Origin of the sequence: Streptomyces sp. NPDC056479 (assembly GCF_042795335.1) — a bacterium.
In the GTDB taxonomy this organism is placed as follows: domain Bacteria; phylum Actinomycetota; class Actinomycetes; order Streptomycetales; family Streptomycetaceae; genus Streptomyces.
This window is the reverse complement of the sequence record NZ_JBHTRZ010000001.1, coordinates 263,053-375,629: the sequence shown is the minus strand read 5'-3', so window position 1 is coordinate 375,629 and position 112,577 is coordinate 263,053. Positions and strand designations below refer to the sequence as shown.

At 70.8% G+C, this 112,577-nt stretch carries 100 protein-coding genes, 2 tRNA genes, 2 pseudogenes and 1 riboswitch (2 of these 105 only partly in view); of the genes and pseudogenes, 37 read left to right on the top strand and 67 right to left on the bottom strand.

The features are described 5' to 3' along the window. The 3 genes in view from iolD to ACFQ6S_RS01620 are tightly spaced (at most 30 nt apart) and all read left to right on the top strand, a layout consistent with a single transcriptional unit that may run on beyond the window. A protein-coding gene (gene iolD / locus ACFQ6S_RS01630) for a 3D-(3,5/4)-trihydroxycyclohexane-1,2-dione acylhydrolase (decyclizing) (protein WP_383401837.1) crosses the window boundary here: on the top strand, positions 1–868 show its final stretch. Its footprint begins 1,010 nt before the window's first position; 868 of the gene's 1,878 nt are visible here — the last part of the coding sequence; its start codon lies off the left edge, out of view; the stop codon is at positions 866–868. Between the two features lie 30 nt (positions 869–898). Further along, positions 899–2,392 (top strand): CoA-acylating methylmalonate-semialdehyde dehydrogenase, encoded by a 1,494-nt coding sequence (locus ACFQ6S_RS01625; RefSeq protein ID WP_383401835.1) that lies wholly within the window; start codon positions 899–901, stop codon positions 2,390–2,392. Between the two features lie 22 nt (positions 2,393–2,414). After that, positions 2,415–3,200 (top strand): GntR family transcriptional regulator, encoded by a 786-nt coding sequence (locus ACFQ6S_RS01620; RefSeq protein WP_383401832.1) that lies wholly within the window; start codon positions 2,415–2,417, stop codon positions 3,198–3,200. Here the strand turns inward: ACFQ6S_RS01620 and ACFQ6S_RS01615 are convergent. From ACFQ6S_RS01615 to ACFQ6S_RS01600, 4 genes are all read right to left on the bottom strand, one after another. Continuing rightward, positions 3,190–3,993: a DUF427 domain-containing protein gene (locus ACFQ6S_RS01615; RefSeq protein WP_383401829.1), complete on the bottom strand. Its 804-nt coding sequence runs from the start codon at positions 3,991–3,993 to the stop codon at positions 3,190–3,192. The two genes, ACFQ6S_RS01620 and ACFQ6S_RS01615, sit on opposite strands and share 11 nt — an antisense overlap. A gap of 46 nt (positions 3,994–4,039) precedes the next feature. Beyond that, positions 4,040–5,026, bottom strand: coding sequence for an aldo/keto reductase (locus tag ACFQ6S_RS01610; protein ID WP_383401825.1), 987 nt, complete (start codon positions 5,024–5,026; stop codon positions 4,040–4,042). 90 nt (positions 5,027–5,116) lie between these two features. After that, positions 5,117–5,779, bottom strand: a complete 663-nt coding sequence (locus tag ACFQ6S_RS01605; RefSeq protein ID WP_383401822.1) for an NUDIX domain-containing protein — start codon at positions 5,777–5,779, stop codon at positions 5,117–5,119. Positions 5,780–5,979: 200 nt separating this feature from the next. Then, positions 5,980–6,053: transfer RNA gene (locus tag ACFQ6S_RS01600), tRNA-Pro, on the bottom strand. Between the two features lie 112 nt (positions 6,054–6,165). On the opposite strand from ACFQ6S_RS01600, the gene ACFQ6S_RS01595 reads away from it, so the two are divergent. The 3 genes from ACFQ6S_RS01595 (at position 6,166) to ACFQ6S_RS01585 (ending at position 9,699) form a co-directional block, all read left to right on the top strand. Beyond that, positions 6,166–6,684, top strand: a complete 519-nt coding sequence (locus ACFQ6S_RS01595) for a DUF309 domain-containing protein (RefSeq protein WP_383401819.1) — start codon at positions 6,166–6,168, stop codon at positions 6,682–6,684. 66 nt (positions 6,685–6,750) lie between these two features. Beyond that, positions 6,751–7,524, top strand: coding sequence for a precorrin-6A synthase (deacetylating) (cobF, locus tag ACFQ6S_RS01590; protein ID WP_383401816.1), 774 nt, complete (start codon positions 6,751–6,753; stop codon positions 7,522–7,524). A 93-nt stretch (positions 7,525–7,617) separates the two neighbouring features. Next, on the top strand, positions 7,618–9,699 hold the full coding sequence (locus ACFQ6S_RS01585) for an MDR family MFS transporter (RefSeq protein WP_383401813.1): 2,082 nt from the start codon (positions 7,618–7,620) through the stop codon (positions 9,697–9,699). Positions 9,700–9,710: 11 nt separating this feature from the next. Here ACFQ6S_RS01585 and ACFQ6S_RS01580 read toward each other — a convergent pair whose 3' ends face one another. Then, positions 9,711–10,472 carry a cobalt-precorrin-6A reductase gene (locus ACFQ6S_RS01580; protein WP_383401810.1) on the bottom strand — a complete coding sequence of 254 codons (762 nt, stop codon included), beginning with the start codon at positions 10,470–10,472 and terminating at the stop codon, positions 9,711–9,713. A gap of 216 nt (positions 10,473–10,688) precedes the next feature. Between ACFQ6S_RS01580 and ACFQ6S_RS01575 the strand changes: the two genes are divergently transcribed. After that, positions 10,689–12,110 (top strand): hypothetical protein, encoded by a 1,422-nt coding sequence (locus tag ACFQ6S_RS01575; RefSeq protein WP_383401807.1) that lies wholly within the window; start codon positions 10,689–10,691, stop codon positions 12,108–12,110. Positions 12,111–12,143: 33 nt separating this feature from the next. After that, positions 12,144–12,956 (top strand): HAD-IIA family hydrolase, encoded by an 813-nt coding sequence (locus tag ACFQ6S_RS01570; RefSeq protein ID WP_383401804.1) that lies wholly within the window; start codon positions 12,144–12,146, stop codon positions 12,954–12,956. On the opposite strand, the gene ACFQ6S_RS01565 is transcribed toward ACFQ6S_RS01570, so the two are convergent. Then, positions 12,942–13,715, bottom strand: a complete 774-nt coding sequence (locus ACFQ6S_RS01565) for a sulfite exporter TauE/SafE family protein (RefSeq protein WP_383401802.1) — start codon at positions 13,713–13,715, stop codon at positions 12,942–12,944. The two genes, ACFQ6S_RS01570 and ACFQ6S_RS01565, sit on opposite strands and share 15 nt — an antisense overlap. 66 nt (positions 13,716–13,781) lie before the next feature. Next, on the bottom strand, positions 13,782–14,969 hold the full coding sequence (locus ACFQ6S_RS01560) for a thiolase family protein (protein WP_383401799.1): 1,188 nt from the start codon (positions 14,967–14,969) through the stop codon (positions 13,782–13,784). Positions 14,970–15,129: 160 nt separating this feature from the next. Between ACFQ6S_RS01560 and ACFQ6S_RS01555 the strand changes: the two genes are divergently transcribed. The 3 genes from ACFQ6S_RS01555 (at position 15,130) to ACFQ6S_RS01545 (ending at position 16,929) form a co-directional block, all read left to right on the top strand. Next, the gene (locus ACFQ6S_RS01555) at positions 15,130–15,939 is read left to right on the top strand and encodes an alpha/beta hydrolase (protein ID WP_383401797.1); all 810 of its coding nucleotides are present in this window, start codon (positions 15,130–15,132) and stop codon (positions 15,937–15,939) included. A 128-nt stretch (positions 15,940–16,067) separates the two neighbouring features. Further along, a complete protein-coding gene (locus ACFQ6S_RS01550; RefSeq protein WP_383401794.1) occupies positions 16,068–16,550 on the top strand; it encodes a Dps family protein in 483 nt (160 codons plus the stop codon). A 46-nt stretch (positions 16,551–16,596) separates the two neighbouring features. Further along, a complete protein-coding gene (locus tag ACFQ6S_RS01545; protein WP_383401792.1) occupies positions 16,597–16,929 on the top strand; it encodes a DUF3140 domain-containing protein in 333 nt (110 codons plus the stop codon). A gap of 43 nt (positions 16,930–16,972) precedes the next feature. Here the strand turns inward: ACFQ6S_RS01545 and ACFQ6S_RS01540 are convergent, their stop codons facing one another. The 7 genes from ACFQ6S_RS01540 to ACFQ6S_RS01510 are packed head-to-tail and all read right to left on the bottom strand — an operon-like array spanning position 16,973 to position 23,863. Then, complete coding sequence (locus ACFQ6S_RS01540) at positions 16,973–17,665, bottom strand: SDR family NAD(P)-dependent oxidoreductase (protein WP_383401789.1); 693 nt, start codon at positions 17,663–17,665, stop codon at positions 16,973–16,975. Continuing rightward, positions 17,662–18,537: a cupin domain-containing protein gene (locus ACFQ6S_RS01535; RefSeq protein ID WP_383401787.1), complete on the bottom strand. Its 876-nt coding sequence runs from the start codon at positions 18,535–18,537 to the stop codon at positions 17,662–17,664. Before ACFQ6S_RS01535 ends, ACFQ6S_RS01540 begins: the two co-directional genes overlap by 4 nt. Beyond that, on the bottom strand, positions 18,534–19,886 hold the full coding sequence (locus ACFQ6S_RS01530) for an amidohydrolase family protein (protein ID WP_383401785.1): 1,353 nt from the start codon (positions 19,884–19,886) through the stop codon (positions 18,534–18,536). The genes ACFQ6S_RS01535 and ACFQ6S_RS01530 overlap by 4 nt, the downstream gene beginning before the upstream one ends. A 22-nt stretch (positions 19,887–19,908) precedes the next feature. Next, positions 19,909–20,889: an alpha-ketoacid dehydrogenase subunit beta gene (locus tag ACFQ6S_RS01525; RefSeq protein WP_383401782.1), complete on the bottom strand. Its 981-nt coding sequence runs from the start codon at positions 20,887–20,889 to the stop codon at positions 19,909–19,911. Next, complete coding sequence (locus tag ACFQ6S_RS01520; RefSeq protein WP_383404259.1) at positions 20,877–21,854, bottom strand: thiamine pyrophosphate-dependent dehydrogenase E1 component subunit alpha; 978 nt, start codon at positions 21,852–21,854, stop codon at positions 20,877–20,879. The genes ACFQ6S_RS01525 and ACFQ6S_RS01520 overlap by 13 nt, the downstream gene beginning before the upstream one ends. Further along, positions 21,854–23,179, bottom strand: a complete 1,326-nt coding sequence (locus tag ACFQ6S_RS01515) for a M24 family metallopeptidase (protein WP_383401780.1) — start codon at positions 23,177–23,179, stop codon at positions 21,854–21,856. Before ACFQ6S_RS01515 ends, ACFQ6S_RS01520 begins: the two co-directional genes overlap by 1 nt. Positions 23,180–23,224: 45 nt before the next feature. Further along, the gene (locus tag ACFQ6S_RS01510) at positions 23,225–23,863 is read right to left on the bottom strand and encodes a helix-turn-helix domain-containing protein (protein ID WP_383401777.1); all 639 of its coding nucleotides are present in this window, start codon (positions 23,861–23,863) and stop codon (positions 23,225–23,227) included. Between the two features lie 248 nt (positions 23,864–24,111). Between ACFQ6S_RS01510 and ACFQ6S_RS01505 the strand changes: the two genes are divergently transcribed. The 6 genes from ACFQ6S_RS01505 to rox all read left to right on the top strand — a co-directional run bounded on the left by ACFQ6S_RS01505 (position 24,112) and on the right by rox (position 30,658). Continuing rightward, positions 24,112–24,921, top strand: a complete 810-nt coding sequence (locus ACFQ6S_RS01505) for a hypothetical protein (protein ID WP_383401775.1) — start codon at positions 24,112–24,114, stop codon at positions 24,919–24,921. Positions 24,922–25,052: 131 nt separating this feature from the next. Then, positions 25,053–25,862 carry an SAM-dependent methyltransferase gene (locus ACFQ6S_RS01500; RefSeq protein ID WP_383401772.1) on the top strand — a complete coding sequence of 270 codons (810 nt, stop codon included), beginning with the start codon at positions 25,053–25,055 and terminating at the stop codon, positions 25,860–25,862. Between the two features lie 57 nt (positions 25,863–25,919). Beyond that, positions 25,920–27,323, top strand: coding sequence for a glutamine synthetase (locus ACFQ6S_RS01495; protein WP_383401770.1), 1,404 nt, complete (start codon positions 25,920–25,922; stop codon positions 27,321–27,323). A 1-nt stretch (position 27,324) separates the two neighbouring features. Then, positions 27,325–28,488 carry an amidohydrolase family protein gene (locus ACFQ6S_RS01490; protein WP_383401767.1) on the top strand — a complete coding sequence of 388 codons (1,164 nt, stop codon included), beginning with the start codon at positions 27,325–27,327 and terminating at the stop codon, positions 28,486–28,488. Between the two features lie 42 nt (positions 28,489–28,530). Then, positions 28,531–29,058, top strand: coding sequence for an NUDIX hydrolase family protein (locus ACFQ6S_RS01485; protein WP_383404257.1), 528 nt, complete (start codon positions 28,531–28,533; stop codon positions 29,056–29,058). Between the two features lie 166 nt (positions 29,059–29,224). Beyond that, positions 29,225–30,658 carry a rifampin monooxygenase gene (gene rox, locus ACFQ6S_RS01480; RefSeq protein ID WP_383401765.1) on the top strand — a complete coding sequence of 478 codons (1,434 nt, stop codon included), beginning with the start codon at positions 29,225–29,227 and terminating at the stop codon, positions 30,656–30,658. Positions 30,659–30,670: 12 nt separating this feature from the next. Here the strand turns inward: rox and ACFQ6S_RS01475 are convergent, their stop codons facing one another. Further along, positions 30,671–31,324, bottom strand: coding sequence for a TMEM175 family protein (locus tag ACFQ6S_RS01475; protein ID WP_383401762.1), 654 nt, complete (start codon positions 31,322–31,324; stop codon positions 30,671–30,673). Between the two features lie 381 nt (positions 31,325–31,705). Between ACFQ6S_RS01475 and ACFQ6S_RS01470 the strand changes: the two are divergent. The 4 genes and pseudogenes from ACFQ6S_RS01470 to ACFQ6S_RS01455 form a co-directional block, all read left to right on the top strand. Further along, positions 31,706–32,578: pseudogene (locus ACFQ6S_RS01470) on the top strand (chitinase); the annotation flags it as partial. Between the two features lie 96 nt (positions 32,579–32,674). Then, positions 32,675–34,879: an RICIN domain-containing protein gene (locus tag ACFQ6S_RS01465; RefSeq protein WP_383404255.1), complete on the top strand. Its 2,205-nt coding sequence runs from the start codon at positions 32,675–32,677 to the stop codon at positions 34,877–34,879. 87 nt (positions 34,880–34,966) lie between these two features. Further along, positions 34,967–36,082, top strand: coding sequence for a glycoside hydrolase family 19 protein (locus tag ACFQ6S_RS01460; protein WP_383401761.1), 1,116 nt, complete (start codon positions 34,967–34,969; stop codon positions 36,080–36,082). Between the two features lie 12 nt (positions 36,083–36,094). Continuing rightward, on the top strand, positions 36,095–36,862 hold the full coding sequence (locus tag ACFQ6S_RS01455) for an NPP1 family protein (RefSeq protein ID WP_383401759.1): 768 nt from the start codon (positions 36,095–36,097) through the stop codon (positions 36,860–36,862). Between the two features lie 62 nt (positions 36,863–36,924). Here ACFQ6S_RS01455 and ACFQ6S_RS01450 read toward each other — a convergent pair whose 3' ends face one another. The 3 genes from ACFQ6S_RS01450 to ACFQ6S_RS01440 all read right to left on the bottom strand — a co-directional run bounded on the left by ACFQ6S_RS01450 (position 36,925) and on the right by ACFQ6S_RS01440 (position 40,765). Then, positions 36,925–38,283, bottom strand: a complete 1,359-nt coding sequence (locus ACFQ6S_RS01450; RefSeq protein WP_383401756.1) for an MFS transporter — start codon at positions 38,281–38,283, stop codon at positions 36,925–36,927. Positions 38,284–38,340: 57 nt separating this feature from the next. Then, positions 38,341–39,816 (bottom strand): NAD-dependent succinate-semialdehyde dehydrogenase, encoded by a 1,476-nt coding sequence (locus tag ACFQ6S_RS01445; protein WP_383401754.1) that lies wholly within the window; start codon positions 39,814–39,816, stop codon positions 38,341–38,343. 160 nt (positions 39,817–39,976) lie between these two features. Then, positions 39,977–40,765: an IclR family transcriptional regulator gene (locus ACFQ6S_RS01440; RefSeq protein WP_383401751.1), complete on the bottom strand. Its 789-nt coding sequence runs from the start codon at positions 40,763–40,765 to the stop codon at positions 39,977–39,979. A 230-nt stretch (positions 40,766–40,995) separates the two neighbouring features. Here ACFQ6S_RS01440 and fae point away from each other — a divergent pair, with 230 nt between their 5' ends. From fae to ACFQ6S_RS01415, 5 genes are read left to right on the top strand one after another with little or no spacing between them, the layout of a single operon-like run. After that, on the top strand, positions 40,996–41,535 hold the full coding sequence (fae, locus tag ACFQ6S_RS01435; protein ID WP_383401748.1) for a formaldehyde-activating enzyme: 540 nt from the start codon (positions 40,996–40,998) through the stop codon (positions 41,533–41,535). Beyond that, a complete protein-coding gene (locus tag ACFQ6S_RS01430; RefSeq protein ID WP_383401746.1) occupies positions 41,532–42,644 on the top strand; it encodes a mandelate racemase/muconate lactonizing enzyme family protein in 1,113 nt (370 codons plus the stop codon). The genes fae and ACFQ6S_RS01430 overlap by 4 nt, the downstream gene beginning before the upstream one ends. Continuing rightward, positions 42,641–44,161, top strand: coding sequence for an aldehyde dehydrogenase (locus tag ACFQ6S_RS01425; protein ID WP_383401743.1), 1,521 nt, complete (start codon positions 42,641–42,643; stop codon positions 44,159–44,161). The genes ACFQ6S_RS01430 and ACFQ6S_RS01425 overlap by 4 nt, the downstream gene beginning before the upstream one ends. Before the next feature lie 41 nt (positions 44,162–44,202). Beyond that, entirely contained in the window at positions 44,203–45,129 is a 927-nt protein-coding gene (locus ACFQ6S_RS01420; RefSeq protein ID WP_383401740.1) for an NAD(P)-dependent oxidoreductase, read from the top strand. A 51-nt stretch (positions 45,130–45,180) separates the two neighbouring features. Further along, on the top strand, positions 45,181–46,341 hold the full coding sequence (locus tag ACFQ6S_RS01415; RefSeq protein ID WP_383401737.1) for an iron-containing alcohol dehydrogenase family protein: 1,161 nt from the start codon (positions 45,181–45,183) through the stop codon (positions 46,339–46,341). Positions 46,342–46,353: 12 nt separating this feature from the next. Here the strand turns inward: ACFQ6S_RS01415 and ACFQ6S_RS01410 are convergent, their stop codons facing one another. The 6 genes from ACFQ6S_RS01410 to ACFQ6S_RS01385 form a co-directional block, all read right to left on the bottom strand. Beyond that, positions 46,354–47,397: a tetratricopeptide repeat protein gene (locus tag ACFQ6S_RS01410; RefSeq protein WP_383401735.1), complete on the bottom strand. Its 1,044-nt coding sequence runs from the start codon at positions 47,395–47,397 to the stop codon at positions 46,354–46,356. 23 nt (positions 47,398–47,420) lie between these two features. After that, the gene (locus ACFQ6S_RS01405; RefSeq protein WP_383401732.1) at positions 47,421–49,922 is read right to left on the bottom strand and encodes an Hsp70 family protein; all 2,502 of its coding nucleotides are present in this window, start codon (positions 49,920–49,922) and stop codon (positions 47,421–47,423) included. 15 nt (positions 49,923–49,937) lie between these two features. Then, positions 49,938–50,465 (bottom strand): hypothetical protein, encoded by a 528-nt coding sequence (locus ACFQ6S_RS01400; protein ID WP_383401729.1) that lies wholly within the window; start codon positions 50,463–50,465, stop codon positions 49,938–49,940. Continuing rightward, positions 50,462–51,796 carry a hypothetical protein gene (locus ACFQ6S_RS01395; RefSeq protein ID WP_383401726.1) on the bottom strand — a complete coding sequence of 445 codons (1,335 nt, stop codon included), beginning with the start codon at positions 51,794–51,796 and terminating at the stop codon, positions 50,462–50,464. The genes ACFQ6S_RS01400 and ACFQ6S_RS01395 overlap by 4 nt, the downstream gene beginning before the upstream one ends. A 68-nt stretch (positions 51,797–51,864) precedes the next feature. Further along, positions 51,865–52,944, bottom strand: a complete 1,080-nt coding sequence (locus tag ACFQ6S_RS01390) for a serine/threonine-protein kinase (RefSeq protein ID WP_383401723.1) — start codon at positions 52,942–52,944, stop codon at positions 51,865–51,867. 80 nt (positions 52,945–53,024) lie between these two features. Then, positions 53,025–53,816: a polysaccharide lyase family 7 protein gene (locus ACFQ6S_RS01385; protein WP_383401720.1), complete on the bottom strand. Its 792-nt coding sequence runs from the start codon at positions 53,814–53,816 to the stop codon at positions 53,025–53,027. 233 nt (positions 53,817–54,049) lie between these two features. On the opposite strand from ACFQ6S_RS01385, the gene ACFQ6S_RS01380 reads away from it, so the two are divergent. Continuing rightward, entirely contained in the window at positions 54,050–55,969 is a 1,920-nt protein-coding gene (locus tag ACFQ6S_RS01380; RefSeq protein ID WP_383401717.1) for a serine/threonine-protein kinase, read from the top strand. Between the two features lie 5 nt (positions 55,970–55,974). On the opposite strand, the gene ACFQ6S_RS01375 is transcribed toward ACFQ6S_RS01380, so the two are convergent. The 3 genes from ACFQ6S_RS01375 to ACFQ6S_RS01365 all read right to left on the bottom strand — a co-directional run bounded on the left by ACFQ6S_RS01375 (position 55,975) and on the right by ACFQ6S_RS01365 (position 60,300). After that, positions 55,975–56,754 carry an FHA domain-containing protein gene (locus tag ACFQ6S_RS01375; protein WP_383401714.1) on the bottom strand — a complete coding sequence of 260 codons (780 nt, stop codon included), beginning with the start codon at positions 56,752–56,754 and terminating at the stop codon, positions 55,975–55,977. 200 nt (positions 56,755–56,954) lie between these two features. After that, positions 56,955–58,811, bottom strand: a complete 1,857-nt coding sequence (locus tag ACFQ6S_RS01370) for a serine/threonine-protein kinase (RefSeq protein ID WP_383401712.1) — start codon at positions 58,809–58,811, stop codon at positions 56,955–56,957. 46 nt (positions 58,812–58,857) lie between these two features. Next, on the bottom strand, positions 58,858–60,300 hold the full coding sequence (locus ACFQ6S_RS01365) for a tol-pal system YbgF family protein (RefSeq protein WP_383401709.1): 1,443 nt from the start codon (positions 60,298–60,300) through the stop codon (positions 58,858–58,860). 240 nt (positions 60,301–60,540) lie between these two features. On the opposite strand from ACFQ6S_RS01365, the gene pgm reads away from it, so the two are divergent. After that, positions 60,541–62,181 carry a phosphoglucomutase (alpha-D-glucose-1,6-bisphosphate-dependent) gene (gene pgm / locus ACFQ6S_RS01360; protein ID WP_383401707.1) on the top strand — a complete coding sequence of 547 codons (1,641 nt, stop codon included), beginning with the start codon at positions 60,541–60,543 and terminating at the stop codon, positions 62,179–62,181. Positions 62,182–62,225: 44 nt separating this feature from the next. Here the strand turns inward: pgm and ACFQ6S_RS01355 are convergent, their stop codons facing one another. The 12 genes from ACFQ6S_RS01355 to ACFQ6S_RS01300 form a co-directional block, all read right to left on the bottom strand. Then, positions 62,226–62,855, bottom strand: a complete 630-nt coding sequence (locus tag ACFQ6S_RS01355; protein WP_383401704.1) for a hypothetical protein — start codon at positions 62,853–62,855, stop codon at positions 62,226–62,228. A 245-nt stretch (positions 62,856–63,100) separates the two neighbouring features. After that, positions 63,101–63,174, bottom strand: a tRNA-Pro gene (locus ACFQ6S_RS01350). Between the two features lie 99 nt (positions 63,175–63,273). Next, positions 63,274–64,572, bottom strand: a complete 1,299-nt coding sequence (locus ACFQ6S_RS01345) for an MFS transporter (RefSeq protein WP_383401702.1) — start codon at positions 64,570–64,572, stop codon at positions 63,274–63,276. A 153-nt stretch (positions 64,573–64,725) separates the two neighbouring features. Next, positions 64,726–65,085, bottom strand: coding sequence for an MmcQ/YjbR family DNA-binding protein (locus ACFQ6S_RS01340; RefSeq protein WP_383401699.1), 360 nt, complete (start codon positions 65,083–65,085; stop codon positions 64,726–64,728). Positions 65,086–65,150: 65 nt separating this feature from the next. Beyond that, positions 65,151–65,633 (bottom strand): DUF1877 family protein, encoded by a 483-nt coding sequence (locus ACFQ6S_RS01335; protein WP_383401696.1) that lies wholly within the window; start codon positions 65,631–65,633, stop codon positions 65,151–65,153. A gap of 118 nt (positions 65,634–65,751) precedes the next feature. Beyond that, positions 65,752–66,264 (bottom strand): GNAT family N-acetyltransferase, encoded by a 513-nt coding sequence (locus tag ACFQ6S_RS01330; protein ID WP_383401693.1) that lies wholly within the window; start codon positions 66,262–66,264, stop codon positions 65,752–65,754. Beyond that, the gene (locus tag ACFQ6S_RS01325; RefSeq protein WP_383401691.1) at positions 66,261–66,848 is read right to left on the bottom strand and encodes a helix-turn-helix domain-containing protein; all 588 of its coding nucleotides are present in this window, start codon (positions 66,846–66,848) and stop codon (positions 66,261–66,263) included. Before ACFQ6S_RS01325 ends, ACFQ6S_RS01330 begins: the two co-directional genes overlap by 4 nt. A gap of 46 nt (positions 66,849–66,894) precedes the next feature. Next, on the bottom strand, positions 66,895–67,797 hold the full coding sequence (locus tag ACFQ6S_RS01320) for a LysR family transcriptional regulator (RefSeq protein WP_383401688.1): 903 nt from the start codon (positions 67,795–67,797) through the stop codon (positions 66,895–66,897). Between the two features lie 37 nt (positions 67,798–67,834). After that, entirely contained in the window at positions 67,835–69,028 is a 1,194-nt protein-coding gene (locus ACFQ6S_RS01315; protein ID WP_383401685.1) for a glycine C-acetyltransferase, read from the bottom strand. Between the two features lie 39 nt (positions 69,029–69,067). After that, complete coding sequence (tdh, locus tag ACFQ6S_RS01310) at positions 69,068–70,096, bottom strand: L-threonine 3-dehydrogenase (RefSeq protein WP_383401683.1); 1,029 nt, start codon at positions 70,094–70,096, stop codon at positions 69,068–69,070. A 178-nt stretch (positions 70,097–70,274) separates the two neighbouring features. After that, positions 70,275–70,649, bottom strand: a complete 375-nt coding sequence (locus ACFQ6S_RS01305; protein WP_383401680.1) for a YybH family protein — start codon at positions 70,647–70,649, stop codon at positions 70,275–70,277. A gap of 33 nt (positions 70,650–70,682) precedes the next feature. Beyond that, complete coding sequence (locus ACFQ6S_RS01300) at positions 70,683–71,396, bottom strand: SDR family NAD(P)-dependent oxidoreductase (RefSeq protein WP_383401677.1); 714 nt, start codon at positions 71,394–71,396, stop codon at positions 70,683–70,685. 592 nt (positions 71,397–71,988) lie between these two features. Between ACFQ6S_RS01300 and ACFQ6S_RS01295 the strand changes: the two genes are divergently transcribed. After that, positions 71,989–72,900, top strand: coding sequence for a MerR family transcriptional regulator (locus ACFQ6S_RS01295; protein WP_383401674.1), 912 nt, complete (start codon positions 71,989–71,991; stop codon positions 72,898–72,900). A gap of 286 nt (positions 72,901–73,186) precedes the next feature. On the opposite strand, the gene ACFQ6S_RS01290 is transcribed toward ACFQ6S_RS01295, so the two are convergent. Then, positions 73,187–74,581, bottom strand: a complete 1,395-nt coding sequence (locus ACFQ6S_RS01290) for a pyridoxal phosphate-dependent decarboxylase family protein (RefSeq protein WP_383401671.1) — start codon at positions 74,579–74,581, stop codon at positions 73,187–73,189. A 214-nt stretch (positions 74,582–74,795) separates the two neighbouring features. On the opposite strand from ACFQ6S_RS01290, the gene ACFQ6S_RS01285 reads away from it, so the two are divergent. Continuing rightward, on the top strand, positions 74,796–75,284 hold the full coding sequence (locus ACFQ6S_RS01285) for an Lrp/AsnC family transcriptional regulator (protein WP_383401668.1): 489 nt from the start codon (positions 74,796–74,798) through the stop codon (positions 75,282–75,284). 818 nt (positions 75,285–76,102) lie between these two features. Here the strand turns inward: ACFQ6S_RS01285 and ACFQ6S_RS01280 are convergent. Both ACFQ6S_RS01280 and ACFQ6S_RS01275 read right to left on the bottom strand, forming a co-directional pair. Beyond that, complete coding sequence (locus ACFQ6S_RS01280) at positions 76,103–77,221, bottom strand: fatty acid desaturase family protein (protein ID WP_383401665.1); 1,119 nt, start codon at positions 77,219–77,221, stop codon at positions 76,103–76,105. A 7-nt stretch (positions 77,222–77,228) separates the two neighbouring features. Further along, positions 77,229–78,284 (bottom strand): ferredoxin reductase, encoded by a 1,056-nt coding sequence (locus tag ACFQ6S_RS01275; protein ID WP_383401663.1) that lies wholly within the window; start codon positions 78,282–78,284, stop codon positions 77,229–77,231. Positions 78,285–78,371: 87 nt separating this feature from the next. Here ACFQ6S_RS01275 and ACFQ6S_RS01270 point away from each other — a divergent pair, with 87 nt between their 5' ends. Both ACFQ6S_RS01270 and ACFQ6S_RS01265 read left to right on the top strand, forming a co-directional pair. Further along, entirely contained in the window at positions 78,372–79,511 is a 1,140-nt protein-coding gene (locus ACFQ6S_RS01270; protein ID WP_383401661.1) for a PucR family transcriptional regulator, read from the top strand. 185 nt (positions 79,512–79,696) lie between these two features. Then, positions 79,697–80,035, top strand: coding sequence for a thioredoxin family protein (locus tag ACFQ6S_RS01265; RefSeq protein WP_383401658.1), 339 nt, complete (start codon positions 79,697–79,699; stop codon positions 80,033–80,035). Between the two features lie 313 nt (positions 80,036–80,348). Here ACFQ6S_RS01265 and ACFQ6S_RS01260 read toward each other — a convergent pair whose 3' ends face one another. Further along, positions 80,349–81,278 (bottom strand): LysR family transcriptional regulator, encoded by a 930-nt coding sequence (locus tag ACFQ6S_RS01260; protein ID WP_383401656.1) that lies wholly within the window; start codon positions 81,276–81,278, stop codon positions 80,349–80,351. Positions 81,279–81,415: 137 nt separating this feature from the next. On the opposite strand from ACFQ6S_RS01260, the gene ACFQ6S_RS01255 reads away from it, so the two are divergent. After that, positions 81,416–81,718 (top strand): muconolactone Delta-isomerase family protein, encoded by a 303-nt coding sequence (locus ACFQ6S_RS01255; protein ID WP_383401654.1) that lies wholly within the window; start codon positions 81,416–81,418, stop codon positions 81,716–81,718. 190 nt (positions 81,719–81,908) lie between these two features. Beyond that, the gene (locus ACFQ6S_RS01250; protein ID WP_383401652.1) at positions 81,909–82,514 is read left to right on the top strand and encodes a GPP34 family phosphoprotein; all 606 of its coding nucleotides are present in this window, start codon (positions 81,909–81,911) and stop codon (positions 82,512–82,514) included. 7 nt (positions 82,515–82,521) lie between these two features. Here ACFQ6S_RS01250 and ACFQ6S_RS01245 read toward each other — a convergent pair whose 3' ends face one another. The 7 genes and pseudogenes from ACFQ6S_RS01245 to ACFQ6S_RS01215 form a co-directional block, all read right to left on the bottom strand. Next, complete coding sequence (locus ACFQ6S_RS01245; RefSeq protein WP_383401649.1) at positions 82,522–83,130, bottom strand: TetR/AcrR family transcriptional regulator; 609 nt, start codon at positions 83,128–83,130, stop codon at positions 82,522–82,524. Positions 83,131–83,198: 68 nt separating this feature from the next. After that, positions 83,199–83,777, bottom strand: coding sequence for a GAF domain-containing protein (locus ACFQ6S_RS01240; RefSeq protein ID WP_383401646.1), 579 nt, complete (start codon positions 83,775–83,777; stop codon positions 83,199–83,201). 62 nt (positions 83,778–83,839) lie between these two features. Further along, a complete protein-coding gene (locus ACFQ6S_RS01235; RefSeq protein WP_147993091.1) occupies positions 83,840–84,439 on the bottom strand; it encodes an ATP/GTP-binding protein in 600 nt (199 codons plus the stop codon). Beyond that, on the bottom strand, positions 84,417–84,788 hold the full coding sequence (locus tag ACFQ6S_RS01230; protein ID WP_383401643.1) for a DUF742 domain-containing protein: 372 nt from the start codon (positions 84,786–84,788) through the stop codon (positions 84,417–84,419). The genes ACFQ6S_RS01235 and ACFQ6S_RS01230 overlap by 23 nt, the downstream gene beginning before the upstream one ends. Before the next feature lie 2 nt (positions 84,789–84,790). After that, positions 84,791–85,225: a roadblock/LC7 domain-containing protein gene (locus tag ACFQ6S_RS01225; RefSeq protein ID WP_062699186.1), complete on the bottom strand. Its 435-nt coding sequence runs from the start codon at positions 85,223–85,225 to the stop codon at positions 84,791–84,793. 1,133 nt (positions 85,226–86,358) lie between these two features. After that, positions 86,359–88,041 (bottom strand): annotated as a pseudogene (locus ACFQ6S_RS01220) (ATP-binding protein); the annotation flags it as partial. 624 nt (positions 88,042–88,665) lie between these two features. Then, a complete protein-coding gene (locus tag ACFQ6S_RS01215; RefSeq protein ID WP_383401640.1) occupies positions 88,666–89,841 on the bottom strand; it encodes an MBL fold metallo-hydrolase in 1,176 nt (391 codons plus the stop codon). Positions 89,842–90,091: 250 nt separating this feature from the next. On the opposite strand from ACFQ6S_RS01215, the gene ACFQ6S_RS01210 reads away from it, so the two are divergent. Then, positions 90,092–91,270, top strand: coding sequence for a Glu/Leu/Phe/Val dehydrogenase dimerization domain-containing protein (locus tag ACFQ6S_RS01210; RefSeq protein ID WP_383401637.1), 1,179 nt, complete (start codon positions 90,092–90,094; stop codon positions 91,268–91,270). Positions 91,271–91,340: 70 nt separating this feature from the next. Then, the gene (locus tag ACFQ6S_RS01205) at positions 91,341–91,961 is read left to right on the top strand and encodes a TetR/AcrR family transcriptional regulator (RefSeq protein WP_383401634.1); all 621 of its coding nucleotides are present in this window, start codon (positions 91,341–91,343) and stop codon (positions 91,959–91,961) included. Positions 91,962–92,060: 99 nt separating this feature from the next. Here the strand turns inward: ACFQ6S_RS01205 and ACFQ6S_RS01200 are convergent, their stop codons facing one another. From ACFQ6S_RS01200 to ACFQ6S_RS01190, 3 genes are all read right to left on the bottom strand, one after another. Beyond that, entirely contained in the window at positions 92,061–92,846 is a 786-nt protein-coding gene (locus ACFQ6S_RS01200; RefSeq protein ID WP_383404253.1) for an SGNH/GDSL hydrolase family protein, read from the bottom strand. A 299-nt stretch (positions 92,847–93,145) separates the two neighbouring features. Continuing rightward, the gene (locus ACFQ6S_RS01195; protein WP_383401631.1) at positions 93,146–94,090 is read right to left on the bottom strand and encodes a peptidoglycan DD-metalloendopeptidase family protein; all 945 of its coding nucleotides are present in this window, start codon (positions 94,088–94,090) and stop codon (positions 93,146–93,148) included. Between the two features lie 4 nt (positions 94,091–94,094). Continuing rightward, positions 94,095–94,252: riboswitch (cyclic di-AMP (ydaO/yuaA leader) on the bottom strand. A gap of 307 nt (positions 94,253–94,559) precedes the next feature. Then, positions 94,560–96,629 (bottom strand): alpha-galactosidase, encoded by a 2,070-nt coding sequence (locus tag ACFQ6S_RS01190; protein WP_383401628.1) that lies wholly within the window; start codon positions 96,627–96,629, stop codon positions 94,560–94,562. Between the two features lie 180 nt (positions 96,630–96,809). Between ACFQ6S_RS01190 and ACFQ6S_RS01185 the strand changes: the two genes are divergently transcribed. Then, a complete protein-coding gene (locus ACFQ6S_RS01185; RefSeq protein WP_383401625.1) occupies positions 96,810–97,607 on the top strand; it encodes a tyrosine-protein phosphatase in 798 nt (265 codons plus the stop codon). 18 nt (positions 97,608–97,625) lie between these two features. Here ACFQ6S_RS01185 and ACFQ6S_RS01180 read toward each other — a convergent pair whose 3' ends face one another. From ACFQ6S_RS01180 to ACFQ6S_RS01115, 14 genes are all read right to left on the bottom strand, one after another. Beyond that, entirely contained in the window at positions 97,626–97,748 is a 123-nt protein-coding gene (locus ACFQ6S_RS01180) for a DUF6126 family protein (protein ID WP_383401623.1), read from the bottom strand. After that, positions 97,745–98,389 carry a helix-turn-helix domain-containing protein gene (locus ACFQ6S_RS01175; RefSeq protein ID WP_383401621.1) on the bottom strand — a complete coding sequence of 215 codons (645 nt, stop codon included), beginning with the start codon at positions 98,387–98,389 and terminating at the stop codon, positions 97,745–97,747. Before ACFQ6S_RS01175 ends, ACFQ6S_RS01180 begins: the two co-directional genes overlap by 4 nt. Before the next feature lie 130 nt (positions 98,390–98,519). Then, a complete protein-coding gene (locus ACFQ6S_RS01170; protein WP_383401618.1) occupies positions 98,520–99,905 on the bottom strand; it encodes an aspartate aminotransferase family protein in 1,386 nt (461 codons plus the stop codon). Further along, a complete protein-coding gene (gene dxs, locus ACFQ6S_RS01165) occupies positions 99,902–101,845 on the bottom strand; it encodes a 1-deoxy-D-xylulose-5-phosphate synthase (RefSeq protein WP_383401615.1) in 1,944 nt (647 codons plus the stop codon). Before dxs ends, ACFQ6S_RS01170 begins: the two co-directional genes overlap by 4 nt. 31 nt (positions 101,846–101,876) lie before the next feature. Next, complete coding sequence (ispG, locus tag ACFQ6S_RS01160; protein ID WP_383401612.1) at positions 101,877–103,052, bottom strand: flavodoxin-dependent (E)-4-hydroxy-3-methylbut-2-enyl-diphosphate synthase; 1,176 nt, start codon at positions 103,050–103,052, stop codon at positions 101,877–101,879. Positions 103,053–103,056: 4 nt separating this feature from the next. Further along, positions 103,057–104,079, bottom strand: a complete 1,023-nt coding sequence (gene hpnH / locus ACFQ6S_RS01155) for an adenosyl-hopene transferase HpnH (protein WP_383401608.1) — start codon at positions 104,077–104,079, stop codon at positions 103,057–103,059. Between the two features lie 5 nt (positions 104,080–104,084). After that, positions 104,085–104,726 carry a 1-hydroxy-2-methyl-2-butenyl 4-diphosphate reductase gene (locus ACFQ6S_RS01150; RefSeq protein WP_383401605.1) on the bottom strand — a complete coding sequence of 214 codons (642 nt, stop codon included), beginning with the start codon at positions 104,724–104,726 and terminating at the stop codon, positions 104,085–104,087. After that, on the bottom strand, positions 104,726–106,741 hold the full coding sequence (shc, locus tag ACFQ6S_RS01145) for a squalene--hopene cyclase (protein ID WP_383401602.1): 2,016 nt from the start codon (positions 106,739–106,741) through the stop codon (positions 104,726–104,728). Before shc ends, ACFQ6S_RS01150 begins: the two co-directional genes overlap by 1 nt. 143 nt (positions 106,742–106,884) lie before the next feature. Next, positions 106,885–108,021, bottom strand: coding sequence for a polyprenyl synthetase family protein (locus ACFQ6S_RS01140; protein WP_383401599.1), 1,137 nt, complete (start codon positions 108,019–108,021; stop codon positions 106,885–106,887). Then, complete coding sequence (gene hpnE / locus ACFQ6S_RS01135) at positions 108,021–109,448, bottom strand: hydroxysqualene dehydroxylase HpnE (RefSeq protein ID WP_383401596.1); 1,428 nt, start codon at positions 109,446–109,448, stop codon at positions 108,021–108,023. The genes ACFQ6S_RS01140 and hpnE overlap by 1 nt, the downstream gene beginning before the upstream one ends. Continuing rightward, a complete protein-coding gene (locus ACFQ6S_RS01130) occupies positions 109,445–109,588 on the bottom strand; it encodes a DUF6380 family protein (protein ID WP_383401593.1) in 144 nt (47 codons plus the stop codon). The genes hpnE and ACFQ6S_RS01130 overlap by 4 nt, the downstream gene beginning before the upstream one ends. Continuing rightward, positions 109,588–110,535 (bottom strand): presqualene diphosphate synthase HpnD, encoded by a 948-nt coding sequence (hpnD, locus tag ACFQ6S_RS01125; protein WP_383401590.1) that lies wholly within the window; start codon positions 110,533–110,535, stop codon positions 109,588–109,590. The genes ACFQ6S_RS01130 and hpnD overlap by 1 nt, the downstream gene beginning before the upstream one ends. Beyond that, entirely contained in the window at positions 110,532–111,431 is a 900-nt protein-coding gene (gene hpnC / locus ACFQ6S_RS01120; protein ID WP_383401587.1) for a squalene synthase HpnC, read from the bottom strand. The genes hpnD and hpnC overlap by 4 nt, the downstream gene beginning before the upstream one ends. Before the next feature lie 391 nt (positions 111,432–111,822). Further along, positions 111,823–112,577, bottom strand: the 3' portion of a protein-coding gene (locus ACFQ6S_RS01115) for an ABC transporter ATP-binding protein (RefSeq protein WP_383401584.1). The gene runs 34 nt beyond the window's last position; the window shows 755 of its 789 coding nt (coding positions 35–789); its start codon lies beyond the right edge, outside the window; it ends in the stop codon at positions 111,823–111,825.

The window sequence follows — 112,577 nt, the reverse complement described above, 5'->3', positions numbered from 1 at the left end:
CCACAAGCTCGCCGCGCGGACACTGGTCTGCGACGCGCGGGCAGGGCTCACGGCCCTGACGGAGGCGCTTTCCGGCCACCGGGTCGACGCCGCGTACGAGGCCGAGTACGGCGCCGGCAAGGAGCGTTGGGACGCGGTCGTCGAGGCCGCCTACCGCGCCGACGACGAGACGGCCGTACCGACGCAGACCCAGGTGCTGGGCGCGCTGGACGCGGTGGTCGGGGACGACGACGTGGTGATCAACGCGGCCGGTTCGCTCCCGGGCGACCTGCACAAGCTGTGGCGGTCGCGCTCGCCGCGCCAGTACCACCTGGAGTACGGCTACTCCTGCATGGGCTACGAGATCCCGGCCGGGATCGGCATCCAGCAGGCCGCCCCGGACAAGACCGTGTGGTCGCTGGTCGGTGACGGCACCTATCTGATGATGCCGACCGAGATCGTCACGGCGGTCCAGGAGGGCCTGCCGGTCAACATCGTCCTCATCCAGAACCACGGTTACGCCTCGATCGGCGGGCTGTCGGCCGAGACCGGCGGCGAGCGCTTCGGCACCGACTACCGCTACCGCGCCGCCGACGGCACCTTCAGCGGCGCCCCGCTCCCGGTGGACCTCGCCGCCAACGCGGCCAGCCTCGGCATGGACGTCCTGCGCGCCAAGACGGTGGGCGAGCTGCGCGAGGCACTGGCAACGGCCCGCGCCTCCGACCGGCCGACCTGCGTGTACGTCGAGACGGACATCCTGAACCCCACCTCGCCGGGCCCCGAGGCCTGGTGGGACGTGCCCGTGGCCGAGGTCGCCGACCGCGAGGCCGCCGTAGAGGCCCGTGAACGCTACGACCAGCATGTCGCCGGACGCCGCCGCCACCTCTGAACTTCCCCTTACGAAAGGCACTTTCGCACCATGAAGACCATCACCCACTGGATCGACGGCAAGCCGGTCGAGGGCACCTCCGGCCGCTTCAGCCCCGTCTACGACCCGGCCACCGGGGCCCAGGAGAAGCAGGTCGCCTTCGCGACCGTCGACGAGGTGGACGCCGCCGTCGCCTCCGCCAAGACCGCGTTCGAGAGCTGGGGCCAGTCCTCCCTGGCCAAGCGCACGGCGATCCTGTTCAAGTACCGCGAGCTGCTCGACGCCCACCGCGACGAGATCGCCGAGCTGATCACCGCCGAGCACGGCAAGGTGCACTCCGACGCGCTCGGCGAGGTCGCGCGCGGCATGGAGATCGTCGAGCTCGCGTGCGGGATCAGCGTGCAGCTGAAGGGCGAGCTGTCGACGCAGGTGTCGACCCGGGTGGACGTGGCCTCCATCCGGCAGCCGCTGGGCGTGGTCGCCGGCATCACGCCGTTCAACTTCCCGGCCATGGTGCCGATGTGGATGTTCCCGCTGGCCATCGCATGCGGCAACACCTTCGTGCTCAAGCCGAGCGAGAAGGACCCGTCGGCGTCGTACCGGCTGGCCGAGCTGGCCTCCGAGGCGGGGCTGCCGGAGGGTGTGCTGAACGTCGTGCAGGGCGACAAGGTGGCCGTGGACCGGCTCCTTGAGCACCCCGACATCGAGGCGGTGTCCTTCGTCGGCTCGACGCCGATCGCAAAGTACATCCAGCTCAAGGGAGTTGAGCACGGCAAGCGTGTGCAGGCGCTCGGCGGCGCCAAGAACCACATGCTGGTCCTGCCGGACGCCGACCTGGACTTCGCCGCCGACCAGGCGATCAACGCCGCGTACGGCTCGGCGGGCGAGCGCTGCATGGCCGTATCGGTCGTGGTCGCGGTCGGCGACACGGGCGACGAGCTGGTCGGCAAGATCGCCGAGCGGGCGAAGAACCTGAAGATCGGCCCCGGCAACGACCCGGCGTCCGAGATGGGCCCGCTGATCACGCGCGAGCACCGCGACAAGGTGGCGTCCTACGTGGCGTCCGCCGCCGAGCAGGGCGCCGACGTCGTCGTCGACGGCACCGGCTACTCGATCGAGGGCCACGAGGACGGCTTCTTCCTGGGCGTCTCCCTGCTGGACCGGGTGCCGCTGACGGCGGACGCGTACCGGGACGAGATCTTCGGCCCCGTCCTGGCCGTGGTGCGTGCGGAGACGTACGAAGAGGCCATCAAGCTGATCAACGACTCCCGCTGGGGCAACGGCACCGCGATCTTCACCCGGGACGGCGGCGCCGCCCGCCGCTTCCAGCTGGAGGTGAAGGCGGGCATGGTCGGCGTGAACGTACCGATCCCCGTGCCCGTCGGCTACCACTCCTTCGGTGGCTGGAAGGACTCGCTCTTCGGCGATCTGCACATCTACGGCAACGACGGCATCGCCTTCTACACCCAGGGGAAGGTGATCACCACCCGCTGGCCGGACCCGTCCGACGGCGGTATCAACCTCGGTTTCCCCAGCAACTCCTGACACCCGACCGGGAGGTCGTCCCATGGCGAAGACCCGCGGCTCCGCCCGTGCCGCGTCCGCCTCCGCGCTGGACGCGCTGGACTTCGCCCTGGACCGGGGCAGTCCCGTGCCGCTGTACTACCAGCTCGCCCAGCAGCTGGAGGCGGCGATCGAACACGGGGCCCTCGCCCCGGGCAACCTCCTGGGCAACGAGGTCGACCTGTCGGTGCGACTGGGCCTGTCCCGGCCCACCGTCCGGCAGGCGATCCAGTCGCTCGTCGACAAGGGGCTGCTGGTCCGGCGGCGCGGGGTGGGCACCCAGGTGGTGCACAGCCAGGTGAAGCGCCCGCTGGAGCTCAGCAGCCTCTACGACGACCTGGAGGCGGCGGGGCAGGGCCCGACCACGCAGGTCGTCCGCAACGAGCGCGTCCCGGCGGCCGCCGACGTCGCGGCCGCGCTCGGCATCGCGGAGGGCGCGGAGGTCACGTTCCTGGAGCGGCTGCGCTGCACGCACGGCCAGCCGGTCGCGATCCTCTGCAACTACCTGCCCGCGAGCCTGCTCGACCTCGACACGGCCCGGCTGGAGTCGACCGGCCTGTACCGGATGATGAGGGCCGTCGGCATCACCCTGCACAGCGCCCGGCAGACCATCGGTGCGCGCAGCGCCACCGCCGAGGAGGCCGAGCGGCTCGACGAGAAGGAGGGCGCCGCGCTGCTGACCATGCAGCGCACGGCGTACGACGACACGGGCCGGCCGGTCGAGTACGGGAAGCACATCTACCGTGCGTCCCGGTACGCCTTCGACTTCCAGCTGCTGGTCAGGTCTTGAGGCTCGCGGTGAACGGCGTGACGGGCCGCTCCAGGCGCTCGCCGTCCAGGGTGATCTCCACCGCCTCGTTGTAGAAGGCCACGAGCCCCTGGACCTGGGCCACCGCGGCCAGCGGCTCGGCGTAGCTCCAGACGACGTTCCGCGGCACCTCCCCCTCGCCGCGCCAGTTCCAGTACTGGGCCCTGCCCTTGTACGGGCACCCGGTGTGGTGGTCGGTGGGCTCGAAGAGATCGAGCCGGACGTCCTCGCGGGGCATGTAGTACCGGGTAGGCAGCCCGGTCTCGAACAGCAGCACCGGGCGGTGCGTGTCCGCGACGACCGTGCCGCCGATCTCGACCTGGACATGACGGCTGCTGGGCATGGCGTCCACCCGTTTGTGCGGGTCGCGCGGGTGGATGAAGATCTCTTCCTCCTCCTCGTACCAGTGGTCGAGGCCGCTCCCCCACCGCCAGAACCACTCGAAGGCGATGTGCCCGGCGAGGTCGACGGCGGGGAAGGTCCACGCCGCGTTCTCCACCGGCTCGCCGTCGGTTTCGAGGTCGTAGAAGATCTGCGACCCGGTGTGCTTGCCCGGCGTCGGGTTCTTGGCCGGGCGGAGGAGGTCCGTGCGGACCTCCTCGCGCGGGAACGCGTAGCACGGGACGGGGAGATCGGGTTCCCAGACCAGGAGCGGGTGCCGGCTGTCGACGACGGTGACGTCGCCCTTGAGGCCGCGCACCCAGCGCTCGCTGGGCTCCCAGAGGAGGCCTTCCGGGGTCGTACGGACGGACCGTTCGTTGGGGAACAGAGGCATGGCCCACTCTCCTTCGGCTCCTCTTCGGAGCGTACTCCCGGTGCCGTCAGTGGACCGCGTCGAGCCGGGCCCGCTGGTCGGCGGTCAGCTCCAGGTCCACGGCGGCCAGGCTCTCCTCCAGCTGGGCCACGGAGGACGCCCCGACGAGCGGGATGATCGGCAGCTCGGCGCCGAGCTGCCAGGCCAGGACGACCTGGTTGACGGTGGCGCCGGTCTGCTGGGCGACCTCGCGCAGGACCTTCAGGCGGGGCGGGGTGCCAGGGTGGTCGAAGTCGGCGGGCAGCGCCACGTCCGGGCGGGTGTAGGCGCCCTTCAGCAGCGGCGAGTAGGCGACCAGGGTCAAGGCGGGTTCGGCGCGCAGATAGCTCAGCAGCTCCGGGCCCGCGTGGCCGAGGCTGCCGTCGGGGAACAGGCCCTCGGGGACGTCGAAGCGGGGCCGCAGATGGCTGTGGGCGTACTGCAGCACCTCGTAGCCGGGCAGTCCGGCCTCCACGGCGAGCGCGCGGGCCCGCTCGACGCGCCAGATGGCGTGGTTGCTGACGCCGAGGAGGCCGACGGTGCCCTCGGAGACCAGTTCGGCGAACCCCTCGACGGTCTCCGGCAGAGGGACCCTGTGGTCCTCGATGTGTGCGTAGAGCAGATCCAGCTTCGCCACGCCCAGCCGGTCGCGGCTGCGCTCCGCGGACTCGCGGATGACCTTGGCCGACAGGCCCTCGGCGTTGTCGACGTATCCGGTGCCGGGGGCCAGCGGGCGGGCGCCGAGCTTGGTGGCGATGACGATCTCGTCGCCGACGCCACGGCTGCGGCGCCACCGGCCGAGCAGTTCCTCGCTCTGTCCGCCCTGGCCTGCGTCCTCCCAGAAGGCGTAGTTGTCGGACGTGTCGATGAAGGTCCCGCCGGCCTCTGCATAGCGGTCGAGTACGGCGAAGGAGGTCTCCTCGTCGGTCCGTGAGCCGAACAGCATCGCGCCGAGGGCGAGGACGCTGACCTCGCGGCGGGTGTTCGGGGCGGTGCCGATGGTGCGGTACTTCATGGATTGATCCCTCCCGTTCGCACGCCCGTCTTCGGGGCACGAACGGGAGTGTTCATCTTGAAGCGCACTTCAAGTCAAGGGCGTGGGGCGTCATTTGGCGAACGGGCCGTCCAGTGCCGCCCACTGCAGCAGCATGATGGTCTTGGCGTCGTTGATCTCCCCGGTGCGGATCATCTCCAGGGCCCGGCGGAAGGGCAGTTCGAGGATCTCGATGTCCTCGCCCTCCTCGTCCAGGCCGCCACCTTCGTGGGTGTGGGTCGAGGGCCCGTAGGCGGCGGCGTAGAAGCTGACGCGTTCGGTGACCGAGCCCGGGCTCATATAGACGTCGAAGACATGCTGGACGGCGCCGATGGTGTGCCCGGTCTCCTCCACCACCTCGCGCCGCACGGCGATCTCCGGGTGCTCGTCATCGTCGTCGAGCAGCCCGCCCGGTGTCTCGACGAGCATGCCGTCGGGGTGGCCGTTGACGTACACCGGGAAGCGGAACTGGCGGGTGAGCAGGACGGTTTCGCGTTCGGCGTCGTAGAGCAGCATGGTCGCGCCGTTGCCGCGGTCGTGCGTCTCGCGCTGCTGGGTGGTCCAGGTGCCGTCGGCGTGCTGGAATTCGAAGGTGGTGGCGCGCTCGACGTACCAGTGGCTGGACAGCAGCTGTACGTCCCGCACCTTGACGCGGGGATTGCCGGTCAGCTCCCGGCCCGCCTGGTCGAGTCCGGTGCGGCCGCGGCGGTCGGGGGTGTCGATGCCGGCGGTCATCGGGCACCGGCCGTGGGGATGAGCGAGTTGGTCATGGGCTGCTTCTACCATCCGGGCGCGGTGTGCGTTGCGCCGACGGTTGTGAGCGATGCCGTGCATTTCGGCCGCTCGGCCGGCGAAGAGCGCGGAAACGATCAAGGGTCTCGACCCACAGAAGGTGGAATCGAGACCCCGATGTGTGATGACAGTTCATCGAACCGTCGGGACGACAGGATTTGAACCTGCGACCCCTTGACCCCCAGTCAAGTGCGCTACCAAGCTGCGCCACGTCCCGGTGCGTATCGCGCGGAATACCGCGTGATCGCGCGAACAGCACTTTACCCCATGTCGACGACCGCACCGAAGCGGGCCTCCGGCGCGAGGCCGGCCGATGGACAATCGGGGGTATGGGAAGCACACCGTCAGGACGGCAGGCGACCGCGCGGGACCGGGATCACGAGGGGCGGGCGCGTAACGCGCGGCCCCGGGACGGTCTCGGCCGGCCCCTGCCCTACGGCGCGGACGGCGTCGCCCGCCAGCCCGAGGGCGTCGTACGCCCACCGGAGCAGAGCGTCGCGGAGGCGCAGGAACTGCTCGACGCGGGGAAACCGTTCCATGCGCACGAGGTCTTCGAGGACGCGTGGAAGTCGGGGCCGGAGGAGGAACGGGCCCTGTGGCGCGGGCTGGCCCAGCTCGCGGTGGGGCTCACCCACTCGGCCCGGGGAAATGTGACCGGCGGGGCGAGGCTGCTGCGGCGGGGGGCCGGGGCCGTGGAGACATGGGCGGCCGGTGGTGGGGGGCGGCCGTACGGGATGGATCTCGCTGGGCTGGTCGCGTGGGCTCGGGAGCTCGCGGGGGTCGTGGAAGAGGGGGACGCCGTGGTGGACGCCCGGGAGTGGGCGCCTCGGTTGCGGGGGCGGACATAGCGGGCGGTCAGCGGCCGAGTGGACGCGGTGCCCGCGCTGTCGGTGCCGTACGGCAGACTCGGGGGCGTGCGAAAGATTCAGGTCATCGGGATCGGGGCGGGCGACCCCGAGCAGCTGACGCTTCAGGCGGTCAGGGCGCTGCGCGGTACGGACGTGTTCTTCATCCTCGACAAGGGCGAGGTGAAGGCGGACCTCACGGGGCTGCGCCGGGACATGTTGGACGCGCACATACCTGAAGGGACGTATCGGATCGTGGCGGCCCGGGATCCCGAGCGGGACCGGTCGGCCGGGGGTTCCGCCTACTCCCCCGCCGTCGGGGACTGGCGCAGTGCCCGCGCCGGGATCTACGAGCGGCTGATCGCCGAGGAGCTGGGCGAGGACGAGACCGGCGCGTTCCTGGTATGGGGTGACCCCGCGCTGTACGACAGCACGCTCGGGATCCTGGAGGAGGTGCTGGAGAATGGCGCGGTGGACTTCGAGTACGACGTCGTCCCCGGCATCAGCAGCGTCTCCGCGCTCGTCGCCCGGCATCGCACGGGGCTCAACCGCGTCGCCCGGCCGGTGCAGATCACGACGGGGCGACGGCTGGCCGAGGGCTTCCCGGCGGACGTGGACGACGTGGTCGTGATGCTGGACGCCCACCAGACCTTCCGGCAGTACGCCGACCAGGACATCGACATCTACTGGGGCGCGTACATCGGCACCCCGGACGAGATCCTCGCGTCCGGTCCGATCGCCGAGGCCGCGCCCCGTATCGAGCGGCTGCGTGCCGAGGCGCGCGAGCGCAAGGGCTGGATCATGGACACGTATCTGCTGCGCCGGAATCCCAAGGAACAGTAGGCGGCTCGAGCCGCCCGAGCAGGGCGGCCCGCACGGCACCCGAGCGGACCCGCACCACATGCGCCGCCTCCCCGGCGCTGTGATCGTGTCCCCGTGACGCTCGCCGAGGATTCCGCCCCGCCGGCCGCCTCCCAGCCACCCGTGCTGGACAGGCGTCGCCGGAACGTCGTCTTCGCGACGATCATGCTGGGCGTGCTGCTCGCGGCGCTCGACCAGACGATCGTGGGCACGGCGCTGCCGACGATCGTGTCGGATCTCGGCGGCGCCGAGCACATGTCCTGGGTGGTGACGTCGTACCTGCTCGCGGAGACCGTGGCGACGGTGCTGGTCGGCAAGTTCGGCGACCAGTTCGGGCGCAAGCTGGTCTTCCAGGTCTCGGCGATCGTGTTCATCACGGGCTCGTTCCTGTGTGGTCTGGCCTCCAACATGACGCTGCTGATCGTCTGGCGGGCGATGCAGGGCGTAGGGGCCGGCGGCCTGATGGTGACGGCCACGGCGCTGATCGCGGACGTCATCCCGCTGCGCGAGCGCGGCAAGTACCAGGGCGCGATCGGCGCGGTGTTCGGTGTGGCGACGGTGATCGGACCGCTGCTGGGCGGGCTGTTCACCGACCACCTCACCTGGCGCTGGGCGTTCTATGTCAACGTCCCGATCGCGATCCTCGTCGTCTTCGCGGCCGCCCGGACCATCCCCGTGGTGAAGTCGGCGGCCCGGCCCATCATCGACTACCTGGGCATCGGGCTCGTCGCGGTCGGCGCCAGCGCGCTGATCCTCGGGACGAGTTGGGGCGGCAACGAGTACGCGTGGGGCTCCGGCGTCATCATCGCACTGTTCGTCGGGGGTGCTCTCGCGCTCGGTCTGTTCTGCTGGGCGGAGACGCGGGCGGCCGAACCGATGCTGCCCATGCGGCTGTTCGCCAACCCGGTCTTCTCGGTGTGCTCCGCCCTCAGCTTCATCGTCGGCTTCGCCATGCTCGGCGCGTTGACGTATCTGCCGACCTATCTCCAGTACGTCGACGGCGACTCGGCCACGGTCTCGGGTGTGCGGACGCTGCCGATGGTGGTGGGGCTGCTCATCGCGTCGGTGTTCAGCGGCAACGTGGTCAGCAAGACCGGCAGATACCGGGTCTTCCCTGTCGTCGGCTCCCTGGTGATGGCCGTCGGGCTGTTCCTGTTGTCCCTCATGGGTCCGTCGACCGGTACCTGGCTGGAGTCGCTGTACATGTTCGTGCTCGGCACCGGCATCGGCCTGTGCATGCAGGTCCTGACGATCATCGTGCAGAACACCGTCGACTACGCCGACCTCGGCACCGCGACCTCCGGCGTCACTTTCTTCCGCACCCTGGGCAGCTCGTTCGGCACCGCCGTCTTCGGCACGATCTACACCAACACGCTGACACCGAAGCTCGCAGACGCGGTCGCGACGGCCGCGCGGACCGGCGGCGGTCTCGACCCGGCCGCCGTCGAGCGGGCCGCGACCAGCCCCGAGGGCCTGCACGGGCTGCCGTCGGCGGCGGCCGCTCCGATCGTCGACGCCTACGCCGACACGCTCCAGACGGTGTTCCTGTGGACCGTGCCGGTCGCGGCCCTCGGGTTCGTGATCGCGCTGTTCCTCAAGGAGGTCCCGCTGCGCGACAGTGCGCGTATGGGGTCCACCGACCTGGGCGAGGGATTCGCGTCACCGCACGACGCCAACGCCCAACGGGTGCTGGAGGCGTCCGTGGGGAAGATCATCAGCGGCGCGGGTCCCGACACCGCCCGTCGGATCTTCAGGGCCGCCGACACCCACCTCGACGTGGCAGGCGCCTGGGCGGTGATGCAGGTCGAGATACTGACGATCCTGGTCGGTCACGCGAGCCTCAGCATGATCGCGAACCGCCGCCATCTGCCTCCCGAGGTGCTGCTCCCGGTCTTCGACCGGATGGTCGGCGAGGGCTATCTCACCCGGTACGGCTCCCTGCTCTCGCACACCGAGGCGGGCGCCCATGAGGCCCGGGTCATCGGCACGGCATGGGCCACCTGGCTGGAGGAACGAGTCCACGAGGACATCGGCCGCCCCCCGGGGACGGACCTGCGCGCCGCCGTCCACACGATCGCCAAGCGCCTCCTCGTCGAGGACCTGAACGAGGGGCTGACCGGCCGGGTGAAGGAGCCGGCGCTGAGCGAGTCGCACTGACGAGCGGCACCTCACGGCTCGAGGCCGAGCCGCTCCAGCACCCCGGCCGCGTCCGGCACCGCGTCCACGCCCTCCGGCAGCGGTGGGCGGCGTACGACCACTACGGGCAGGGCGAGTTGGCGGGCGGCCGTGAGCTTGGCGGAGGTCGCTTCGCCGCCGCTGTCCTTGGTCACCAGGACGTCGATGTCGTGGCCGCGCAGCAGCTGCGACTCCTCGGCGACCGTGAACGGGCCGCGAGCCAGGAGCACTTCGGTGTGCGGGGGCATCGGCGGCTCGGGCGGGTCGACGGAACGTACGACGAAGTGCAGGCCGGTCAGCTGGGCGAAGGCGGCGAGGCCCAGGCGGCCGGTGGTGAGGAACACGCGGCGACCGAGCCTGGGCAGCAGGGCGGCGGCCTCGTCGAGCGAGGCGACATCGTGCCAGCGGTCACCCGGGCCGGGATGCCAGCCGGGGCGGCGCAGGACCACCGTCGGTACGCCGGTCGCCCGCGCGGCACGGGCCGCGTTCTCCGTGATCGACTCGGCGAAGGGGTGCGTGGCGTCGACGAGGAAGTCGACCTGCTCGGCACGCAGCCAGTCCGCCAGGCCCTCCGCCCCGCCGAACCCCCCGATGCGCACCTCCCCCACGACCTGGCCCGGCCGTGACACGCGCCCCGCGAGCGAGGTGGTGACACGGACGCCGGGATGCGTCGAGAGCGCGGCGGCGAGTCCGCGGGCCTCGGTGGTGCCGCCGAGGATCACGATATGGCGGGGGCACATGGGGCGCGGGCACATAGGCCGAGCGTACGAGGTGGGGCGGGCGGAGGGGGATGCCGGGATGCCCCGAGAGCGAGGCGCGGCGAACACTATGAACACAACGGTCAGATCGTGGTCCCCCGCCCCGTCCCTCCCTAGCATCACGGCGCACGGCTCGCCGACGCGCCGACACGGACGAGGAGCAGCGTCTTGGACTGGACGAGAACGAACGCAGTGATCCGCAGGTCTGGCCCCATGCCCGCACGGGGCCGTACGACGCTGGCCGCGGTGCTGGCCGGTGCCCTCGCCGTCGGCATCCTCGTCGGTGCCTCCAACGCCCGGGGCGAGACGGCGGAACCGGTCCTCGCCGAGTGTCCCGCCGACCTCGTCGGCAAGGCCGACTGCTACACCGGTCGCGACACGGCCGGCGCCCACTACGCGATAGCCGTGCCGTCCGACTGGAACGGCTCCCTGGTCGTGCACGCCCACGGCGGCCCCGACCTCGGCGCGGAGTCCGACCCCGCCCGCAGCCTCGACGACCTGGGCCGATGGTCGGTGATGGTGAAGGAGGGCTACGCCTGGGCGGGTTCGTCGTACCGGCGGGGCGGCTACGGGACGCGGATGGCCGCGGCCGACACGGAGAGCGTGCGCCGGCTGTTCGTCGAGGAGTTCGGCAAGCCGCGTCGGACGTATGTGCACGGGCAGTCGTGGGGCGGGAACGTCGCCGCGAAGGTGGTGGAGACATACGGCGGGAAGAAGGGGGCCTACGACGGGGCGCTGCTCACCAACGGCGTCCTGGGCGGCGGCTCGCGCGGCTACGACTACCGCGTCGACCTGCGCGTCGTCTACCAGTACTACTGCGGTAACCACCCCCGGCCGACCGAGCCGCGGTACCCGCTGTGGCAGGGCCTGCGCGCCGGGTCGACCATGACGTCGGCGGGGCTGCGGGCCCGACTTCAGGAGTGCACCGGCTTCGCGTCCGAGCCGCAGGAGCGGACGGCTCTCCAACAGCGCAACCTCGACGACATCCTCGCGGTCACGCGGATCCCGGAGCGCACCTTGGAGTCGCATCTGCGGTTCGCGACCTTCACGTTCCGGGACATCGTGCACGAGCGTCTCGGGGACCGGAATCCCTTCGGCAACCAGGGTGTCCGCTACACCGGCTCGCATGACGACGAGGCGCTCAACGCCGGTGTCGAACGGTTCGCCCCCGACCCCACGGCCGTACGGGATCTGTCCTACGACAGCGATCTCACCGGCAAGGTCTCGATTCCGGTGCTGACGCTGCACGCCATCGACGACCCGACGGCGTTCGTGGAGCACGAGGCGGCCTACCGGGCCACGCTCGAGGGCGCGCGGCGGGACGGGCACCTGGTGCAGACGTTCACGCGGGAGCACGAGCACAGCGAGTTGAGCGATGCCGAGTACGCCGCGTCCATCACCGCCCTGGACGGGTGGGTGCGCAAGGGGAGGAAGCCCACGCCGTCGTCGGTCGCGGCGTCGTGCGGCGGGTTCGACGAGACGTACGGCACGGGCTGCTTCTACGACCCCGGCTTCCGTCCCGGTCCGTACGCCTCGCGCGTGCAGCCACGTCCGGGCGGGCTGCACTGGCCGGCGATGACGGCCGGGCAGGAGCGGGCGTGGAGCGGGATCGAAGGGGTCGGTATCGCTCCCTGAGCGGAGACGGCCGGACCCATCTATCGTCCTGGCATGGGATCCGTACGGGCCGTCCTCATCGACATCGACGGAGTCCTCACCGTGTCGTGGCAGCCGCTGCCCGGCACGGTCGAGGCGTTGCGGGAGATCCGCGAGTCGGGGCTCGGCGTCGCGCTGGTCACGAACACGACCTCACGGACGCGGGCCTCGATCGCGCGCACGCTGGCGGACGCGGGGTTCCCGGTGTCCGCGGAGGACGTCCTGACCGCACCCGCCGTCACCGCCGCCCATCTCGCCGAGCACTGGCCGGGGGCGCGCTGCGCGCTGCTGAACAGCGGGGACATCGCGGAGGACCTGGTGGGGGTGACCCTCGTGGGTGAGGACGAGGGCGGCGATGCCGCGCCGGACGTCGTGGTCGTCGGGGGTGCCGGGCCCGAGTTCGGCTACGCGGCGCTCAACCGGGCCTTCGGGTATGTCCGACAGGGGGCCCGGCTGGTGGCCATGCACCGGAATCTGTACTGGCGTACGGACCAGGGGTTGCAGCTCGACACCGGTGCGTTCCTGGCCGGACTGGAGAAGGCCGCGCGGGTCGAGGCGGAGATCACCGGGAAGCCGTCGGCCGCGTTCTTCGAGGCGGCGCTGGCGCATGTGGGGGTGAGTGCGGACGAGGCGGTGATGGTGGGGGACGACATCGAGTCCGATGTGCTGGCGGCACAGCGGGCCGGTGTCACGGGCGTACTGGTGAGGACCGGGAAGTATCTGCCTCAGACACACCGGGCCGCGAGCGGCACGCCCGACCATGTGATCGACTCGTTCGCCGATCTGCCCGCTCTGCTGGGGGAAGTGCGCGGGTCAGCGCAGCAGTAGCTGGAGGCCGCCCACGACCGTCGCCGCGATCACGAGCCGCTCGAACAGCCGTTGGTTGATCCGGTCCACGGCCCACTTGCCGAGCAGCGCGCCGGGCACGACGAAGATCACGAGGGCGGCGTCGAGGAGGAGCGAGGAGCCGTCGATCAGGCCGAGGCCGGCGCTGAAGGGCACCTTGGAGACATTGACGATCAGGAAGAAGAAGGCGGAGGTGCCGAGGAAGCCGAGCTTTCGGAAGCCGGCCGACAGCAGGTACATCGACATCACCGGGCCGCCCGCGTTGGCGACCATCGTGGTGAAACCGCCGAGGACGCCGTACGAGCGGGCCTTGACCCGGCCGGCCCGGGTGGTGACCGAGTCAGGCTCGTCCTCCTTCTCCGCCATCCGGCGGCGCCACACCGTGACCGCCGCCATCATCAGCAGGATCGCGCCGATCGACGTACGGACGATCCCGTCGTCGGCCCACACCAGGAACAGCGTGCCGAAGACGACGCCGGCCGCGACCGCGGGGAACAGGCGCCACAGGGTGGGCCAGTGGGCGTGCCGTCGGTAGGTGAGGACGGCGAGCACGTCACCGGCGATCAGGATCGGAAGCAGTACGCCGGTGGAGGCGCGGGCGGGCAGTACGGCGGCGAAGATCGCCAGGCTGACCGTGTTGGCCCCGCTCACCGCCGTCTTGGAGAAGCCGACGAGCAGGGCCGCGAAGGCGAGCGCGGCGAACTCCCAGCCTGTTATGTGCCAAAGCGTCATCGTGTCCATGCGGAGACCGATGGTATGTGCAGACAACAGGTACCGGTAAGGAGCGTCTCGCCAGTTGGGAGATTGCTAGTGCCTCTCCACCAGGAGCGCACTCCCCTGCCCGACTCCCACACACATCGTGGCGAGTCCGCGCTCGGCCCCTGTCCGCCGCATCCGGTGCAGCAGCGTCGTCAGTATCCGTGCGCCCGAGCAGCCCAGCGGGTGCCCCAGCGCGATCGCGCCGCCGCTCGGGTTGACCAGGTCGGGTGCGATGCCGAGTTCGTCCACGCACGCGAGTGCCTGCGCCGCGAACGCCTCGTTGAACTCGGCCTCCTGGATGTCGGCGATCGTCCAGTCGGCGCGGGCCAGGGCCTTGCGGGTGGCGGGGACCGGGCCGATGCCCATCACGTCGGGGTGGACGCCGGCGGAGGCGCCGGCGACATAGCGGCCGAGGGACTCCAGGCCCAGTTCGTTGAGGGCCTCCTCGCTGACCAGGAGCAGTCCGGCGGCGCCGTCGTTCATCGGTGAGGCGTTGCCCGCGGTGACCGTGCCGCCGTTGCGGAAGACCGGCTTCAGCCGGGACAGCTTCTCGTACGAGGTGTCCTCACGGATGCACTCGTCACTGTCGACCAGGACTCCGTCGGGGCGCTCCACCGGTAGGAGTTCGTCGTCGAAGTGGCCGTTCTTGCGGGCTTCGGCGGCCCGTTGGTGGCTGCGCAGGGCGAAGTCGTCCTGCCGCTCGCGCGGGATGCCGTGGCGCTCGGCGACCTCCTCGGCCGTCTCGCCCATGGACAGCAGGCCGTGCAGTTCCTTCATCGCCGGGTTGACCAGGCGCCAGCCGAGCCGGGTGTCGAAGGTCTCGATGCGGTGGGGCAGCGCCTCGTCGGGGCGGGGCAGGACGAAGGGCGCACGGCTCATGGACTCGGAACCGCCCGCGAGCACGATGTCGGCGTCGCCGGCGGCGATGGTGCGGGCGGCCGTCGTGACCGCCTCCAGGCCCGACGCGCAGAGGCGGTTGACCGTGGCGCCGGGGACGGACTCCGGCAGGCCGGCGAGCAGCGCGGCCATGCGGGCGACGTTGCGGTTGTCCTCGCCGGCCTGGTTGGCGGCGCCCCAGTAGACGTCGTCGATGCGTGCCGGGTCCAGTGCGGGGACGTCGGCGACGAGGCCCCTGATCACGGCGGCGGCGAGATCGTCGGGCCGTACGGACGACAGCGCTCCGCGCAGCTTGCCGATGGGGGTGCGGCGGGCGGCCGCGAAGTGGACGGGACGCACGACAGGACTCCTGACCGGGCTGTATGGATCGGCACCCTGTTAATTAGCACCGCTAGTTTTGGACTATAGACCGACCCGCCGCGCCCTGGGAAGATCCTCGGGAACCTTCACCGACGCAGCCGACCACAGCCGACGTCGGCCGATCGCAGCCGGAGGAACCATGGCCGACACGCGTGAACACGTCCTCGAGGGAAGCCGGGGGGCCATCGCCGTGCGGGAGTGGCGAAACCCGCGGGCCCGCTTCGTCGCGCTCGTCGTCCACGGCTACGGCGAGCACATCGGCCGGTACGCCGAGGTGGCGGACGTGCTGGTCGGGCAGGGTGCGGCCGTGTTCGGGCCGGACCACATCGGGCACGGGCGGTCGGCCGGCGAACGGGTGGTGATCGAGGACTTCGAGGATGTGGTCGCCGATGTGCACACCGTCGCCGCCCTCGCCCGGGCCGCCCATCCGGATGTGCCGGTCGTCCTGGTCGGGCACTCGATGGGCGGACTCGTGGCCGCACGGTACGCACAGCTGCACGGCGACGGGCTCGCCGCCCTGGTGCTGTCCGGGCCCGTGATCGGCGACTGGGAACTGCCCCGGCGGCTGCTCGCCCTCGACGAGATCCCCGACACCCCGATCAACCCGGCCGCGCTCTCCCGCGATCCCGACGTGGGGCCGGCGTACGCGAGGGACGCACTGGTCTGGCACGGGCCGATGAAGCGGCCGACGGTGCGGGCGTTCGCCCGGATGCTGGACACCGTGTCCAAGAGCGGTGACATCGGGGACCTGCCACTGCTGTGGCTGCACGGCGACGACGACCGGGTGGTGCCACTCCCGGGCAGCCGGGTCGGGATCGAGGAGCTGCGCGGGGACGAGACCACCGAGCGCGTCTACACCGGGGCCCGGCACGAGGTGTTCCACGAGACGAACAAGGCGGAGGTCTTCGCGGACCTGATCCATTTCCTGGACGACGTGCTCGCACACTGAGACAGGTCGCGTTTGCGCCGATTCGCCCTGGGCACCCGCGCCGGCATGGAGTGAGGGCAGCGTCCGGAGTGGTCAGGGCGCCGCACCGCTCCGCAAGGCCATGACCAAGCCAGAAGGAGGAGCTCGTGATGACCGTGGTCAAGAGCACGCTTCCGGAACCGGCTCGCCGGGTCGCCGGAGACGCCCTGCAGAGCACGCTCGTCGATCTTCTCGGCATCTCACTGATCGGGAAGCAGGCGCACTGGAACATCGTGGGCCCGCGATTCCGGTCGATCCATCTCCAGCTCGACGAGGTCGTCTCGCTGGCCCGCACGCACGCCGACACCGTCGCCGAACGCTCCTCGGCGCTCGGTCTGCCGCCCGACGGCCGGCCGGAGACGATCGCGGCGGCCTACACACTGCCCGGCTCCAAGGAGGGCTGGGTGCGCGACGGGGAGGTCGTCCAGCTGATCGTGGACACGCTGGAGGCGGCCATCGGACGGCTGCGCGAGCGCATCGCCGCCACCGCCGAGCCGGACCCGGTGACCCAGGACCTGCTGATCGGCATCACCCGCGACCTGGAGAAGCAGCGCTGGATGTTCGACGCGGAGAACTGGCCGCGCGACGACTGAGAACGCCGAGAACTGACCGCGCAACGACGGAGAACAGGGACTCACCGTGACCGACGCCCTCGAACTCGACGCGCTGTGGGAGGACTTCCACCGCGTGGTGAACATGACCTCGCAGGAGCTGGCCACCTGGCTCCGGGTCAGCGACGCGGACGAGGAGACCGAGCCGCTGCCCGACCAGGCCGGCACGCCGACCGGGCAGCACGTCCTCGCGATCCTCCAGAAACGGCGCACGGACCTCACCGACGCCGACATCCAGGTGATGTACGACGTCGTGGACACCGTGACGGCGCAGACCGACGCCGAATCCGAGCCCGAGCCCGAACAGACGCGCCGCCGGCATCAGCTGATGACGATCGGCCACGACCCGCTGAGGCCGTGAGGCGGGGTCGCTGCACGGCGGGGCGGCGCTCAGGCCCTGACCGTCAGCCCAGCAACCACCCGCCGTCCACGGCGAGTTCGACCGCGTTGACGGATCGATTGCGCAGCAGGAAGTCCACCGCGTCCACCACGTCGGCCATCGTGGCGAGCCGCCCGATGGGTGTGCCGGCGCGCAACCCCGCCAGCACCTCCTCGGGCTTGCCCGCCCAGTGCGGGCTGTCGCCCACGACCCCGGGATGCACGGCGTTGACCCGCACGGGCGCCAGCTCGACGGCGAGGGTGTGCACCAGGCCGCGCACCCCCGCGTTGACGGTCGCCACCGTCGTCGCCCCGGGGTACGGGCGCTCCTTGGCCTGACCGCCGAACAGGACGATCGCGCTGTCGTCGTGCAGCCGGGGCCGCAGGGCGTGCACGACCTCGGTGTAGCCCACGAGTTTGACCGTGACCAGCCGCAGCGCGGCCTCGATGTCGTACTCCGAGACCCGGTTCTCGTCCCGCGAGATGCCCGCGATCACCAGATGATCCACGCGCCCGACCGCGTCCAGCGCGCCGGCGATCTCTCGCGGCCGCGAGAGATCGAGGGCGAGACCCCGGGCGGCGCCGACCTCCTTCGCCACCGTGTCCGCGCGATGCGCGTCCCTGCCCGTGAGCACCACCTCGTCACCCCGCCCCGCGCGGAAGCGGGCGAACTCGCGGCCGATCCCGGACGTCCCACCGACGACGACCACACTGCTCATGACCCCAGGGCCTCCCTCAGATACTCCCAGTCGCGAGTGAACCGGTAGGAGTGGCGGGCCGGCGGCTGCGGCGACTGTGTCTCCAGCCAACGCACCGTCCCCTGACCGGCGTTGGCGAAGCCGTGCACACAACCCGCTCCCGCCCAGGCGACGTCGCCAGGCACCAGCCGGTAACGCTCTCCGTCGAAAGCGGCGTCCACGACACCCTGAAGGATCAGATACGTCTCCTCGAAGGGGTGGTCGTGCGTGCCCGCGACGCCGTCGGGCGCGTACTGCACCATGAACATGGTCGAGGCGACCGCGCCGAGGTCGCTGTCGACCATCATCTTCACGGTGATCCCGCTGTACACGAGCAGCGCGGTCCGCATGCTCGCCGACACCGCCAGCAGGTCCTGCGACTGCTTGCCGGGGTCCATCTGCGCGGGCTCGAAGTGGCCGAGGGACCGGGTGCGCGGGTCGCGGACGTCGATGCGGACGGGGTCGCGCGCCGGCAGCGCGGGAACGGCCTGGGTGTCGTGGCCGTAGCGGGCGCGCGGCACCGGGGCGAGCATGTCGGCCCAGCGTCCGCCGGTGTCCCCCGCGCCGCGCCAGGCGTGCGGGACGCCGGCCGGCAAAAGGCCGTAGTCGCCCTCTTCGAGGAGGTACGCCCCCTCGGGCACATCGAGGATCACGGCCCCGTCGAGCACATGGAAACTCTCCTCGTACGAGTGCACATGCGCGGCGAGGAGGCCGTCGGGCCGTATCTCGCACAGGCCGAAGCCGGTGTGCACGCTCCCGTCGTCCTCACCGACCAACTCCCGCCGTCGATGGCCGAGTTCGTCGTACGGCGGCTCCGGGACGTCGGCGGCCCGGCGCACCAGGTGTCGGGTCATGCGGCGCTCTTCGCCTCCTTCGCGGCCAGGAGCCGTTCGCGGGACTCCTGGACCAGTCGCCGGGCCCGGTCGGAGTCGGCCACGAGACGGCCGTCGCGCTTGTGGATCACTCCGTCGACGATGACCGTCTCGACGTTGGAGACGTCCGCGGACAGCGTCACCGCGGCGGCCGGGTCGTGCACCGGGGCGATGTTCAGCGCGGTGGCGTCGATCGCGACGACGTCGGCGCGTTTGCCGGGGGTGAGGGAGCCGGTGCGCTGTTCGAGGCCGGCGACGTGTGCGCCGTTGCAGGTCGCGATCTCCAGCATCTGACGTGCCGTCAACATGGTGTCGGGCACGGGCATGTTGGCCTTCCAGCAGTCGGCGTTGACGCGGGCGCGCTCGGCGCCGAAGGCCGCCCGGATCTGGGTGAACATGTCGCCGGGCACGGTGGTCACGACGTCGACGCTCAGGGACGGCCGCAGCCCGTACTCGACGGCCTTCATCACGGGCGGCCAGCCGTGCCCCATCTGCACCTCGACCTGCGGCGCGATCGACACCGTACCGCCGCTGTCGGCGACCATCCGCCACTCGTCCTCGTGGAGATAGCAGCAGTGGACGTAGGTGGTGTCGGGGCCGAGCAGCCCCAGGTCGTTCAGATGCTTGACCATCCCGAAGCGGCCCGCGAGGCGGCCCATGGCCACGTGCACGGTGATCGGGATGTCCAGCTCACGGGCGAGGGCCCACTCGGCGGTGACGACGTCGTCGACGCAGAAGCCGGGGCCACGGGTGGCCAGGGCCATGGTCAGCAGACCGTCGTCGGAGGAGAAGTGAGTGTCGCGGATCCGCCGTACGTCGTCACCCGGGATCGCGATCCTGCTCTCGAACCAGTAGTCGGCGAGCGAGGTGTTGGCGCTGCCGTACGCGTACTGGGCGCGGATCCCGCTCTCCTTCAGGCCCTGGATCGCGGCGTCCGGATGCGCGGGCGTGTTGTTGATGTGCGACCAGTCGACGAGGGTGGTGATACCGGCGTTCAGGCACTCCAGCGATCCCGCGAGGTTGGCCGCGTACACGTCCTCGGGCGTGTAGAGCGGGGCGAAGGTGTCGAGGATGTCGACGAAGTAGTCGTCCAGGGTGGCGTCGGGGGCGACGTTCCGGATGGACGCCTCCCAGGTGTGCCGGTGGGTGTCGACGAAGCCGGGGATCACGATCCGGCCGCTCATGTCGAGCACGTCCGCGTCGGCGCCGATCTCCCGCTCCACCGCCGTGATCTTCCCGTCCTCGATGAGGACGTCGCCCTGGGACAGATCCCCGATGCCGGGGTCCATCGACAGTACGTGTCCGCCGCGCAGGAGTATCCGATTGCTCATCGCCCTTCCTCCCATGGGGTGTTCAGTAGGCGGCGAGTCCGCGTACGGCCGCCACGACCTTGTCGACGGTGGGGATCACCCGCTCCTCCAGCGCGTCGGCGAACGGCAGCGGGACGCACTCCCCCGCCACTCGTCTGACCGGCGCGTCCAGCAGGCCGAACCCTTCGTCCGCGACGACCGAGACGAGCGTCGCGCCCCAGCCGCCCTGGTACGGGTTCTCCTCGACGGTGACGAGCCGCGAGGTCCGCCCGAGCGAGGTGAGAACGGTGGTGACGTCCAGCGGCACCAGACAGCGCAGGTCCACGACCTCGGCCTCGATGCCCTCGCCGGACAGCAGCTCGGCGGCCTTCAGGGCGACCGGCACCATCGAGGCGAGCGCGACGAGGGTGACGTCGACACCCTCCCGGACGACTGCGGCACGGCCCAGCTCGACGACGTGGTCCGGGGGCGGGGGCGCGCCCTTGGACGCGAGCAGCCCCTTGTGCTCGAAGAAGACGACCGGGTCGTCGCTGCGGATCGCCGCCGCCATCATGCCGATCACGTCGGCGGGGGTCGCCGGTGCGGCGATCTTCAGGCCGGGCACGGTGAGCGCCCAGTTCTCGGTGGCCTGGGAGTGCTGGGCGCCGAAGCCGAGCCCGCCGCCGTTGGCGGTGCGCACCACGAGCGGGACGGTGACCTGGCCGCCCGTCATGTACCGCACCTTCGGGATCTCGTTGGCGAGGTAGTCCCAGCAACAGGCCAGGAAGTCGGAGAACATGATCTCGGCGACCGGCCGCATCCCCGTCATCGCGGCGCCCATGGCGGCCCCCACGATGGCCTGCTCGGAGATGGGCGTGTCCCACACCCGCTCGGGCCCGAACTCCTTGAACAGCCCCACGGTCGTCTTGAACACCCCGCCCGCCTCACCGATGTCCTCGCCCAGGCACACGACGGACGGATCGCGCCGCATCTCCCGCGCGATGCCCTCGGCGACCGCCTCCCGATAGCTGATCACGTCCGCCACGCCGCACCTCCGTCCGCCCATACGTCGGTCAGCGCCTCGTCCGGATCGGGCGGCGGGGCGGCCTTCGCTGCCTCAACAGCCTTCTGCACGACGCTCGTTGCCCGCTCGTCCGCCTCCTTGACCACGGCATCGGACACCCCCGACTCGACCAGCCGCCCGCGCGCCAGGTCCAACGGATCGTGCTTCAGCCAGCGTTCGACCTCCTCGGCCGGACGGTAGGCCGCCGGATCGGCGCGGCTGTGCCCGAAGTGCCGATAGGTCCGTGCCTCCAGCAGGGCGGGCCCGTCTCCCGCCCGGGCCCGCGCCGCGAACCGGACCACCCCCTCGTGCACGGCCACTACGTCGTTGCCGTCCACCGTCTCGCCGGGGATGCCGTACGCGGGCGCCCGGTCGGCGGCGGGCCGGGCCACGGCCGTGACGTCGGCTATGGGCGTGTACTCCATGTACAGGTTGTTCTCGCAGACGAACAGCACCGGCAGCTTCCACACGGCGGCCAGGTTGAGCGCCTCGTGGAAGGCGCCGATGTTGGTGGCGCCGTCGCCGAAGAAGGCGACCGCGATCTGGCCGGTGCCGCGCAGCTTGGCCGACCAGGCGGCGCCGGCCGCCATCGGGAGGTGGGCGCCGACGATGGCGTAGGAGCCGAGCATGCCGGTGGCGGCCTTGGTCAGGTGCATCGAGCCGCCCTTGGCCCGGCACAGCCCCGTGGCCCGGCTCATGAGTTCGGCGAGGCACTCCTCGGGGGTGGCGCCGCGCGCCATGGCATGGTGATGGCCGCGGTAGGTGGCGAAGACGTAGTCGTCGCGGCGCAGGGCGGCGCTCGCGCCGACGGCGATGGCCTCGTGTCCTGCGGCGAGATGGGTGGTGCCCTTGACGAGGCCCTGGAGGAACAGGTCGTGGGCGGCCTTCTCCGTACGGCGGATGACGCTCATCTGCTCGTAGGCGGCCAGGAGTTCGGCCGGGTCCATCATGGCGTCCCGGTGTTCAGGTGGGACTGCGACTCGCGGCGGGTGTTCAGCTCGCCGCCCACCGTCCAGTACTTGCGGCCCGCCACCAGGAGTTCCTCCGCCGGGAACTTGGTGATGACCTCACAGCCGTCGGCGGTGACGACGACCTCCTCCTCGATCCGGGCGGCCGACCAGCCGTCGGCTGCGGGCCAGTAGGTCTCCAGCGCGAACACCATGCCCTCTTCGAGCACCTCGGGGTGGTCGAGGGAGACCAGCCGGCTGAAGATCGGCTTCTCCCAGATGGACAGGCCGACGCCATGGCCGTACTGCAACGCGAACGCGGCCGTCTCGTCGGCGAAGCCGAACTCCTCGGCGCGCGGCCAGACCTGGACGATGTCGGCGGTGGTGGCGCCGGGCCGGACGAGGGCGATGGCCTGGTCCATGTACTCGCGGCAGCGTACGTAGGCGTCGCGCTGGGCGCCGGAGGCGCTGCCGACGGCGAAGGTGCGGTAGTAGCAGGTGCGGTAGCCGAGGTGGCTGTGCAGGATGTCGAAGAAGGCGGGGTCGCCGGGGCGGATCAGACGGTCGCTGTAGACATGCGGATGGGGTGAACAGCGCTCGCCGGAGATCGCGTTGACGCCCTCGACGTACTCGCTGCCGAGGTCGTACAGCACCTTGCTCACCACGCCGACGCACTCGTTCTCGCGCACGCCGGGGCGCAGATAGCCGTACAGCTCCTCGTAGGCGGCGTCCACCATCGCGCACGCCTGGGTGAGCAGGGAGATCTCGTCCGGCGTCTTGATGCGGCGGGCCTCCAGGAAGACCTGCTGTCCGTCGACGACGTCGATACCCTCGGCCCGCAGGGCGGTCAGGATCGGCATCTCGGCGACGTCGATGCCGAGCGGTTCGCCGGCCAGGCCGTGGGCGCGCAGCTCGGCCGCGATCTTGGCGGCGACGTCCTGGGCGATACCGGCGTCCGGATGGAAGGCGCCGCGGAGCGTGGAGATGCCGGCCCGGGCACCGGTGGGCGGGCCGCCCTTGCCGTCGCTGTAGTCGAGCCACGGGTTGTAGAGCTGGTGGTGCCGGGCGGCGGAGCCGAAGTCCCAGACGACGGGTTCGCCGCCGCGCACCAGCAGGGCGAAGCGGATCAGCTTGTCCATCGCCCAGGTGCCGATGTGCGTGGCGGTCATGTAGCGGATGTTGGCGAAGTCGAAGCTGAGCACCGCGCCGAGCTCGGAGTGGTTCAGGGTCTCGTTCAGGCGGGCCAGCCGCTGCCTGCGCAGCCGGTCCAGGTCGACGCGCTCTTCCCAGTCGACGGCATTGGGTCCGAATGTGCGGATCGCCATGGCGACCACCCCCACTTCGGAGTGAACGACTGTCCAGGTCGGGTGTCAAGTGTCACTGAACACGAACCAGGTGCCGATGGCCGGTACCTCTCCATCGTTGCGGTAGCGGTGCGGGGTCGTCGACTCGAAGCAGACCGCGTCGCCCGGGCGCAGCGTGTACTCGTCGAAGCCGAGGGTGAGGATCAGCTCGCCCGAGGTCAGATGGCCGTACTCGGTGCCGGTGTGGCGCATGAGGCCGCCGGAGCCGGAGGAGGATCCGCCGGGCCGGTAGGTCACCAGCAGGAAGTCGACATGGGTGCCCGGAACCTGGCCGAGACGCTCCCACACCACGCCCGAGTCCAGCTCCAGGACCTCCCGCCCGTCGGGTGTGACCAGCGGACCTATGCGGCGGCCGGGGTCGGCGGCGAAGGCGGCCAGGGCGTGCGGGACGGTGCCGGAGGCCGCCTCCGCGGGAGCCGGGGCAGCGGCCTCGCCCGCGTCGAAGAGGGACTCGACGGAGATGCCGAGGGCCGTGGTGATGGCGTACAGCGTGCTCACGGAGGGCTGGCTCTTGCCGGTCTCGATCTGCGAGATCAAGCTCGCCGAGACCCCGACCTCACGGGCCAGCGCGCGCAGGCTCGTCCCGCGCGCGAGGCGCGCCTGCCGGATACGCGCTCCGACGGGTGGCGCGGTGGCGGGTGACACGGACGGCTCCTCCCCCGGTTCTCATGGGCCACTGGGCCGCGTGATGTGCAGTCTCATTGAACAACCGGAGCCGGTCATCGCACCAGAGCGGCAGCCGGGCGGCCCTTCGCAAGGCCACGACCTCAGCACCGGTGGGGGCACCCCGGCGCCTTCGGACGTGCTCACTCGAACGGTCCGGCGTGGCTGGTGAGCCGTCGGAGGCGGTGGTGCGCTGGGGGCACGCGTCACGTCCACAGGAGGCTGCCCAGATGACCCGTCGCCCGTCCCGATCTGTCCGTGTTCTTTGCTCGGCCCTGGCCGCCGGTGCGTTGCTGACCACCGCGGCCTGCTCGGACGGCGGCGACGAGGACGTCTCACAGGCCGGGGCCGTCGCCCGGCAGACGCCGTCCCCCTCGTCCACCGCCACGCTCACCGAGTCCGGCGCGCAGACCGCGCTGATCACCGCGGCGGACATCGAGGACGACTGGACGCAGGTGAAGGACTCGGAGGTCGCCAACTGGCACGACACCCTGATCATCGGGACCGTCGACGCCGACGACTTCCTCACCGGCAAGACGGATGCCGCCGACTGCCAGCGGCTGCTGGACGGCCTCTACACCGACCAGTTGCTGGGCAAGCCGTCCGGGGCGTCCGCGCTGCGCGGCTTCCAGCAGGACGAGTCCCGCCTGCTGTACCAGGTGGCCGCGTACGAGCGGACCGACCCGGAGGAGTCCCTGGCCTGGCTGAAGACCCTGCCGCAGGAGTGCGACCAGTTCACCGTGACCAACAACGGTCAGGAGAGCAAGGTCCAGGTCATCGAGACCTCCCTGCCCGACGTCGGCGACGACCGCGCCGGCCTGCGCATCACGGTGCAGGGCACGGCGGACGGCGAACCGGCGACCCTCACCGAGGACGTCGCCGCCGTGCGCGTCGGCATCGACGCGATCACCGTCACGGCGGGCGGCCTGGACGGGGACGAGCACGACTCCGTCGAGCAGGCGGTGAAGCTCGGCACCCAGCGCCTGAAGGACGTCCTGGCCGGGAAGTCGCCCGCGGCGACCCCCAGCGAGATCGAGTAGCACGGCCGTCCTGCCTCGCACCTGCCAACAGCCGTACCGGCTCTGCCGATTCCGGGGACAGCGTGATCAACGGAGCGGCACAATGGGGACGATGACCGGTTTCGGTCGTCTCTGCGAGGAGAGGACGAGTCGTGAGTGATGGCCACACCCCGTCGGGCGGGTCGGCGAGGCTGAACACCGGTGTGGCGCACAACGCGCGAGTGTGGAACTACTGGATCGGCGGCAAGGACAACTACGAGGTCGACCAGCAGGTCGGCGAGCAGGTCGCCGGGATGTTCCCGATCATCCGGGACATCGCCCGCGCGGACCGCGACTTCCTCGGCCGCGCCGTGCGCTTCGTGGCCGAGGAGCGGGGCATACGCCAGTTCCTGGACATCGGCACCGGCCTGCCGACGGCGGAGAACACCCACGAGATCGCCCAGCTCGTCGCGCCCGACTCACGGATCGTGTACGTCGACAACGACCCGATCGTGCTGGTGCACGCCCGCACGCTGCTGACCGGCACCCACGAGGGCGTCACCGCCTACATCGACGCCGATGTGCACGACCCGGACGCCATCGTCGAACGGGCCGCGCAGACCCTGGACTTCGACCAGCCGGTCGCGGTGATGATGCTGGGCATCCTCAACTTCGTCCTGGACTACGACAAGGCCCGCGAGATCGTACGACGCGTCCTGGCCGCCGTCCCCTCCGGCAGTCTCCTGGTCCTGACGCACCCCACCTTCGACTCCGAACTCGGCGGCGAGGGCCAGATCCCGGCGATGAAGTTCTGGAACGAGAACGCCACGCCGCCGATCACCGCCCGCAGCGGCACGGAGATCGCCGCGTTCTTCGACGGTCTGGAGCTGCTGGAGCCGGGGATGGTGTCCTGCTCGCAGTGGCGCGCCCCCGACTCTCCCGTCCCGGTACCGCAGTACGGCGCGGTGGCCGTGAAACCCTGACGCCGACAGGGACCGCACGCTCCGGCGCGGACCGGCCGAGCTCGTCGAGGAGACCGTATGACCACCCTTGCCGACCCCGTCCCGGGCGGGCGCCCCGGTGACGTGGAGCGGGCCGGCGCGCTGAGCGGCGAGCTGGCCGGGCGGGGCGTTCACGGGATCGTCCTGGCCTACGTGGACACGGCGGGCGTCGGCCGGGTGAAGACGGTCCCGACGGCGAAGCTCGCCTCGGCGGCGGCCTGGGGCGTCGGCATGTCGCCGGTGTTCGACACCTTCCTGGCGAACGACTCCATCGTCACCACGGACGTCCTCGGCTCCCCGGACGGCGATCTGCGTCTCTACCCCGACCTGGACCACCTGGTGGAGCTGGCCGGCCAGCCCGGCTGGGCATGGGCGCCGGTCGACCGTGTCACCCAGGAGGGCGAGCGGCATCCGGCGTGCAGCCGTACCTTTCTGCGGCGGACGGTCCGGGAGGCCGCCGAGCGGCACGGTGTCTCCTTCAAGGCGAGCATCGAGATCGAGTGGTCCGTCGCCCGACCGCCGGGTCCCGACGGCGCGTTCGTGCCCGCGGTGACGGGTCCGGCGTACAGCGCCACCCGCCAGGTCGAGTTGAGCGACTGCGCCGCCGATCTGCTGGCGGCGCTGGCGCGGCAGGGCGTGGACGTCGACCAGTTCCATCCCGAGTACGCGGCCGGGCAGTTCGAGCTGTCGGTGGCCGCGCTCGACCCGGTGGCGGCGGCCGACCACAGCGTGCTGGTACGGCAGACGATCCGCGCGGTGGCCCGGCGCCATGGCATCGCGGTGTCCTTCGCCCCGGCCGTCCTCGGGCAGGGCGTCGGCAACGGCGGCCATGTTCACCTGTCCGCCTGGCGCGACGGGTTCAACCTGCACACGGGCGGTGACCGCCGCCACGGTATGCGGCCCGAGGCCGAGTCCTTCGCGGCCGGTCTGCTCACCCACCTCCCCGCCCTCACCGCGGTGACCGCGCCCAGCCCGGCCGGCTATCTGCGGCTGAAGCCCTCGCAGTGGGCCGGGGTGTTCACCGCATGGGGCCGGGAGACCCGCGAAGCGGGACTGCGTGTCGTCACCGGCACGGCCGGCCATCGCGACCAGGCCGCCAATCTGGAGGTCAAGCCGGTGGACCTGGCCGCCAACCCCTATCTCGCCCTGGGCTGCCTGATCGCCGCCGGCCTCGACGGTCTGACGTCGGGCGCGCTCCTGCCCGAGGAGATCACCGGCGATCCGGCGCGGCTGAGCGCGGACGAGAGGGCGGCCCGAGAGATCCGCAGACTGCCGGCCTCGCTGGGCGAGGCCGTCGGGGAGTTCCGTACGAACCAGGTGCTGCGTGCCGCGCTGGGCCCGGTGCTCGCCGACGCCGTGATCGCCGTACGGCAGGGCGAGATCGACGCCGTCACCGGGCTGGACGATGACCAGGTGGCCGCGGCGTACCGGTGGAAGTACTGACATGAGCGCCACAGGGCCGGTCCACGAGGCGCTCGCGGCGCTGCCGCTGGTCGACCATCACTGCCACGGGATCGTCACCGCCGACCTGGACCGGGCCGGCTTCGAGTCCCTGCTCACCGAGGGCGGGCCATGGCCCGGCATCTCGACGTTCGACACTCCGCTCGGCATCGCCGTGCGCCGCCACTGCGCACCCCTGTTGGACCTGCCGCGCCACGCCGACGCCGACGACTATCTGAACCGGCGCACGGAGCTGGGGGGACGCGAGGTGAGCCGCCGGTTCCTGGCCGCCGCCGGGACCGAGGCGTTCTGCGTCGACACGGGGTACACGCCCCACCCGATCACCTCGCCCCAGGAGCTGGCGGGCATCGCCGACGCGGCCGCCTGCGAAGTCGTACGGCTGGAGTCGGTCGCCGAGGCGGTCGCGGCCGAGGGCGTCGAGCCGGACGCGTACATCGCCGTGTTCCGCACGACCCTCGAGGAGGCCGTGCGCCGGCCGGGCGTGGTGGCCGTGAAGTCGGTGGCCGCCTACCGCACCGGTTTCGAGCTCGATCCGGCGCGTCCCTCGGACGCGCTCGTCACCGCGGCGGCCCGGCAGTGGCTGGCGGACGGCGGCCGACTCGCCGATCCGGTCCTGGTACGGCATCTGCTGTGGACGGCGGTGGACCTGGGGCTGCCCCTCCAGCTCCACACCGGTTTCGGCGACGACGACATCCGGTTGCCCCGAGTGGACCCGACCCACCTCACGGACTGGCTGCACCTCACCAAGGGCACGATCCCGGTCCTGCTCCTGCACTGCTGGCCGTACCAGCGTCAGGCGGCCTATCTGGCGGCGGTCTTCGAGCAGGTGTATCTGGACGTGGGCCTCACCCTGCATCACGTCGGCCCGGCCCGCTCCCGGGCGATCCTGGCCGAAGCCCTGGAGATCACCCCGTTCCGCAAACTGCTGTACAGCTCCGACGCCTATGGTCTGGCCGAGTCGTACCGGCTCGGCGCACTGGCGTTCCGTCGCGGCCTGGGCGAGCTGCTCCAGGAACGGGTGGACGCCGACGAGCTGAGCCTGCCGGACGCGCTGCGGATCGCGGCGTGGGCGGCCGGCGACAATGCCCGCCGCCTCTACGGACTTCCCCGCCCCCCGTCCTCCGTCCCCCGTCCCCCTCGCGACTGAGCGTTCGCAATTCCTGGAAAGTATGATCAAGCAATGTCTGACATGACCGAAACCACGCCCGGCTGGCTGACCAGCGACGAGCTGGAGCAGGCACGCGCCAACATGCCCATTCTGTACGTCGAGGCAGTGCCCGTGCGCGTCGACGACAGCGGTGAGGTCACCAGCATCGGCCTCCTGCTGCGCATCGGATCGGACGGAACGGTCAGCCGGACCCTGGTCTCCGGCCGCGTGCTGCATCACGAGCGCGTCCGCGACGCCCTGCTGCGCCATCTGGAGAAGGACCTCGGCCCGGTGGCGCTCCCCCGTGTGCCGACCTCTCTCCAGCCGTTCACCGTCGCGGAGTACTTCCCGACGCAGGGCATCACGCCGTACCACGACCCGCGTCAGCACGCGGTCTCCCTCGCCTACGTCGTCCCGGTCACCGGTGACTGCCAGCCCCGCCAGGACGCCCTCGACCTGGTCTGGTTCAGTCCGCAGGAGGCCCTGTCGCCGGCGGTGCAGAGCGAGATGCCGGGTGGGCACGGGGTGCTGCTGAAGCAGGCGCTGGCGCATGTGGGCTGCGTGATCTGACGCGACCGGCGGGCGGGAGAGCCGTCGGGAGAAACAACAGAGGCAAGGAGGTCCGCCGACTCCTTGCCATGTTCAACGTATAGCGCACCGGGGGGCTTGCGGCAAGGCCCCCCTCGTGCAGCACAATCGCCCACCGAAGCCAGGACCTGCGGAAACGGGGATTGTGATGACAGACGTGATCGTTGTGGGCGGTGGCCCGACCGGCCTGATGCTGGCGGCCGAACTGCGGCTGCACGGCGTGCACGTGGTCGTGCTGGAGAAGCTGACCGAACCGACCCCGCAGTCCCGTGGTCAGGGGCTGCACGCGCGCAGCGTCGAGGTGATGGACCAGCGCGGCATCCTGGACCGGTTCGCGGCGGTCAGTGAGAAGTTCCAGGTCGGCGGTCTCTTCGGCGGCATCGCCAAGCCCTGGCCGGACCGCCTCGACACGGCTCACCCGTACGGCCTCGCGACCCCGCAGCCGGTCACCGAGCGGCTGCTGAACGAGCGTGCCCTCGAACTCGGCACCGAGATCCGGCGCGGCTGCGAGGTGGTCGGGCTGAGCCAGGACGAGGACGGGGTGAGCGTGGAGCTGGCGGACGGTACGCGGCTTCGCTCGCGTTATCTCGCCGGCTGTGACGGCGGCCGCAGTGTGGTGCGCAAGCTGCTGGGCGTCGGCTTCCCCGGTGAGGCCGCCACGGTCGAGACGCTGCTGGGCGAGATGGAGCTGACGGAGGATCCGGAGACGATCGACGCCGTCGTCGCCGAAGTCCGCAGGACCCAGCTGCGGTTCGGCGCCGCCGCCGACGCGAACGGGCTCTACCGCGTCGTGGTGCCCGCCGACGGCGTGGCCGAGGACCGTGCGGGCGAGCCGACCCTGGAGGATTTCAAGCGGCGGTTGCGGGCCGTCGCGGGCACCGATTTCGGTGCGCACTCACCGCGCTGGCTCTCCCGGTTCGGTGACGCGACCCGGCAGGCCGATCGATACCGGGTCGGCCGGGTGCTGCTGGCCGGCGACGCGGCGCACATCCATCCGCCGACCGGCGGGCAGGGACTCAACCTCGGAGTCCAGGACGCGTTCAACCTGGGCTGGAAGCTGGCCGCAGCGGTCCGGGGCTGGGCACCGGAAGGGCTGCTGGACACCTATCACGCCGAACGGCACCCGGTGGGCGCCGCCGTGCTGGCCAACACTCGCGCGCAGATCACCCTGCTGGGCACGGAACCGGGCCCGACCGCGCTGCGGGAACTGTTCTCGAAGCTCATGGACTTCGAAGAGGTGAACCGGTACGTCACCGGGATGATCACCGCGGTCGAGGTCCGCTACGACTTCGGCGAGGGACACGATCTGCTCGGCCGGCGCATGCGGGACGTGCCCCTCAAGCGGGGCCGCCTCTATGAGTTGATGCACGACGGACGTGGACTGCTGCTCGACCGGACCGGCCGGCTGTCGGTGCAGGGCTGGGCGGACCGGGTCGACCATGTCGTCGACGTCAGCGAGGACCTGGACGTGCCCGCGGCGCTGCTGCGGCCGGACGGCCATGTGGCGTGGGTCGGTGAGGACCAGGAGGAGCTGCGCGCAGGGCTGCGCCGGTGGTTCGGCGACGCCGACTCGGCTGTCTAGGTCCGCCGGGCGTCACTCCCCCGCGTCGGCCGGTGCCTTCGAGGTGCCGGCCGGCCTGCGGTACAGCAGCCGTGTCCCGATGGCCAGCAGCCACCAGTACTTGGCGAGGTCCGGCGAGTAGAAGGCCACCGGGATCGAGCTGGCGAAGACGAGGACCAGCAGGACGCCATGGCGGATCTCCCCCTTCAGTGCCGCGGGAGAGGCCTGCGGCACCGCCGAGGCGGGGTTCACGAGCAGGCGTACGTACATGCCGCACATCAGGGCCACGGCCAGGGCGATCGCCGCCGCGTAGCAGGCGGTCGCCGTGACCGTCTCGCCGTACTCGCTGATCAGCCGGGTCGGGAAGGGCAGTGCGGCGACCAGCGCCAGGAGCGCGAAGTAGAGCAGGAGCAGCCAGCGGTCGAGTGTCGCGATCAGGCGGAACAGGCCGTGCTGGACCAGCCAGAGCGTGCCGATGACGGCGAAGCTGAGCAGATAGGCGCCCATGGTGGGCACGGCATCCGCCACGGCGTCGGCGACCTCGGTCCCGGGCAGGCCGTCCGGGACGGTGATGTCGAGCGCGAGCAGGGTCATCGCGATGGAGAACACGGCGTCACCGAGGGCGAGAAGTCGTTCGGGACCCACGGCCACGTGACGGCGGTGCAGGCCGAAGGGGCGGTTCGTCATATCGGTGCCACCAGGCGAATCGTCAACGGTCCGGTGCGGCGGTGGGGCCGGGAAGGCAAGAAGTACCACGTGCCGCGGCGGGACCGACGGAGGCGAGTCGGCCCGTTCCGATCGGGGCCGCAATTAATTGTTGCCAAAGCTTACTTCACGTCTTGACGGAAGTGGTCCATACCTTTAGGTTCACGGGTCAGCCAGACCACCACGTGACGCACTCACCGTTCAGAAGGTGAACGCGGCCCCGGTTGCTCACCCCCACGAAGGGCTTCCGCGCACATGCCCAAGACTCTCCCCGCGGCCATATCCCTCACCGCGCTCTCCCTCACCACCGGCCTGCTCTCCACTCCCCCCGCACAGGCCGCACCCGACGACCCGGCCGCCCTCGCCGCACCGATGGCGGTGGCGCCCTACCTCTACAACGGCTGGGGCAGCCCGCCGAACCCCACCACGGTCAGCAACGCCACCGGCGTCAAGTACTTCACGCTCGCCTTCGTCCTCAGCAACGGCTACTGCAACCCGCAGTGGGACGGCGGCCGTTCGCTGACGGGCGGGGTCGACCAGCGCACGATCGAGACCGTGCGGGCGAACGGCGGTGACGTCGTCCCGTCGTTCGGCGGCTGGAGCGGCAACAAGCTGGAGAGCTCCTGCTCCAGTGCGGGCGAACTGGCCGCCGCCTACCAGAAGGTGATCAGCGCCTTCGGGCTCAAGGCCATCGACATCGACCTCGAAGCCGACGCCTACGACAGCCCGACCGTGCAGCAGCGCACCGTCGACGCCCTGAAGAAGGTCAAGGCCGACAACCCCGGCCTGAAGGTGTACGTCACCATCGGCACCGGCCAGAACGGCCCCGACACCAGCCTGATCGACCGGGCCGCGGACACCGGCCTGACGGTGGACGCCTGGACGATCATGCCGTTCAACTTCGGCGGCAACGGACAGAACATGGGCGAGCTGTCCGTGCGGGCCGCCGAGGGGCTCAAGAACTCGCTGAAGTCGGCGTACGGCTACAGCGACGACCAGGCCTACCGGTCCATGGGCATCTCGTCGATGAACGGCATCACCGACCAGAACGAGACCGTCACGGTCAACGACTTCAGGACCATGCTCGCCTACGCCCAGCAACACCACCTGGCGCGGCTGACCTTCTGGTCCGCCAACCGGGACCGCCCCTGCACCGGCGGCCCCGCCGACAGCTGTTCCGGCGTGAACCAGGCCGACTGGGACTTCACCCGGGTGTTCGCCGGATACACCGGCTGATCCAGCCACCCCCACCAGCGTCGACCCTCCCCCGGCCCCGGCCTGGGGAACCCCCCGTATCGCTTCGCTCGGCGAGGAGAATCAGTGCTCACCTTTGTGCGTCCCGCGCTCAGGCGCCTCCGCAGATCCACCGCCGTCACGGTCGTCACCGTGGCGGCCGCGTCCCTGCTCACCTCGGCGCCCGCGCCCGCCGGCGCCGCGGAGAGCGCGGCGGCCGCGCTGCCCGCCGACTTCGCGACCATCATGAACGCCGCGAGCGGCAGGTGCCTGGACGCCCGAGCGGCCGCCACCGCCAACGGCACCGTCGTGCAGCAGTACGCCTGCAACGGCTCCACGGCCCAGAACTGGAACTTCACGCCCACCAGCGACGGCTACGTCCGCATCAACAACCGCAACAACACCGGCCAGGTCGTGGACGTCGCCGACGTCTCCACCGCCGACAACGCGCCGGTCCATCTGTGGGCCTACGGCGGCGGCGCCAACCAGCAGTGGCTGCCCGTCGACGAGGGCGGCGGCGTCTACCGCTTCGTCAACCGGGGCAGCGGCAAGTGCCTGGACGACCCGGGCGCCTCGCTCGCCGACAGCGTGCAGTTCGTGCAGTACACCTGCAACGGCAGCGCCGCCCAGCGGTTCCAGGTGGTCCCCGTGAACCAGTCGACGGCCAATCCGGACCTCGGCCCGAACGTCGTCGTCTTCGACCCGTCCATGTCGTCGTCGACGATCCAGAACCGGCTCAACTCCATCTTCCAGCAGCAGGAGACGAACCAGTTCGGCTCCCAGCGCTACGCCGTCATGTTCAAGCCGGGCTCCTACAACGCGAACGTCAACGTCGGCTTCTACACCCAGGTCGCCGGACTCGGGCTGTCCCCGGACGCGGTCACCATCAACGGCGCGGTGCACGCCGAGGCCGACTGGTTCCCGCCGCAGAACGCCACCCAGAACTTCTGGCGCGGGGCCGAGAACCTGTCCGTCAACCCGTCGGGCGGCGGCGACCGCTGGGCGGTCTCGCAGGCGTCGGCCTATCGCCGGATGCATCTGCGCGGCAACCTCGCCCTGGACGACGGCGGCTGGTCCAGCGGCGGTCTGCTCGCCGACACCAAGGTCGACGGCCAGGTCAACTCCGGCACCCAGCAGCAGTGGCTGACCCGCAACTCCCAGCTCGGCAGCTGGACCGGCTCCAACTGGAACATGGTCTTCGTCGGCAGCCAGGGCGTGCCGGGCACCAGCTTCCCCAACCCGCCGTACACCACGGTGGGGCAGACCCCGGTCAGCCGGGAGAAGCCGTTCCTGTACGTCGACGGTGACGGCACCTACAAGGTGTTCGTGCCGTCGGTGCGGTCCAACTCCAGCGCCACGAGCTGGGCGGGCGGCTCCGCGTCCGGCAGCTCGATGTCCCTCGACTCCTTCTACGTCGTGAAGCCGGGCGCGACCGCCGGCGACATCAACGCCGCGCTGGCGGCGGGCAAGAACCTGCTCGTCACCCCCGGCGTCTACCACCTCAACCAGACCCTCCAGGTGAACCGCGCCGACACCGTCGTCCTCGGCCTGGGGCTCGCCACGTTCATCCCGGACAACGGCGTCACCGCCATGAAGGTGGCCGACGTCGACGGCGTGAAGATCGCGGGCGTCCTCTTCGACGCGGGCACCACCAACTCGCCCACCCTGATGGAGGTCGGCCCGACCGGTTCGTCCGCCTCGCACGCCACGAACCCGACGTCCCTGCACGACGTGTACTTCCGCGTCGGCGGCGCCGCCGTCGGCAAGGCGACCACCAGCCTCGTCATCAACAGCGACAACGTCATCGGCGACCACATGTGGATCTGGCGCGCCGACCACGGCAGCGGCGTCGGCTGGAACTCCAACACCGGGGACACCGGACTGATCGTCAACGGCGACAACGTCACCGCGTACGGCCTGTTCGTCGAGCACTACCAGAAGTACCAGACCATCTGGAACGGCAACGGCGGCCGGACGTACTTCTACCAGAACGAGATGCCGTACGACCCGCCCAACCAGGCGGCCTGGATGAACGGCTCCACCCAGGGCTACGCGGCCTACAAGGTCGCCGACTCCGTCACCAGCCACCAGGCCTACGGGCTCGGCAGCTACTGCTTCTTCAACGTCAACCCGAGCGTGGCCGCCGAGCGGGCCATCGAGGCTCCCAACAACGCGGGAGTGCGCTTCACCAGCATGGTGACCGTCTCCCTCGGCGGCACGGGCACCATCCGGCACGTCGTCAACAACACGGGCGGCCCGTCCAACTCCACGTCCAACGTGGCGAATCTGACGAACTACCCGTAGCGCGTCCCTGAGCTCTGCCGTCGGCCGCCCCTCCCAACGAGGGGCGGCCGACCCGCCCCCCGACACCTCAAAGGAGCGTCCTCAACCATGTCCCTGACCCAGCTCAGACCCCGGCTCGCGATCTTCGCGGTGCTCTCCGCCGTTCTCACCGCCCTGCTCACCGTGACCCCCGCCCAGGCCGCCGACGGCACGATCACCGGCCTCGCCGGCAAGTGCGTCGACGTGGCGGGCGCGAGCAACGCCAACGGCACCGCCGTACAGCTCTACGACTGCAACGGGACCGGCGCGCAGATCTGGTCCAACTCCGGTGACGGCACCCTGCGCGCGCTCGGCAAGTGTCTGGACATCGTCGACCGCAGCACGGCGGACGGCGCCGCGGTCCAGCTGTGGGACTGTTCGGGCGGGGCGAACCAGCAGTGGGTGGTCAGCGGCGCGCGTGACATCGTGAACCCGGCCGCGAACAAGTGCCTGGACGTCCGGGAGAACAACAGCGCCAACGGCACCCGGCTGCAGATCTGGACCTGCACGGGCGCCGCGAACCAGAAGTGGAACGCGCCCGCGAGCGGGGGCGGCGGCAACCCGTCCGGCTTCGTCGTCAGCGAGGCGCAGTTCAACCAGATGTTCCCGAACCGGAATTCGTTCTACACGTACAGCGGCCTGACCGCCGCGCTGAGCGCCTACCCGGGCTTCGCCACCACCGGCAGCGACACCGTGAAGAAGCAGGAGGCCGCGGCCTTCCTCGCCAACGTCAACCACGAGACCGGCGGACTCGTGCACATCGTCGAGCAGAACACCGCCAACTACCCCCACTACTGCGACTGGAACCAGCCCTACGGCTGCCCCGCGGGTCAGGCCGCCTACTACGGACGCGGTCCGATCCAGCTGTCGTGGAACTTCAACTACAAGGCCGCCGGTGACGCGCTCGGCATCGACCTGCTCAACAACCCCTGGCGGGTGCAGAACGAGGCTGCCGTCGCCTGGAAGACCGGCCTTTGGTACTGGAACACCCAGTCCGGTCCCGGGACGATGACCCCGCACAACGCGATGGTGAACCAGGCCGGCTTCGGCCAGACCATCCGCTCCATCAACGGCTCCCTGGAATGCGACGGCAAGAACCCGGCCCAGGTGCAGAGCCGCGTCGACGCCTACAACCGGTTCACCTCGATCCTCGGCGTCTCGCCGGGCGGCAACCTCTACTGCTGACGGGGAGTCGAGATGCGCACGTTCAGATCCCTCGCCCGGGTCCTCCTCGGCACCCTCGGCGCGATGACCTTCGTCGTGGCCCTCCCGGCCAGTGCCCACGCCGGAGTGCTGACCCTGCTGCCGCAGAACGCCGACGGCCTGGAGCAGACGTTCTCCCCGGCCTACGACTACGACGGCGACGGCTGCTACGCCACGGCCGCCATCGGCGCCGACGGGACCCTCAACCCGGGTCTCAAGCTCGGCGGCGACGTCAACGGCAAGTGCCACGACTACGCCCAGCTGGCGAACGCCAACACCTACTCGCGCGCGAAGTGCAACAACGGCTGGTGCGCGGTGATGTACGCCAGCTACTTCGAGAAGGACCAGATCACCCTCGGCCCGGCGGCACTCGGGCACACGCACGACTGGGAACACGTCATCGTGTGGGTCAGCAACAACCAGGCCGAGTACGTGTCGGTGTCCCAGCACAGCACCTACCAGCTGGCCGCCCGTTCGGCGATCCGCTTCGACGGCACCCACCCGAAGATCGTCTACCACAAGGACGGTGTCTCCAGTCACTGCTTCCGGTTCGCCAACGGCAACGACGAGCCGGCGGAGAACGCCACCGGCAACTGGTTCTTCCCCCGCCTGGTGGGGTGGGAGGGCTATCCGGCCGGATACCGCGACAAGCTCATGAGCGCCGACTTCGGATCGGCCACCGTCAAGATCGACGACGGCGACTTCCAGTGGGCTCTCAACTACGCGAAGCCGTCCGGCATCCCCTTCGACGCCTACGCCTGACGCTCGACAGCGCACGGCCCCGCAGGCACTCGCCTGCGGGGCCGTCGCATCGCGTGCGGTGGCTACGCCCCGCGTGCCTCGCGTGCCGCCCGGGCGAGGTCCATGTCGGTCGTCTCCGGGGCGAGGAACTGCGAGACCAGGCCGCCCAGCGCCAGCACCCCCGCACCGATCAGCAGCACGAACTCCGCCCCGAACCGGTCGAGTCCCATCGGCAGCAGGAAGGTGCCGATGGCCGCGCCGATCCGGCTCATCGCAGTGGCGAAGCCGACGCCGGTGGTGCGCAGGGAGGTCGGGAAGACCTCCAGCGGGTAGATGGCGGTCAGCGCGCTGGAGGCGGCGTTGAGGAAGATGAAGAACAGGAAGCCGCCGACGATGACCGGGGTGGACGTGTGCCACAGCGCGACCAGCGCCAGACAGCCCGCGGTGATCCAGAACGGCGGGATGAGCAGCCTGCGGCGGCCGATCCGGTCGACGACGAGGCAGCCCGCCGTCACGCCCGCCACCGCGGTGAAGGAGTAGACGAGCAGCGCCGCGACCGCGTTGTCCCCCATGTTCAGGGCTTCGAAGACCTGGGTCCAGAACGTGCCGATGGCGAAGTACGGCAGGACGAGCGCGGCCCAGAAGACGCTGGCGAACACCGTGCTGCGCAGGTGCCGCCGGTTGAACAGCGCCCGGAAGCCCTCCCTCGCGGGCGCTTCGGACTCGTCGAGTTCGGCATCGACGTCCACCTCGATGCCGTACTTCTCGATCAGCGCCTCGGCCTCCTCGCGGCGCCCCCTGCTCAGCAGCCAGCGCGCCGACTCCGGGATGCCGCCGCGCAGCGCGACACACACCACGGCGATGACCGCGCTGCTGGCCAGGGACCACCGCCAGCCGCCCTCGACGTCGGCGAACAGGGCACCGACGACCGTCGCGAGCGCGTAGCCGACGTACCAGCTGATCTCCAGGCTGGCCAGCAGCCGGCCACGGCCCTTGCGGGGCGCGTACTCGGACAGCAGCGGCGCGCCGATCGCGTACTCGCCGCCGATCGCGACACCCATCAGCAGACGGATGAGGAAGAGCTGGAGTCCGTCGCTGACGAAGAACTGCAGGACCGAGCCGATCAGGAAGATCAGCATGTCGACGAGGAACACCGGCCGCCGGCCGAACCGGTCGGCGAGCCGCCCGAAGAGCGGTCCGCCGATGAAGATGCCGATCAGCGGGGACGCGCCGACCAGTCCCTGCATGAAGGTGGACAGATGCAGGTCGATGGTGAGCGCGGCCATCGCCATGCCGATGCCGCCGATGATGTAGCCGTCGATGCCCTGCCCGATCTGCGTGGCGAGCTTCAACTTGGTGTGCAGACGGCGGCGTTCACGGCCGAGGTGTTCGGGGACCTCAGGGGTACTGGGCTGATGCTGGGTCGCAGGCGTCATTGCCATGGGCGGTCCTTGTCGTGAGCGGCGGGAGAAGACGGGAGAGGTGGGGAGGGGCAGGGATCAGAGGGGCCAGTCGAGGGCGATGTACTGCGTCTCCAGGAAGGCCTCGATGCCCTCGCGGCCGCCCTCCCTGCCGAGGCCGGACTGCTTGACGCCGCCGAACGGGGCCGCGGGGTCGGACAGCAGGCCGCGGTTGACGCCGACCATGCCGGCCTCCAGACGTTCGGCGATGCGCAGCGCGTGGCCGACGTCGCGGGAGTAGACGTACGAAGCCAGCCCGTGGACCGTGGCGTTGGCACGGGCGACCATCTCGTCCTCGTCGGTGAAGGTGGTGAGCGGGGCGACCGGTCCGAAGACCTCTTCGTGCAGGATGCGTGCGTCGTCCGGGACGTCCACGAGAACGGTCGCGGGGTGGAAGTGGCCGGGCCCCTCGGGTGTGGTGCCCTGCGCCGCGATCGTCGCGCCGCGCGCGAGGGCGTCGTCGACGAGGGAGCGGATCTTGTCGACGGCCGCCCGGTTGATCATGGGGCCGAGGGTGACGCCCTCCTCCAGGCCGGGTCCGGCGCTCACGCCGGCCATGGCGGCGCCGAACTTCTCGGTGAACTCGGCGGCGACATCGGCGTGGACGTAGAACCGGTTGGCGGCGATGCAGACTTCGCCGCCGCCGCGCATCTTGGCGTCCATGGCACCGCGCACGGCCGCGTCCACATCGGCGTCCGCGCAGACGACGAAGGGGGCGTTGCCGCCGAGCTCCATGGTGACGTTGACGACTTTCGCGGCGGCCTGCTCCAGGAGCAGCCTGCCGGTGGCGGTGGAGCCGGTGAAGGAGAACTTGCGGACCCCCTCGTCGCCGAGCCAGGCCGAGACGACCTCGGGCGCGCGGTCGGTCGGCAGGACGTTCAACAGGCCGTCGGGCAGGCCGGCTTCGGTGAGCAGCGCGGCGACCGCGAGGGCGGTGAGCGGGGTCTCGGGGGCGGGTTTGAGCAGGACCGGGCAGCCTGCCGCGAGCGCCGGGGCGATCTTGCGGGTGGCCATGGCGGCGGGGAAGTTCCAGGGGGTGACGAAGGCGGTGACGCCGACGGGGTGCTTGCGTACGACGTGGCGGTAGCCGCCGGCCGGAGCGTCCCCGAAGGAGGAGCCGACGCGGACCGCCTCCTCGGCGAACCAGCGGAAGAACTCGGCGGCGTAGCCGACTTCCGCCGCCGCGTCCCGGTACGCCTTGCCGTTCTCCAGCACGATGAGCCGGGCGAGGGTGTCCGTGTGCTCGCGCATCAGTTCGAAGGTGGTGTGCAGGATCTCCGAACGGCGCCGGGCCGGTGTCGTACGCCAGTCCTCCGCGGCGGACCGGGCCGCCTCGATCGCGGCGCGGGCGTCTTCCACGCCCGCAGAGGAGACCTCGCGGATCAGCTCGCCGGTGGCCGGGTCGTGGACGGGGTAGGTCCGGCCATCGGCGGCCGGGAGCCAGCGGCCGCCGAGGAACACATCGCCTTCCGCGAACGGGCCCTTGGCCAGGAGGTCGATGCCGGCGAGGTTCATGAGCTGCTCTTTTCTCCGTTTCGGACGGGGCTCGTCCGATGCGCGGTGAATTTACGAGCGCGTCATACGGCCGACAAGGCCACTCCGGCGGATCGAAACGGGGGTTGCTCTGAGGGCAACTCACCGATCATGGGCGGGAGTACGGCCCTGGCGTGCGCGGTCAGGTCAGCCGGGCCCGCAACTGTGGAGTGCGCCGCGGTTCCCAGCCCAGCAGCGACGACACCCGTGCCGCCGCGCGGGCCGTCGTACGTCCCGCCTCGTCGAGACGGTCACCGAGCCGGGCCTTGGGGGCGGAGATGTTGATGGCCGCGACGACCCGGCCCCGGAAGTCGCGCACCGGCGCCGACACACCGACCAGCCCCTCCTCGAACTCCTCGCTCACCCGCGCGTACCCCTGCCGCCTGGCGTCCTGGATGAGGGACCACAGGTCCTGCACGGGCATCTCACCGGTCGTGCCGAAGCGGACGTACAGCTCGTCGGGCGTGGCGTCGGCGAGCAGGACTCGACCGGCGGACAGCCGCCAGGCCGGCACTCCGCGCCCCTCCCAGCCGTGGACGCGGAAGGAGTGCCCGGAGACCGACAGCAGGGTGAGGACCTCACGGTCGCTGAGCACACACAGGTGGCTGGTCTCCTCCAGGTCCGCCGACAGGGTGTGCATGACCGGTTCGGCCACCCGTACCAGCCGGCTCTCGGAGGTCCGGGCCACCAGGGAGAACAGCCGCCAGCCCAGGCGGTACTCCAGGGTGTCGGGGTCCCGCTCGACGATCCCCTCGGCGGCCAGTGCCTTCAGGGCCCTGGAGACCTGGGTCTTCTCCCGGCCCACCAGCTGGGCGAGGCGGACGACACCGAGGCCGCCGGCGTTCTGGGCCTCGTCGGAGGCGAGCGCCTCCAGCAGGTCGATGTCACGGCGCAGGCCGTGTCCGCGGGAGGCCGAGGAAGAGTCGGTCACGGGGTCATCGTATGCGCGTGCGTCGGTGAAGGAACCCCCAGGTCAGGCCGGAAGTTGTCAAGAGAGCAACCGGCATTTCGATTCCCGCGAGCGCCTTGCGAGGGGTGTCCCGCGGACCTAGATTCGCCGCATCGGGTCGGTTGAACTGCGAGGTATGCGAGCTTTGCTCTCACCTCGCCGGGTTCCCCGGTCCGCCGCCGCTCCCCGCTCCCGGAGATCCAGGAGATTCCATGCCTTCGCCCATTGCCCCGACCGCGCTCATCGGCGAGTCCTTCGTCGGTGAGGGCGCCAACGCCGCCCACACGAACATCGTGATCGGACGCAAGGGCGGCCCCGTCGAGACCGCCTGGGCGACGGCACTGGCCACCCCGAGTGCCGGGCACGTGCCGTTCATGACCGTCGTACGGCCGTCCGTGCCGGTGAAGCCGCTGACGCTGTTCGTGGCCAAGGCCGCCGCGGAGGGCGAGCTGCACCAGCGTGCCACCTGGGGTTCCGCGCAGGCCGGTCTCGCGCAGGGGGTCGCGGACGCGGTCGAGGAGGGGCTGGTCCCCGCCGACGACGCGGACGACCTGCTGATCATCGCGGCGGTGTGGGTCAATCCGGCGGTCGACGACCTCGACGTCTCCTTCCGCAACCAGCGCGCCGCCGCGTACGGCGCGGTGCGGGCCGCCGTGACCGGCACTCCCACGGTCGCCGACGTGCAGGCCGCCGCCAAGCAGGGCCCGGCCAACCCGTTCTACACGCCGACCGCCGAGGTGCTCGCCCGATGAAGATCACCGACATCACCCTGGACCGACTGCGCCTGGAGCTGGACCCGCCGTTCCGCGCCGCCTGGGACCCGGAGCCGCGCCGGACCTTCGACGCGACGATCGTCCGCGTGCACACCGACGAGGGCATCACCGGCATCGGCTCCGGCGACCTCATGGACGGCTTCGAGACGTACAAGCACCTGTTCGTCGGCGAGGACCCCCTCGACATCACCCGGCACGTCCGGGCGATCGAGACCGCCAACTTCCACGGCGCGCACTACTGGCCCCTGGAGGCCGCGCTGTGGGACATCATCGGCAAGGTCCACGGCCGCCCGGTGTCGGAGCTCTTCGGCAACGCGGCGAGGAAGCTGCCCGCCTACGCCTCCTCCGGCGAGCTCAAGTCCCCCGCGGAGCGGGTCGCCACCGCCCTGAAGGTCCGCGAGGCCGGCTTCCGCGCCCTGAAGATCCGGATCGACCGGAACCGCGTCGACGAGGGCATCGCCGCGGTGCGCGCCGTGCGTGAGGAGCTCGGGGCCGATTTCGAGATCATGGTCGACCTCAACCAGTCCTGGCGGATGGCGGGCGACACGGCCAACGCCTCCGACCTCGCCAAGACCCGCAAGACCATCGCCCGCCTCGCCGAGCTCGACGTGTTCTGGGTCGAGGAGCCGCTGCCGTACGCGGACCTGGCCGGCTTCAAGCGGCTGCGCGCCGAGAACCCGGGGGTGCGGATCGCCGCGGGCGAGATGCACCACTCCCCCACCGAGCTGCTGCGTTACCTCGAAGAGGACGCCCTCGACATCTACCAGATGGACGTGGTGCTCGCGATCGGCATGCAGCGCGCTCGCACCCTGGCCGAGCTGGCCCATCTGAAGCACCGCCAGTTCACCCCGCACAGCTGGACCAACGGCATCGGCGTGCTCGCCAATCTGCATGTCGCGGCGGGCGTCGGCGGCGGCCCCTTCTTCGAGTTCCCCTACGACCCGCCCGGCTGGACCCCCGAGCGCCGCGACTTCATGCTCGCCGAGCCGGTCCAGGTGAACGCCGAGGGCGACCTGGAGATCCCGGACAGGCCCGGGCTCGGCGTCGAGCTGGACGAGGACGCGATCGACCGCTGGAGGATCAAGTGACTTACACGATCGAGGAGTTGCTGTCACGCTCGTACGACGAGTGGCTGGCGGCGGCGGGCAAGCTCTCCTTCGAGACGCGCCCGTTCATCGACGGCGCCTTCACCGACGCCGCGTCCGGCGACAGTTTCACCAGTGTCTCGCCCCGTGACGGCGCGGTGCTGGCCGAGGTGCAGGCCGCGGGGGGCGAGGACGTCGACCGGGCGGTACGGTCCGCGCGCGCCGCCTTCGAGGACGGCCGCTGGCGCGACCTCGCGCCGAAGGAGCGCAAGCGGATCCTGCTGCGCTGGGCCGAGCTGATCCGAGCGAACGCCGAGGAACTGGCGCTGCTGGACACGCTGGAGATGGGCAAGCCCATCACCGAGTCGGTGCGCATCGACGTGGACAAGGCCGCCGAGACCATCGCCTGGTACGCCGAGACCCTCGACAAGACCTACGACGAGGTGGCCCCGACGCCCGGCGACGCGCTGGCGCTGATCACCCGTGAGCCGCTGGGTGTCATCGGTGTCGTCGTGCCATGGAACTACGCGCTGCTGATCGCCAGTTGGAAGCTGGGCCCGGCACTCGCGACCGGCAACAGCGTCGTCCTCAAGCCCGCCGAGCAGACCTCGCTCGCGGCGCTCCGCCTGGCGGCGCTGGGCACCGAGGCGGGGCTGCCCGACGGTGTGTTCAATGTGGTCCCGGGCCGGGGTGAGGTCGCGGGACAGGCCCTCGGCCGGCACTCCGAGGTCGACAAGATCGCCTTCACCGGCTCGGCGGAGGTGGCCCGGCTCTTCCAGGTGTACGCGGGCGAGTCCAACGGCAAGCAGGTCGCCGTGGAGGCGGGCGGCAAGTCGCCGCAGCTGGTGCTGGCCGACGCCGACATCGAGGCGGCCGCGTCCGCCGTGGCGTGGGGGATCTTCTACAACGCGGGGCAGACCTGCAACGCGGGTTCACGCGTCGTCGTCCACGCGTCGGTGAAGGACCGGCTCCTGGAAGCCGTAGGGCGGATCACCGCCGAGACCTTCCGCGTCGGGGACCCGCTCGACCCGGCCACCGTGATGGGGCCGATCGTCGACGAGGGACAACTCGCCAAGATCCTCGGCTACATCGAGCGCGGCAAGGCGGACGGGGCGCGCGTCCTGCTCGGCGGCGGGCGCACGCGCAGCGAGTCCGGCGGCACCTTCGTCGAACCGACCGTGCTCGACGGCGTGGACAACACATCGGCCGTGGGGCAGGAGGAGATTTTCGGTCCGGTGCTGGCCGTCGTGTCGTACGACGGTGACGTCGACGAGGGCGTACGGCTGGCGAACCAGAGCGACTTCGGGCTCGTCGCCTCCGTCTGGACCCGGGACGTGAAGGTCGCCCATCGCACCGCCAGGCGGCTGCGGGCCGGCACGGTGTGGATCAACACCTTCGACGCCAGCGACGTCATCACCCCCTTCGGCGGCTTCAAGGCCACCGGCGCGGGCCGTGACAAGTCCCTGCACGCGCTGGACGCGTACACGGCGCTCAAGACCACCTGGATCGACCTGGCCTGAACGGCCATCCCCCAATTCACCTGTATTTAGCGAGGACATCGATGAGGATCGGTTTCATCGGCCTGGGCAACATGGGAAGCCACATGGCCCGCCATCTGATCCACGCGGGACACCTGGTCACCGTGCACGACACCCGGCCCGAGGCCGCCGTCGGGCATCTGGCGCTCGGCGCCCGCTGGGCCGACACTCCGGCGGAGTGCGCGGCCGACGCGGAACTGCTGGTCACGATGCTGCCGCACCCGCGCGCCGTCGAGGCGGTGCTGCTGCGCGGCGGTGCCGCCGAGGCGCTGCCCGAGGGTTCCGTGTGGATCGACATGTCGACCTCCACGCCGGCCGCCGCGGACCGGATCGCCGCCGAGGTGCTCGACCGGCGCGGGGTACGCCGCCTGGACGCCCCCGTCAGCGGCATGGCGCGCGGTGCCGAGGCCGGGCGGCTGCAGATATTCGTCGGTGGGACGGCGGACGACTTCCGTATGTGCCTGCCCGTGTTCGAGACCGTCGGCGACCCCGACAAGGTGCTGCACGTGGGCCCGCTCGGCGCCGGCTACTCGGTCAAGCTGATGATCAATCTGCTGTGGTTCACCCATCTCGTCGCCACCTCCGAGGTGCTGGCCATGGGCACCAAGGCCGGCGTGGACCTGGGCGTACTGCGCAACGCGCTGCTCGCCAGCCCGGCCGCCTCGCACTTCCTGGAGCACGACGTCCTGTCCGTGCTGGTCGACGGCGACTACGACGACTCGTTCGCCATGGCCCTGGCCTGCAAGGACCTCGGGCTCGCCGTCGATCTCGGCCGCGACGTGGGCGTCTCCACCGAACTGTCCGCCCTCGTGGAGCAGATCTTCCGCCGCTCCAGGGCCCAACACGGCGACCTGGCCGGGGAGATGAGTCCGGTCCGTCTCTACGAGGCCCTGGCCGAGCGGGAGTTCCGGCTCCCGCGCCCGGAGGAGGCCCTGCTGAGCACCGCCTGATCCACCGGACCGCATCTCCCCTACCCGCCGCGTTTCCAGGAGCCGTACGCCATGGGCGAGTCCCTCACCAATCAGCTGGCCATCGATCCCACCTGCCGTATCGAGTTCGGCCCCGGCCGCCTCACCCATCTGCCGGAGCTGGTCTCCTCCCTCGGTATGAACCGCGCGTTCGTGGTCACCGACCGTGGTCTGCGGGCGGCCGGCATCGTCGACCAGGTGCTCAAGGTCCTGGACGCGGCGGGCGTGGAGCACGGGGTGTACGACGGGGTCGGCGCCAATCCGTCCACGGACAACGTCGACGAGGGCGCCGCCCGTGCGCGGGCATTCGGCCCGGCGGTCGTCGTGGCCCTGGGCGGCGGCTCCGTCCTCGACGCAGCGAAGGGCATCTCGCTGCTGGTCGGCAACACCGACGCGGCGGCGGCCGACGCGGACGCCCTGTGGGAGGCGCTCGACGGACTGCCGCTGATCGCGATCCCTACCACCTCGGGCACGGGCGCGGAGACCAACGGCTTCGGCGTCATCGAGGACACCGTCGCCTGTCGCAAGGTCTACCTCGGCCACCCCTCGGTCAAGCCGCGGATCGCGCTCCTCGACCCCGAGCTGACGCTCGGCCTGCCCGCCCGGATCACGGCGGCCACCGGCATCGACGCCCTCGTGCACGGCATCGAGTCCCTGGCCTCGCGCGGCGCCAACCCGGTCTCGGTGGCGTACGCGAGCCAGGCGGTGGCGATGGTCGGGCGCTGGCTGCCGGTCGCCCACCGCGACGGCTCGGACCTGGAGGCACGCGCTCAGCTGATGCTCGGCGCCCACCTCGCGGGCCAGGCGCTGACCATCTCCGGTCTCGGCCTGGTCCACGGCATCGGCCACGCCCTGACCGCCCACACCGGCACCCCGCACGGCGTCGCCCTCGCCGCCGTCCTGGAGGAGGTCCTGGAGTTCAGTGCTCCGGCCGCCCAGGAGGCCTATGAGCAGACCGCCCGCGCGCTGCGCCTCGCCCCGCCCGCCGACGGCGACTGGGCCCGCGCCGCGATCGACGCGGTCCGCGAGATCTCCGGCACCGTCGGCATCAAGCAGCCCCTGCGCGAACTCGGGGTTCGTCCCGACCTGTTGGGTCCCATCGCCTCCGGCGCCCTCGCGGACGCCGTGACACGCAACGCACCGCGACAGCCCACCGAGCAGGAGATCCTCGGGATTCTCGACGCGGCCTATTAGGGCCGCCCTGCCCTAGGCCGGCGTGATCACCACCGTGACGGTCCGGTTCCGCGCGGCGCCCGCAAAGGGGGCGTCGCGCTGGTCCGCGCTGGCGGTGGTGAAGTCGGTGAGAGGCCTGCCGGCGGCGGCGCTCAACTCCCGGGCGGCGATGAGTGCTCGCCAGAGCGAGAGGACCGAGCCGCCGCTTCTCGGGGCGCCGGGAACGGTGGCGGTCTGACCGTAGATCTCGATCCGCGCCTTCCGTCCCGCGAGGCGCTCCCCCAGCACGGCGAGCCGCTCGGCGCCGACCGGGGTCAGCTCGGCGCCCTCCGAGAAGAGCCCGTCGGCGAAGGCGACCTCCACGGAGCCCTCCCGCACCACGGGGCTGATCCCGGGCGCCCGCAGCGCGTCGGCCAGCGCCGTGGCCGCCTCCGCCCGGCGGGCCGTCTCCTGGGTCCGCTCCCGTGCCTGATCGGCCCTGCGTTCGGCGTCGAGGCGCTCGGCGAGCCGCTCCGCCCGGTCGGCCTGCGAAGGGCCCGGCTCTCCCGCCGGTCCGTCGGCGCCGTCGGTCAGGGCGACCGTGCCGACGGTGATCGCGGCCACGGCACAGACCGCGGCGGCCAGGGCCGTTCCGGCGCGATGCCGGGTGAGTGCCGCGCGGGGCCAGCGCCGCCCGAGCCGGTCGATCCTGGCCAGCCCGGCCGCGGCCGCCGGATCCCGCGGGTGCCGCTGCCGGACCCGGCGCCAGTACTCCGCCGCCTGAGCCAACTCCCCTCGCTGGGCGTGCAGTCGGGCGAGCAGGTCCAGTACGTCCGGATGGGCCGCGACGGCGGGATCGTCCGCCTCGTGCAGCAGCCGCAGGGCGCCGTCGAGGTCACCGGAGCGGGCCGCCGTCCGGGCACGCGAGACGAGCAGGGCGAGCCGGAGCGGGTCGGCGGCAGGGGTTGTGGCGCTGACGCCGTCGGACGGCGTGCGACGGGACTCCGCGCCGTCGGGCCCCGGTTCGCCCGGCCTCGTGCCGTCCGCCGCCGGGAACGCGCCGGACGCGACGCCCGCCGGAATTCGGGATATGGACACCGTCAACTCCTTGTGTCAGCAGGCTAGTTGATGCCGCCGGAGAGCCGCTCGGCCTCTTCGGCGGCGCCGGGCGGCAGCAGCCGGCGCAGCCGCTCGTTGACCCCGGCGAGGGCGCGGCGGTCTCCCGCGGCGACGGCGCGGCGGCCCTCCAGGATCGCGGCGTCCGCCTGGGCGCGGGAGAACATGTCGTCGCGCATCTCGACCAGGGCGTGGAAGACGACGTACTCCCACTGGTCGGTGCGGCGCAGCAGCTCGACGTGGAACTCCCCGGCCCGCTTGATCAGCCGCCGCAGGTCCGCGGGAGTGGCGTCGTCGCCCAGCGAACTGGCGCGGTCGCGCATGCTCTGCAGCTCCCTCCGGTCCGAGGGGCCGCCGCCGACCTGCTCGACGACGTCCTCGCAGGAGCTGAGCAGATCCCACAACTCGCGTTGCAGGCCGGGGATCTCGATGGCCTGCTCGATGTCGTCGAGCTGGGCCTCCACATCGCGGATACGGCGGTCGCTGGTGACGGCGGCACCTGTGTCGACGGCCGCCGCGTCCACCTCCTTGCGCAGCTGCGGGATGGTCCGCTGCTCCGAGAGGTCCTCCAGCCGGGTCCGCGCCTGCTCGGAGTGGACGTCCTCGGCCTGGTCCTGGAGGAGACGTACCCGCTGCTCCAGGTCGTGCAGTCGGTCCACGAGCTCGGTGTGCTCGGGGGCCAGCAGCTCGGAGCGGTTGATCGTCGCCTCGAACTGCTGCTCCAGCAGGGGGATGTCGGCGGTGACGACGACCTCGCGGTTGCTCGCCTGGATCTCGAAGGTCACCTCGACCTCGCTCTGGGACGGAAGATCGATCCGGATGTCGCGCGGGCGGATCTCGATCAGCCCGACCCGGGTGTTGCGGTCGGCGCGCCTGCGCTCGCCCTCCAGCAGCGGGATGCGGATGACGGCGTCCGGCTGGGCCCGGCGCAGCGGGATGGTCGTCCGGTACGGCTTGGTCACCTGGGCCGGCAGTGTGGTGCCCTTGCGCAGCAGCGGGTCGAAGGTGCCGTCGGCCTTGCCGATGCCGAGGGTGCCGGTGAGCACGGCGTCGCCGGGGACGACGGCCGCGTGGGTGATGGAGAAGGTGTCACCCGCGAGGTTGCGCCGGGTGCCGGCGTTGTCGGTGAGCTCGACGGTGAAGCGGGAGCGGGTGTCGGCGTCGATGGCCACCTCGGTGTAGAAGGTGCCGTCGGTGCCGAGTTCGGTGCGCGGTCCGCGGAACGGTGGCCGGCCGTCGGGGTTGCTGAGGGTGACGGTGAACCTCGTCCAGTCCACCGCGCTGCCGCTGCTCACCTTGCCGGAGACGGGGATGCCGGTGGTGTCGACGGACTGCGTGGGATGGTGCAGCTCGATCGCGAACTCGCCGGGCGCGGCCTGCCCCGCCTTCTTGGGCAGCCGGATCGTACGCGCGAACACGGCGGCTCCGCGGGCGACGACGGTGGTGGGGTCCTGGCTGTGGTCGAGGGGGATGCCGGGCCCTTCGACCGGGTCCGCGAGCAGTTCGCGCAGGCCGGGGCTGAGGGTCGCCCCGCCGACAAGGAGGAGCCGGTCGATGTGGTCGGGGCGCAGGGCGCTCTGGGCGAGCGCGTCGCGGCAGAGCCGGATGGCGCGGGTGTAGTAGGGCAGGGCCAGGTCGTCCAGGGCGCCCCGGGTCAGGGTGTACTCGAAGGGCTCGCTGCCGCCGTTACCGTCGTCGAGGTCGACGGAGATCTCGACCGAACCCGCGCGGGACAGCGCGATCTTGGCGTTCTCCGCCTCCAGCTTGAGCTTGGCGAAGTTCTTGCGCCAGCGCTCGCGGTTGTGGCGGGTGAAGTCCGCAAGGCCCAGGTCCCGGCGGACGGCGGGCGCCAGCAGGTCGTCGACGAGGGCCCAGTCGATGAGCTTGCCGCCGAGGTAGGGGTCACCGGCGTGCTGGATGAGCTGGAGTTCGCCGTCGCGCTTGCTCATCAGGGCCGCGTCGAAGGTGCCGCCGCCCAGGTCGAACACCATCCAGTGGGCGGACTCGGACGCGTCCTGCACTCCGTAGGCGATGGCCGCCGCCGTCGGCTCCTGCACCAGCGGGCAGTGCTCGCCGAGGCCGGCGAGGGCGGCGGCGGAACTGGTGGCGTTGTTCTGGTTCAGGGCGAAGGAGGCCGGGACGGTGATCACGGCCGCCTCCGGCTGCTCGCCGTACTCGTGCGCGGCGTCCTGCCGCAGCGACTTGAGCACCTCGGCGGACAGTTCCTCGGGCGTGAGGGACAGGCCCGTCCGCTGGAAGAGCCGGCCCGCGCCGGCCGCGCCCATCTCCAGCTTGAACTCCGCGTAGGCGTTGTCGGGGTCGCTCTCCGTGCGCTCCCTGGCCCGCCTGCCCACATGGATCACCCCCTCCTTGGGGATCCACACGGCGGAGGGCGAGAAGTCCCAGCCGTCGTTGTTCTTGATGACCCGTACGCCGTCGTCCTCCGCCACCGCGATGGCGCTGTTGGTGGTGCCGAGGTCGATGCCGAAGTCGATGGTCTCGCGCATGGTCGCTCTCCTTGGTCACATGCCGGGGTGCTGTTCGGGTGCGGGCCTGCCGACGATGACCTGGCCCATCTGGATCCGTTCGCCGCGGAAGTAGACCGACGGCCGTACGGTCTCCAGCACGACCTCGCGGTCCAGTTCCGGTTCGTCCTGGAAGACCAGGACCTCCAGGGACTGGCCGGAGTCGAACGGCGAACCGTCGTGCTCCTGGATCTCCAGCCCGTCGTCGGCGAGTGCCTGACGGCTGGCGTTCACCTGGCGGCGTACCTGCCGCAGGTCGGCCGCCGACAGGGCGCCGCCCTGCTGGTCGAGCTTGCGCAGGGCCCGCCACAGGCCGACGGCGGCCCCGAGCAGTGCGTCCGTGCCGGCACCCTGCGGTGTGCGGGCCTGTTCGGCGAGTGCCTCGGCGGCCTCGACGTCGGCGAGCACGGCGGCGGCCCACTCGGCCTGGGCCGGCTCCAGCAGCGGGCGCGGCACACGGAACTCGGGCGGGTGCCTCAACTGACCGAGCGCGGCGCGCACTCGGCGGTGGACTCGGGATGTCACCGGTACCTCCTTCTGCCCGCGTGGATGCGGATCCGCGCGTACCACTGCGAGAGCTTCTGGACGGCGAGGCCGATCAGGCCCAGAACCAGGAAGCCGCCCCACGCCGCCTCCCACCCGTGGACCGCCCACAGGGCGGACAGCACCCCGAGCGCCAGGGCGGCGAGCACACACCCCGGCCAGACACGGTCGGCGGACGGCGCCGAGGACCCTGGAACCGAGCGTGTGGGGACGGCGCTCACGGACCAGTCGTAGATGACGTCCCAGTTGTCCTTGAACGCCTTCACCTGACGCTCCGGGGCGATCTCGTACGCCCGTTCCGCGAGTTCGACCACCGTCCTCTTCTCGGTGGGGCTCGGCCGGTGGAACCGGTAGTGGCCCAGCATCGCGACGGCGAGGTTGCCCACGCCCACGGCGACGGTGTGCGCCACGTCGTCGTACCGCCATTCCGACACGTACGCCCGGACGTCACCGAACCGTTCGAACGCGGGGAGGACCTCCTCCCGCACGATCCGGACGGCGTCCGTGAACCGCTCGGCGTCCTTCCTGTCGCTCACGGACCGCAGTCCGTCGGTGATCTTCTGGACCGTGTCCTCCACGCTCTCCTCGAACAGCTCGGTGAAGAGCCCCGAGAACGCGGCGTGTTCCGTCCAGCCCGCGCAGACGGCGGCCAGCCGCGGCCTGAAGTCCGGGTCGGCGGCCAGTTCCCGGAACGGGGAGACGAGGAGGCGGGGAAGCTCGGCGAGGAAGTCGTCCGCGGAGAGCTCGCCGAGCCGCGGATCGTCCAGCTCCCCGATCCGGTGGGCGATGTGGCGGCGGAACTCGGGGCGCTCCAGCAGCAGTCCCCATGCGCTCGCCGCGCCCTGCCAGAGGATGTCCCGTGCGTCGGTGGTGGCGTGGCTCCGTCCGGCTTCCGCCTCCAGGGCCATGGCGTGGAAGCGCACCGCGTTGTCGTGCTCCTCGTGCACGTCGGCGGGGCAGCCGCACTCCGAGGCCGGTTCGCCCCAGCGCCACAGCAGCTCGTCGACGAGCCGCCGCCGGGGATCCTGGAACTCCTCGAACGCGGCCCGGACTTCGTCCTTCCGGTGCCCGCCCACGAGGGGCGATCCGGGGTCCGGGGGCAGAGTGGCCTCGACCGCGAGCCTGGCCTCCAGCCGCTGCCGGTGCTGCCGTACCGCGCGTCCCTTGGCGTTCGCCGGAAGCCCGGTGACGGCGAAGGCGTTGTCGCGGTACAACCGCGGCCCGGCCAGATCCGTGAAGCGGGACAGGTTCCCGGTGCCGGTCCGGGCGGCGGGCGGCTCGCCCCGCCGGTCGCCCGCAGTCGTGTGGTCCATCCGCTCTCCCAACGTCCGCTGCCCGTACATCGCTCGCCCGTACGTCCCTTCCTCGCGCGTCGGGCCCCTCACATGACCACCCCTCGGCGCCACGTCATCAGCCGCGCCATGTGCCGTTCCCGGAGCCGGGGATGGCGGCTCACTGCCTCTTCCAGCTGGTTCGCGGCATCGGCCAGCCGCCCCGGTGTCCGGGAGAGCTCCACGGCGGCCCGTACCTGCTCCTCGACGGACCGCTCCACCGCCGCCGCGTTCGGGGGCGGTCGCACTCCCTCCGGCGGCCGCAGGGCCTCGGCGCGTGCGGCGACCTCGCGGGCGGTGGCGGGCCGGTCGGCCGGGTCGACGCGCAGCATGTCGACGACCAGCCGGTCCAGTTCGGGCCCCACGCCGTCGTTGAAGGCGCTCGGCGGCAGCAGCGGCCGGTTGAACCGCTCCAGCGAGAAGGACTGCACCGGGTCGCCGCCGTTGTACGGGAAGTGGTCGGTGAGCAGGAAGTAGGCGATGGTGCCCAGCGCCCAGACGTCCCCCGCGCACGAGTAGCCCGTGCCCCGGCGCAGCACTTCGGGCGGCATGTAGGCGACCGTCCCCTGCGCGCTGGCCGCCATCGTCCCCGGGTCGGTCTCCTTGGCCAGCCCGAAGTCGCTCACCTTCACCCGCAGTCCGGACTCGTCGTAGGTGATGAGCACGTTGGCCAGTGACAGGTCGCGGTGCACGATGGGGTGCTGGCGCTCATGGGCGACGGCGAGTCCCTCGGCGGCCTGCCGCAGCACGGCCGTGGCCTCGTCGACCGGTACCGCGCCGGAGTGCGCGGCGACCAGCCGCTCCAGGCTGCCGCCGGCGACGTACTCCATGGTGATGTAGCCGCGCATCCCCTCCGAGGTCTGCACGGTGCCCGCGTCGAACACCCGGATGATGTTGGGGTGTCCCAGGGTGGAGAGGATGCGGGCCTCGTCGAACAGCCTGGAGGTCGCCTCCAGCGAGGCCACGTGCTTGAAGAGCTTCAGCGCCTGCCAGCCGAGGATGTGGTGGCGTACCCGGTACACCTCCGCGAAGGCGCCCTCCCCCAGCCTGCGGTCCACGACCAGCGCCGAGTTGATCCGCTGCGCACGGATCAGCAGTGTCCCCTCCACGCCGGCCGTGTCCCCCGTCATCCGCCGCGCCCCTTCCCGCCTTCGGTCGCCGTCACCGTGCCACGCGTGTCCCGGGACCCCTCCCGGATGCCGGGCGCCGGTCAGGAGTGGGTGACGTCGATGCGGGAGATGCGGACCTCGCCGTAGTTGCCTTCGTCGCACGGCGTGGAGTTGTCGCAGTTGGCCTGTGTGTAGGCGCCCGCCTTGAAGTAGTTGGTGCCGCCGTCGTGGGAGATCGTGGTCTCCGGACGGCCGTTGTAGTACGCGGCGATCTCACCGTCCTCGGCCACGAACCGGGCCTCGAACTCGGTGCCCAACTCGTAGTCGCCGGTGACCAGGTGATGGTGGCGGTCGTCGCCGTCGGTGATGTAGAGGCTGCTGCCTTCGAGGCGGAAGACGGTGACGTCATCGTCCCCGCCGTGCACCTGCGCGCCGACCAGGTACGGCCGTTCCTCGGGCAGAGCCGTGAACGCCTCCTTGACGACGAGGGTGTGGGTGCCGTCCGTGGCGGACCACTCGGCCTCGTCCGCGCCGCCGTCGGTCATCTCCCGCAGTTCGGCGCGCGGATAGCCGGAGCCCGACGTCGTCACACCGTCGACGGCGGCCCGGAACCGCACCGCCTCGCAGTCGTCCTCGGCCCGGAACCAGGGGGCCGCGGAGAAGGCCGCCAGCTCGGGCTGGGTGATCTCGGTGGGATCCTCGTCCTCGCCGGTGGGCAGGGTCAGCTTCCAGTCCGTCAGGTCCAGGACCTCGGCGGGGTGGGCGCACCGGGCGGCCTCCGCCCTCTCGCCGAAAGCCGAGGCGTGGGCGTGGGCGTGGGCGGACAGCGTGAGCGTGGCGGTCGAGACGGCCGCGGTGAGGCCGGCGAGCACGATGGTCCGGGTTCTGGGCATGGCGGGGCTCCTCCGGTCGGGGGTGTGCGGTACGGGCCGACGCGTACCGTAGGCGCGTTTCCCGGGACCCCTCCCGTGCCTCGCCTTTCCCGTCGCGGCCAGGCATGCGTGCGACTGATGAAGGCTCTGGGTAGACAATGCGTACGGCCCGCCGTACGCATTAGGTTCGATCCAGGCGTGCGGCCCTCGACCGGGGCCGTGTGCGTGCCGGACTCGACCGAGGGGGAAGATCCGTGCGTTCCGGGGAGGAGTTCGCCGACCGCTATGTCCTCAGGGAGGTCGTCGGCGCGGGGCGGGGCGGCGATGTGTGGCTGGCGCACGACACGGTGGTCGGCCAGGAAGTCGCACTCAAACCGGAACGGACGCAAGGCGAGAGCGAGACAGCGCTGCGGCGGCTGCTCGGCGAACCGCGCGCCATGGCCAAGTTCCGCGACCATCCCCACGTCGTCACCCTGTTCGACGTCGTGACCGTGCCGCAGGAGGGCCCCGGCTCCCCGACGTACTGGTTCGTCATGGAGTACGTCCCCGGCGGCGGCCTGGACCGGCGGCCGACGGTCTCTCCCGAGCGGGCGGCCCGCATCGGGTCCCAGCTCGCCGACGCGCTGGCCGCCCTGCACGAGGCGGGCATCGTCCACTGCGACGTCAAGCCCGCCAACATCGGCCTCACCCGGCACGGTTCGGCGAAGTTACTGGACTTCGGTGCCGCCTACCGGGTCGGCGGCACCGAGACCATCACCGTCAACGGCCCGTTCAGCTTCACCCCGGACTACGCCGCCCCCGAGCTGGCCCGGGGCAACGTCCCCCGCCCCGCCTCGGACGTGTTCTGCCTGGCCGCAACCCTCTACGCGCTGGTCACCGGAGCACCCCCGCGCGGCGCTGCGGCGGATGACGACGCCGGGGCCGGCCGGAGCGGGGAGGAGATCGAGCGCCTGCGGCACTGGAAGGCCGAGCAGGGCGTGGTCGAGCTGGACGCCGACGCGGTGGGCCCGCTCTACCCCGTCCTCACCGCGATGCTGCGCCGCGACCCTCGGCAACGCCCCGACGCCACCGAGGTCAAACGGCTCCTGGACGAGGTCGCAGAGGCCGAGCCGAAGCCCTCTCGGGACACGGCCACCACCAGGACGGCCACCGGGTGCCCCCGGTGGCGCCGGCCGCTGATCGCGGCGGCTCTGGGCGTCAGTGCCCTGCTGGCCCTGGGGCTCGTGGTCATCCCCGACGGCGGCGACGGGAAGGCCTCACCGAGCGCCGGCCGGAGCAGCCCGGACAAGGTCGCCTCGGACGGCGAGCCGCGCACCCTGGTCGGCGATCCACGCACGGCCGATGTGTGCGACCTCGCCGACCCCGCCGCGCTCGACCGGTTCGGCGACGGGAAGGTGGAAGTCGACGTGGACTACGGCAACTTCGACCGCTGCGACCTGCTGGTCGAAGTCGACGACAAGACCCGTATCGACGTGTCCCTGCGGCTCCTCAAGGGCTCCCCGCCGGAGGGGTCGAAGCCCTCCCGCACGGTCGGGCGGATCGGCATCCTGGAGGAGGAGTCGGAGGGCGACGAGTGCAATCTGCTGCTGACGTCCGACGACGACACCGACGGCACGCTGGTGGGCGTCCGCGTCAATATGGGCAAGGGCTCCGTGGTCGGCGGCGGGGCGACCCTGTGCACGGTCGCCGACAAGGCCGCCGGCAGCGCGGCCGAGGTCCTCGACCGGGGTCCGCTCCCGCGCCGTTCGCCGCCCTACGCGCGCGCCTCGCTGGCCTGGACGAACGCCTGCGCGTTGCTCGACGCCAAGGCGCTGGCCGCGGTGCCCGGCCTCAAGGTCGATGTACCGGACGTCGGCGTGGCGAACTGGAGCTGCGAATGGTCCAGCGACGTCGACGGACTGGACGCCGAGGTGGCCTTCTTCCGCGACCAGCCCAGGTCCGCGGCCGACGGCACGGCCCTCACGCTCAGCGGTCACCGCACCGTCGTGGAACCCGGGGACGACGGGGAGGCCTGTGCGGCCTTCGTCGAGTACCGCAGGTACAGCGGGCAGAACGCCGAGACCGCCGCCGAGATGGTGCGCCTGGACGTCGGCGGGCAGCGGCCCAAGGACGAGCTCTGCGCGATGGCGAAGGACCTCGCGGCCTCGGCCGCCGCCGGACTCCGGGCGCGCTGACCCGGCTACTCGGGCCAGGCCGCGTCGTCCTCCATCAGGTCCAGGTCCGGCGGTACGAGCGTCGTCGACTCCACCAGCCCCTTGATCAGGTTGTGCAGGAGACTGTTGTCGGCGGGGCGGCCCTGGGCCTTGTCGTGCAGCAGCGGGTACCGGAAGCCGGTGCGGTGCAGACGGTGGCGGACGACCTCTATGCGGTGCTCGATCCTGCGCTCGGTCCAGTTGGCGTCCGGGCGCAGATAGCCGAGCTGCTTGGCGGCCGTGGCGTACGTCAGGGGGCGCGGCTCCTCCTCGTACAGCAGATACCGCTGGCCGAGGACGACCAGCAGCAGCCGTTCGTCGTCGTCGAGCGCCCACGTCTCCGGCCGGATGGTCTCGGCCTGCCGTCGTGACACCGGCCCCTGGTCGTCGTGGCCGGCCACATACAGCTCGACCAGGTGTTCGCGGTAGCCGGAGCCCTTCACGAACAGCGGGGTGTATCCGGTGGCGAGCGGGATCGGCTCGGTCGCGAGATGCATCATCTGGCCGCGCGGCAGCCGCACGAGCTGCTGCCCGGTGTTGCGCAGCCACCACAAGCCCTGACGGTACGTCAGCTCACCGTGCCGGCGGCTGACCCGCAGGTCGTCCACGCCGACCCCCAGGTCCACGTCGGGCTTCTCACCGCGCCCGAAACGAACCGTCAGCCCAGGACGGGGCGGGGCGCTGAGCTCAGCGGTGACCGTGCGGGCGTGCAGTGTCCCCGGCGTGGTGGGCGCGACACCACGCGCGAGGCTGGTGGAGAGGGGCATCGCTGGTCTCCTCGGTTCATGGGCTTCTCGGTTCGCGGGCGGGCGTGGACTTCTCGGTCGGCGGGTCATGCGTGAGCATCTCGGTCAGCGGGTCGTGCGTGAGTGTCTCGGGCCGCGGTGTCCCGACCAGTGTCCGCGCCCTTCCCGGGACCCCTCCCCGAACCGGTCGGTCGCCCCGCGGGGTCGGCACCGAGAGAGGGTCAGTAAGCCGACTTCAGCGCCCCTGGGGGAAGCTTCCCGCCGTCCTCCCGGCCCACGCTGCACAGCACCTGACGGAAACCGGCGTCCCACTCCTCGTCCGAGGAGTACCAGCCCCACATCTCGTGCCCCTTGCCGCGGGCCCAGTTGACGCCGTACCTCTCCCGGCAGAGCTGTCCCGCGTCCACGCTGTCCGCCGAGCTGTCGCCCGAGGCCCGGGTCCAGCCGACCAGTTGCTCGTCGTGCGGACCGGCGCAGTTCACCAGCGTCTTGGTGTAGGTGTCGTCGTCGTCCTCCTTGACGTCGATGCAGTCCCCCGGGCCCAGCTGCGTGATGTACACCTCGTCCCCGAACTTGCGGAATTCGCCGACTGGACCGCCGAGCGTGGCGTTCCTCAGGAAGAGCAGACAGGCGGAGGCGGGCGGCTCGCTCTGCCCCGGCTCGGGGTTGAGGACGTACAGCACGGGGTCGGCCATGGTCCCGCGCAACTCCGTGGTGCGCCGGGCGCATTCGTCCCGCAGCGCCTGCGCACCGGATGCCGCGGTGACGCGGTCGAGGGTCGCGATGACCTGGCCCTCGGGATCGTCGTCGTAGCAGTCGACGGTCTTCACCCCGGGCCGCCGCTTGTACTCCCCGTTCTTCCAGTCGGCGTCGACGCACTGCCCGGGCGTTAGTTCCTGACGCAGCCCCGCCTGCCGGCCGTACGGGTACGCGGCGCGGGCCACCGTCGGGGACGGGGTGGCGGCCGCCGTCGCGCCGGCCTGTTGCTCCTTGGCGTCGGCCTTGTCGTCCTGGTAGGCGGCGGCGCCGAGCGCGAAGCCACCGCCCCCGAGGAGCACGGCGGCGAGGGCCAGCAGGAGGGGCGTGCGCCGGCCGAACATCCGGCGATCGGTGCCTGGGGGGCGCTGATGGGTCGGCCACGTCGTGGCGCCGGCGTCGGTGGCGGGTGGGGGCTCGGACCGGTCGGAGCCGGTGAGTGCGGGCACGGGCGCCGACGCGGGACCGTTGGCCGTTCCGGTTCCCGTGGCCTCGGCGAGGAGTTCACGCGCCCGCTCCGCCTGCGTACGGTTCGCCGGATCCTTGGCCAGCAGCCCCATGATCACACGGCCCAGCGCATCGCCGGCCCGCTGCGGGACGGCGGGTTCGGTGGTCAGCGCCGCCATGAGGGAGGCGTCCAGGGTGTCCCGCTCGAAGGGGGAGACGCCCTCGATGGCGAAGTAGAGGGTCACCCCGAGCGAGAAGAGGTCGGTCGCCTGTGTCGCCTCGCCGCCGGACAGCCGCTCCGGTGCCAGGAAGCCCGGTGTGCCGACCACCATGCCGCTCTGGGTGACCCGGGTCTCGCGGGGCCACAGCGAGATGCCGTAGTCGGTGAGCAGGACGCGGCGGTCGGCAGCGCCCGAACGGTCCGGTGCCAGCAGGATGTTGGAGGGCTTCACGTCCCGGTGGATGATGCCGAGCCGGTGCCCGGCGCACAGGGCGTCCAGGGCGGCCGCGCCGATCCCGGCCACCTCGTCGCTCGGCAGCGCCCCGCGCTCCTTCACCGCGGCGCGCAGATCCCGCGTGCCCGGCAGGTACTCCATCACGATCCAGGGGCGGTCGTCGTCCTCGACCACGTCGTACACCGTGATCACGTTCGGGTGCTCGCGCAGCTGCGCCGCCTTCAGGGCCTCCTTGCGCCCCCGGCCGGCGGGGTCGTCGCCACCGGGTCCCGTCCGTTCGTTCGGTACGTCGATCTCCTTGACGGCGACCCGGACCCGGAGTTCCTCGTCCTCGGCCAGCCAGACGTCACCCCCGCCGCCGGAACCCAGCCGCTTCAGCAGCCGGTACCGCCCGGCGATGACCCGTTCCTCCCGCGTCACCGACGCCCCCTTCCTCGCCCGCGCTTGTCGAACGGCCGCTTCCGGATCACCGGACGACCAGCGACCGGAAGGCGTCCTTCACATCGGACTTGGACTCTTCGACGTACCGGGTCGACGGCGGGCCCGGGTCGTGGTCGCCGGAGGAGTAGTACGTGATGGATCCCGGGCAGCCGGCGCCGTCGATCTGGATCTTCCGGTTCATGACGAGCTTGCCGGTGCGCAGCTCGTAGACCTTCACCGGCAGCTCGATCTTGTAGAAGGTCACGTTCGATGTGGAGCCGGAGGAGGTGCCCTGGTACGGGCATGTCCTGACGGCGCTTCCGAAGGTGTCCTCGCCCATGCAGACCACCAGGACGGCGTCGGTGGGGCCGTCGGCCCGCCAGGCCCCGGGGAGCTGTTCCGAGTAGTCGTCGGCGTACTGGTCGTGGGCGTAGAACAGCGCGCGATTGGTGCCCTTGCCGAACGCCTTGGCGCCGCTGTACTTCGCCGGGTCCGAGCAGTACTCGGGCCGTCCGCCGGTGCCCGGCGCGAGCAGGAACCGGACATGGGCGAGCTCGATGTTCTGCGTGGCCTTCCGGACTCCGCTGCGGGCCTTGTCCGCGAGGTCGTCGTCGGGGTACCGGTCGAGCAACCGCTGGTACTGCGAGCGCGCGTTCTCGAAGCTGCTGTCCTCCATCAGCGCTTCACCGCATCCGGCCAGCGCGTCCGGCGCCACCCGCTCGGCGGCACCGGCGGAGCGGTCCAGCACGTCGTGGCTGGGCACGCGGTCCTGGAGCCAGTCGACGACGGCCACGGTGCCGCAGGGGTTCTTCGTCTCGAGCCGGTCGAGGAATCCGCTCAGGGTCGCCTCGACCGCCTTGCCGTTGCCGGGTTCCGAGAGGACGGAGGCGAGCGTGCCGAACCCGTCCTCGAGGGCTTCGGTGTCCCCGCCCAGCGCGGTGGTCAGCTCGGTCCGGGCCGACCGCAGCCGGTCACACGCCCGCACGACGTCGTCGCCGCGAGCGGTCAGCGGAGCGTCGGCGACGCGGTGCCCGAACCACACCTCGTCCTGTGCGCTCAACACCCCTGCGCAGTCCCCGCGTTCGCGGGCCTCGGTGACGCTCCGCCCGACAGCGGCGGCGTCATACCGCAGCAGCCCGACGGCCAGCAGCACCGGCAGCGTGACGGCGAGAGCGGCCAGACGCAGCCCGTGCCTCGCGCCCCGCCCACCACCTCCACGCGCCAGGAACCACCCGTGGGCGACGACAGCCGCCCACCAGACGAGCACGGCGATCTCGTACGACACGTCGGCCGTCGACACCAGCCGGGACACCAGCGTGATGGTCACCGCCAGGGCGACGACGGCGAGTCCGGGCCGGCGCGCGATCAGATAACCGACGCCCAGCAGGGAGGCGTTGCCCAGGGCGACGGCCACGGGGTCGTGTGCCCGGGGCTCGTCCTCGGGCGCGGAGCCCGGTGTGGCGGGTGCGGTGTGGGTCGGGTCGCTCATCCTGTTCCTCCCCCGGTCACGGAACGGGTCCGGTGTCCGCAATGGTCCGGGCCACGGCCCGGGACCGGTCCCGGAACAGGTCGGCGTCACGTCCGCGACCGGTCGGTGAGTCCCGCGAAGGACGGCGATCCGGCCTCCGCCGGACGCGGGCCACAATGGCGGCATGGTGCGCGTCCCGGCGGGCCCGGCAGGGGAGAATGAGGGCCGTACCCCACGGTCGACCTTGCGGAGGAGCGGGAAATGCAGGACGCGCGAGCTGGGCAGGTCGCCGGGCCCGAGGACCTCGTAGATGTGGCCCGTCTGGTCACGGCGTACTACGCGCTGCATCCCGACCCGGCCGAGCCCGGGCAGCGGGTGGCTTTCGGTACCTCGGGACACCGCGGCTCGTCCCTCACGACGGCGTTCAACGAGGACCACATCGCGGCCACCAGCCAGGCCATCTGCGAGTACCGCGCCGCCCGGGGCACCGACGGTCCCCTCTTCCTCGGCGCCGACACCCACGCCCTGTCGGAGCCCGCGCGGATCACGGCACTGGAGGTGTTCGCCGCCAACGACGTGACCGTCCTCATCGACCAGGCCGACGGATACACGCCGACCCCGGCGGTCTCGCACGCCATCCTCACCACCAACCGGTCGCGTACGTCCGGCCTCGCCGACGGCGTAGTGGTCACCCCCTCGCACAACCCGCCCGCCGACGGCGGCTTCAAGTACAACCCGCCGAGCGGCGGCCCGGCCGGTTCCGAGGCGACCTCCTGGATCCAGGACCGCGCCAACGAGATCATCACCGGCGGCCTCAAGGACGTACGGCGCATCCCCTACACCCGCGCGCTGGCCGCACCCGGCACCGGCCGCCACGACTTCCTCGGCACCTACGTCGCCGACCTGCCGAACGTGCTGGACCTGGACGCCATCCGGGCCGCAAGCGTGCGCATCGGCGCCGACCCGCTGGGCGGCGCCTCCGTCGCCTACTGGGGCCGGATCGCCGAACAGCACCGGCTCGACCTGACGGTGGTGAACCCGCTCACCGACCCCACCTGGCGCTTCATGACGCTGGACTGGGACGGCAAGATCCGCATGGACTGCTCCTCGCCGTACGCCATGGCCTCGCTCATCGAGCAGCGCGACCGGTTCGACATCGCCACCGGCAACGACGCCGACGCCGACCGGCACGGCATCGTCACACCGGACGGGGGTCTGATGAATCCCAACCACTATCTGGCCGTGGCGATCTCGTACCTGTTCTCGCACCGGGAGCAGTGGCCCGCCGGCGCCGGGATCGGCAAGACCCTGGTGTCGTCCAGCATGATCGACCGGGTCGCGGCGGACGTCGGCCGGCAACTGGTCGAAGTCCCGGTCGGATTCAAGTGGTTCGTGGACGGCCTGTCCGACGGAACGCTCGGCTTCGGCGGCGAGGAGTCGGCGGGCGCGTCCTTCCTGCGCCGCGACGGTTCGGTGTGGACCACCGACAAGGACGGCATCATCCTGGCCCTGCTCGCCTCCGAGATCACGGCGGTCACCGGCAAGACCCCGTCGCAGCACTACGCCCAGCTCACCGAACGCTTCGGCGCCCCCGCCTACGCGCGCGTCGACGCCCCTGCCTCCCGCGAGGAGAAGGCGCTGCTCGCCAAGCTGTCCCCGCGCCAGGTCACCGCCGACACCCTCGCCGGCGAGCCCGTCACCACGGTCCTCACCGAGGCGCCCGGCAACGGCGCCGCCCTCGGCGGCATCAAGGTCGCGACCGCCAACGCCTGGTTCGCAGCCCGCCCTTCTGGCACCGAGGACGTGTACAAGATCTACGCGGAGTCCTTCCTCGGCCCGGACCATCTGCGCCGAATCCAGGAGGAGGCCAGGTCCGTGGTGCTCACGGCGCTGGCCGCCTGAGGTGGACGAGGCCGGGGTGACGTCGCTGATCGCCGCCGGTGCGGTTAGCGGGCCGCCGCCCGGTCCGTGAGGTCGTAGCCGCCCTTGATCACCTTGGCGTCGGCGGCAGGTGCCATGCACTTGCTCAGCAGCGGTTCTCCGGCCTCGGTGCCGCCGGAGAGCCCGATCCGGCTGGGACCGCTGCCCGCGTCCTCGTTCACGTAGAAGCTGATCCCCATGCGGATCTTCCGCTTCAGATAGTCGTCCCAGGCACCGACGTTGCCCCCGGTGCGCACGATGCGCCCGGTCACGGTGGCGGTGGGGCCGCCGCTGGTCAGGCAGTCGACGTCGAAGTCGCCCCAATTGACCTTCGCGGGCTCGCCGTTGGCAGCGGGGATCCGATGGGAGATGCGGAACGTGCCCCAGGCTTTGTCGGGCCTGGTCCAGCCGGTGCCCTTGAAGGTGGCGTGGGCGTCGACGGTGACCTGGATGTCGTGTCCGGCGTCGGGGTAGTCCATGCGGCCCCGGCCCTTGAGGCTGGAGACGAGGGTTCCGGGAGAGGCGGAGGCCCGCTCGGCCTTGTCGGGCTCCGACGCGGGCGCTTTCGCCGCCGAGGCGATCCCCGCGGTGGTCGCCACCATGGCGGTCGCCGCGAGGAAGGCTACGGCGTGGTGGGGCAGCTTGAATCCGGACATGGTGGAACTCCGTTCGGGGTCGTGGAATCGCAGCGCCGGAGTGCACGAACCTCCGCCATGACCGATCCTGCTCAACATCCGCCCGGCACACGTCAGTCACCGGTCGTGACCTCTTCCGCCGCGCGGACGAGCCCACCGGTGAAGCGATCCCCCTAAGGGCGTACGCGGCACAATGTCGTCGCCGGAAATGACGAAAAGGGTGTGTCGGAAATCTCCGACACACCCTTGACTTGCCGCTTCGCAAGTCGGGACGACAGGATTTGAACCTGCGACCCCTTGACCCCCAGTCAAGTGCGCTACCAAGCTGCGCCACGTCCCGATGCCCGCCTGACCTGGGGTTTCCCCCGGCCGAACGTGCAGGGAAACAATACCGCACTCGGGTCGATGGTCGCGCACTCGTTTATTCGTGCCTGCCGCTTCAGTGCCGCTCGGGCCGCACTCGCCCGTCCGGCGTCACCGGCGCCGATCGCAGAGCCGTCGGTGCGTCCGCGCGCACCAGGTCCCGTATCGACCGCACCGAGAGCAGCGCGACCGCGACGACGAGACTCATCCCTCCGGCGATCAGGAGCACACGATCGGCGCCGAGGGCGGTGGCGGCCGGGCCGGCGATGGACTGGCCGACCGGCATCATCGCCAGGGAGCCCGCCACGTCGTACGCGTGGATGCGGTTGAGGACGTCGGCCGGGACCTGGGTCTGGACACTCGTCGCCCACATGACGCTCCAGAAGGCCATCCCGGCCCCGGCGACCGCGGCACCCGCCGCCATGGCCGGAACTCCGAGCCCCGCGCCGACCGTCACGGGGAAGACGGCGAACGCGAAGACGCCCATCGCGCCGGCGCGAAGCATCCGCCGGGGGCGCAGCCGCAGGGCGAGCAGGCCGCCGGCGACGGTACCCGCACCGAGCGCGGAGTTGATCAGGCCGTAGGAACGTGCGCCGTGCTGCTGCACCACCTCCGAGGCGACGAGCGGGACGCTCGGGCCCCACACAGTGATCATGTAGACGCACCAGACGGCTATGACACCCCAGAGCCAGGTGCGGGCCCTGAACTCCCGCCAGCCTTCGACCAGATCGGCACGGAAGGCCCTGGTGCCGCGCCGGACCGGGTCACTGCCCGGCCGCCGGGACCGCGCGGGCAGGCGCAGCAGAAGGAGGCACAGCGCGCTCAGCGCGTATGTGGTCGCATGGGCCGTGAACACGCCGCCGGGTGACGCGAAGCCGACGAGCAGGCCGGCGAGGGCCGGGCCGGCGAGCTGGGCCACGGCCTCGGCGATCCGTATGGCGCCATTCGCTCCCTGGACGTCGGTGGCGAGCCGGCGCACCGTGCCGGCGACCCCGGGTTGGAACACCGCGCCCGCCACGCCGTTGACGAAGCCGATCGCACAGATCTGCCACAGCACCACATGTCCGGAGAAGAAGAGCGCGGCGGCCAGGGACTGGGTGCACAGACGGACCAGGTCGGCGCCGATCATCAGCCTGCGGGTGTTGAAGCGGTCGGCGATGACCCCGCCGAACACGATGAGTCCCGCGAAGGCGGCCGATGTCGCGGCCAGGGCGAGACCGACCGCGCCCGCACCGTACCCCTGCTGCAGGAGGCCCGCGGCGAGGGCCACCGGCAGCATGGTGTCGCCGAGCTGGGCGACGGCTCGCGCGACGAAGAACAGCCTGAAGTCCCGCGACCACACCGGGGGTGCCCCGGTCTCCTTGCCCCTGCCCATGCCCCCTGGAACCCCTCCCCTGACGAGCCGCTCAGCCGGCCCGCTCACCCATGCCGCCCCACCAGCCCCCGTGCTAGCCGAAGCCCCCTCCGCCCCGGCTCCCGCACCCGCCCTCGGATCATGACACGAGGCACTGACAACGCCTCAGGGGCTTCAGTCCCCCGCCGGCCGCCCCAGGTCCGGATACGCCTCGAGCAGACGGGTCGGCGCGGCCTGGCGCCAGGAGTCGGCGAGGATGTCGCGCAGCTCCTCCTCGCCGTCCAGGGCGGCAAGCCGGGCCCGTACCCAGGCGAACTGTGCCTCGTGGTCCGCGATCCAGAACTTGTCCGGCTCGGCCAGGACCAGTTCGTCGCGCTCCTCCTTGGGGCAGCGCACCGCGATGGAGGTCTCCTCCTCGGGCAGCGTGGCGAACATCTTGCCCGCGACCCGGAAGGTGGGCATGCTCCAGGCGATCTTCTCGGTCGTGTCCGGCAGGGACAGGGCGATACGGCGTACGTCTTCGGCATCCTGCATGAGACGCACGGTAGCGGCTGCCACTGACAATCACCTGGTGAGAGGGGTCGGCCCGACCCAGCAGGCTAGAAGCTGAAGTTCATGAACGCTCCGAGGCCACGGTCGGCCGCTGCGCCGAAGAACGCGACGAGCTCCTCGTAGGCGCCCTCCAGCCACTCCAGCTCACCCTCGGGATCGAACCTCCACATATTGGGGTACACATCCTCCTTCCCCATCCGCTCCGAGTCGTAGTGGGCCGCCAGCCGCTGCCACGACGTCGCCCGCAACTCCCGTGCCACGCTGTCGATCTGCTCCGCGGTCCACCCGAACAGGCTGCCGTCCTCCCGGATCTGGAACCCGTCCATCACGAACTCCACGGATACCTCGGCCTCGTCGAACAGGAACTGAAGGCCGCCGAAAGCCTTGTCCGGGCCGCCGTAGGGCCGGTCCGGCATCGGGTAGTCCTTGCCGTACAGCTCGGAGACGTACTCATCGGCCCAGTTCGGGTCGTTCTCCGCCCTGTCCAGCTCCTCCGTCGTCGCGCCGACGAACGAAATGCTCACGCCCATGACTGCCAATCCCCCTGTGTGCATTGCCTCTTCGGCCGCTGTGTCGATGCCCTGGTCGATGTCTTGGTCGATCAACGACGGCGAGTGTTCCACGCGGCACTGACAAGGGGGCGATCGGTCACACGTGCTTGAAGTAGATCGTCGTGGGCCGCAGCACTCCGGCCGGGCTCGCCGCGTAGTCGGGAATCACTCCGGCCCGGGTCCAGCCGGCGGAGTCGTACAGGCGCTCCGCGAGGCTGCCGGTCTCGGTGTCCAGGTGGAGAAGGGTGACACCGGCGTCGGTCGCGGACTGTTCGGCGGTCGCCAGGAGTCTGCGGCCAAGGCCCTGTCCGCGTGCCTCCCGGTGCACCATCAGCTTGACCAGCTCGGCCCGGTGCCCGCTGTTCGGCTTGTCGGCGAAGGCGAGACCGACCGTGCCGACGGTTCGCCCGTCCCGGCGCGCCACCCACACCGCCATCCGCCCGGCGCCGACGGCCGCCGCGCGCTCCTCCCACCAGGTCCGGGCCGCCGTACGGTCGAGGGGCGCTAGGAATCCGATCGAGGCCCCGTCGGCCACGGTGTCGACCAGCAGGCCGGCCAAGTCCTCGACCCGGTCCAGCAGTCGGGTCTCGTCCAGTCGGGTCACGATCACGGCAGCACCACCGCCAGCACGTACCGCACCGCCCCGGGCCCCGCGCACCGGAACCGCGTGGGCCCCCACACCCGCATCCGCAGACAGTCCCCGGCGTCGAGATGGTGCTCGGCCTCCTGGACGGTGACGTCGAGCGCCCCTTCCAGCACCCAGATGTGCTGCTCCAGCCCCGGTACGGGCGGCCGGTCGTACGCGATGTCGGCGCCCGCGGTCAGTCGTCCCTCGACGACTTCGGCGCGCAGCCCGGCATGCGGCGGCGACACCGATCGCCGTACGAAACCGGAGGAACGGTCCTCCCACACCGGCTGCTCCGCCATCCGCACCAGCTGCGCCGGCTCGGACTCGACCTCGCTGAGCAGCTGGGACATGGTGCGGCCGTAGACATGACAGAGGCGGTTCAGCAGCGAGGCGGTGGGGCTGACCTCCGCCCGCTCGGCCCGGGACAGGGTCGAGCGGCTGATGCCGCTGCGCTCCGCCAACTCACCCAAGGACCAGCCGCGTTCGGCCCGCAGCTCGGCGAGGCGGGCGCCGAGAAGGGTGTCGACCCTGTCCGGAGCTTCGTCACCACTTGCTTCCCGTTTCATATTCGGGACGGTATCCCAGATATGAAACAGTGATGTTACGGCAGGCTCACTCCCCCGCCGCCTCGCCGAGCGCCTCCAGCACGGGCCTGATCAAGGGATGCTCCTCGGCACCTCGCCGTACGGCCGCGAAGACCCGGCGCGTGGGTGCCACGCCGTCGACGGGACGTACGACGACCCCGGTGAGGTCCATGCCCCGCAGCGCCGAGCGCGGTACGAGCGCCACCCCCGCGTCGGCCGAGGCGAGGGCGACGACCGCGCGGAAGTCGTCCGAGGAGTGTTCGAGGCGGGGCTGGAAGCCGGCACTCTCGCAGGCCAGGACCACCACGTCATGACAGGGGTTGCCGGGGTACGGGCCGATCCAGGTGTCCTTGGCCAGCTCGGCGAGCGGCACCTCCGGCGCGTCGGCCAGGCGATGGCCGACCGGGACCACCGCGTCGAAGGGCTCGGCGTAGAGCGGTACGTGGGACAGCCGGGGGTCGTCGGCGGGCGGCGCCCCGCGGTACTCGACGGCCACCGCGATGTCGACCTGCCGGTCCAGCACCATCGGCAGGCTGGCATCGCCCTCGGCGTCCTGGACGCGGAGGCGGATGCCGGGGGACGTCTCGGCGAGGCGGGCCACCGCGGGCGCGACGACCAGGGCGATGCCGGTCGCGAACGAGGCGACGGTGACCGTGCCGGCCGCTCCCGAGCTGTAGGCCGCGAGCTCGGCCTCCGCCCGCTCCAGCTGGGCGAGGACGGCGTTGGTGTGGCTGAGCAGGATCTCGCCGGCCGGGGTCAGCCGTACACCCTTGGCCCCGCGCTCCACCAGCCGGTGCCCCGTCTCCTGCTCCAGGGCCGCGAGCTGCTGGGAGACCGCGGACGGCGTGAGATACAGCGCGGCGGCAGCCGCCGTCACGGTGCGGTGGTCGGCCACCGCACGGAGGATGTGGAGCCGCCGCGCTTCGATCATGAGATCGATTATCGCAAGGTCCGGCGCGGGCCGGACGTCAGCCTTCGAGTTCCGCCCGGGCCGCGACGAAGGCGTCCACCGCACGGTTGACGTCGTCCGTCGAGTGCGCGGCGGACAGCTGGACGCGGATGCGTGCCTGTCCCTGCGGCACCACCGGGTACGAGAAGCCGATCACGTACACGCCGCGCTCCAGGAGCAGCTCGGCGAGACGGGCGGCCTTGGCCGCGTCGCCGATCATCACGGGGGCGATGGCGTGCTCGCCGGGGAGGATCTCGAAGCCCTCCTCCGTCATACGACGGCGGAACAGGGCGGTGTTCTCGGCCAGCCGGACGCGCAGGTCGTCCGCCGACTCCAGCAGGTCGAGGACCTTGAGGGAGGCCGCCGCGATCACCGGGGCGAGGGTGTTCGAGAAGAGGTACGGCCGGGAGCGCTGACGCAGCAGGGCGACGATCTCGGCGCGGGCCGCCACATAGCCGCCGGACGCACCGCCGAGCGCCTTGCCGAGGGTGCCGGTGATGATGTCGACGCGGTCCATGACACCGTGCAGCTCGGGGGTGCCGCGGCCGCCGGGGCCGACGAAGCCGACGGCGTGCGAGTCGTCGACCATGACCATGGCGTCGTAGCGGTCGGCGAGGTCGCAGATCTCGCGCAGCGGGGCCACATAGCCGTCCATGGAGAAGACGCCGTCGGTGACGATCAGTCGGCGCCGGGCGTCGGACGCGTCCTTCAACTGGCGTTCCAGGTCGGCCAGATCACGGTTGGCGTAGCGGAAGCGGCGCGCCTTGGACAGCCGGATGCCGTCGATGATCGAGGCGTGGTTGAGGGCGTCGGAGATCACCGCGTCCTCCGGACCGAGCAGCGTCTCGAACACACCGCCGTTGGCGTCGAAGCAGGAGGAGTACAGGATCGTGTCCTCCTGGCCGAGGAACGCCGAGAGCCTGGCCTCCAGCTGCTTGTGCACCTCCTGCGTGCCGCAGATGAAGCGGACCGACGCCATGCCGTAACCCCAGCGGTCCAACGCCTCGTGGGCGGCGGCGATCACCTCGGGGTGGTCGGCGAGGCCGAGGTAGTTGTTGGCACAGAAGTTGAGGACCTCGCCGGGGCGGCCACCCGCACTGACGTTGACGGTCGCGGACTGGGGGCTGTCGATGACGCGCTCGGGCTTGTGCAGGCCGGCGGCGCGGATCTCGTCGAGGGTGGCGCGCAGGTCGTCGCGCACGGAGTCGAACATCTCAATGCTCCTAGGAATGCAGAGGACTTACGCGGTGACTCAGGCGGTCCAGTCGAGGATGACCTTGCCGCCGCGACCACTCGCCGCGTCGGCGAACGCCGCCTCGAAGTCGCGGTACCCGTATCGGCCGGTGATCACGGGCGCGAGGTCGAGGCCGCCTTCCAGCAGCACGGACATCGCATACCAGGTCTCGAACATCTCGCGGCCGTAGATGCCCTTGATGGTGATCATCGACGTCACGATCCGGGCCCAGTCGACCGGGAACTCCTGGGCGGGCAGGCCCAGCATGGCGATACGGCCGCCGTGCGTCATGTTGGCGATCATGTCGCGCATGGCCTCGGCGCGGCCGGACATCTCCAGACCGATGTCGAAGCCCTCGCGCAGGCCGAGTACGCGCTGCCCGTCGGCGATGCTCGACTGCGACACGTTCAGCGCGAGACTCACGCCGACCTTGCGGGCCAGCTCCAGCCGCTCCTCGCTGACGTCGGTGATCACGACGTTGCGCGCACCCGCGTGCCGGGCCACCGCCGCGGCCATGAGGCCGATCGGACCGGCGCCGGTGATCAGGACGTCCTCGCCGACCAGCGGGAACGACAGCGCGGTGTGCACGGCATTGCCGAACGGGTCGAAGATCGCCGCGACATCGAGGTCCACCGGCACCCGGTGCACCCACACATTGGTGGCGGGCAGGGCGACGTACTCGGCGAAGGCACCGTCCCGTCCGACGCCGAGGCCGACCGTGGCACGGCACAGGTGGCGGCGGCCGGCCAGACAGTTGCGGCACTTCCCGCACACCAGATGGCCCTCGCCGCTCACCCGGTCGCCGATGGCGATGTCCGTGACATCGCGACCGGTCTCCACGATCTCGCCGACGAACTCGTGCCCGACCACGAGCGGGGTGCGGATCGCCTGCTGCGCCCAGCCGTCCCAGGACCGGATGTGCAGATCGGTGCCGCAGATACCGGTGCGCAGCACCTTGATCAGTACGTCGCCGGGCCCGACGACCGGTTCCGGGACGTCCGCGAGCCACAGCCCGGGCTCCGCCTTCTCCTTGACCAACGCCTTCAACGCTACGGCTCCTGTGCGTGAGTCCCGGCCGCGGGCATGCCGATCGAGCCCGCGGCCGGGGAGGGGGGTGGAATCGCGTAGCAATCTGCCGTACGGCGGCGTCCTGGTCCATCGAGGATTTCTTAAGCTGCGCCACAGCTTTCCTTCACGCCCTCGGCTCGGTGTCCCAGGGCGCGGCTCACCGCTCCAGGCGCGAGACCTGGTAGTGGGCGAGATACCAGCCGTCGCCCTGCCGCTTCACCAGGACGGCGAGCTTGACGAGGACCGCCGGCCGGTCGGTGAAGGTGAACTCGACGTCCAGGTAGCCCAGTACGAGGTCGTCCGCGAACCGCCGGGTCTCGAGGATGCGGTAGTTGGCGCGCATACCGATCGGCTGCGAAGCGTAGTACTCGGCCACACCGGGGCGGCCCACACTGTAGGGGTGCAATCCCTGGAAGATCGCGTCCTCTGTGAAGACGGCGGCGACCTCCTTCGGCTCGTGGGCGTCGACGGCCGTCTTCCAGCGGTCCAGGACATCACGCAGGACCGTCTCATCACCGTTCGTACCGTTCATGACGTCATCCTCCCTCGGTGATCCGGCGCACGCTCAGTGACCGGCGCTCATGCCGCCGTCGACGTGCAGGATCTCTCCGGTGACAAAGGGGGCCGACTCCAGGTAGAGCACGGCGTCGACGATGTCGCTCACCTCACCCATCCGCCCGACCGGGTGCAGGGCGGCGAGGAACTCGTGTGCCTCCTCCGAATGCATGGGGGTCTTGATGGTGCCGGGCGACACGGCGTTGACGCGGATGCCGCGGGTCGCGTACTCGATGGCGAGGGACTTGGTGGCGGACTGCAGGCCCCCCTTGGTCAACGAGGCCAGGACGGACGGGACATTGGAGTCCGCGTTGTCGACCAGGCTCGTGGTGACGTTGACCATGTGCCCGCCACCCTGGGCGAGCAGATGCGGCACGGCCTGCTGGGTGAGGTGGAAGACACCGGTCAGGTTGATCCCGGTCACCGCGGCGTAGTCCTCCGCCGTGTACTCGGTGAACGGCTTCGCGACGAAGATGCCCGCGTTGTTGACCACGGTGTCGATACGGCCGAACCGCTCGAGGGCTGCGGCGACGACCCGCTCCGCGGTGGCGGGGTCGGCGATGTCGCCCTGCACGGTCAGGACGTCGGCGTCGTCCACGGGGGTGATCGTGCGCGAGGTCGCGACGACGGCGTATCCGAGCTTGCGGTAGCCCTCGACGAGAGCGGCACCGATGCCCTGCGAGGCGCCGGTGATGATCGCGACCTTCTGGTGCTGAGTGCTCATGATGACCTTCTCCGAAATCTGATGACCGGTTACTAGCCGACCGGTCGACTATTTGGAAGGTAGGCCGGGCACCCGGCAACGTCAAAGGTCAGGAGGGGTATTCGCGGGACCCGTTTCCTCCCGCGTGGGAGGCCCGGACTCCCAGTACAGGCCCGTGGGCGCACCGCGCGGTACCTGCTTGAGCACCGGCTCGGGCAGCTGCGGGTCCTACGCGCGCGGGTGGAGGCAGGACGGGTCGTCCCCGGGCGCCCCGGCAGGCTGGTCGAAGGAGGTGCTGGAGTACCAGTTTCGTTTGCTGACCTGGCGGTTGGGCCTGAGGACTCGTCTTTTTGCCGGTCCGGGAGCCCAGCATGAGTTGACATCGCGTCTGGCAACACGGCCGGGTGGTGCGGTCTGCTCACGCTCGCGCGTCCGTGACGGCGGCAGTACGGCGGGCGGCCCAACTCCGGCCGGCAGACGGCGCTGCGGGCCCCCGCCCGGCGGCCCCAGCCGCTTGAGGACGACGCCAACTCAGCAGAGTCCTGAAGAACTCACGGGATGTCGCAGTGAGACGCTTGAGTCTCCAGCGGCTGGAAGGTCCAGGATCTCGTCCATGGACGACGAACGCCCCGACGTGCTCACCATCGGCCAGCTCGCGCGCCGCACCGGTCTTGCGGTGCGTACCCTGCGCTTCTGGTCGGATGAGGGAGCGGTGCCGCCCGTGGCCCGCTCCGCGAGCGGCTACCGGCTGTACGACGCCGGGTCCGTGGCCCGAGTTGAGCTGGTCCGCACCCTGCGGGAGCTGGGCCTCGGGCTCGCCGACGTGTGCCAGGTGCTGAGCGGTCGGACCACGGTGACCGAGATCGCCAACTCGCATGTGGCCGCGCTCGACGCACAGATCCGCTCGCTCAAGGTGAGCCGGGCCGTTCTGTCCACCGTGGCGACACGTGGTTCCACCGCTGAGGAGACAGCACTGATGAACCGGTTGGCGCGGCTTTCCGCCGCCGAACGCAAGCAGATCATCGACGAGTTCAAGGCGGAGGTGTTCGGCCCTCTCGACGTCGATCCGCACCTGCGCGACCGCCTGCGCACCTTCAGCATCGAATTGCCCGACGATCCCACAACTGAGCAGGTCGACGCCTGGATCGAACTGGCCGAACTGGTGCGGGACCCCGGCTTTCGCGCCCGGTTGCGCACATGGACGGAGCTCAACACGCCCGTACCGGGGCAGGGCCGTCCCCCCGGGGCGTCCATCTGGTGGGCCAGGCAGGTCGTGCAGATGATCGCGGAGGCCAGAGAACGCGGAGTCGCCCCCGAGGGAGCGGAGGCGGCCGGCATGCTGTCGGAGCTGTTCGGCGACGCCGATAGGGCCGCCGTGCTGCGCAGCCTGGAGGCCGGGATCGAGGCAGGGGCGGAGCGCTACCGCAGGCTCGTCGCCCGTGTGCGCGGGCAGGATTCGTCGCCCGACGCGACCAAGGAACTGGAGTGGCTGGCGCGGGCCCTGCGCGCCGCAGATCAGACCTGACCGTCCGTATTGTGCTGGTGCGCCATCCCGTGAACTCCCCTGAGCCCAGCTGCGTCTCTCTCCCCGTGACCAGGGGTTCTTCCTCCTTCGAGCGCTCTGCGACTCTGTGACGTCACTTCGGGATCCTTCAGGCTTCATCACCAGTTCTCACCACAGCCGACCAGGCACGGAGTGCCGCAGATCCCCGGATCTGACACAGCTTCTGCGCCATTCGCGGACGGTGGCCGGGTCTGTGGTCGACGCACCGACTCCCGCGGCCACCTCGGGGACTGCGAGCCGGAGGTCGCTACGTGGTGGTGTGGCGCTTGGCCTCGGCAGTGATGATCTGCAGCGCCTCGGCGATGCGGTCGTGGTGCGTGCGGTGGGAGACCACGCAGACGCGCAGGGTGTAGCGGCTGTCGACAATCGTGCTGGAGAGCGCGATACGCCGGTGGCTGTTGATCCGCTCCAGCAGGCGGCGACTCGCCTCATCGGCCCGCTCTGCGGCGGCCCGGCTGCCGTCGGCGGGGCGGAAGCGGAAGATCACGGTGGACAGGTCCGGGCGCTGCGGGACCTCCAGCTCCGCGACGCCGGCCAGCGTGTCGTGGACGTGTTCGGCCAGGTCGAGCTTCTCGTCCAGGGCCTCGCGGAAGGCGTCCACACCGTGAAGGTGCAGGGGAAGCCAGGCCCGTAGACCGCGGATCTCGTGGGTCAGCTCGGGCCCGAGGTGACCGGAGTCCGGGATGCTCCCCGCCGCTCCCATGTCCTGGAGGTAGCTGCCGGTGCCGTCGTGCGCGGCGTGCAGGGCGGCGAGGTCGCGGACGACCAGGGCGCCGGTGCCGAACGGCATGAACAGGGTCTTGTGCGGGTCCAGGGTGATCGAGTCGGCCTGCTCCATACCGGCGAGGCGCTCTGAGCCGCGTGCGGTGAGGCGGAAGAAGCCTCCGTAGGCCGCGTCGATGTGGAACCACATGTCCTCGCGGCGGGCCAGGTCCGCCAGCTGAGGCAGCGGGTCGACGGTGCCGGTGTCGGTGGTGCCGGCGGTGGCCACCAGCAGGAACGGCCGCAGCCCGGCGTCCCGGTCGGCGCGGATCATCGCGGTGGCGGTGCGGGGGTCCATCCGCAGGTCCGGGGTGTGCGGGACGGTACGTATGTGGGCAGCGGGGATGCCGGCGAGGCGGGCGGCCTTGGCGACGGAGTGGTGGGCGAAGGCGGTGGTGTAGGCGGTGCCGCCGGCGAGATCCTCGCCGAGCCTGTCGTGGCGGGCTGCGACCGTCGCGGAGAACGTGGCCATCGAGCCACCGCTGGTCAGCAGGCCGCCGCTGCCCTCCCTGAGGCCGCACACCTCGAGGGCCATCCAGCGGATCACGCTCTCCTCCAGCGCGGCGAGGGCCGGGGCAACGGAGGCCAGGCCGCCGTAGCGGTTGGTGGCGCGGTTGTAGAACTCGGCGAGCGCGGCCGTGTACAGACCGCTGCCCGGGATGTATGCCAGGTGGCCGGGCCCGGCGGTCTCCAGAGCGCAGTCGGCGGCCTCGTCCAGGCGCGCGAGCAAGGCCTTCAGGTCGCCGCCCCGGTCGGGCGGAGGTGCCAGGAAGGACCCCACGAGCTCGGCCTCGGCCCGCGGGGACAGGGGGCTGGTCGCGGGGCGTGCTGGGAGGTTCTCGGTGCGATCGACGACACGGTCCAGGACGAGACGGGCCATTTCGGTCATCGTGGCGCGGTCGGGTTCCAGGGGGAAGGGGTGCATGAGGCAGTCCGATGTGCGTGAGACGGGGTACGGAGGTGGTGGTCCGGTGTAATGGCCGGAGCGCGTGACCAGGATGCGTCGGCAAGAGCGGCATACGATGGCGCATTCAGTGCCCGGATGGCCCTGTGGTGCAGGATTGTTCGCCAATCCGGCCAGTACGCTGCATTTCATGCCACGCCCCATGTATGACCGCATCGACCGGGCGATCCTGGACCACCTCCAGCGCCACGGCCGCACCCCCAACGTCGACCTCGCCGAGGCCGTACGTCTGTCACCCTCGTCCTGCCTGCGCCGCACCAAGGCGCTGGAGGAGGACGGGGTCCTGGCCGGCTACCGGGCCGATCTGGACCGCGAGCGCCTCGGCCTCGGGCTGACGGTGTTCCTCTCCCTCAAGGTCGAGCACTCCCGCACCACCTCCCGGGTGGTCGAAGAGGCACTGAAGGCGATCGAGCACGTGGTCGCCTGCCATGTGGTCTCCGGCGACGCCGACTTCCTCGTCGAGCTCGCCGTGCCGGACCTGCGCACCTTCGAAGAGGTGCTCACAGACCAGATCCTGGCCATCGGTCCCGTTCGCGACGCCCGCAGCACCTTCTGCATCCGCACCGTCATCGACCGCGGCCCGCTACCTCTCGCCTCCTGGCCCGCCCCGCGTGCATGACCGGATGCCCCGGCGCCATGTCGATCACGGGATGGCGGGGGCACTTCACTCGCCGTGAACTGGCACGGCGAGTGAAACGACGTCGTTCATGCGGGAGTTCGGCTCGCCGCGCGTGCCGGTCACCAAAACCACTCGGCTGCACCCTCGGGTGGCGGGTGCGGGGCGCCTGTGCGGCACCCCGCAACGGGGAAGGTCAGGCGACGCTCTTCGCGGCGGTGACGATCAGGTCCGTGACGGCGTCCGGGTTGGGGGCCGCGACCAGATGGACTCGTCGCCCGGCAGCCGTGGCGGGCGACACTGCAGCGTTCCCGCGGCCTTGCGTTCCAGTGCCAACGACCGGAACCACGACGACACTGGCTCGACCGGGCGCACAGCTTGATCCAGCAGGATCGGCGTACCCGTAGGCACCAGACGCCGCTGGAACAGAGCGTCGCAGGTCGGAGGCGCGCTGGGAGATGCCGTGCTGTCACTCGGATGAGACACCTTCAAGTGTCCGGAGAACCGTCCCACTTCGGCTCACCCGCCCACCCCGGCAGCAGCGCAGGGTCGGACACAGGGGCGGACCGCCCATCGGCAAACCGAGTGCGCGTACGCACCCGACTACCGGTCCGACCACGGCAGGTCAGCGCACTACAACACCTCGCCGGGGGCCGTGTGCTGAGCTCCTGGCGCACGTCCGGGCAGCGCAGCCGGACACCGGGCTGCCCGGATCCCGTGTCGTACGGTCTGATGTCGCGGCCGCCCACCGTCCGCAACGGATCTCCCCGAACCCGGCGGTGCCGCCGGTGGGGCCGAGGGATCTGAACCAGTACCGGGAATCAGGCCGCGACGAGCTCCCTCTCGCGTTCCGGCGTCTTGACCTTGGGCTTCTTGTTCGGCAGCGAGAGCCGGAAGACCTTGTGCCACGCGGAGAACACCTGCTTGGGCAGCGGCCCGGTGACGTACTCCAGCTCGTACTTCTCGAACAGCGCGCGCACCTTCACGGCGACCTCGGCGTACCGGTTGCTCGGCAGGTCGGGGAACAGGTGGTGCTCGATCTGGTGGGACAGGTTGCCGGTCATGAAGTGCATGGCCTTGCTGCCGCTGATGTTCGCCGAGCCCATCATCTGGCGCAGGTACCACTGGCCGCGCGTCTCGCCCTTGATCGACCGGCGCTCGAAGACCTGCACGCCCTCGGGGAAGTGCCCGCACATGATCACCGAGTGGGTCCAGATGTTGCGGACCAGGTTGGCGGTGAACGTGGCGGCGAGCGTGGGGAGGAACGACGGGCCCGACAGCAGCGGGTGGATCACGTAGTCCTTGAGCACCTGCTTGCGGATCTTGCGGCCCACGTCCTTGGCCCGCGCGCGGAACTCCGGGTTGTTGCGGCGGTGCTTGTGCAGGTTCTTGCCGAGTTCCAGGTCGTACGCTGCGATGCCGTACTCGAAGAAGCAGGCGTTGATGAAGTTCCACAGCGGCTGGCCGAGGTGCATCGGGTGCCACTTCTGGTCCTCGTCGACGCGCATGATGCCGTAGCCGAGGTCGTTGTCCTTGCCGATCACGTTGGTGTACGTGTGGTGCAGCTCGTTGTGCGAGTGCTTCCACTGCTCGGCCGGCGAGACGTGATCCCAGTCCCAGGTGGTGGAGTGGATCTTCGGGTCCCGCATCCAGTCCCACTGGCCGTGCAGGACGTTGTGGCCGATCTCCATGTTGTCCATGATCTTCGCCACGGACAGACCGGCGGTGCCCAGCACCCACGCGGGCGGGAAGAACGAGAACAGCAGCACGCCCCTGCTGACCAGCTCGAGCTTGCGCTGCGCCGAGATGACCTTCCGGATGTAGGCGGCGTCCTTCTCGCCGCGGTCGGCGATCACCTCGTCGCGGATCGCGTCCAGCTCGCGGCCGAGCTCCTCGATCTGCTCGGCGGTCAGGTGGGCGGTGGGGTCGATGGCGGTCAAGGTGCTCCTACCGTTCGATGTCGCAGGGACCCGCGGCGGCGGACACGCAGGTCTGGATGAGGACGCCCGGCTCGGCCTCGGTGATCTCGCCGGTGCGCAGGTCGCGGACGGCGCCCGCCTTGAGCGGCGTGACACAGCCGAAGCAGATGCCCATGCGGCACCCGGAGGGCATGAGCACGCCGGCCTCCTCGCCGATGTCCAGCAACGGCGTGGCGCCGTCCGCGTCGACGGTCTTGCCGGTGGCGCTGAACGTGACCTCGCCACCGTCGCCGGCGACGACGATGCCGGGGCGGAAGCGTTCGGTGTGCAGGCGCTCTTGTACGCCGTGCTCGGTCCAGTGCTCTTCGGCGGCGTCGAGCAGGCCCGCGGGCCCGCAGGCCCAGGTCTCGCGCTCGGCCCAGTCGGGCACGAGTTCGTCGAGACGGGCGATGTCGAGCATGCCGTCCGTGTCGGTGTGCACCTCGGTGAGCCGCAGCTTCTTGTCCGCGACCAGGTCGTGCAGTTCGTTGCGGAAGATCACGTCCTGCGGCTGTGGCGCGCAGTGGACCATGACGACGTCGTCGAACTCGGTGTCGCGCAGCATGCCCATCACGGGCGTGATGCCGCTGCCGGCCGTGAGGTAGAGCACCTTGGCGGGCTTGGCCTGCGGCAGCACGAAGTCACCGGTCGGGTGGTCGAGCTGGATCAGCGTGCCCGGTCTGGCCCTGCGGACCAGGTGGTTGCTGACCTTGCCGTCCGGGATCGCCTTCACGGTGATCGTGACGCGGCCGTCCTGGCGGTCTGTCGGCGAGGTGAGGGAGTAGGCACGCCACAGGCGCACCCCGTCGACGTCGACCCCGATCCGCACGTACTGACCGGCTGTGTGGCCGCGCCAGCCCCGTCCCGGCCTGATCACGATGGTCGCGGCGTCACCCGTCTCGGGGTGCACGGCCTCGATGCGCCCACGCAGGTCAGCGCCCGCACGCAGCGGGCTGACCAGGTCGAGGTAGTCCGACGGCAGCAGCGGTGTCGTGACCATCTCCAGCAGTTTCCACGCCCTGCTGCGGAGGGCTGTACTCGTCATGACTTCAGCTTGCTGCGCCTCAAGGCGTAAAGTCCTGTCCGTAGGACGTGAATCTGGTCGGCTGAATTGTTCGCAGGGAACAAGAACGTGAGCCATGTAACCCGGAGGGCCAGCGAGCTGGCTCTGGATGAGACGACGGTCACCGTACTTCGGGCCGCGCTGAAGAGCACCGCCGACGAGGTCGTCCAGGCGATCATCGACGAGGTCCCTTCCTACGCCAACGCTCTTTCGGGCCGCATGGGCGGCACCATCCGCCGAGCCGTCCGCACCGCCCTGGGGCACTACCTGGACCTCGCGAGCGGGAACGCCACGGGCGGCGACGGCGGCGACGCAGCCTACGAGCTGGGCCGCGGTGAAGTGCGCGACGGCCGTTCGATGGACGCCCTGCTCAGCGCCTACCGCGTCGGCGCCCGCGTGGCCTGGCGATGCCTGGCAGCGGGTGCCGTACCCGCAGGTCTGCCCGCAGCGGAGGTCGCCAAGTTCGCCGAGCTGACCTTCGCCTACATCGACGAACTCTCCGCCGCGAGCGCAGCGGGCCACGCCGACGAACTGGCCGCCCGGGGCCGGGCCCACGAGCGCCACCTGGAACACCTGGCCCGCGACCTCCTCGCCGGCGCGAGCCCGGACGTGCTGCTGGCCTCTGCTCAACGGGCCGGGTGGCAGCCTCCGGCTTCGCTGACCGCGGTCCTGCTGCCCGCCGCCCAGGCAAGGCCTGCCTACCGCACGCTCGACCCGAGCACCCTCGTCCTCGACGATCTGCCGGACGCCACCGGCGTGCTGCTCGTCCCCGACGCCGACCGATCACATCTCTTGCGGCAGCTGACCGACCGCACCGCAGTGGTCGGCCCGGCCCGGCCATGGACTCGCTCGACCGCCTCGTACGCACGAGCCGTACGCGCACGCTCCCTCTCCTCCGATATTCGCGACACCGAGGACCACCTGCCCGAGCTGGTGCTGAGCGCCGACGCGGACGCGTTCGCAGACCTGCGTGCCCGAGCCCTCGCACCGTTGCGGACCTTGCCTGTCGCGACCGCACGGCGGCTGGAGGAGACCTTGCGCGAGTGGCTGCTGCACCAGGGCAGACGGGACGAGGTGGCGGCGGCGTTGTTCGTCCATCCCCAGACAGTCCGGTACCGGATGTCGCAGCTGCGTGAGCTGTTTCCGGATCTCGCATCGCCACAGCGGGTCCTTGAGCTGACGCTGGCGGTCGGTCTTCGGGTCAGCTGACGCGCACTTCGACCGTCCACGCCCGCGTCCGCGAGCGGTCCAGGAATCGTGCCTCGTTCTCGGTGCCGTCAGTTGGCTCATGCGGCCCGAGGAAGAGCGGTATCGGCATGACCGGCGGGGCGGCCAGGCCGGGTCACCAAGGGATGATGGGGAGGGAATGACGGAACGTGAGGTCAGGAGTTTCCATGGCGCAGCGGGTTCACCGACCCCGTGAGGACGCGGAGTTCAATTTCATCCTCGGGATGAGCGCAGTTCCGGTCCTCGCATACTTCACCGGGACATGGCCCAAGGCAATCGAGCCCTGCCGGGTGATGGACCTCGTCGTGGGTGGCATCGCCGACGAATACACGGGCCGCCTGACGGCCGTCCGCGCCGACATCACGCGTTGTCCGGCCGCAACCGAGCGATACGGGATCACCGGAGCCCCGTCCTACGTCCTGCTGAAGGAGGGAGAGGCGGTGGCGCACGGGACGGGGCCTATGACCGTCGCCGAGGTACGGAAGTTCCTGGACGGCCACCTCTGAGCGGCCGCTGCGGCACGTGGCCGCGACGCCCGTCACGTCTCGTCCATGGGAGCTGCGCTTGAATCGCTCACAGTCCAGTGACCACACCGTCACCAGACGTAGCCGCAGAGCCGAGGTTATCAAGGGCGGGGCGGATGGTGCGCGGTTCGAAATGCGACATCAGCACCTGTCCGTCCGCGTCGGCACCGGCGTCGGCATGTTCCCCACTACTTCGTGTGCCTTGCGAACGGGCGAGAGCTGGGTCCAGCTGATCGAAGTGAGCCGGTCCCTCGTGGCCTTCCGCTGGACCTGCGTCTTCGTTCGATCCAGAAGGTCAGCGCGGGAGTGCGTACGGGTCGTTCGCGGGCAGCCAGGAGTCCGGGGCGTGGATCCCGAGTTCGCCGACACCGTCGCACAGGGCGTCGACGGCGGCCAGCACCCCTGCGCGGGCCTCGCTCTCCCGCCGGACGAGGGACCAGGTCCAGTACACCCTGGGCGCGACGACCTCCCGGCGGACCAGGTCGGGCGGCAGTGGAGTGGTCTGCCCCTTGGGCGAGTTGAGGACGGGGCGGGTGCAGCGGCGGACGTGATCGAAGAAGGCCGGCCCGGTGATCGCCCCGTCGGAGATGCGCAAGGCACGGGCCCCGGAGTCCCGCGCCAGCTCTTCGGCGTACGCGTTCCAGGACGCCCAGGAGGTGAGGTCGTCGTCGATGAGGACGTCGATGTCCGCGGCCGTCACATCGCCGGTGTCGGCGCCCTTGGCCACGGCGTAGAGACGGTCGGCGCCGATGAGCCGGGCCCGCAGCCCGAGCCGCTTCAGGTCCTCGGTCCGTACCCAGCACACGGCGAGATCCAGGCTGCCGTCGGCGACCCGGGCGACCTGGGTGTGGGAGGGCGCGACCCAGGCGTCGACATGTACCCGGGCCACCGATGCGGTACGCGAAGTCAGGTCCGCGGGGAGCCAGTTGACGTATCCCAGCCGTACCGACTCCGAGCCCGCCAGCCGACCGGCCTGACGCTTCAAATCGTCGGCTCGTTCCAGTAGGGCCCGGGTGTGCGGGAGCAGGGCGGCGCCGGCGGGGGTGAGGGAGACCGAGCGGCGGTCGCGGTCGAACAGCCGCACGCCGAGGTCCCGTTCGAGCGCCTTGATCTGCTGGGACAGCGAGGGTCCCGCGATGAGCAGCCGCTCGGCGGCCCGGCCGAAGTTCAGTTCCTCGGCGACGGCGACGAAGTACCGCAGCTGGCGCAGCTCCACGCCGGTCATGCTACGCGTGCTGGGAGGCTGCGCCTATCAGCAGCGAGAAGACCGGTCGTGGCATTCGCGCAGGTGACGGGCCCAGGATGAAGGCAGAGCGGGGCGTCGGCACGGCACCCCGGCCCGCGCCCGGAAGGAAAGGGACCATGCGAGAGTTCCTGGTCGAGATCACCACCACCGTCCCCGAGGGCACCGCTCAGGCGGAGGTCGACCGGCGCCGCGCCGCCGAGGCCGCTCGCGCCGCGGAACTGGCCGCCGACGGCAACCTCGTCCGCCTGTGGCGCCCCGTGGGCGAACCGCGCAGCATCGGCGTGTGGCGGGCCGCCGACGAGGAGGAACTCCACGAGAAAGTGCTCGGCACACTGCCGTTGCGCCCGTGGATGACCCTGACCGTCACCCCACTGGAGCCCCACCCCAACGACCCGGGCCGAGCCGGCGGCCCTCGGTGACCGCCATGTCCCTGGGAGTGAGCACCCTCGCCCTGCCCGCCGCCGTGCTGAGAATCGGCTTCTCGCAGCACATGCTGGTAGTAGGCCACACGGCGTCCGAACGGCAGCGAGAATCGGCGTAGGACGCCCCGACCCGCGAGGCGGCCGCACCGCCGCGCCCCGCATTCGGCCGACTGACCAGGAGCCGCTCATGAACACCGCACGGGACCTCGCGATAGTCGCCCTGGACATGGCACCGGACCACCCGGTGGAACAGGGCGATCTGTCTCTCGCGCTCGCGGCGGCCGAGGTGTTCGACCTCATCGACGCCCGGGCCCTCGTCCTGGACGGCGACCTCATCGCACCCAGCGCGCAGGCGCCGACGGGCGACCGTCTGCTGGACGAGGCCGCCTCGTCTCTCGTACGGCAGGAGCCGTACGAGTCGGTCGAGGAATGGCTGTGGCGTCGGGGCCGGGGACTGTCCGCGGCCTATGTCGCGGACCTGGAGCACGTGGGGCTCACGGCGCGGCCCCGGGGCCTCCGGATCCCGCTGCGGGCCCCGCGGACGGTGCCGGTCGACTCGGCGGCCAAGGAGCGGGCCGAGGAGCGCTGGGCATCGGGGGAGCCGGTCCTCACCGCCCTGGGCACCGCTGCCGGTATCCGCGAGGAGTCCGCCGACGCCGCCGAGGACCTCACCGACGAGACCGTCACGACCGTGCTGGCCGCGGTCGGCGACGCGGTGATGGAGCTGGAGGCCGTACGGCAGCGGCGGGCGATCGAGGACGCCGCCTTCGACAACGTGTGGCGGGGCTACTAGGGGCTGATCAGGGCCAGCGGTGAGCGGGCGCGCCCAGCAGGGCCAGGCAGTTGTCCCACAGCGGTGTCAGGCGCTGGGTGCTGTTGTAGAGCTTCGCGAACATCACCTGGCCCTCCAGCTGGGCCACCACCGCCCGCGCCGCCTCGTGCGCGTCCGTCACGGTGACGTCTCCGCGCTCCCGGGCCTCCGCGACGACCGACTCGACCATGTCGACCTGCGCGTCGAAGATCTCCTGGAGCCGGGCGCGGACCGCCTCGCTCTGGTTGCTCAGCTCCAGGGTGAGGTTCCCGAACAGGCACCCCGACACGGTCCCGCAGCCCTCCTGGACGGCACGCTGGCCCGCCTCCGTCTCCTCGAACAGCCGCCTGAGCCGGTGCAACGGCTCCCCGTCACCGTCCAGTGCCTGGGTCCAGTCGCGCCGCTGCGCCGCCCAGTGCTCGTCGACGACGGCGAGCGCGAGGGCCTCCTTGGACTCGAAGAAGTAGTAGAAGCTGCCCTTCGGCACCCCGGCCGCCTTGCAGATCTCGGCGACGCCCAGGGCCGAGTAGCCCCGCCCCTCGATGAGCGAGCGCGCGGCACCGAGGATCTTCTGCTTGGCGTCACTCGTGCGTCCCACAACGCGAGTGTACGTAGGTACTAGACCGGTCGGCTAGCCATCCGGGGGCCTGCGGTGGACCTCGGCCGTCAGAGCAGGGGGAACCCGTCGGCCTCCCGTCGCTCCAGCCGGGCGACCAGATCCGCCGCCGACGCCTTGATGGTCTCCAGCCCGGCCCTCCCCCACGGCCGCGGCTCCACGTCGACGACACACACGGTGCCCAGCGCCATCCCCGTACTGTCGATGAGCGGCGCGCCCATGTACGAACGGATACCGAACTCGTCGACGATCGGATTCCCGGCGAACCGCGGATAGTCGCAGACGTCCTCCAGGACCAGCGCCTTGCGTCGCACCACCACATGGGGGCAGAACCCATGGTCACGCTCCATGTGGCGGCCCAGCTCCGGCTTGGCGTCGTCGGCCCGCGTCAGGGTCACCCGGTGCCGCGCATGCAGGCCGGCGAAGAACTGCCCGTTCTCGTCGATGAAGTTGACCATGGCGTACGGCGCCCCGGTGAGCTCGGCGAGATGACCCGCGAAGACGTCGAGGGCCGGGTCGGCATGATCCCCCAACCTCAGTCGGAGCAGTCGCCGGGCGCGGGCGGGGGCCTCCTTGTCCTCGGGGGTGAGCAGCAGGCGAGCGACCGGATGGGGTGGGCCGTAGCTCATGGGTGGATTCCGTCCCTGTGGGCGAACGTCATATGCGGCTCCGGGCTGGGTGTGTGCGGATGTCACATGTGGGCACCATGGCTGGGCGCGGGTGCCGGTGTGTGGGCGATGAGGTGACGTACCAGGGTCAGCAGGGTCTGGACTCCAGAACTGGAGATCCGGGCGTCGCAGCGGACGACGGGAATCTCCGGATCCAGGTCGATTGCGGCGCGGACCTCCTCCGGGTCGTATCGGTGGCCGCCGTCGAACTCGTTGATCGCGACGATGAAACCGAGGCCGCGCTGCTCGAAGAAGTCGACCGCGGCGAAGCAGTCCTCCAGGCGCCGGGTGTCGGCGAGGATGACCGCGCCGAGCGCGCCTTCCGAGAGCTCGTCCCACATGAACCAGAACCGTTCCTGTCCGGGCGTGCCGAACAGATACAGGACGTGTTCCGGATCGAGGGTGATGCGTCCGAAGTCCATGGCCACCGTCGTCTCGACCTTGTTCTCGACACCCTCGAGGCTGTCGGTCGCGGCGCTGACCGTGGTGAGCAGTTCCTCCGTGCTGAGCGGTGCGATCTCGCTGACCGCGCCCACAAAGGTCGTCTTGCCTACCCCGAAGCCTCCCGCCACCAAGATCTTCAGCGCGGTGGGGAAGGGGTCAGAGCTGTCGTCGTAGTCCATCGAGCACTGCCTCCAGAAGAGCCCGGTCTGTCGGGTTGTGGTGGAACTCGGGGGGCTTGGTGGTGAGCGCCCCGCAGTCGACGAGGTCCGCCAGCAGCACCTTGGTGACCGCCGCCGGCAGCTTCAGGTGGGCGGCGACCTCGGCGATCGAAACGGGGGCGCGGCACAGGTCGAGTGCCTGCTCGTGCTCGGGGCCGAGGTAGCCGAGGGGGGTCGCCCCGGTGGCCATCACCTGCGACATGAGATCGAGCGCGACGGTGGGCCGGGTACGGCCGTTGCTGACCGTGAAAGGGCGCACCAGCCGTCCGGCCGCGTCGTCGAGCCAGGGCCCGTCGCCGGCCGCCGTCATGTTCAAGGCCTCATCGCAGGGGGTTCGACGGAGTGCTGCCGGGGAGCGGTGACCAGGTAGGGGCGGACACTCTTGACGAGCATGGCCATCTCGTAGCCCAGCACGGCGGCGTCCGCCTCACGTCCGGCCAGCACGGCGAGACATGTGCCGGAGCCGGCCGTGGTCACGAAGAGCAGAGTCGAGTCCAGCTCGACGACGACCTGACGCACGTCCCCGCCGTCGCCGAAGCGGACGCCTGCGCTGCGGCCGAGTGAGTAGAGGCCGGAGGCCAGGGCGGCCATGTGGTCGGCGCTGTCCGGGTCGAGGCCGTGTACCGACTTCACGAGCCCGTCGCAGGACAGCAGGACCGCGCTGCTTGTGTGCGGCACGCGCTGCACAAGGCCGCTCATCAGCCAGTCGAGATCGGAGACATGGGCGGTCGGCGCTTCGCTCGCCATGATGGATCGACTCCTTGAGGTACGAATGTCTGCGGGAGCGCTGGGGTTGGGGGTGGACTCCCAGGCGGACTTCGAGCTGGTCATGGTCGTGGTCATCCGGCTGGTGCGCTCCCGTCGGGCCAGGTGGTGTGGTCGGTGCCGGGCACGGGCCCGGGGTGTGGCTCGGTTGCGTGGGCCGGGTCCATGGGTGATGCACCCATGGGGGGCCGGGTGGTCGTAGGGGTCGCGTCCATGTGGAGTGCATCCAGGGACGTCGGGCGCAGATGTGGGCTCTGCGTGCGGCCCGTGTCGAGGCCGGTCGGCTCAAAGCGACTTGGCGCCGGGCGGACGGACTCCAGACGGGTGGGTGGGGGCGGCGTGGGGTTCGGGCGGGTCGGCTCCGGGAGGGACGACGTGGGGTCAGAGGCCGTGCGTGGTGAGGGCGTGTACGCCGGTGTGGTCCCGTGGGCGGTAGCGGTGTGTGCCGAGTCCATGTGACCCGCGCTCATGTGCCCGGTGTTCGCGTGCCCCGCGTTCGTGTGGTCCACGTTTGTGTGACCGGAGCTCGCAAAGCCAGACGCCATGTGGCCGAGAGCTGTGTGGCCAGACGCTGTGTGGCCCAGGAGCGTGCGCCCCGAAGCCGTGTGCACGGCGTCCATGTGGCCCGCGCCCATGTGACCGGGACCCATGTGTCCGTCGCCCACGTCGCCGACGTGACCCGAATCCATCTGTCCACCAGCCATGTGCTGGCCGCCCACATGACGCGACTCCACCCGTCCGGACTCCCCGAGCCCCAACTCCGTGGATCCGCCACCCATGTGCTCGCTACCCATGTGCTCGGCGCCCGAGTACCCAGCCCCCATGTGCCCGACCTCCATGTGCCCGGCACCAACGTCCCCGGCACCCAGTGGCCCAGCCTCCACAGACCCGCCACCCACGAACTCGGCATCCCCGCCCACCGACTCCATGTGCTGCTGTGTCTCCGCCAACCCGATCCCCCGCTGGAAGGCAGCCATCAACCCCGGGTCATGCCCGGCGAGAGACTCGGGCTCCTGGCGTGGAGCGGGGCCTCCCCTGAGCTGGGGCGCGATGTGCTCCTGGGCCCGGCGGCGCGGAAGTGTGGGCTTGCCCATGGTGCCGCGGACGGTGCTGACGCGTGGGGTCGGCGGTGTGCCGGAGTTCTCCGCGACGAGCCGGCGTTCGTCGGGCCTGATGCCGGGCACGGCCTCCGACGGGTTGGCCCGTTCCTCCCGGGCGCCGCGCATGGGCAGCGGCGCCGGCCCGCTGCCGTTCGCACTCGGACCCGAGCCCCTCCCCTCGGCCTGCGGCTGCTGCCGAAGCGACGCACCCTGCGACCCATGTGACCCGTGCGAACCCTGCGCCTGCGGCGTCTCCGTCCCGCCCAGCTGCCCGCCGCTCTCCATCCCGGGAGAAGCCGCAGGCGATGACCCCGTGGCCGCCCCGGCGGACTGCCGACGCTGCTGAGGCGGCACCGGCGCCTGCTGCGAACGCACCTGCGCCTGCTGCGTACGCGCCTGCGACGGGGCCTGCGCAGCAGACAGCGGCGGCACATCCGTACCCGCCACCCCCTGCGGCTCCTGCCCCCGCGTCGCACTCACGCGCGCCCCCGGTTCCGTCCCCAACAAGCCCTGCGGCACGACGAGTACGGCCTGGACACCGCCGTAGATGTTGGTCTGGAGGCGGACATGGATGCCGTGCCGCTTCGCGAGCTGCGAGACGACGAACAGGCCGATGCGCCCGTCCGCCAGCAGGCTGGCGACGTTGACCTGGTCGGGGTCGGTGAGCAGGGCGTTCATACGGTTCTGTTCACCGACCGGCATGCCGAGCCCGCGGTCCTCGACCTCGACGGCGAGCCCCGAGGTCACGAGGTTGGCCCGCAGCAGCACCTGGGTGTGCGGGGCGGAGAACACCGTGGCGTTCTCGACCAGTTCGGCCAGCAGATGGATGACGTCGGCGACGGCGTGCCCGCGCAGGGTGCCGTCGATGGGCGGTACGAGCTTGACCCGCGAGTACTGCTCGACCTCGGCGATGGCCGAGCGCAGCACCTCGGTCATGGACACCGGGTTGCTCCACTGCCGGCGGGAGACGGCGCCGCCGAGCACGGCGAGGTTCTCCGCGTGGCGGCGGATGCGGGTGGCGAGGTGGTCGACGTGGAAGAGCCCCTTGAGCAGGTCGGGGTCCTCGATCTCGTTCTCCAGCTCGTCGAGGATGGAGATCTCGCGGTGCACGAGCGACTGCAGGCGCCGGGCGAGGTTGACGAAGACTTCGAGCTTCTGCTCGCTGCCCGCCTGGCTGGAGAGCTGGGCGGCCTGGACGACGGCGGTGACGGCGCCGTCGTGGGCGCGGGCCAGGTCGGCGGCGAGGAGTTCGAAGTCGTCGGCGCCCTCGGGCGGACCACTGCGCGGTTTGCGCTTCGGCGGCCCTTCGCCGCGCCGCAGCGTCTCCACGAGGGCTCGCAGATCGGCCTCGCTGCGCGCGCTGCTGCGGCGCAGTGCGCGGATGCGGTCGCTCACGGACCGGGCGGCGCGGTTGGCGGCCACGGCGGCGATCAGGATGCCCGCCAGGGTGACCGAGACCGCGCCGGCGAGCACTGCCCACAGGGTGAGGCTGGGCCGTGCCCCGGTGGAGCGCACGACGAACAGCACGGCCGCGCAGGCGCTGAGGGTCACCGCGACGGGCGGCAGTACCGCCAGCCGCAGCAGTTGGGGCCGTATATGGGTCTCGGGCAGCGCGGGTGCGGTGCGGGCGGCCGGGCGCCCGTGCCGCCCGCCCTCACGGCGGTCAGCGCGTGCGGCCGGGGCGCGTGTTTGAGACATCGGGGTCCTCGTACTGGTCCGTCGGTCGGGGGCCTGGGGGTGCGCGCGGTCTGCGCGGCCCGAGGCATGCGCCATCGCAAATGTCGGTCGACTGAGCCGACGAAATTCGGCTCCGCGTCGCCCAACGGACACTCACGGTAGTCGCCTCCGCATCAAGTGCGGTGGGCAGTTGACAAACTCCCGCAGGCAGCGTCCCGCTCTGGTATGAGGCTTCGTACGACAGACCGATAACCCACTCCACCGTTCGCCCACAAGGAGCAATCGAACGATCGGACCTGGTCAGAAGTGGTCACGGAGAAAAGTGGAGGGGCGGGGCACTTTTCATGCCCCGCCCCTCAAGGACGCGTCTCTTCCATGCCGGTCGCCGCCCACGCCGGGACGTTTCAGCACTCCACTCACCCGCTACGCGGACCCCAGAGCGTCACCACCCGTAACGGCGCACACTGCCCCCGGGCGCCGCACCGCACTCACCTGCGCCCCGCGCGAATCGCCGTGTGGGGCGCATGCGGTGAGTCCTCGCACGACCGTAGGCCCCTCCACGGCAGCCGCCCGCAAGGATAAGGACGCGAAAGGACGCCGAGAGAGACCCGCGGGCGGGACCTGCCGACGTATCCCCAAGCCGATCTAGGCGATCGCCGTGTCGCCCGCCTCCGATGCGACCGGCGGCCAGGCCGGCCACCCCTCCGCGGGCGCCTCGGCCACCTCACGCCACCAGGGCGTCACGGTCGAAACCGAGGCCGGCTCGAAGGGCTCACCGCAGCGCGGGGCCGCCAGGGTGACCCCGGCCTTGTGCGTGGCCCGCATCATCCACTCCCCCGGCTCCGCCCACGGATGGGGAGCCAGGTTGAAGGTCCCCCAGTGGATCGGCAGCATGACGCCCGCGGTGGGATCACCGCCCTGAAGGTCGAGGTGGGCCCGCACGCCCTCGTCCGGCGTCATATGGATGTCGGGCCAGAAGTCCGAGTAGGCGCCGACCTGGACCATCGTGGCGTCGAACGGGCCGTGGTCGGCGCCGATGTCCTTGAAGCCGTCGAAGTAGCCGGTGTCCCCGCTGTGGTAGATCCGGTGCTCGTCGGAGGCGACGACCCAGGACGCCCAGAGAGTGTGCTGGGTGTTGCGCAGTCCGCGGCCGCAGAAGTGGCGGGCCGGGGTGGCGGTCAGGGTGAGTCCGCCGACCTTGGTCGTCTCGTGCCAGTCCAACTCGCGCAGCCGGTCGGCGGACACGCCCCAGTGCTCGAGGTGGCCGCCGACGCCGAGCGGTACGGCGAAGAGTGTGTCGGTGTCGGCCAGCGCCTTGATGGTGGGCAGGTCGAGGTGGTCGTAGTGGTCGTGCGAGATGACGACGACGTCGACCGGTCCGAGGGCGGCGAGCGAGAGCGGTACCGGATGCAGCCGCTTGGGTCCGGCGAAGGGGAACGGGGAGCAGCGCTCGCCCCACACGGGATCGAAGAGCACGCGATGCCCGTCGATCTCCGCGAGGACGCTGGAGTGCCCCATCCAGGTCAGACGCAGTCCCGTGGCGGGCGGCTTGGAAAGGTCGGCGTAGGTGGTGGGATGCACCGGCACGGTCCCCGTCGGGGCCCTTCGCGGCCGGGCTTCCTTGTCGAAGTAGAGCTTGCCGAACTCCAGCATCGACCCGGACGGCCTGGTCCGTGCGGTACCTCCGGGGTTCTGGAAAACGCCGTTCCGGAAGTGCGGGGATCTACGGATGCGCGCCATGCGCTCACCGCTCGGATCCACGCCGAAGGCCTCGGGCCGCAGGGCGCGCAGCCCGGAGCTCGGGAAACGGAAACCGGCCACGCTACCTCCAGGTGGATTCGGTGAGGCCTTCCATTATGGTCGGCACCTCCGACAACCCCGGATGCACCCCGGATATGCCCGGGTGCGCCACGTCCGGCCGGGCTCCGGCGTCTCCCGCGAGTCATCCCGACGCCCAAGACCCTTCACCACGTTGACATGTCCCCGCCCCGCTCCGATACTGACTCATCGTTCAGTAGCAGCGCGAGGCCCCTCGATCCCGAGGAGGGCTGCCCCCGACCACGGAGACCCCATGACCACGCCCTTGCTGTCGCTCACCTGGACCGACCACATCACCGGCCGCCAGGGCTTCCTGGTCGTCGACCGGCTGGTGCGCGGCGTGGCCAGCGGCGGGCTGCGCATGCGGCCGGGCTGCACGTTGGACGAAGTCACCGGGCTCGCCCGCGGCATGAGCATGAAGGAAGCGCTGCACTACGACGCCGAGGCGCGGTACGTCCCCCTGGGCGGTGCCAAGGGGGGCATCGACTGCGACCCCCGGGATCCGGAGGCGTACGGGCTCCTCGTGCGCTACCTGCGCAGCATGCGGCCGTACATCGAGAACTTCTGGACCACGGGCGAGGACCTCGGTCTCACCCAGGACGTGGTCGACCGCGCGGCGGTCGAGGCGGGGCTCGTGTCGTCGGTCCAGGCCGTGTACCCGCTGCTCGACGACGAAGCGGGCGCCCGGCGACGGCTCGCGGAGGCGTTCGCGGTCGAGGTCGACGGCATCGGGCTCGACGAGCTGGTCGGCGGCTGCGGGGTCGCGGAATCGGTGCTGACGGCGCTGGACCGGGCCGGTGTGCCCTACTGGCGGACCCGCGTCGCGCTCCAGGGGCTGGGGACCATGGGCGGAGCCACCGCGCGCTTCCTCACGCGCGCGGGGCTCACGGTCGTGGCCGTCGCCGACGTCAAGGGCACGATCGCCAACCCGGCGGGTCTCGACGTCGAGTCCCTGCTGGCGGCACGCGACGCCTACGGCACGATCGACCGCGCCGCGCTGCGCCGCGGTGACCGGGAACTGCCGGGCGACGCCTGGTTGTCGGCCGAGGCGGAGGTGCTGGTTCCGGCGGCCGTCTCGTACGCGATCGACGCCTCGAACCAGGGACGGGTCACCGCCCGCTGGATCGCCGAGGCGGCCAACATGCCCGTACGGCCCGACGCGGAGGAGCTGCTGGCCGCACGCGGCGTCACCGTGCTGCCGGACGTGGTGGTCAACTCGGCCACGAACGCCTGGTGGTGGTGGACGCTGTTCGGGGACATCGGTCCGGACGCGGACGAGGCGTTCGCCCACACCAGACGCTCGATGCGGGCGCTGACCGAGCTGACCCTGGCCCGCGCCGAGGCCGACGGGACGGCCCCCCGTACCGCCGCCCACGCCATCGCCGCGGACCGGCTGCCGGAGATCACCGAGCGGTTCGGCTGGCACCGATGACGGTGGCCGCGCAGGGCCTCGCCCGACTGCGGCCGAAGAGCGGCTCGTGACGAGGCTTTAGGGTGACGGCGTGGCAAGAGTGCGGTTGAGCGTGGCGGAGCGGCGGGAGGAACTGCTGCGCGCCGCCGTGGAGCAGATAGAGGCGCGGGGCGTGGCGGCGGTCAGGATCGCCGACGTGGCCTCGGCGCTCGGTGTGAGCAACGCGCTGGTGCTCTATCACTTCGCCACGAAGGAGAAGCTGGTCGCGGCCGCGTTCACCCATGCGGCAGAAGACGACCTGGCCCATCTGCGCCGGCTGCTCGGCCGCCGCACCACGGCGCTACGACGACTGCGGGCCGCCGTGCGCTGGTACGCGCCCACCGGCCAGGCCAAGGGCTGGCGACTGTGGATCGAGGGCTGGGCGGTGGCGCTGCGCGAGCCCGCGCTCCAGGAGGTCACCCGGGACCTGGACCGGCAGTGGAAGGCGGCCATCACCGAGGTCATCGCCGAGGGTGTGGCCGCGGACGAGTTCGGGTGCCCGGACCCCACCGGCGCGGCCCTGCGTCTCACCGCCCTGCTCGACGGACTGGCCGTACAGCTGACGTCGTACCCGGGCGCCGTCTCACGCGCGCGTGCCCTGGAGTGGGTGGATGAGGCGCTGGCGCGGGAACTGGGGCTGGAACGGGCGGCGTTGACGGCGTCCAGACGGTGAGGAGCGCGGGCGCCGAGTTCGTTCCGGCAGACATGCCTGCGGGCCGTACCGATCAGTGATCGGCACGGCCCGCAGGCACCTGTGGCTCGGGAACCGCTCTCAAGCCACCGACTGGATACGCATCTTGATGTCGTCCGGGGACATGGCGCCCTTGGCCGTCACATGGTCCCCCGACGACTCGCCGCGCAGCCGCCGCCCGATCCACGGCACCAGGTACTCGCGCGCCCAGTGGACGTCGTCCCGGCGAACCTCGAGGGTGCCGCGGGGCGGGAGCGGCGGCCAGGGCTGGTCCGGGTCGGCGGGGATCTCCAGGCCGAGGACCTGACCCGCGCGAAGCGCCACGCGTGTGTGGCCCTCGGGGGACAGGTGGAGCCGGTCGCCGTCCCAGGCCCGGCGGTCCTGAACCGTCTTCAGGGACCACAGGTCGAGCACCGGACAGCCGTACCGGTCGGCGATGGCCCGCACATGACCGTTGTACGTGGCGATCTTGCCGCGCAGATGCTTCAGCACGGGCACGCCACGGGTGTCGAAGCCGGTCGTCACCATGACGGTGCCGACGGCGGAGGTGAGCCGGGCGATCGCCCGCTCGAAACGCTCGGCCACCTCGTCGGGGTCGGTGCCGGGCCGGATGATGTCGTTGCCGCCCGCGCAGAACGAGACCAGGTCCGGGGCCAGTTCTACGGCCTGGGGAAGCTGGTCCTCGACGATCTGGTCGAGCAGTTTGCCGCGCACGGCGAGGTTGGTGTAATCGAAGTCGCCCTCGGGGCGCCGGTCCGCGAGCAGGACCGCGAACCGGTCCGCCCAGCCGACGAACGCCCCGCCGGGGCCGGGGTCGCCGACGCCCTCGGTGAAGCTGTCCCCCACCGCGACGTACGACCCGATCACTGATCTGCTGTCACTCTTCGAATCGTCTGCCACATCGGGACATGATTCACCTTCGAATGTGACCTACGCGACCGTAGGAAGGGATTGACGTGCGGTGAGATAAGCCACTCCCCAAGTGTTGGCCAAACCTGGAATAACCCTCTGAGTAGGGGTGTTGAGAGCGCGATTACCGCCATTGAACTCCGGGCACAGCCACCGGATCATGGGCACATATCGTGGACACACCGAAGGCCGGACCCGGGGATCGAGGTCCGGCCTTCGGTTGCGTGTCAGGCAGGTGGCTTTCGCGCGGGCGGCCGTCAGCCGATGGCGACGCCCTTGGAGCCGAGGTAGGCGACCGGGTCCACGTCCGAGCCGTAGTCCGGGGTGGTGCGGATCTCGAAGTGCAGGTGCGGGCCGGTCACGTTGCCGGTCGCGCCGGAGAGGCCGATCTGCTGGCCCGCGGTCACGGTCTGGCCGGCCGAGACGCCGAGCGAGGACAGGTGGGCGTACTGCGCGTAGTAGCCGTCCGCGAGCTGGATGACGACCTGGTTGCCGTACGCGCCACCCCAGCCGGCGGAGACGACGGTGCCCGCGCCGACCGCCTTGAGCGGGGTGCCGGTCGCGGCGGCGAAGTCGACACCGGTGTGGTAACCGCTGGACCACATGCTGCCCGCCACCTTGTAGCCGGTGCCGAGGGAGGCGCCGGAGAGCGGGGCGGAGAAGCCGTTGGCGGTGCTCGTGGTCTCGGCGGCCGTGGTCGCCTTCGCGGCGGACTTCGAGGCGCTCGCGTCGTTCGAGGACGACTTGGGCGAGGACTTCGAGGACGGCTTCGTGGAGGAAGACGGGGCGGAGGACGAGGACTTGGGGGTGCTCGTCGCGGCCTTCTTGCCGCCGATCGTGAGCTTCAGACCGGGGTGGATCAGCGACGGGTCGTCACCGACGGCCGCGCGGTTGTCGGCGTAGAGCCGCTTCCAGCCGCCGCTGACATTCTCCTCGTTGGCGATCTTAGAAAGGTAATCGCCCACCTTCACCGAATAGGTCCGCACGCCGGCCTTCTTCTCGGCGACCTTCTTCTCCGCCTTCTGCCCGGCGACCGGAAGGGACTGAACGGCCTTTTCCGAAACGGACTGCGAGGGAGCGGCGTGGGCGCCGGTGGCCCCCATGAGCGGGAGAGCGAGAGCGGCGCCGCCGGTTCCGGCGACGGCTATGGAGCGGGTGAAGCGCAGGGACTTCGGGCGGCGATGCTTACCCTTCGCGGGCATGGCGAATTCCTCTCCGGCGCCTGCGAGGTGAGCTGTCGGGTGCGGGCTGGAGATGCCCGGTCGCATCGGGACGCGACTTGACCCCAAGCCGTTCCGGAGACCGGAACAGGCGGTTGTACCTGTGGGTCCCCCGCTCCTGCCGTGGACGGGTGAGTTAGCGCGGGATCCGGTCGGCGGCAGGATTAGGCGTCCGTCCGGATTGGTGGCGAACGTAAGCGAGGAAGACGCATGGGAACAAGTGAGGGGTTCCGTCCGAATGCGTTCCTGTTGATCCCTTGTGGGAATTACCGGTCACCCTGAGTGAATTTTCGGGATCCCGTTCGACTCAAAGCCCCTTGAAAAGCATGTGAATTACGTGGACATGACGGGCGACGCACGGTCACGAATATGACGCTCCTCACGTGACACTGCTCCACCTTCCTTCATTCCAGAGCGAGTTGGAATGAAGGCAACAATTCGGACAGAACACCTAGATGCGACGGAGGCGAATAACCGTCGCATCCAGATCGCCACACAGGCGGGCGTTAAGCCCGTGATGTACCAGTACGGCACCTCGGTGAATTTCGCCCGTTTCAAGGCATTCATACGCACTTGTCGGGTCGAGGCCGCGCAGCCGCAGGGCCGGCAGGGGCTCACCGAAGCTCTGAGCCTGGAGCCAGGCGAGGACGACGGTCTCGTCCCCGAGCACGTACTGCACCGCGCTCAGCCCTCCGCGCGGGGGGCGCAGCCGGTAGAGGTCACCGCGCTGCACCAGGGGACGGATCTCCTTGTAGAGCGTCACCCACTCCCGGGCCTCGGCGAGCTCCTCCTCGGTCCACCGCTCCAGGTCGCCGCCGACCCCGAGCACTCCCGCCATGGCACTGACGAAGCGGAAGCGCAGTGAGCTGGCACGGTGATTGAGCATGGTGGTAGGGCTGTCCGTGACCCAGGCCGCCATGACCCGGGCCGGGTGGATCTGGCTGAAGCCGTGCTGGATGGCGAGACGGTCCAGAGGGTCGGTGTTGTCCGAGGTCCACACCTGGTCGGTGCGGCCGAGCACGCCGAGGTCGATCCGTCCGCCGCCGCCCGAGCAGGACTCGAAGGCGACGCCGGGGTGAGCGGCGCGCAGCCGGTCCAGCAGACCGTACAGGGCACGCACATGGTCGACCCACAGGCGCTGCGGATACGGCTCACCGGGCCAGCCGGCGTCGGAGAAGCAGCGGTTGAAGTCCCACTTCACGTAGTCGATCGGGGCACTGGAGAGGAGCCCGTCGAGCTGTTCCCAGAGGTAGTTCTGGACATCGTCACGGGCGAGGTTCAGTACGAGCTGATTGCGGAATTCCGTACGCTTTCGTCCCGTTTGGTGCTGCACCCATTCAGGATGGGCGCGATACAGCTCGCTGTCCGGATTGACCATTTCCGGCTCGACCCAGATGCCGAACTGCATGCCGAGCGCGTGCACGTACTCGGCGAGCGGCTCGAGGCCGGACGGGAAGCGGTCGGGGTTGGGCGTCCAGTCGCCGAGCCCGGCGCGGTCGCTGGTGCGCGTGCCGAACCAGCCGTCGTCCACCACGAACAGCTCGACGCCGATGGCCGCGGCCCGCCGCGCGAGGAGGCTCTGCTGTTCCTCGGAGATGTCGAACTCGGTCGCCTCCCAGGAGTTGAACAGCACCGGCCGGTCCTGGTCGGCGTCGGGGATCACATACGCGCGCTGGTACGCGTGCCAGGCGCGGCTGGCCCCGCCGAAGCCGCCGTCGCTCCACAGGCCGGCGAAGACGGGCGTCGTGAAGGACTCCCCCGCCGCCAGCCGCAGCAGGCCCGAGTCGTCGTGCCCGGCGCCGCCGGTGATCTGCACGCGCGCGTCCGGAAGTTGGGCCACGGCGATGCGCCAGGACCCTGACCAGCCAAGAGCACAGCCGTAGACCTCGCCGCGCTCCTCCGTGGCGTCCGTGTCCAGCGCGACCCACGGCAGGTGCTGATGCCCGGTGTGCCCGCGGCGGCTGCCGATGACCTTCTCGCCATAGGTGAGCGGGGCCTGCGCCAGCCGGGATTCGGCGCCCCAGCGGCCGTGCAGCTGGGACAGCCGCCAGTCCTCCCGGTCGGGCAGCGTCCAGGTGGCCGAGTCGGCGCGCAGCAGCTCCACAGCCGGCCCCTCGTTGTCCAGGCTCACCCAGCGTTCCACGACGTCCCCGCGCATCCGGTGGTGCAGGGTGACGTTCAGCCCGCCGTCACGAAAGCGCAACCGCAGCTCGTCACCCTCGGTCTCGTACCGCACGAAAACCCACTCGGTGCCGCGCCGCCCGTCGCCGCGCACGGACAGCGCGGGGCGTACGAAGCGGGGGCCGCCCTCGACCGGGTACTCCTCGCGCCCGTCGAGCGGGGACTCGAAGGGCCAGTACTCAGGCAGCGGACGTACGGCGAGGGCCTCGGCGTCGGCGAGCGCGATCCGCGGCCCCCAGTGGAGATGCAGCAGCTCGTCACCCTCGGTCAGATGGACGGCGTAACTGCTGGTCGGCCCCGAGAGGAGCCAGGTACGACCGTTGTCGGAGATCTCCAGCATCAAGCCCCCACAGAGACGAACAGGTGCGATCAAGTACCAACATCATCAAGGGCCGAGGGGCCTTGAGGCAACGCCTGTGGATAACTCATTGGCCCTGGAAGCCATGTCGTATCGTCGAGAGCGCACCCCGTCGGCCACACCGCCGAGCCGCGCCGCCGGGGCCGACCGGGAGGAGCCCCCGTGACGCAGCAGATCCCGTCGACCGAGCCTGAATTGGCCGGGGTTCGCAATTTCCGTGACGTGGGTGGACTGCCGACAGTGGACGGACGAAGGGTGCGGCACGGGGTGCTGTTCCGCAGCGGCCATCTCGCGCACGCGACCGCGCAGGACGCCGCTTTCCTCGACTCCCTGGGCCTGCACACGATCTTCGACTTCCGCAACGCAGCGGACCAGAAGCTCGAAGGGCCCGACGTCGAGCTGACGGGCGTGCGCAATCTGAACCTGCCGTTGTCCGACCCGGCGGACGGGGCGGAGTTCTGGCAGATGGTCCGAGACGGCGATCTCGACCAGCTGCGGGCGATCCTGGCGGACGGCAAGGGCGCGAACCGGATGATCGTCTCCTACCGCTCGATCATCAAGGAGCGCACCAGTGAGCACTCCCAGGTGCTGCACGCGCTGGCCGAGGAGAGTGTCCCGGCCCTGATGCACTGCGCGGCCGGCAAGGACCGCGCCGGCCTGTCCATCGCTGTGACGCTGCTCTCCCTCGGAGTCGAGCGCGAGGCGATCGTCGCCGACTATCTGGAGTCCAACGCCAAGCACCGCCGCTACAAGGTGAAGCGCAACGGCAGCGGTGACTCGATCTATTCGCCCGAGGTCATGGAGCTGCTCAGCCCGTTGTTCGACGCGCGGGCCGAGTATCTGACGGCTGCCTTCGAGACGATCGAGGAGACGTGGGGCGGCGTCGACGGCTACCTGGAGCAGGGTCTGCGGATCACTCCGGAGACCAGGGAGCGCCTGCGGGAGCGGCTGCTCGACTGACGCCCGGCCGCCGAGCGCCTACCTTCCGCCGCCCGCCTCGAACAGGAAGTAGATGAAGGCCGCGAACACGTGCCCCACCGCGATGTAGATGATGAGCCGCACCCAAAGGGCGCGCGGGAACTTCTCTTCCATGTCACTCATGGCGTCTCTCCAGGGGTGGGGCCCAGGCACAGGGTGGCCGTGGGGCTCTGTAGCAGGGTGTGCACGAACAGCAGCTCGACCCCGCCCGGGTCCTGGGCGGCGATGCGGTGCGGGGTGAGCGAGTCGAAGTGCGCGCTGTCGCCGGGCGCGAGCTGGTGCGTGCTGTCCCCGAGGCGCAGCCGCAGCCGCCCCTCCAGGACGTGGAGCCACTCCTCGCCGGGGTGCACCCGCACGATGTCGCCCTGTGAGCCATACGGCACATGGACGCGCAGCGCCTGCATCCCCCGCCCGGGTGAGCCCGCCTGCCAGTAGATCCACCCGCCGGCCGCGGTCGGTTCCATGTCACCGGCGCGCACGACGGCGTCCCGGTCGGCGACCGTCTCGCCGAGCAGCTCGGAGACCGTCGTACCGTAGATACGTGCCAGCGCGAGCAGCATCGGCAGTGAGGGCTGGCGCTGCCCGGTCTCCAGTCGGGAGAGGTGGGCGGGCGACAGCCCGGCGGCGCGGGCCGCGGCCTCCAGGGTGAGGGAGGCGCGGCGGCGCAGCGCACGGAGCTGGGGCGCGACGACGGGCAGGGCATCGGCCGGCCCCGTCGCATCGGCCACGGCCCCGGGCTCCGGCTCGGTCTCGGGAGAGCTCATGCCCTCCATTCAGCCGCAGGCTTGCCTCTGCGGCAAATTTGTTGCCTCAGAGGCAAAGCCCGTGAGGGCCCGGCTGCCCGGCCCCCTGCGTGAGACCGCGCTACCCGGCACGAGGCCGGCTACCCGGTCCTCACCGGTTGGCGACCGCCTGCTTGATCAGCGTCTTGCCGAAGTCCCACATCAGCCCGCCACCGCTGTGCGCGTCGTCCATCACATCCGTGAAGGCGTCGACGAACCGGTCCACCTCCCGCTCACCGATGATCAGCGGCGGGATCAGCTTGATCACCTCCAGGTGGTCGCCGGAGACCTGGGTGAGGATGCGGTGCCGACGCAGCAGAGGTACGACGACCATCTGCGCGAACAGGCCCTTGCGCGCGGCCTGGAGCATGGTCCACCGGCTCCGCAGCTTCAGCGAGTCGGGCCTGCCGAACTCGATGCCGATCATCAGGCCGCGGCCCCGGACGTCGGCGAGCAGCTCGTACTTGTCGGTCAGCGCCGCGAGCCGCGACCTCAGCTGCTCCCCGGTGGCCCGCGCGTTGGCGACGATCTGCTCGTTCTCCATCACGGACAGGACCGCGAGCCCGGCCGCCATGGCCTGCGCGTTGGAACCGAAGCTCGCCGAGTGGACCAGCACACGGTCCATGGAGGAGTAGACCTTCTTGAAGATCCAGTCCTTGCCGAGGGTGGCGCCCACCGGCACATACCCGCCGGAAAGCGCCTTGGCCACGCACACCAGGTCCGGCTCGACCCCGTCCTCGTGCTGGTAGGCGTAGAAGTCGCCGGTCCGGCCCAGGCCCGTCTGCACCTCGTCGGCGATGAGCAGCGCCTTGTGCCTGTGCAGCAGCTCCTGGGCGGCCCGCAGATAGCCGGGCGGGGCCTCGTGCACGCCCTTGCCCTGGATCGGCTCGAGAATCAGAGCGGCGACGTCGCCCTTCTTCAGCTCCCGCGCCAGGGCGTCGAGATCGCCGAGCGGTACGGCCGTGTCCGGCAGCAGCGGGGCGAATCCGTCCCGGAAGCCGGACTCGCCGTTGACGGACAGGGAGCCGGTGGTCAGCCCGTGGAAGGCGTGGTCGCAGTACAGGATCCGCGGCCTGCCGGTGACGAACCGCGCGAACTTCAGCGCGGTCTCCACCGCCTCCGTCCCGCTGTTGCCGAAGAACACCCGGTCCAGGTGCGGACTGTGCGCGAGCAGCTTCTCCGCCAGCAGCCCGGGCAGCGGCTGGCAGTCGAACCGGGTGAGGTCGGCGAGCTGGGCGTCGAGGACGTCGTGCAGCGCCTTGCGGACGACGGGGTGGTGGCGCCCCAGCCCCATCACCCCGAACCCGGCGAGCATGTCCAGGTAGTCGTCGCCGTCCGCGTCCCAGAAGTACGCGCCCTCGGCCCGCTCGTAGACCTTGTCGAAGCCGATGGTGTGCAGCATGCGCGGGAGCTGGTGGTTCAGGTACTTCCCGTGCAGCTCGTAGCGCTCGGCTCCACGTTCGGCGAGGAGGTGGCCGAGGTCGAACTCCGTGGTCATTCGGCCTTCTCCTTGACTGGCACAGCGGTACGACCGACCTGGCTGCCGTCGGCCAGGCTGTCCTCGGCCTCCTTGAGAGCCAGGCTGGCGCTGATCCGTCCGGCGACCTCCACGGGCGTGAGCCCGATGTCGGCGAGCATCTCGCCCCGCTTGGCGTGCGCGAGGAACTGCTCCGGGATGCCGAACCGTCGCACGGGCACATCGACCTCGGCGTCGCACAGGGCCAGCGAGACGGCGGCGCCGACCCCCGAGGAGCGGCTGTTGTCCTCGACAACGGCCAGCATGCGGTGCTGTGCGGCGAGCGGCGCGAGCGCGGGGTCGACGGGCTTGACCCAGCGCGGGTCGACGACCGTGCAGGTGATGCCGCGGGCCTCGAGCAGCTCGGCCGCCTGGAGGCACACGGGCGCCATCACGCCGACGGCGACCAGAAGGACGTCGGCTTCCTGCGCGGAGCGGTGCAGCACGTCCAGCCCGCCGACCCGGTCGACCGCCGGGATCGACGGGCCGACCGACTCCTTCGGGAACCGCACGAGCGTCGGGGCGTCGTCGCAGGCCACGGCCTCGCGCAGCTGCGCCCGCAGCTGGTCGGCGTCGCGCGGGGCGGCGATCCTGAGACCGGGGACGACCTGGAGGATCGACATGTCCCACATGCCGTTGTGGGAGGCGCCGTCGGCGCCCGTGACGCCGGCCCGGTCCAGCACGAACGTCACTCCGCAGCGGTGCAGGGCGACGTCCATCAGCAGCTGGTCGAAGGCCCGGTTCAGGAACGTGGCGTAGATGGCGACGACCGGATGCAGTCCGCCCGTAGCGAGCCCCGCCGCCGACACGGCCGCGTGCTGCTCGGCGATCCCGACGTCCCACACCCGGTCCGGGAACCGTTCCGCGAACTTGCCGAGCCCGACGGGGTGCAGCATGGCCGCCGTGATCGCCACGACGTCCTCCCGCTCTTCCCCGATCCGTACGATCTCGTCGCCGAACACCGACGTCCAGGACGGCCCGCCCGACGGCGCGAGCGGCTCGCAGGTCAGCGGGTCCATCACACCGACGGTGTGGAAGTGGTCCTCCTCATGGGCGAGGGCGGGTTCGTAGCCACGTCCCTTCTCCGTGAGGCAGTGGATCAGCACGGGCCCGTGGAAGCGCTTGGCGCGGCGCAGCGCGGACTCGACGGCTCCGATGTCGTGTCCATCGATCGGACCGACGTACTTCAGGCCCAGATCCTCGAAGAGCCCCTGCGGTGCGAAGGCGTCCTTGAAGCCCTTCTTCGCGCCGTGCAGCGCCTCGTACACGGTGGTGCCGACGACGGGCGTGCGCTGCAGCACCTCCTTGCCCCAGGCCAGGACCCGCTCGTAGCTGTCCGTCGTGCGCAGCGTGGCCAGGTGGTTGGCGAGGCCCCCGATGGTCGGGGCGTACGACCGTTCGTTGTCGTTGACGACAATGATCAGCGGCCGGTCCTTGGCCGCCGCGATGTTGTTCAGCGCCTCCCAGGCCATGCCGCCGGTCAGCGCCCCGTCGCCGATCACCGCGACGACGTGCCCCTTCTCCCCCTGCACCTGGCGGGCCTTGGCGAGCCCGTCGGCCCAGCCGAGCGCGGTGGAGGCGTGGCTGTTCTCGACGATGTCGTGCTCGGACTCCTCGCGCGAGGGATAGCCGGACAGGCCGCCCTTGCCGCGCAGCTTGGAGAAGTCCTGGCGTCCCGTCAGCAGCTTGTGCACATAGCTCTGGTGACCGGTGTCCCAGACGATGCGGTCGACCGGTGACTCGAAGACCCGGTGGAGCGCGATGGACAGTTCCACCACCCCCAGATTGGGCCCGAGATGGCCGCCGGTCCTGGCGACCGCGTGCACCAGGAACTCCCTGATCTCGTCGGACAGTTCACCGAGTTCCGCCTCGGACAGCGCCTTCAGGTCGCGCGGTCCCCGGATGCTCTCCAGAATCGTCACGCTCGGGCCCCCTCTCGGTCCGTGCCTTGCTTCAACTCACAGTCACTGCCGGTTTCCCCGTGACGGTGGGGGCGCCCGATGCGGCCCCGTCCTGCTCCATCTGCTCGGCGATCTTCATCGCCTCTTCGATCAGGGTCTCGACGATCCTGGACTCGGGCACGGTCTTGATGACCTCGCCCTTGACGAAGATCTGTCCCTTGCCGTTGCCGGAGGCGACCCCGAGGTCGGCCTCCCGCGCCTCGCCGGGGCCGTTGACGACACAGCCCATGACGGCCACCCGCAGCGGCACTTCCATGCCCTCCAGGCCGGCCGTGACCTCGTCGGCGAGCTTGTACACGTCGACCTGTGCCCGCCCGCACGACGGGCAGGAGACGATCTCCAGGCGCCGCTGCCGAAGGTTCAGGGACTCCAGGATCTGGATGCCGACCTTGACCTCCTCGGCGGGCGGGGCGCTCAGGGACACCCGGATCGTGTCGCCGATGCCCCGTGACAGCAGCGCGCCGAAGGCGACGGCTGACTTGATCGTGCCCTGGAAGGCGGGTCCGGCCTCGGTCACCCCGAGGTGCAGCGGGTAGTCGCACTGCGCCGCGAGCTGGCTGTACGCCTCGATCATCACGACCGGGTCGTTGTGCTTCACCGAGATCTTGATGTCCCGGAAGTCGTGCTCCTCGAACAGCGACGCCTCCCACAGCGCGCTCTCGACGAGCGCCTCCGGTGTCGCTTTGCCGTACTTCTGCAGCAGCCGCTTGTCGAGCGACCCGGCGTTGACGCCGATCCGGATCGGCGTGCCGTGGTCCTTGGCGGCCCGCGCGATCTCCTTGACCTTGTCGTCGAACTGTTTGATGTTGCCGGGATTGACGCGTACGGCCGCACAGCCGGCCTCGATCGCCGCGAACACGTACTTGGGCTGGAAGTGGATGTCCGCGATCACCGGGATCTGGGACTTACGGGCGATCGTGGCGAGCGCGTCCGCGTCGTCCTGTGTCGGACAGGCCACGCGCACGATCTGGCAGCCGGACGCCGTCAGCTCGGCGATCTGCTGCAGGGTGGCACCGATGTCGGACGTACGGGTCGTCGTCATCGACTGCACCGACACCGGGGCACCGCCCCCGACCGCCACCGGACCGACCTGGATCTGCCGCGACACACGCCGCTCGGCGACCGGCCGGACCGGTACCTCGGGGACGCCCAAGGAGATGGCGGTCATGGTCTCACTCCCGGTTTCCGGAGACCGTCTCACGCATGGCGCGCAGTGACTCCTTCAGTGAGCCCATGGTGGCGAGGACGGCGGTCGGCTCGTAGCCGCAGTGCGCCATGCAGTTGGCGCAGCGCGGGTCCTTGCCGCGGCCGTACTTGTCCCAGTCGGTCTCTTCGATGAGTTCCCGGTACGTCGGGACGTAGCCGTCGCTCATCAGGTAGCAGGGGCGCTGCCAGCCGAACAGCGAGTAGTTCGGGATCGCCCACGCGGTGCACGGGAAGTCGACCTTGCCCTCGAGGAAGTCGAGGAACAGCGGCGAGTGGTTCAGCCGCCACCTGCGGCGGTTGCCGCCCGCGAAGGCCTTCTTGAACAGCTCGCGGGTCTGCTCGACGCCGAGGAAGTGCTCCTGGTCGGGGGCCTTCTCGTAGGCGTAGGCGGGCGAGATCATCATCTCGTCGACCTTGAGGTCGTCGTTGAGGAAGTTGAGCACCTCGATGATGGTCTGCGGGGTGTCGGTGTTGAAGAAGGTCGAGTTGGTGGTGACCCGGAAGCCGCGCCGCTGGGCCTCCTTGATCGCCTCGACCGCCTCGTCGAACACGCCCTCCTTGGCCACGGACTCGTCGTGGCGCTCGCGCAGGCCGTCGATGTGCACGGCGAAGGCGAAGTAGGGCGAGGGCTTGAACTTGTCCATCTTCTTGCGCATCAGCAGGGCGTTGGTGCACAGGAAGACGTACTTCCGCTTGGCCACCAGCTGCCGCACGATCTCGTCGATCTGCGGATGCATCAGCGGCTCACCGCCGGCGATGGACACCATCGGCGCACCGGATTCGAGCACCGCTCCCACGGCCTGGGCCACCGGCATGCGCTGCTTGAGGACTCCGGCAGGGTGCTGGATCTTGCCGCAGCCCTCGCACTTGAGGTTGCAGGCGAAGAGCGGTTCCAGCTCGACGATCAGCGGAAACTTGTCCCGCCTGCGGAGCTTCTGTTCGGCCAAGTAAGTAGCGACCTTGATGGACTGACGCAGCGGCATGGCCATCTGGCTCACCTCCTGGGGAGCAGCAAGGAACGGTGCCATTCATAGAATGCGGGTAGAACGGAACGAAGGACGCGGAAAGCCGATATTCCACCGCGCAACGTGCCGATCCGGACGAGTTCATGCTCTGGAGCGTCCACGACCACCCGGACGGCCGCAACCGGGCGCTCGCCCGTGCGTACGGCGCTCAGGAGCGTGACCGCGGACTCCATGTCGACCGCGATTGCGCCGGTCGTGAGCAGATCGGACCGTTCCTGACCTCGGACGACATGATCGGATCCGGTGAGCGGTCCGGTGTGGACGGTGCGGCCCGGGATGGTCCGCGTGAGTTCTTTGACGAGTAGGTCGGTCCCGACGCACGGAACGGTTCCCGCCGGATCCCGGGTCTCCTCGGCGACGACCAGATCGCCGGGGTGCATACCGGGGGCGAGCCCGGCGCAGAAGCCGGTGGCGAGTACGGCGGCCCCGCTGAGGGCGGGGTCGGCCAGGACCCGGGTGACGGAGCGCTCGGCGGCCTTCGGCCCCATGCCCGTACGGAGCACGGTGACCGGCCCGCCCGCCCCGCCGCGCTCGCTCGTGCGCAGGGCGAACTGCTCGATGCCGAGCGCGCAGGCGATCAGCAGCGGGGCCGGGGCGGGCTGTGGGCTCATCAGCTCCCCTTGGCCTCGGTGAGAGACGCGCTGGGCTTCTCCGCGAAGGGCTCCCCGTGTACGTACCGACCGAGCGCGGTGAGCGGGAAGACCTGCCGGTAGAGGTGGTAGTTGATGGAGAAGTCCCAGGGGAACCCGGTGCCGGTGAAGTACGGCTCGTCCCAGGAGCCGTCCTCCCGCTGGGTGGTCGCGAGCCACTCGATGCCGCGCTCGACGGCCTTGGAGTCCTTCTCCCCCGCCGCGAGCAGCGCCATCAGCGCCCACGCGGTCTGCGAGGCGGTGGAGGCGCCCTTGCCGCTCCACTCCTTGACGTGCTGGTAGGAACGCAGGTCCTCGCCCCAGCCGCCGTCGTCGTTCTGGACGGACTCCAGCCAGGTCACGGCGTGGCGGATCGCCGGGTGCGAGCCCGGCATACCGGCGGCCACGAGGGCGGGCACGACCGACCCGGTGCCGTAGACGTAGTTCACGCCCCAGCGCCCGAACCACGAGCCGTCGGGCTCCTGCTCGGCGAGCAGCCACTGGATGCCGCGCCGGGTGCGCGGGTCATGGGCGAGGCCCTCGACCGCGAGCATCTCGACGACGTGCGCGGTGACGTCCGCCGACGGCGGGTCGATGACCTCGCCGAAGTCGCAGAAGGGCAGCCGGTTGGGGAAGGGGCTGGTGTTGTCGACGTCGAAGGCGCCCCAGGCCCCGTTCCTCGACTGCATCCCGAGGTTCCAGCGCACCCCGCGTCCGATGGCCTTCTCCACCCGCTCCGGGTCGTGGTGTCTGACCCGGCGCAGCGCGAGGACCACCTCGGCGGTGTCGTCGATGTCGGGGTAGTTGTCGTTGTGAAACTCGAACGCCCAGCCACCCGGCGGCAGTTGGGGCCGCTTGACCGCCCAGTCGCCGGGCCGGACGATCTCCTCACCCAGCATCCAGTCGGCGGCCTTGACGAGTTGCGGGTGGTCGGCGGGGACGCCCGCGTCCACCAGCGCGATGGTCGCGAGACAGGTGTCCCAGACCGGCGACTGACAGGCCTCGATCATCCGGGCCCCGTCCTCGCGCCAGACGGCGAAGCGGTCCAGCGACGCCAATCCCTCGCGCATCACCGGGTGTTCGAGGTCGTAGCCGAGCAGCCGCAGCGCGATGATCGAGTACACCGCCGGCGGCTGGATGCCGCCCCAGCAGCCGTCGTTCTCCTGGCGCTCGATGATCCAGCGGGCGGCGCTGTTCATCGCGGCTCTGCGCAGCCTGCGCGGGGCGACCTTGCGCAGCTGATGCAGGGCCTTGTCGAGCCGCTGGAAGGCACCGTCCCAACTGGCCGCCGGAGCGAGCGGCTTGGACGGGTTGGGGTCGGCCGGATCGGTGTGCAGTTCGTCCAGCGGGAAGGGCGCGGGCCGTACCGGGCGCTTCGCGGAGACGATCGTCAGCGGGACGATGGTCTGCCGGGCCCAGCAGCCGAAGTCATAGATGTTGAGCGGGACCCACTTGGGGAAGTAGATGAGCTCCGGCGGGAGTTCGGGCAGGTCCTCCCACTTCCACCAGCCGAACAGGGCCAGCCAGATCCGCGTGAAGACCCGGGCGGCGGCGATGCCGCCCTGCTCGCGGATCCAGGCGGAGGCCCTCGCCATGTGCGGGGCGTCGGGCGCGTCGCCGGCGAGACGGAGGGCGACGTACGCCTCGATGGTGGCGGAGAGTTCGCCGGGGGCGCCGTAGAAGGTGCCCCAGGTGCCGTCCTCACGCTGCTCGCCGCGGATGAAGAGCGCGGCGGCCTGCGTGGTCTTCTCGTCCCGGATCCCCAGGAACTGACGGAGCAGAAGGTCCTCGGCGTCCATGGTGACGTTCGTCTCGAGGTCGCCCTTCCACCAGCCCTGGGCGTCCTGCTGCGCCAGCAGGAAGTCGGTGGCGCGCCGCACCGAGCGCACGGCGGCCTCGTGCACCCCGGCCGCCACGGGGGTCTCTACGTCGGTGTCGCTGGCCGCGGCTGCCCGGGGCGATGGCGCCCCGGTGCTTCCGTCGGTCGTCGCTGTCATGGCTTCCCCTTCGTGCAGTGCTACAGATAGTGCGTCTGCTGTGGGTCCGCCGTCGGCCGGTGCGCTGGTTGCAGCGGCACCGGCCGGCGACTACGCGAGGGCTATTCGACCGATACTGATCATCTCTTTTCGCCCGGTGGTGATCATCTCTTTCGTACGACGACGAAGTCGGCCAGCGCCGTGAACTGCGCCCGCACCTGCTCGGGCATGTCGACGGCGTCGAGGGCCCCGACGGCGATGGTGTGCTGACGGCGCGCCTCTTCGGCGGTCCACTCGCGGCCGCCGGCCTCCTCGATGAGGGCGGCGCGGGCCGCGAACTCCTGCTCGGAGAAGTTCTCGAAGTCGCTGCTCTTGGCGTCGGCGGCGAGGATCTCGCCGAGTCGCTCGGAGGCGGAACCGCCGGCCGCGAGCGCGGCCACCACCGGCAGGGACTTCTTGCGCTGACGCAGGTCGCTCCAGGTCTGCTTGCCGGTGGAGACCGGGTCGCCCCAGATGCCGAGCAGGTCGTCGACGGCCTGGAAGGCGAGGCCCAGGTGGTAGCCGTACTTCTCCAGGATGTCGGCGGTGTGGTCGTCCGCTCCGGCGAGCACCGCTCCGATGGAGCTGGCGGAGGCGAGCAGGGCGCCGGTCTTGTTGCCCTCCATCTCCAGGCACTCCTCGACGCCGACGCGGTCGCGGTGCTCGTAGGAGATGTCCTGCGCCTGTCCGTCGATGAGGGCGCGGGTGGCGGTGATCAGGCGGCGGGTGGCCCGGCCCGCCTCGACGGTGCCGAGCTCCAGCAGGACCTCGTTGGCGAGGGCGAACAGGGCGTCGCCGACGAGGATGGCCTGGGCGGGGCCGTGCACCTTCCACACCGTGTCGCGGTGACGGCGCTGCTCATCGCCGTCCATCAGGTCGTCGTGCAGCAGCGAGAAGTTGTGGACCAGCTCGACGGCGACGCCGCCGGGGATGCCGACCTCGGGCGCGGCGCCGGTGACCTCGGCGGAGAGCAGCGCGAGGGCGGGGCGTACGGCCTTGCCGCCGTCGCCGGCCGTGGGGTTGCCGTCGGCGTCGATCCAGCCGAAGTGGTAGGCGGAAACGGTGTCCATGGGAGGGGCCAGGCGGTCCACGGCCGCCCGCAGTACCGGTGTGGTCAGGGTCCTACCGCGCTCCAGGAGCGCGGTCACGTCCACCGCGGTCTCTCGAGCGGCCTTCGAGGCCGGGGGCACAGTGGGCACGTTCTCTCCTCTTGTTGCGGTACCGGGGGTGCGGGGGCTTGCCGCCGTGCGCTCGTTCAGCATCACGCCGCCTCCTCGACGTCGAAGAGGTGGCCGGGGCGGGGCCGGCCCAGGGCGCTCAGCGCGGCGCCGGCCGCACTCACGCCACTGCGGACCGCACTCTCCATGGTCGCGGGCCACCCTGTGGCGGTCCACGCTCCGGCCAAGCAGAGGCCGGGTGCCTTGGTACGGGCGCCGGGCCGCAGCCGTCCGACGCCGGGGGTGGGAGCGAACGTCGCGGTGCGCTCCCGGGTGACGAAGAAGTCCTTCACTTCCGCGCCGCGCGTGGCGGGCAACAGCCGCTCCAGCTCGGGCAGATACCGCTCGCGAAGGTCGGCGACCGGTGCGTCGATCTCGTCCTGCGCGGCCGACTGGGACAGCGCGAGGTACTGGCCGTCCCGCAGCCCGGATGCGTCGGTCCGGTCGAACACCCACTGCACGGGGGTACCGAGGGCCGCGAAGAACGGCCTGCTGAGCACCTTCCGGTCGTACACGACATGCACGTTGAGGATCGGAGCGGTACCGATCTCCAGCAGCCGTTGCGGATCGTCGAGGGCACCCTGGGGCAGCAGGTCGTACGCCTCGCGCTGGGCCACCGCGAGCACGACCGCGTCCGTCTGGAGCGTCTCGCCGGGAACCTGAACGCTCCAACGTCCGTTCTCGTCAGTAGAGATGGAGGTGACGCGTGTACGGACCTCGGTACGGACGCCCGCGGTGTCGAGCGCCTTGCGGGCCAGCCGGTCATGCAGTTCGCCCAGTGGGACGTGCGCCCATCCGATGTCGGCCGCGCCCGGGTCGGACAGCAGACCGGTCTTGAACACCATCGCGGCGAGCCCCAGCGAGGCGTCGCCCGCGACCGCGTTGAGAGTGGCGACCCCGACCAGGTCCCACAGGGCCTCGACGGCACGCGCCGACTGACCGTGCGCGGTCAGCCAGCTGCCGAAGTCCTGGGCGTCCAGGGTCGGATCGGCGAGGTCGAGCCCTTTGAGCGCGAGCGCGGCACGCCCGACCTTGGCGCGCTCGGCGAGTGACAGGTGCGGGTACGTCGCAAGGCTCCGGCCCAGGTGCAGGGGTACGGGCAGCGCGTCGCGCCGCAGCCTGCCGAGCCGACGGCCCTCGGGACGGGCGACGTCGAGTACGGGCACGTCGAGACGATCCTGCAGCGGTGCCAGCGCCGTGCCCTCGATCCGGTCGAGGAACCAGCGGTAGGCGGTGCAGCAGCGCAGGTACACATGCTGTCCGTTGTCGACGGTCAGGTCGCCGCGCTGGAAGGAGAAGGCCAGGCCACCCAGCCTCGGCCTGCCCTCGATCAGGGTGACGCCCACTCCTGCGTCGGCGAGCGCGAGCGCGGCGGTGATTCCGGCGAGCCCGCCGCCGATCACGACGGCGTTCCCCCCGGGGCGTTTCGGGATGTCCGCGAGCGACCCCTCTGGCCGCGTGCCGTCGGTCATCGTGCACCCTCCCCCGCACGACCGCTGCGCCGGTGCTTGAACGGTGCACGGCCGGTCGTCTCAGTCAGGGACGCCGATCGGCGGCGGAGGGTTGCCCGCCGCTTTTCCCCGATGGCATCACCTTGGGCCGAAATGTCCATCAGGCGCGCCTCCTGACGGTTCGGGTCACATGCCGGGCGTCCAGACCGGACAGGCCGCGCACGGCGACATAGGCCTTCTCGCGGCCGGGCAGCGAGACCCTGCCGCGCAGCACGGCCTCCGGGTCGCGCTCGATGCGGTCCAGGAGGCGGCGGTAGATGCCGGCCATGGCGGCGACGCAGGCGCCGCTGCGCCGGTCGAGCATGGGGAGCAGCCGGTAGCCCTCGGCGAAAAGGGCGCGGGCCCGTCGCACTTCGAAGTGCACGAGGCCCGCGAAGTCGGAGCCGTCCGGTGGGGTGGGCCCGCTGAAGCCGGCCGAGCAGCCGAATTTGGCGAGGTCGTCGGAGGGCAGATAGGTGCGCCCGCCCTCGGCGTCCTCGCGGACGTCACGCAGGATGTTGGTGAGTTGCAGCGCGAGTCCGAGGGTGTCGGCGTACTCGGAAGCACGCTCGGCGCCGCGCGCCCCCGGTTCCGTACCGAACACTCCGAGCGAGAGCCGCCCGATACCGCCGGCCACACAGCGGCAGTAGACCTTCAGGTCGTCCCAGGTCTCGTAGGTCTCGCCGCGCACGTCCATCAGGACGCCGTCGATCAGCTCGTCCAGTCCGCCGAGCGGGATCGGGAAGACGTCGGCGGCGTGGGCGAGGGCCACGGCCACGGGATCGACGTCGTCCTCGTCGACGGCCCGGTCTCGGATCCGGGTCAGCAGCTGCCGGGTGTCCTCGAGTCTGGCGACCTTGACCTCGTCGGTCAGTGCGCCGTCGCCGATGTCGTCGACGCGGCGCGAGAACGCGTACAGCGCCGACATGGCGCGGCGCTTGGGCGTGGGCAGCAGCCTGATGCCGTAGGCGAAGTTACGGGCCTGCTGTCCGGTGACGGCCTCGCAGTAGCTGTAGGCGGCGAGTACCGGTGCGGACGCGTGTGGTGCAGACTCCACGGTCCGGATCACCCCTCTCCTCGCAGAGTCACGCCCACCTCGCGCAGCAGCTGGAGCCTGCTGGCCTTGGGCGGGCCGGGAAGTACGTCGTATTCGGCGGCCGCGATCGCACGGATCGCCGCCCTTCCCCCCGCCACGAAACCCGCCAGCAGCAGCTTGAGCCTGCCGTGGACGCTACCCACCAGGGGGGTGCCTTCATTCAGGAGGTTCTGGGCACGTTCGGCTTCGTATGCAACCAGTGCGCGCACCGATGCGCCCGCTGTTTTCACCGCCAGATCGGTTTCCTGCACGTGAAAGCGTTTCATGTCCGCCGCGGGCAGGTAGATCCGGTCACGGCCGAGGTCCTCGGCGATGTCCTGGAGGTGCTCGACGATCTGGAGCGCGGTGCACACCGCGTCGGAGCGGCGGATCCGCTCGGGCGTCTCGGTGCCGGTGACGGCGAGGACGAGCCGGCCGACGGGGTTGGCCGACAGTTCGCAGTAGGCAAGGAGATCGTCGTAGGTCTCGTAGCGTCCCACGAGCTGGTCCTGGCGGTTGGCGGCGATCAGGCCGAGGAAGGGCTCGGGGGTCAGCGAGCGGCGGCGGACCGTCGGCTGGAGGCGGCGCAGCAGGGGGTGGCGCGGGGTGCCGTCGAAGACCCGGCGTAGATCGGCCTCGAAGGCGTCGAGCAGGACCAGACGGTCCTCGGCGTCCTCGGCCGGCACACCGAGAAGGCGGGCGTCGGCGCCGCCGGGGGCGAGATCGCCGTCGCCGATGTCGTCGACGAGGCGGGCGAAGCCGTACACGGCCATGAGGTCGGCTCGCCAGGCCCTGGGCAGGAAGAACGGGGCGACGGGGAAGTTCTCCGCGGCGGCCTTGTCGAGGGTGCCGCGCTCCGGATCGTCCGCGCGCGAGCCGGTTGCCGTCACCGTGGACTGCCCGGGGCGGGGACGGCGCAGGCGGATGCGTTGAGCTGGGGAGTTTCCGTAGCCATTGCCGTCACATCTCCCGTTCTACACCGCCGACCCAATGCACACTATTTCGGACACGCCGCCCGGCTGTCGGCGCCGCAGCCCGGAGAGAGGGGGTGTCGCGCCTTATCGCCCCACTTGCCGTGTTTCGGTACCGGTACAGCTTACGTTGTACAACGAGGCGTGGCCCGTGGGGGTGTCCTGCACATCACAACAACACACCGATTGGCGTCAAGATTCCTAGTGCCAGCCGGAGTTGACGTTTCCTTTGCAGACGCGGGCCCCGCCGGGGCAGTTCCGGCGGGGCTCCGGGAAAGGTGCTGGGCCGCTTGGCCCATGCCCGGGTGGACTACTTGCCCGTGAACTTCTCGTATTCCTTGAGGACCTCGTCCGTCGGTCCGTCCATACGCAGCTCGCCGCGTTCCAGCCACAGCACGCGGTTGCAGGTGTCCCGGATCGACTTGTTGTTGTGGCTGACGAGGAACACGGTGCCGGCTTCCTTGCGCAGCTCGCGGATGCGGTCCTCGGAACGCTTCTGGAACTTGCGGTCGCCGGTGGCCAGCGCCTCGTCGATCATGAGGACGTCGTGGTCCTTGGCCGCCGCGATGGAGAAGCGCAGCCGGGCCGCCATGCCGGACGAGTAGGTGCGCATGGGGAGCGTGATGAAGTCGCCCTTCTCGTTGATGCCCGAGAAGTCGACGATCCCTTCGTAGCGCTCCTTGATCTGCTCGCGGGACATACCCATGGCGAGCCCGCCCAATATGACGTTGCGTTCGCCGGTGAGGTCGTTCATCAGGGCCGCGTTCACACCGAGCAGCGAGGGCTGGCCGTCGGTGTAGACCTTGCCCTGCTCCGGCGGGAGAAGGCCGGCGATGGCGCGCAGCAGGGTGGACTTGCCGGAGCCGTTGGAGCCGATCAGGCCGATGGCCTCGCCGCGGTAGGCGACGAAGGAGACACCACGGACGGCGTGCACCTTGCGTACGCCGCGCGCCGTGTCGTCGGAGCCCCGCTTCAGGATGCGGCTGAGGGCCGCGGTGGCGCTGCCCTTGCCGGACTTGGCGCCGTTGACGCGGTAGACGATGTGCAGCTCGTCCGCGATGACGG

Bases quoted from the DNA above. Each gene is read 5' to 3' on its own strand.
- ACFQ6S_RS01625 (WP_383401835.1), top strand. From the start codon at position 899: ATGAAGACCATCACCCACTGGATCGACGGCAAGCCGGTCGAGGGCACC.
- ACFQ6S_RS01620 (WP_383401832.1), top strand. From the start codon at position 2,415: ATGGCGAAGACCCGCGGCTCCGCCCGTGCCGCGTCCGCCTCCGCGCTG.
- ACFQ6S_RS01615 (WP_383401829.1), bottom strand. From the start codon at position 3,993: ATGCCTCTGTTCCCCAACGAACGGTCCGTCCGTACGACCCCGGAAGGC.
- ACFQ6S_RS01610 (WP_383401825.1), bottom strand. From the start codon at position 5,026: ATGAAGTACCGCACCATCGGCACCGCCCCGAACACCCGCCGCGAGGTC.
- ACFQ6S_RS01605 (WP_383401822.1), bottom strand. From the start codon at position 5,779: ATGACCGCCGGCATCGACACCCCCGACCGCCGCGGCCGCACCGGACTC.
- ACFQ6S_RS01595 (WP_383401819.1), top strand. From the start codon at position 6,166: ATGGGAAGCACACCGTCAGGACGGCAGGCGACCGCGCGGGACCGGGAT.
- ACFQ6S_RS01580 (WP_383401810.1), bottom strand. From the start codon at position 10,472: ATGTGCCCGCGCCCCATGTGCCCCCGCCATATCGTGATCCTCGGCGGC.
- ACFQ6S_RS01575 (WP_383401807.1), top strand. From the start codon at position 10,689: ATGCCCGCACGGGGCCGTACGACGCTGGCCGCGGTGCTGGCCGGTGCC.
- ACFQ6S_RS01570 (WP_383401804.1), top strand. From the start codon at position 12,144: ATGGGATCCGTACGGGCCGTCCTCATCGACATCGACGGAGTCCTCACC.
- ACFQ6S_RS01565 (WP_383401802.1), bottom strand. From the start codon at position 13,715: ATGGACACGATGACGCTTTGGCACATAACAGGCTGGGAGTTCGCCGCG.
- ACFQ6S_RS01555 (WP_383401797.1), top strand. From the start codon at position 15,130: ATGGCCGACACGCGTGAACACGTCCTCGAGGGAAGCCGGGGGGCCATC.
- ACFQ6S_RS01550 (WP_383401794.1), top strand. From the start codon at position 16,068: ATGACCGTGGTCAAGAGCACGCTTCCGGAACCGGCTCGCCGGGTCGCC.
- ACFQ6S_RS01540 (WP_383401789.1), bottom strand. From the start codon at position 17,665: ATGAGCAGTGTGGTCGTCGTCGGTGGGACGTCCGGGATCGGCCGCGAG.
- ACFQ6S_RS01535 (WP_383401787.1), bottom strand. From the start codon at position 18,537: ATGACCCGACACCTGGTGCGCCGGGCCGCCGACGTCCCGGAGCCGCCG.
- ACFQ6S_RS01530 (WP_383401785.1), bottom strand. From the start codon at position 19,886: ATGAGCAATCGGATACTCCTGCGCGGCGGACACGTACTGTCGATGGAC.
- ACFQ6S_RS01520 (WP_383404259.1), bottom strand. From the start codon at position 21,854: ATGGACCCGGCCGAACTCCTGGCCGCCTACGAGCAGATGAGCGTCATC.
- ACFQ6S_RS01515 (WP_383401780.1), bottom strand. From the start codon at position 23,179: ATGGCGATCCGCACATTCGGACCCAATGCCGTCGACTGGGAAGAGCGC.
- ACFQ6S_RS01505 (WP_383401775.1), top strand. From the start codon at position 24,112: ATGACCCGTCGCCCGTCCCGATCTGTCCGTGTTCTTTGCTCGGCCCTG.
- ACFQ6S_RS01495 (WP_383401770.1), top strand. From the start codon at position 25,920: ATGACCACCCTTGCCGACCCCGTCCCGGGCGGGCGCCCCGGTGACGTG.
- ACFQ6S_RS01490 (WP_383401767.1), top strand. From the start codon at position 27,325: ATGAGCGCCACAGGGCCGGTCCACGAGGCGCTCGCGGCGCTGCCGCTG.
- ACFQ6S_RS01485 (WP_383404257.1), top strand. From the start codon at position 28,531: ATGACCGAAACCACGCCCGGCTGGCTGACCAGCGACGAGCTGGAGCAG.
- rox (WP_383401765.1), top strand. From the start codon at position 29,225: ATGACAGACGTGATCGTTGTGGGCGGTGGCCCGACCGGCCTGATGCTG.
- ACFQ6S_RS01475 (WP_383401762.1), bottom strand. From the start codon at position 31,324: ATGACGAACCGCCCCTTCGGCCTGCACCGCCGTCACGTGGCCGTGGGT.
- ACFQ6S_RS01460 (WP_383401761.1), top strand. From the start codon at position 34,967: ATGTCCCTGACCCAGCTCAGACCCCGGCTCGCGATCTTCGCGGTGCTC.
- ACFQ6S_RS01455 (WP_383401759.1), top strand. From the start codon at position 36,095: ATGCGCACGTTCAGATCCCTCGCCCGGGTCCTCCTCGGCACCCTCGGC.
- ACFQ6S_RS01450 (WP_383401756.1), bottom strand. From the start codon at position 38,283: ATGGCAATGACGCCTGCGACCCAGCATCAGCCCAGTACCCCTGAGGTC.
- ACFQ6S_RS01445 (WP_383401754.1), bottom strand. From the start codon at position 39,816: ATGAACCTCGCCGGCATCGACCTCCTGGCCAAGGGCCCGTTCGCGGAA.
- fae (WP_383401748.1), top strand. From the start codon at position 40,996: ATGCCTTCGCCCATTGCCCCGACCGCGCTCATCGGCGAGTCCTTCGTC.
- ACFQ6S_RS01430 (WP_383401746.1), top strand. From the start codon at position 41,532: ATGAAGATCACCGACATCACCCTGGACCGACTGCGCCTGGAGCTGGAC.
- ACFQ6S_RS01420 (WP_383401740.1), top strand. From the start codon at position 44,203: ATGAGGATCGGTTTCATCGGCCTGGGCAACATGGGAAGCCACATGGCC.
- ACFQ6S_RS01415 (WP_383401737.1), top strand. From the start codon at position 45,181: ATGGGCGAGTCCCTCACCAATCAGCTGGCCATCGATCCCACCTGCCGT.
- ACFQ6S_RS01405 (WP_383401732.1), bottom strand. From the start codon at position 49,922: ATGCGCGAGACCATCGACTTCGGCATCGACCTCGGCACCACCAACAGC.
- ACFQ6S_RS01395 (WP_383401726.1), bottom strand. From the start codon at position 51,796: ATGGACCACACGACTGCGGGCGACCGGCGGGGCGAGCCGCCCGCCGCC.
- ACFQ6S_RS01390 (WP_383401723.1), bottom strand. From the start codon at position 52,944: ATGACGGGGGACACGGCCGGCGTGGAGGGGACACTGCTGATCCGTGCG.
- ACFQ6S_RS01385 (WP_383401720.1), bottom strand. From the start codon at position 53,816: ATGCCCAGAACCCGGACCATCGTGCTCGCCGGCCTCACCGCGGCCGTC.
- ACFQ6S_RS01375 (WP_383401714.1), bottom strand. From the start codon at position 56,754: ATGCCCCTCTCCACCAGCCTCGCGCGTGGTGTCGCGCCCACCACGCCG.
- ACFQ6S_RS01365 (WP_383401709.1), bottom strand. From the start codon at position 60,300: ATGAGCGACCCGACCCACACCGCACCCGCCACACCGGGCTCCGCGCCC.
- pgm (WP_383401707.1), top strand. From the start codon at position 60,541: ATGCAGGACGCGCGAGCTGGGCAGGTCGCCGGGCCCGAGGACCTCGTA.
- ACFQ6S_RS01355 (WP_383401704.1), bottom strand. From the start codon at position 62,855: ATGTCCGGATTCAAGCTGCCCCACCACGCCGTAGCCTTCCTCGCGGCG.
- ACFQ6S_RS01345 (WP_383401702.1), bottom strand. From the start codon at position 64,572: ATGGGCAGGGGCAAGGAGACCGGGGCACCCCCGGTGTGGTCGCGGGAC.
- ACFQ6S_RS01340 (WP_383401699.1), bottom strand. From the start codon at position 65,085: ATGCAGGATGCCGAAGACGTACGCCGTATCGCCCTGTCCCTGCCGGAC.
- ACFQ6S_RS01335 (WP_383401696.1), bottom strand. From the start codon at position 65,633: ATGGGCGTGAGCATTTCGTTCGTCGGCGCGACGACGGAGGAGCTGGAC.
- ACFQ6S_RS01325 (WP_383401691.1), bottom strand. From the start codon at position 66,848: ATGAAACGGGAAGCAAGTGGTGACGAAGCTCCGGACAGGGTCGACACC.
- ACFQ6S_RS01320 (WP_383401688.1), bottom strand. From the start codon at position 67,797: ATGATCGAAGCGCGGCGGCTCCACATCCTCCGTGCGGTGGCCGACCAC.
- ACFQ6S_RS01315 (WP_383401685.1), bottom strand. From the start codon at position 69,028: ATGTTCGACTCCGTGCGCGACGACCTGCGCGCCACCCTCGACGAGATC.
- ACFQ6S_RS01305 (WP_383401680.1), bottom strand. From the start codon at position 70,649: ATGAACGGTACGAACGGTGATGAGACGGTCCTGCGTGATGTCCTGGAC.
- ACFQ6S_RS01300 (WP_383401677.1), bottom strand. From the start codon at position 71,396: ATGAGCACTCAGCACCAGAAGGTCGCGATCATCACCGGCGCCTCGCAG.
- ACFQ6S_RS01295 (WP_383401674.1), top strand. From the start codon at position 71,989: ATGGACGACGAACGCCCCGACGTGCTCACCATCGGCCAGCTCGCGCGC.
- ACFQ6S_RS01290 (WP_383401671.1), bottom strand. From the start codon at position 74,581: ATGGCCCGTCTCGTCCTGGACCGTGTCGTCGATCGCACCGAGAACCTC.
- ACFQ6S_RS01285 (WP_383401668.1), top strand. From the start codon at position 74,796: ATGCCACGCCCCATGTATGACCGCATCGACCGGGCGATCCTGGACCAC.
- ACFQ6S_RS01275 (WP_383401663.1), bottom strand. From the start codon at position 78,284: ATGACGAGTACAGCCCTCCGCAGCAGGGCGTGGAAACTGCTGGAGATG.
- ACFQ6S_RS01265 (WP_383401658.1), top strand. From the start codon at position 79,697: ATGGCGCAGCGGGTTCACCGACCCCGTGAGGACGCGGAGTTCAATTTC.
- ACFQ6S_RS01260 (WP_383401656.1), bottom strand. From the start codon at position 81,278: ATGACCGGCGTGGAGCTGCGCCAGCTGCGGTACTTCGTCGCCGTCGCC.
- ACFQ6S_RS01255 (WP_383401654.1), top strand. From the start codon at position 81,416: ATGCGAGAGTTCCTGGTCGAGATCACCACCACCGTCCCCGAGGGCACC.
- ACFQ6S_RS01250 (WP_383401652.1), top strand. From the start codon at position 81,909: ATGAACACCGCACGGGACCTCGCGATAGTCGCCCTGGACATGGCACCG.
- ACFQ6S_RS01240 (WP_383401646.1), bottom strand. From the start codon at position 83,777: ATGAGCTACGGCCCACCCCATCCGGTCGCTCGCCTGCTGCTCACCCCC.
- ACFQ6S_RS01235 (WP_147993091.1), bottom strand. From the start codon at position 84,439: ATGGACTACGACGACAGCTCTGACCCCTTCCCCACCGCGCTGAAGATC.
- ACFQ6S_RS01230 (WP_383401643.1), bottom strand. From the start codon at position 84,788: ATGACGGCGGCCGGCGACGGGCCCTGGCTCGACGACGCGGCCGGACGG.
- ACFQ6S_RS01225 (WP_062699186.1), bottom strand. From the start codon at position 85,225: ATGGCGAGCGAAGCGCCGACCGCCCATGTCTCCGATCTCGACTGGCTG.
- ACFQ6S_RS01210 (WP_383401637.1), top strand. From the start codon at position 90,092: ATGACCACGCCCTTGCTGTCGCTCACCTGGACCGACCACATCACCGGC.
- ACFQ6S_RS01195 (WP_383401631.1), bottom strand. From the start codon at position 94,090: ATGCCCGCGAAGGGTAAGCATCGCCGCCCGAAGTCCCTGCGCTTCACC.
- ACFQ6S_RS01190 (WP_383401628.1), bottom strand. From the start codon at position 96,629: ATGCTGGAGATCTCCGACAACGGTCGTACCTGGCTCCTCTCGGGGCCG.
- ACFQ6S_RS01180 (WP_383401623.1), bottom strand. From the start codon at position 97,748: ATGAGTGACATGGAAGAGAAGTTCCCGCGCGCCCTTTGGGTGCGGCTC.
- ACFQ6S_RS01175 (WP_383401621.1), bottom strand. From the start codon at position 98,389: ATGAGCTCTCCCGAGACCGAGCCGGAGCCCGGGGCCGTGGCCGATGCG.
- ACFQ6S_RS01170 (WP_383401618.1), bottom strand. From the start codon at position 99,905: ATGACCACGGAGTTCGACCTCGGCCACCTCCTCGCCGAACGTGGAGCC.
- ispG (WP_383401612.1), bottom strand. From the start codon at position 103,052: ATGACCGCCATCTCCTTGGGCGTCCCCGAGGTACCGGTCCGGCCGGTC.
- hpnH (WP_383401608.1), bottom strand. From the start codon at position 104,079: ATGGCCATGCCGCTGCGTCAGTCCATCAAGGTCGCTACTTACTTGGCC.
- ACFQ6S_RS01150 (WP_383401605.1), bottom strand. From the start codon at position 104,726: ATGAGCCCACAGCCCGCCCCGGCCCCGCTGCTGATCGCCTGCGCGCTC.
- shc (WP_383401602.1), bottom strand. From the start codon at position 106,741: ATGACAGCGACGACCGACGGAAGCACCGGGGCGCCATCGCCCCGGGCA.
- ACFQ6S_RS01140 (WP_383401599.1), bottom strand. From the start codon at position 108,021: ATGCTGAACGAGCGCACGGCGGCAAGCCCCCGCACCCCCGGTACCGCA.
- hpnE (WP_383401596.1), bottom strand. From the start codon at position 109,448: ATGACCGACGGCACGCGGCCAGAGGGGTCGCTCGCGGACATCCCGAAA.
- ACFQ6S_RS01130 (WP_383401593.1), bottom strand. From the start codon at position 109,588: ATGGACATTTCGGCCCAAGGTGATGCCATCGGGGAAAAGCGGCGGGCA.